General features: G+C 58.5%; 114 protein-coding genes (2 of these 114 running past the window's edge). 54 read left to right on the plus strand and 60 right to left on the minus strand.

The window, feature by feature from the left end; translation table 11 throughout:
• The 4 genes in view from N6L24_RS00290 to arsJ are tightly spaced (at most 21 nt apart) and all read left to right on the plus strand, a layout consistent with a single transcriptional unit that may run on beyond the window.
• Positions 1-42, plus strand: partial view of an ArsR/SmtB family transcription factor gene (locus tag N6L24_RS00290; protein WP_271842643.1) — the 3' portion only. It extends 330 nt beyond the left edge of the window; only the last 42 of its 372 coding nucleotides appear in the window; its start codon lies beyond the left edge, outside the window; its stop codon occupies positions 40-42.
• Complete coding sequence (arsB, locus tag N6L24_RS00295; RefSeq protein ID WP_271842644.1) at positions 35-1,084, plus strand: ACR3 family arsenite efflux transporter; 1,050 nt, start codon at positions 35-37, stop codon at positions 1,082-1,084. Before N6L24_RS00290 ends, arsB begins: the two co-directional genes overlap by 8 nt.
• A 20-nt stretch (positions 1,085-1,104) precedes the next feature.
• Positions 1,105-2,103, plus strand: coding sequence for an ArsJ-associated glyceraldehyde-3-phosphate dehydrogenase (locus N6L24_RS00300; RefSeq protein ID WP_271842645.1), 999 nt, complete (start codon positions 1,105-1,107; stop codon positions 2,101-2,103).
• Between the two features lie 21 nt (positions 2,104-2,124).
• Entirely contained in the window at positions 2,125-3,378 is a 1,254-nt protein-coding gene (gene arsJ, locus N6L24_RS00305) for an organoarsenical effux MFS transporter ArsJ (protein ID WP_271842646.1), read from the plus strand.
• Here the strand turns inward: arsJ and N6L24_RS00310 are convergent.
• Positions 3,375-3,806 (minus strand): BLUF domain-containing protein, encoded by a 432-nt coding sequence (locus N6L24_RS00310; protein WP_271842647.1) that lies wholly within the window; start codon positions 3,804-3,806, stop codon positions 3,375-3,377. The genes arsJ and N6L24_RS00310 overlap by 4 nt on opposite strands.
• A 189-nt stretch (positions 3,807-3,995) precedes the next feature.
• On the opposite strand from N6L24_RS00310, the gene lepA reads away from it, so the two are divergent.
• On the plus strand, positions 3,996-5,795 hold the full coding sequence (lepA, locus tag N6L24_RS00315; protein ID WP_271842648.1) for a translation elongation factor 4: 1,800 nt from the start codon (positions 3,996-3,998) through the stop codon (positions 5,793-5,795).
• Between the two features lie 44 nt (positions 5,796-5,839).
• Here lepA and N6L24_RS00320 read toward each other — a convergent pair whose 3' ends face one another.
• On the minus strand, positions 5,840-6,601 hold the full coding sequence (locus N6L24_RS00320; protein ID WP_271842649.1) for an alpha/beta fold hydrolase: 762 nt from the start codon (positions 6,599-6,601) through the stop codon (positions 5,840-5,842).
• A 72-nt stretch (positions 6,602-6,673) separates the two neighbouring features.
• Here N6L24_RS00320 and N6L24_RS00325 point away from each other — a divergent pair, with 72 nt between their 5' ends.
• Positions 6,674-7,048, plus strand: a complete 375-nt coding sequence (locus tag N6L24_RS00325; RefSeq protein ID WP_271842650.1) for a hypothetical protein — start codon at positions 6,674-6,676, stop codon at positions 7,046-7,048.
• A gap of 92 nt (positions 7,049-7,140) precedes the next feature.
• On the opposite strand, the gene glyA is transcribed toward N6L24_RS00325, so the two are convergent.
• A complete protein-coding gene (glyA, locus tag N6L24_RS00330; RefSeq protein ID WP_271842651.1) occupies positions 7,141-8,436 on the minus strand; it encodes a serine hydroxymethyltransferase in 1,296 nt (431 codons plus the stop codon).
• A gap of 178 nt (positions 8,437-8,614) precedes the next feature.
• Here glyA and N6L24_RS00335 point away from each other — a divergent pair, with 178 nt between their 5' ends.
• Positions 8,615-9,376: an NAD kinase gene (locus N6L24_RS00335; protein WP_271842652.1), complete on the plus strand. Its 762-nt coding sequence runs from the start codon at positions 8,615-8,617 to the stop codon at positions 9,374-9,376.
• 52 nt (positions 9,377-9,428) lie between these two features.
• On the opposite strand, the gene N6L24_RS00340 is transcribed toward N6L24_RS00335, so the two are convergent.
• Entirely contained in the window at positions 9,429-9,635 is a 207-nt protein-coding gene (locus N6L24_RS00340; protein ID WP_271842653.1) for a cold-shock protein, read from the minus strand.
• A 222-nt stretch (positions 9,636-9,857) separates the two neighbouring features.
• A complete protein-coding gene (locus N6L24_RS00345) occupies positions 9,858-12,137 on the minus strand; it encodes an NADP-dependent malic enzyme (protein WP_271842654.1) in 2,280 nt (759 codons plus the stop codon).
• 353 nt (positions 12,138-12,490) lie between these two features.
• Here N6L24_RS00345 and N6L24_RS00350 point away from each other — a divergent pair, with 353 nt between their 5' ends.
• From N6L24_RS00350 to N6L24_RS00375, 6 genes are all read left to right on the plus strand, one after another.
• Complete coding sequence (locus tag N6L24_RS00350; RefSeq protein WP_334312303.1) at positions 12,491-12,883, plus strand: cytidine deaminase; 393 nt, start codon at positions 12,491-12,493, stop codon at positions 12,881-12,883.
• Positions 12,884-14,191: a thymidine phosphorylase gene (locus N6L24_RS00355; RefSeq protein WP_271842655.1), complete on the plus strand. Its 1,308-nt coding sequence runs from the start codon at positions 12,884-12,886 to the stop codon at positions 14,189-14,191. It abuts the gene before it with no gap.
• Positions 14,188-15,399: a phosphopentomutase gene (locus N6L24_RS00360; protein ID WP_271842656.1), complete on the plus strand. Its 1,212-nt coding sequence runs from the start codon at positions 14,188-14,190 to the stop codon at positions 15,397-15,399. Before N6L24_RS00355 ends, N6L24_RS00360 begins: the two co-directional genes overlap by 4 nt.
• On the plus strand, positions 15,396-16,382 hold the full coding sequence (locus tag N6L24_RS00365; protein WP_271842657.1) for an adenosine deaminase: 987 nt from the start codon (positions 15,396-15,398) through the stop codon (positions 16,380-16,382). The genes N6L24_RS00360 and N6L24_RS00365 overlap by 4 nt, the downstream gene beginning before the upstream one ends.
• Positions 16,379-17,011: a uracil phosphoribosyltransferase gene (gene upp, locus N6L24_RS00370; RefSeq protein WP_271842658.1), complete on the plus strand. Its 633-nt coding sequence runs from the start codon at positions 16,379-16,381 to the stop codon at positions 17,009-17,011. Before N6L24_RS00365 ends, upp begins: the two co-directional genes overlap by 4 nt.
• A 219-nt stretch (positions 17,012-17,230) precedes the next feature.
• Positions 17,231-18,037: a hypothetical protein gene (locus tag N6L24_RS00375; RefSeq protein ID WP_271842659.1), complete on the plus strand. Its 807-nt coding sequence runs from the start codon at positions 17,231-17,233 to the stop codon at positions 18,035-18,037.
• Between the two features lie 27 nt (positions 18,038-18,064).
• On the opposite strand, the gene N6L24_RS00380 is transcribed toward N6L24_RS00375, so the two are convergent.
• On the minus strand, positions 18,065-19,075 hold the full coding sequence (locus N6L24_RS00380) for a hypothetical protein (protein ID WP_271842660.1): 1,011 nt from the start codon (positions 19,073-19,075) through the stop codon (positions 18,065-18,067).
• Positions 19,076-19,200: 125 nt separating this feature from the next.
• On the opposite strand from N6L24_RS00380, the gene N6L24_RS00385 reads away from it, so the two are divergent.
• Positions 19,201-19,845 (plus strand): sulfotransferase family 2 domain-containing protein, encoded by a 645-nt coding sequence (locus N6L24_RS00385; protein WP_271842661.1) that lies wholly within the window; start codon positions 19,201-19,203, stop codon positions 19,843-19,845.
• 54 nt (positions 19,846-19,899) lie between these two features.
• On the opposite strand, the gene N6L24_RS00390 is transcribed toward N6L24_RS00385, so the two are convergent.
• The 8 genes from N6L24_RS00390 to N6L24_RS00425 form a co-directional block, all read right to left on the minus strand.
• Positions 19,900-22,089, minus strand: coding sequence for a 3-hydroxyacyl-CoA dehydrogenase NAD-binding domain-containing protein (locus N6L24_RS00390; protein WP_271842662.1), 2,190 nt, complete (start codon positions 22,087-22,089; stop codon positions 19,900-19,902).
• Complete coding sequence (locus tag N6L24_RS00395) at positions 22,082-22,558, minus strand: cupin domain-containing protein (protein ID WP_271842663.1); 477 nt, start codon at positions 22,556-22,558, stop codon at positions 22,082-22,084. The genes N6L24_RS00390 and N6L24_RS00395 overlap by 8 nt, the downstream gene beginning before the upstream one ends.
• Positions 22,558-23,769: an acetyl-CoA C-acetyltransferase gene (locus N6L24_RS00400; RefSeq protein ID WP_271842664.1), complete on the minus strand. Its 1,212-nt coding sequence runs from the start codon at positions 23,767-23,769 to the stop codon at positions 22,558-22,560. The genes N6L24_RS00395 and N6L24_RS00400 overlap by 1 nt, the downstream gene beginning before the upstream one ends.
• 12 nt (positions 23,770-23,781) lie before the next feature.
• Complete coding sequence (locus N6L24_RS00405; RefSeq protein ID WP_271842665.1) at positions 23,782-24,423, minus strand: glutathione S-transferase family protein; 642 nt, start codon at positions 24,421-24,423, stop codon at positions 23,782-23,784.
• A gap of 257 nt (positions 24,424-24,680) precedes the next feature.
• Positions 24,681-24,893, minus strand: coding sequence for a hypothetical protein (locus N6L24_RS00410; protein WP_271842666.1), 213 nt, complete (start codon positions 24,891-24,893; stop codon positions 24,681-24,683).
• Between the two features lie 9 nt (positions 24,894-24,902).
• Positions 24,903-26,678: an acyl-CoA dehydrogenase C-terminal domain-containing protein gene (locus tag N6L24_RS00415; protein ID WP_271842667.1), complete on the minus strand. Its 1,776-nt coding sequence runs from the start codon at positions 26,676-26,678 to the stop codon at positions 24,903-24,905.
• Positions 26,679-26,697: 19 nt separating this feature from the next.
• Complete coding sequence (locus tag N6L24_RS00420; RefSeq protein ID WP_271842668.1) at positions 26,698-27,099, minus strand: MerR family transcriptional regulator; 402 nt, start codon at positions 27,097-27,099, stop codon at positions 26,698-26,700.
• A 232-nt stretch (positions 27,100-27,331) separates the two neighbouring features.
• Positions 27,332-27,703, minus strand: a complete 372-nt coding sequence (locus N6L24_RS00425) for a MerR family transcriptional regulator (protein WP_271842669.1) — start codon at positions 27,701-27,703, stop codon at positions 27,332-27,334.
• Between the two features lie 98 nt (positions 27,704-27,801).
• On the opposite strand from N6L24_RS00425, the gene N6L24_RS00430 reads away from it, so the two are divergent.
• The 3 genes from N6L24_RS00430 to N6L24_RS00440 are packed head-to-tail and all read left to right on the plus strand — an operon-like array spanning position 27,802 to position 30,055.
• Entirely contained in the window at positions 27,802-28,227 is a 426-nt protein-coding gene (locus N6L24_RS00430; protein WP_271842670.1) for a PaaI family thioesterase, read from the plus strand.
• Positions 28,224-28,736 carry a PaaI family thioesterase gene (locus N6L24_RS00435; protein ID WP_271842671.1) on the plus strand — a complete coding sequence of 171 codons (513 nt, stop codon included), beginning with the start codon at positions 28,224-28,226 and terminating at the stop codon, positions 28,734-28,736. The genes N6L24_RS00430 and N6L24_RS00435 overlap by 4 nt, the downstream gene beginning before the upstream one ends.
• Positions 28,733-30,055, plus strand: coding sequence for an MATE family efflux transporter (locus tag N6L24_RS00440; RefSeq protein ID WP_271842672.1), 1,323 nt, complete (start codon positions 28,733-28,735; stop codon positions 30,053-30,055). Before N6L24_RS00435 ends, N6L24_RS00440 begins: the two co-directional genes overlap by 4 nt.
• Here N6L24_RS00440 and arsC read toward each other — a convergent pair.
• Genes arsC through N6L24_RS00455 form a run of 3 tightly spaced genes read right to left on the minus strand, consistent with a single transcriptional unit; the run spans position 30,052 to position 31,783 of the window.
• Entirely contained in the window at positions 30,052-30,390 is a 339-nt protein-coding gene (arsC, locus tag N6L24_RS00445; RefSeq protein WP_271842673.1) for an arsenate reductase (glutaredoxin), read from the minus strand. The two genes, N6L24_RS00440 and arsC, sit on opposite strands and share 4 nt — an antisense overlap.
• Positions 30,387-31,445: a quinone-dependent dihydroorotate dehydrogenase gene (locus N6L24_RS00450; RefSeq protein ID WP_271842674.1), complete on the minus strand. Its 1,059-nt coding sequence runs from the start codon at positions 31,443-31,445 to the stop codon at positions 30,387-30,389. The genes arsC and N6L24_RS00450 overlap by 4 nt, the downstream gene beginning before the upstream one ends.
• A complete protein-coding gene (locus N6L24_RS00455; RefSeq protein WP_271842675.1) occupies positions 31,442-31,783 on the minus strand; it encodes a DUF952 domain-containing protein in 342 nt (113 codons plus the stop codon). Before N6L24_RS00455 ends, N6L24_RS00450 begins: the two co-directional genes overlap by 4 nt.
• A 154-nt stretch (positions 31,784-31,937) precedes the next feature.
• Between N6L24_RS00455 and N6L24_RS00460 the strand changes: the two genes are divergently transcribed.
• The gene (locus tag N6L24_RS00460; RefSeq protein ID WP_271842676.1) at positions 31,938-33,497 is read left to right on the plus strand and encodes a bifunctional metallophosphatase/5'-nucleotidase; all 1,560 of its coding nucleotides are present in this window, start codon (positions 31,938-31,940) and stop codon (positions 33,495-33,497) included.
• 72 nt (positions 33,498-33,569) lie between these two features.
• Here the strand turns inward: N6L24_RS00460 and N6L24_RS00465 are convergent, their stop codons facing one another.
• On the minus strand, positions 33,570-34,523 hold the full coding sequence (locus N6L24_RS00465; protein ID WP_271842677.1) for a pirin family protein: 954 nt from the start codon (positions 34,521-34,523) through the stop codon (positions 33,570-33,572).
• Positions 34,524-34,642: 119 nt separating this feature from the next.
• On the opposite strand from N6L24_RS00465, the gene N6L24_RS00470 reads away from it, so the two are divergent.
• Positions 34,643-34,948 (plus strand): J-domain-containing protein, encoded by a 306-nt coding sequence (locus N6L24_RS00470; RefSeq protein WP_271842678.1) that lies wholly within the window; start codon positions 34,643-34,645, stop codon positions 34,946-34,948.
• 8 nt (positions 34,949-34,956) lie between these two features.
• On the opposite strand, the gene N6L24_RS00475 is transcribed toward N6L24_RS00470, so the two are convergent.
• Positions 34,957-35,964, minus strand: a complete 1,008-nt coding sequence (locus tag N6L24_RS00475) for a Hint domain-containing protein (RefSeq protein ID WP_271842679.1) — start codon at positions 35,962-35,964, stop codon at positions 34,957-34,959.
• Positions 35,965-36,117: 153 nt separating this feature from the next.
• Here N6L24_RS00475 and N6L24_RS00480 point away from each other — a divergent pair, with 153 nt between their 5' ends.
• From N6L24_RS00480 to N6L24_RS00500, 5 genes are all read left to right on the plus strand, one after another.
• On the plus strand, positions 36,118-36,780 hold the full coding sequence (locus N6L24_RS00480) for an SOS response-associated peptidase (RefSeq protein WP_271842680.1): 663 nt from the start codon (positions 36,118-36,120) through the stop codon (positions 36,778-36,780).
• Positions 36,781-36,864: 84 nt separating this feature from the next.
• A complete protein-coding gene (locus N6L24_RS00485) occupies positions 36,865-37,686 on the plus strand; it encodes a bifunctional allantoicase/(S)-ureidoglycine aminohydrolase (protein WP_271842681.1) in 822 nt (273 codons plus the stop codon).
• 95 nt (positions 37,687-37,781) lie between these two features.
• Entirely contained in the window at positions 37,782-38,780 is a 999-nt protein-coding gene (locus N6L24_RS00490) for a type I glyceraldehyde-3-phosphate dehydrogenase (RefSeq protein ID WP_271842682.1), read from the plus strand.
• On the plus strand, positions 38,777-39,340 hold the full coding sequence (locus N6L24_RS00495) for a cysteine hydrolase family protein (RefSeq protein WP_271842683.1): 564 nt from the start codon (positions 38,777-38,779) through the stop codon (positions 39,338-39,340). The genes N6L24_RS00490 and N6L24_RS00495 overlap by 4 nt, the downstream gene beginning before the upstream one ends.
• 28 nt (positions 39,341-39,368) lie before the next feature.
• Positions 39,369-40,160, plus strand: a complete 792-nt coding sequence (locus tag N6L24_RS00500; RefSeq protein ID WP_271842684.1) for a carbohydrate ABC transporter permease — start codon at positions 39,369-39,371, stop codon at positions 40,158-40,160.
• 53 nt (positions 40,161-40,213) lie between these two features.
• Here the strand turns inward: N6L24_RS00500 and lpdA are convergent, their stop codons facing one another.
• The 5 genes from lpdA to puuE form a co-directional block, all read right to left on the minus strand.
• Positions 40,214-41,953, minus strand: a complete 1,740-nt coding sequence (gene lpdA, locus N6L24_RS00505) for a dihydrolipoyl dehydrogenase (RefSeq protein WP_271842685.1) — start codon at positions 41,951-41,953, stop codon at positions 40,214-40,216.
• A gap of 12 nt (positions 41,954-41,965) precedes the next feature.
• Positions 41,966-43,231, minus strand: a complete 1,266-nt coding sequence (gene aceF, locus N6L24_RS00510; RefSeq protein WP_271842686.1) for a dihydrolipoyllysine-residue acetyltransferase — start codon at positions 43,229-43,231, stop codon at positions 41,966-41,968.
• Between the two features lie 21 nt (positions 43,232-43,252).
• Entirely contained in the window at positions 43,253-45,907 is a 2,655-nt protein-coding gene (gene aceE / locus N6L24_RS00515; protein ID WP_271842687.1) for a pyruvate dehydrogenase (acetyl-transferring), homodimeric type, read from the minus strand.
• A 187-nt stretch (positions 45,908-46,094) separates the two neighbouring features.
• On the minus strand, positions 46,095-46,580 hold the full coding sequence (locus tag N6L24_RS00520; RefSeq protein WP_271842688.1) for an ureidoglycolate lyase: 486 nt from the start codon (positions 46,578-46,580) through the stop codon (positions 46,095-46,097).
• Positions 46,577-47,992, minus strand: coding sequence for an allantoinase PuuE (puuE, locus tag N6L24_RS00525; RefSeq protein ID WP_271842689.1), 1,416 nt, complete (start codon positions 47,990-47,992; stop codon positions 46,577-46,579). Before puuE ends, N6L24_RS00520 begins: the two co-directional genes overlap by 4 nt.
• A 126-nt stretch (positions 47,993-48,118) precedes the next feature.
• Between puuE and uraH the strand changes: the two genes are divergently transcribed.
• The 4 genes from uraH to N6L24_RS00545 all read left to right on the plus strand — a co-directional run bounded on the left by uraH (position 48,119) and on the right by N6L24_RS00545 (position 50,843).
• Complete coding sequence (gene uraH, locus N6L24_RS00530) at positions 48,119-48,472, plus strand: hydroxyisourate hydrolase (RefSeq protein WP_271842690.1); 354 nt, start codon at positions 48,119-48,121, stop codon at positions 48,470-48,472.
• Between the two features lie 26 nt (positions 48,473-48,498).
• On the plus strand, positions 48,499-49,713 hold the full coding sequence (locus N6L24_RS00535) for a urate hydroxylase PuuD (protein WP_271842691.1): 1,215 nt from the start codon (positions 48,499-48,501) through the stop codon (positions 49,711-49,713).
• 253 nt (positions 49,714-49,966) lie between these two features.
• The gene (locus N6L24_RS00540; protein WP_271842692.1) at positions 49,967-50,515 is read left to right on the plus strand and encodes a hypothetical protein; all 549 of its coding nucleotides are present in this window, start codon (positions 49,967-49,969) and stop codon (positions 50,513-50,515) included.
• On the plus strand, positions 50,508-50,843 hold the full coding sequence (locus N6L24_RS00545) for a hypothetical protein (RefSeq protein WP_271842693.1): 336 nt from the start codon (positions 50,508-50,510) through the stop codon (positions 50,841-50,843). Before N6L24_RS00540 ends, N6L24_RS00545 begins: the two co-directional genes overlap by 8 nt.
• 13 nt (positions 50,844-50,856) lie before the next feature.
• Here the strand turns inward: N6L24_RS00545 and parE are convergent, their stop codons facing one another.
• Positions 50,857-52,815, minus strand: a complete 1,959-nt coding sequence (gene parE / locus N6L24_RS00550; RefSeq protein WP_271842694.1) for a DNA topoisomerase IV subunit B — start codon at positions 52,813-52,815, stop codon at positions 50,857-50,859.
• A gap of 233 nt (positions 52,816-53,048) precedes the next feature.
• Between parE and N6L24_RS00555 the strand changes: the two genes are divergently transcribed.
• Positions 53,049-54,029: a hypothetical protein gene (locus N6L24_RS00555; protein ID WP_271842695.1), complete on the plus strand. Its 981-nt coding sequence runs from the start codon at positions 53,049-53,051 to the stop codon at positions 54,027-54,029.
• 126 nt (positions 54,030-54,155) lie between these two features.
• A complete protein-coding gene (locus N6L24_RS00560) occupies positions 54,156-55,574 on the plus strand; it encodes a pyridoxal phosphate-dependent decarboxylase family protein (RefSeq protein WP_271842696.1) in 1,419 nt (472 codons plus the stop codon).
• Here N6L24_RS00560 and N6L24_RS00565 read toward each other — a convergent pair.
• Positions 55,571-56,224 carry a TIGR02453 family protein gene (locus N6L24_RS00565; RefSeq protein WP_271842697.1) on the minus strand — a complete coding sequence of 218 codons (654 nt, stop codon included), beginning with the start codon at positions 56,222-56,224 and terminating at the stop codon, positions 55,571-55,573. The genes N6L24_RS00560 and N6L24_RS00565 overlap by 4 nt on opposite strands.
• Positions 56,225-56,361: 137 nt before the next feature.
• On the opposite strand from N6L24_RS00565, the gene N6L24_RS00570 reads away from it, so the two are divergent.
• A complete protein-coding gene (locus tag N6L24_RS00570; protein WP_271842698.1) occupies positions 56,362-57,735 on the plus strand; it encodes an MATE family efflux transporter in 1,374 nt (457 codons plus the stop codon).
• On the opposite strand, the gene N6L24_RS00575 is transcribed toward N6L24_RS00570, so the two are convergent.
• The gene (locus tag N6L24_RS00575; RefSeq protein WP_271842699.1) at positions 57,732-58,142 is read right to left on the minus strand and encodes a hypothetical protein; all 411 of its coding nucleotides are present in this window, start codon (positions 58,140-58,142) and stop codon (positions 57,732-57,734) included. The genes N6L24_RS00570 and N6L24_RS00575 overlap by 4 nt on opposite strands.
• A gap of 21 nt (positions 58,143-58,163) precedes the next feature.
• Positions 58,164-59,366, minus strand: coding sequence for a pyridoxal phosphate-dependent aminotransferase (locus N6L24_RS00580; RefSeq protein WP_271842700.1), 1,203 nt, complete (start codon positions 59,364-59,366; stop codon positions 58,164-58,166).
• A gap of 148 nt (positions 59,367-59,514) precedes the next feature.
• Between N6L24_RS00580 and N6L24_RS00585 the strand changes: the two genes are divergently transcribed.
• On the plus strand, positions 59,515-59,787 hold the full coding sequence (locus N6L24_RS00585; protein WP_271842701.1) for a succinate dehydrogenase assembly factor 2: 273 nt from the start codon (positions 59,515-59,517) through the stop codon (positions 59,785-59,787).
• Positions 59,788-59,871: 84 nt separating this feature from the next.
• On the plus strand, positions 59,872-60,369 hold the full coding sequence (locus N6L24_RS00590) for a MarR family winged helix-turn-helix transcriptional regulator (RefSeq protein WP_271842702.1): 498 nt from the start codon (positions 59,872-59,874) through the stop codon (positions 60,367-60,369).
• Between the two features lie 3 nt (positions 60,370-60,372).
• Here the strand turns inward: N6L24_RS00590 and N6L24_RS00595 are convergent, their stop codons facing one another.
• The gene (locus N6L24_RS00595) at positions 60,373-60,801 is read right to left on the minus strand and encodes a VOC family protein (protein ID WP_271843448.1); all 429 of its coding nucleotides are present in this window, start codon (positions 60,799-60,801) and stop codon (positions 60,373-60,375) included.
• Between the two features lie 188 nt (positions 60,802-60,989).
• Between N6L24_RS00595 and N6L24_RS00600 the strand changes: the two genes are divergently transcribed.
• From N6L24_RS00600 to N6L24_RS00610, 3 genes are all read left to right on the plus strand, one after another.
• Positions 60,990-61,823 (plus strand): thymidylate synthase, encoded by an 834-nt coding sequence (locus N6L24_RS00600; protein WP_271842703.1) that lies wholly within the window; start codon positions 60,990-60,992, stop codon positions 61,821-61,823.
• A gap of 11 nt (positions 61,824-61,834) precedes the next feature.
• Positions 61,835-62,317 (plus strand): dihydrofolate reductase, encoded by a 483-nt coding sequence (locus N6L24_RS00605; protein WP_271842704.1) that lies wholly within the window; start codon positions 61,835-61,837, stop codon positions 62,315-62,317.
• A gap of 143 nt (positions 62,318-62,460) precedes the next feature.
• Positions 62,461-62,799 carry a hypothetical protein gene (locus N6L24_RS00610; RefSeq protein WP_271842705.1) on the plus strand — a complete coding sequence of 113 codons (339 nt, stop codon included), beginning with the start codon at positions 62,461-62,463 and terminating at the stop codon, positions 62,797-62,799.
• Between the two features lie 71 nt (positions 62,800-62,870).
• On the opposite strand, the gene N6L24_RS00615 is transcribed toward N6L24_RS00610, so the two are convergent.
• Entirely contained in the window at positions 62,871-63,077 is a 207-nt protein-coding gene (locus N6L24_RS00615) for a cold-shock protein (protein WP_271842706.1), read from the minus strand.
• Positions 63,078-63,277: 200 nt separating this feature from the next.
• Between N6L24_RS00615 and N6L24_RS00620 the strand changes: the two genes are divergently transcribed.
• Together N6L24_RS00620 and N6L24_RS00625 are read left to right on the plus strand one after the other, a co-directional pair.
• Positions 63,278-63,595: an ArsC/Spx/MgsR family protein gene (locus N6L24_RS00620; RefSeq protein ID WP_271842707.1), complete on the plus strand. Its 318-nt coding sequence runs from the start codon at positions 63,278-63,280 to the stop codon at positions 63,593-63,595.
• Between the two features lie 38 nt (positions 63,596-63,633).
• Entirely contained in the window at positions 63,634-64,002 is a 369-nt protein-coding gene (locus tag N6L24_RS00625; RefSeq protein WP_271842708.1) for a hypothetical protein, read from the plus strand.
• On the opposite strand, the gene N6L24_RS00630 is transcribed toward N6L24_RS00625, so the two are convergent.
• The 5 genes from N6L24_RS00630 to thrS form a co-directional block, all read right to left on the minus strand.
• Positions 64,003-64,560, minus strand: coding sequence for a DoxX family protein (locus tag N6L24_RS00630; protein WP_271842709.1), 558 nt, complete (start codon positions 64,558-64,560; stop codon positions 64,003-64,005).
• Positions 64,548-65,336, minus strand: a complete 789-nt coding sequence (locus N6L24_RS00635; RefSeq protein WP_271842710.1) for an HvfC/BufC N-terminal domain-containing protein — start codon at positions 65,334-65,336, stop codon at positions 64,548-64,550. Before N6L24_RS00635 ends, N6L24_RS00630 begins: the two co-directional genes overlap by 13 nt.
• Positions 65,333-66,190 (minus strand): MNIO family bufferin maturase, encoded by an 858-nt coding sequence (bufB, locus tag N6L24_RS00640; RefSeq protein ID WP_271842711.1) that lies wholly within the window; start codon positions 66,188-66,190, stop codon positions 65,333-65,335. The genes N6L24_RS00635 and bufB overlap by 4 nt, the downstream gene beginning before the upstream one ends.
• Positions 66,191-66,252: 62 nt before the next feature.
• Complete coding sequence (locus N6L24_RS00645) at positions 66,253-66,558, minus strand: BufA1 family periplasmic bufferin-type metallophore (protein WP_271842712.1); 306 nt, start codon at positions 66,556-66,558, stop codon at positions 66,253-66,255.
• A 229-nt stretch (positions 66,559-66,787) separates the two neighbouring features.
• A complete protein-coding gene (thrS, locus tag N6L24_RS00650) occupies positions 66,788-68,737 on the minus strand; it encodes a threonine--tRNA ligase (RefSeq protein WP_271842713.1) in 1,950 nt (649 codons plus the stop codon).
• Positions 68,738-69,007: 270 nt separating this feature from the next.
• On the opposite strand from thrS, the gene N6L24_RS00655 reads away from it, so the two are divergent.
• Together N6L24_RS00655 and N6L24_RS00660 are read left to right on the plus strand one after the other, a co-directional pair.
• Entirely contained in the window at positions 69,008-69,757 is a 750-nt protein-coding gene (locus N6L24_RS00655; protein ID WP_271842714.1) for an alpha/beta fold hydrolase, read from the plus strand.
• A complete protein-coding gene (locus N6L24_RS00660) occupies positions 69,754-70,467 on the plus strand; it encodes an alpha/beta fold hydrolase (protein WP_271842715.1) in 714 nt (237 codons plus the stop codon). Before N6L24_RS00655 ends, N6L24_RS00660 begins: the two co-directional genes overlap by 4 nt.
• Positions 70,468-70,476: 9 nt before the next feature.
• Here the strand turns inward: N6L24_RS00660 and phaZ are convergent, their stop codons facing one another.
• On the minus strand, positions 70,477-71,748 hold the full coding sequence (gene phaZ / locus N6L24_RS00665) for a polyhydroxyalkanoate depolymerase (protein ID WP_271842716.1): 1,272 nt from the start codon (positions 71,746-71,748) through the stop codon (positions 70,477-70,479).
• 108 nt (positions 71,749-71,856) lie between these two features.
• On the opposite strand from phaZ, the gene N6L24_RS00670 reads away from it, so the two are divergent.
• The 3 genes from N6L24_RS00670 to phaR all read left to right on the plus strand — a co-directional run bounded on the left by N6L24_RS00670 (position 71,857) and on the right by phaR (position 74,906).
• The gene (locus N6L24_RS00670; RefSeq protein WP_271842717.1) at positions 71,857-73,650 is read left to right on the plus strand and encodes a PHA/PHB synthase family protein; all 1,794 of its coding nucleotides are present in this window, start codon (positions 71,857-71,859) and stop codon (positions 73,648-73,650) included.
• A gap of 130 nt (positions 73,651-73,780) precedes the next feature.
• Entirely contained in the window at positions 73,781-74,221 is a 441-nt protein-coding gene (locus N6L24_RS00675) for a phasin family protein (RefSeq protein ID WP_271843449.1), read from the plus strand.
• Between the two features lie 121 nt (positions 74,222-74,342).
• On the plus strand, positions 74,343-74,906 hold the full coding sequence (gene phaR / locus N6L24_RS00680) for a polyhydroxyalkanoate synthesis repressor PhaR (RefSeq protein ID WP_271842718.1): 564 nt from the start codon (positions 74,343-74,345) through the stop codon (positions 74,904-74,906).
• Between the two features lie 78 nt (positions 74,907-74,984).
• Here phaR and N6L24_RS00685 read toward each other — a convergent pair whose 3' ends face one another.
• The 7 genes from N6L24_RS00685 to N6L24_RS00715 all read right to left on the minus strand — a co-directional run bounded on the left by N6L24_RS00685 (position 74,985) and on the right by N6L24_RS00715 (position 80,911).
• Positions 74,985-76,190: a DegT/DnrJ/EryC1/StrS family aminotransferase gene (locus N6L24_RS00685; RefSeq protein WP_271842719.1), complete on the minus strand. Its 1,206-nt coding sequence runs from the start codon at positions 76,188-76,190 to the stop codon at positions 74,985-74,987.
• Positions 76,191-76,309: 119 nt separating this feature from the next.
• Positions 76,310-76,990, minus strand: coding sequence for a type 1 glutamine amidotransferase (locus N6L24_RS00690; RefSeq protein ID WP_271842720.1), 681 nt, complete (start codon positions 76,988-76,990; stop codon positions 76,310-76,312).
• Between the two features lie 76 nt (positions 76,991-77,066).
• Complete coding sequence (locus N6L24_RS00695) at positions 77,067-77,873, minus strand: ABC transporter permease (RefSeq protein ID WP_271842721.1); 807 nt, start codon at positions 77,871-77,873, stop codon at positions 77,067-77,069.
• Positions 77,870-78,754 carry an ABC transporter permease gene (locus tag N6L24_RS00700; RefSeq protein ID WP_271842722.1) on the minus strand — a complete coding sequence of 295 codons (885 nt, stop codon included), beginning with the start codon at positions 78,752-78,754 and terminating at the stop codon, positions 77,870-77,872. Before N6L24_RS00700 ends, N6L24_RS00695 begins: the two co-directional genes overlap by 4 nt.
• Positions 78,755-78,802: 48 nt before the next feature.
• On the minus strand, positions 78,803-79,528 hold the full coding sequence (locus N6L24_RS00705) for a transporter substrate-binding domain-containing protein (protein ID WP_271842723.1): 726 nt from the start codon (positions 79,526-79,528) through the stop codon (positions 78,803-78,805).
• Between the two features lie 25 nt (positions 79,529-79,553).
• Entirely contained in the window at positions 79,554-80,330 is a 777-nt protein-coding gene (locus N6L24_RS00710) for an ABC transporter ATP-binding protein (protein ID WP_271842724.1), read from the minus strand.
• 134 nt (positions 80,331-80,464) lie between these two features.
• A complete protein-coding gene (locus tag N6L24_RS00715) occupies positions 80,465-80,911 on the minus strand; it encodes a tellurite resistance TerB family protein (protein ID WP_271842725.1) in 447 nt (148 codons plus the stop codon).
• 253 nt (positions 80,912-81,164) lie between these two features.
• Here N6L24_RS00715 and N6L24_RS00720 point away from each other — a divergent pair, with 253 nt between their 5' ends.
• Entirely contained in the window at positions 81,165-83,696 is a 2,532-nt protein-coding gene (locus N6L24_RS00720) for a CHASE domain-containing protein (RefSeq protein ID WP_271842726.1), read from the plus strand.
• An 11-nt stretch (positions 83,697-83,707) separates the two neighbouring features.
• Here N6L24_RS00720 and N6L24_RS00725 read toward each other — a convergent pair whose 3' ends face one another.
• The 5 genes from N6L24_RS00725 to N6L24_RS00745 form a co-directional block, all read right to left on the minus strand.
• Positions 83,708-84,196 (minus strand): GNAT family N-acetyltransferase, encoded by a 489-nt coding sequence (locus tag N6L24_RS00725; RefSeq protein ID WP_271842727.1) that lies wholly within the window; start codon positions 84,194-84,196, stop codon positions 83,708-83,710.
• A gap of 142 nt (positions 84,197-84,338) precedes the next feature.
• Positions 84,339-85,982 carry a CTP synthase gene (locus tag N6L24_RS00730; protein WP_271842728.1) on the minus strand — a complete coding sequence of 548 codons (1,644 nt, stop codon included), beginning with the start codon at positions 85,980-85,982 and terminating at the stop codon, positions 84,339-84,341.
• Positions 85,983-86,210: 228 nt separating this feature from the next.
• On the minus strand, positions 86,211-86,564 hold the full coding sequence (gene secG, locus N6L24_RS00735) for a preprotein translocase subunit SecG (protein ID WP_271842729.1): 354 nt from the start codon (positions 86,562-86,564) through the stop codon (positions 86,211-86,213).
• 110 nt (positions 86,565-86,674) lie between these two features.
• Positions 86,675-87,070 carry a DUF6524 family protein gene (locus tag N6L24_RS00740; protein ID WP_271842730.1) on the minus strand — a complete coding sequence of 132 codons (396 nt, stop codon included), beginning with the start codon at positions 87,068-87,070 and terminating at the stop codon, positions 86,675-86,677.
• Between the two features lie 116 nt (positions 87,071-87,186).
• Positions 87,187-87,486, minus strand: coding sequence for a YciI family protein (locus N6L24_RS00745; RefSeq protein WP_271842731.1), 300 nt, complete (start codon positions 87,484-87,486; stop codon positions 87,187-87,189).
• 195 nt (positions 87,487-87,681) lie between these two features.
• Here N6L24_RS00745 and N6L24_RS00750 point away from each other — a divergent pair, with 195 nt between their 5' ends.
• Entirely contained in the window at positions 87,682-88,977 is a 1,296-nt protein-coding gene (locus N6L24_RS00750) for an adenylosuccinate synthase (protein WP_271842732.1), read from the plus strand.
• Between the two features lie 4 nt (positions 88,978-88,981).
• Complete coding sequence (locus N6L24_RS00755; RefSeq protein WP_271842733.1) at positions 88,982-89,233, plus strand: DUF2842 domain-containing protein; 252 nt, start codon at positions 88,982-88,984, stop codon at positions 89,231-89,233.
• A gap of 65 nt (positions 89,234-89,298) precedes the next feature.
• Here the strand turns inward: N6L24_RS00755 and N6L24_RS00760 are convergent, their stop codons facing one another.
• Positions 89,299-91,290, minus strand: a complete 1,992-nt coding sequence (locus N6L24_RS00760; protein ID WP_271842734.1) for a hypothetical protein — start codon at positions 91,288-91,290, stop codon at positions 89,299-89,301.
• A gap of 145 nt (positions 91,291-91,435) precedes the next feature.
• Here N6L24_RS00760 and N6L24_RS00765 point away from each other — a divergent pair, with 145 nt between their 5' ends.
• Complete coding sequence (locus N6L24_RS00765) at positions 91,436-92,110, plus strand: thiamine diphosphokinase (RefSeq protein ID WP_271842735.1); 675 nt, start codon at positions 91,436-91,438, stop codon at positions 92,108-92,110.
• Here N6L24_RS00765 and N6L24_RS00770 read toward each other — a convergent pair.
• On the minus strand, positions 92,013-92,975 hold the full coding sequence (locus tag N6L24_RS00770; protein ID WP_271842736.1) for a DMT family transporter: 963 nt from the start codon (positions 92,973-92,975) through the stop codon (positions 92,013-92,015). The genes N6L24_RS00765 and N6L24_RS00770 overlap by 98 nt on opposite strands.
• A gap of 308 nt (positions 92,976-93,283) precedes the next feature.
• On the opposite strand from N6L24_RS00770, the gene N6L24_RS00775 reads away from it, so the two are divergent.
• Positions 93,284-94,252 (plus strand): sodium-dependent bicarbonate transport family permease, encoded by a 969-nt coding sequence (locus tag N6L24_RS00775; RefSeq protein ID WP_271842737.1) that lies wholly within the window; start codon positions 93,284-93,286, stop codon positions 94,250-94,252.
• A gap of 71 nt (positions 94,253-94,323) precedes the next feature.
• On the opposite strand, the gene acs is transcribed toward N6L24_RS00775, so the two are convergent.
• The 5 genes from acs to N6L24_RS00800 form a co-directional block, all read right to left on the minus strand.
• On the minus strand, positions 94,324-96,270 hold the full coding sequence (acs, locus tag N6L24_RS00780; protein ID WP_271842738.1) for an acetate--CoA ligase: 1,947 nt from the start codon (positions 96,268-96,270) through the stop codon (positions 94,324-94,326).
• 201 nt (positions 96,271-96,471) lie between these two features.
• Positions 96,472-96,912 (minus strand): TIGR01244 family sulfur transferase, encoded by a 441-nt coding sequence (locus N6L24_RS00785; RefSeq protein ID WP_271842739.1) that lies wholly within the window; start codon positions 96,910-96,912, stop codon positions 96,472-96,474.
• A gap of 9 nt (positions 96,913-96,921) precedes the next feature.
• Positions 96,922-97,356 (minus strand): DUF6691 family protein, encoded by a 435-nt coding sequence (locus N6L24_RS00790; RefSeq protein ID WP_271842740.1) that lies wholly within the window; start codon positions 97,354-97,356, stop codon positions 96,922-96,924.
• 1 nt (position 97,357) lies between these two features.
• Entirely contained in the window at positions 97,358-97,783 is a 426-nt protein-coding gene (locus N6L24_RS00795) for a YeeE/YedE family protein (protein ID WP_271842741.1), read from the minus strand.
• Positions 97,784-97,794: 11 nt separating this feature from the next.
• Positions 97,795-98,658: an MBL fold metallo-hydrolase gene (locus tag N6L24_RS00800; RefSeq protein WP_271842742.1), complete on the minus strand. Its 864-nt coding sequence runs from the start codon at positions 98,656-98,658 to the stop codon at positions 97,795-97,797.
• A gap of 309 nt (positions 98,659-98,967) precedes the next feature.
• On the opposite strand from N6L24_RS00800, the gene N6L24_RS00805 reads away from it, so the two are divergent.
• Complete coding sequence (locus N6L24_RS00805; RefSeq protein WP_271842743.1) at positions 98,968-99,183, plus strand: hypothetical protein; 216 nt, start codon at positions 98,968-98,970, stop codon at positions 99,181-99,183.
• 88 nt (positions 99,184-99,271) lie between these two features.
• Positions 99,272-101,314 carry an enoyl-CoA hydratase-related protein gene (locus N6L24_RS00810; protein ID WP_271842744.1) on the plus strand — a complete coding sequence of 681 codons (2,043 nt, stop codon included), beginning with the start codon at positions 99,272-99,274 and terminating at the stop codon, positions 101,312-101,314.
• On the opposite strand, the gene N6L24_RS00815 is transcribed toward N6L24_RS00810, so the two are convergent.
• Complete coding sequence (locus N6L24_RS00815; RefSeq protein WP_271842745.1) at positions 101,307-101,522, minus strand: hypothetical protein; 216 nt, start codon at positions 101,520-101,522, stop codon at positions 101,307-101,309. The genes N6L24_RS00810 and N6L24_RS00815 overlap by 8 nt on opposite strands.
• Before the next feature lie 139 nt (positions 101,523-101,661).
• On the opposite strand from N6L24_RS00815, the gene N6L24_RS00820 reads away from it, so the two are divergent.
• Positions 101,662-101,922 (plus strand): DUF2312 domain-containing protein, encoded by a 261-nt coding sequence (locus N6L24_RS00820; protein ID WP_271842746.1) that lies wholly within the window; start codon positions 101,662-101,664, stop codon positions 101,920-101,922.
• A 72-nt stretch (positions 101,923-101,994) separates the two neighbouring features.
• Here N6L24_RS00820 and N6L24_RS00825 read toward each other — a convergent pair whose 3' ends face one another.
• Positions 101,995-102,870 (minus strand): hypothetical protein, encoded by an 876-nt coding sequence (locus N6L24_RS00825; protein WP_271842747.1) that lies wholly within the window; start codon positions 102,868-102,870, stop codon positions 101,995-101,997.
• A gap of 83 nt (positions 102,871-102,953) precedes the next feature.
• Here N6L24_RS00825 and N6L24_RS00830 point away from each other — a divergent pair, with 83 nt between their 5' ends.
• Positions 102,954-104,612, plus strand: a complete 1,659-nt coding sequence (locus N6L24_RS00830) for an ABC transporter permease (protein WP_271842748.1) — start codon at positions 102,954-102,956, stop codon at positions 104,610-104,612.
• A gap of 18 nt (positions 104,613-104,630) precedes the next feature.
• Here the strand turns inward: N6L24_RS00830 and N6L24_RS00835 are convergent, their stop codons facing one another.
• Entirely contained in the window at positions 104,631-105,491 is an 861-nt protein-coding gene (locus tag N6L24_RS00835) for a branched-chain amino acid aminotransferase (protein ID WP_271842749.1), read from the minus strand.
• Positions 105,492-105,597: 106 nt separating this feature from the next.
• Positions 105,598-106,569 carry a Hint domain-containing protein gene (locus tag N6L24_RS00840; protein WP_271842750.1) on the minus strand — a complete coding sequence of 324 codons (972 nt, stop codon included), beginning with the start codon at positions 106,567-106,569 and terminating at the stop codon, positions 105,598-105,600.
• Between the two features lie 180 nt (positions 106,570-106,749).
• Here N6L24_RS00840 and N6L24_RS00845 point away from each other — a divergent pair, with 180 nt between their 5' ends.
• Entirely contained in the window at positions 106,750-109,608 is a 2,859-nt protein-coding gene (locus N6L24_RS00845; RefSeq protein WP_271842751.1) for a calcium-binding protein, read from the plus strand.
• Here the strand turns inward: N6L24_RS00845 and epsE are convergent.
• On the minus strand, positions 109,594-110,814 hold the full coding sequence (gene epsE / locus N6L24_RS00850; protein WP_271842752.1) for an exopolysaccharide biosynthesis GT4 family glycosyltransferase EpsE: 1,221 nt from the start codon (positions 110,812-110,814) through the stop codon (positions 109,594-109,596). The two genes, N6L24_RS00845 and epsE, sit on opposite strands and share 15 nt — an antisense overlap.
• Positions 110,815-110,924: 110 nt before the next feature.
• Here epsE and N6L24_RS00855 point away from each other — a divergent pair, with 110 nt between their 5' ends.
• Positions 110,925-111,364 carry the 5' portion of a glycosyltransferase gene (locus tag N6L24_RS00855; RefSeq protein ID WP_334312304.1) on the plus strand. 388 nt of this gene lie beyond the right edge of the window, so only the first 440 of its 828 coding nucleotides appear in the window; it begins with the start codon at positions 110,925-110,927; its stop codon lies beyond the right edge, outside the window.

Consider the following 111,364-nt stretch of genomic DNA (forward strand, 5'->3'; position numbering starts at 1 on the left):
GGCACGCAAATCACCCAAAATAAGGACATTTCTGATGACTGACACCGCTGAGATAGACGCTGGCCTGGGCAGGTTTGAGCGGCTGCTGTCGCTTTGGGTTGGCCTTGCCATTCTCGCTGGGCTGGTGCTGGGCAGTCTGATGCCGGGCGGCTTTGCGGCGCTTGCTGGGCTTGAGGTTGCGTCGGTCAACCTGCCGGTGGCGGTGCTGATTTGGGCGATGGTCTATCCGATGATGGTGGGCGTCGATTTTTCGGCCCTGCGCAAAATTGGCGACCGGCCCAAGGGGCTGGTCATCACGCTGGTGGTCAATTGGCTGATCAAACCTTTTACCATGGCTGCGCTGGGCGTTCTGTTTTTTGAGGTGCTTTTTGCCGGTTGGATTCCGGCTGATGACGCGCAGGCCTATATCGCCGGGGTGATCCTGCTGGGCGCGGCACCGTGTACGGCGATGGTTTTTGTCTGGTCCAATCTGACGCGGGGTGATGCGACCTATACGCTGGTGCAGGTGTCGGTGAATGACGTGGTTATGGTCTTTGCCTTTGCGCCGATTGTGGCGCTGCTGCTTGGTGTAACGGATATTGTTGTGCCGTGGGATACGCTGGTGCTGTCGGTGTTGCTTTACGTCGCGCTGCCGCTGATTGCTGGGCTGATCACGCGCCGCATGCTGCTGCGCCGGGGGGGCGAAACCGCGGTCTCAGCGTTTCAGGCGCGGGTCAAGCCGGCCTCGATCATGGGGCTAATCCTGACGGTTCTATTGCTCTTTGGCTTTCAGGCGCAGGTCATTCTGGATAAGCCGCTAGTGATCCTGCTGATTGCCATTCCGCTGCTTATTCAAAGCTATGGCATTTTCTTTTTGGCCTATGGCGCAGCGCGGCTGTGGAACGTGCCCTTCAATGTGGCCGCACCCTGCGCGCTGATTGGCACTTCCAATTTCTTTGAACTTGCCGTCGCCGTCGCGATCAGCCTGTTTGGCCTTGGCTCTGGCGCTGCTTTGGCGACCGTGGTTGGCGTTTTGGTCGAAGTGCCGGTGATGCTGTCGCTTGTGGCTTTTGCCAATCGCACGCGCGGCTGGTTTTCCACCTGAATTTCTGAGGATTTGAGAACATGACAAAGATCGCAATCAATGGCCTGGGGCGCATGGGCAAACTGGTGCTGCGCCGTCTGTTTGACATGGGGCTGGGTGGGCAGATTGCCCTGCTGAACGATCCTGTTGGCGATATCGCCACCCATGCGCTGCTGGTGGAGTTTGACACGGTGCACGGCACCTGGCCAGCCAAGGTCGGCCATGATGATGAAAGCATCACCATCAATGATCAGCATTTGCGCTTTACCCAAGCCAGCAGCCCGGCAGAGCTGGACCTAAGCGGCATTGACCTGGTGATCGAATGTTCGGGTAAATTCAAAACCGCAGAGACATTGCAGCCGTATTTTGATGCTGGCGTGAAAAAGATCGTTGTCTCCGCCCCAGTCAAAATCCCAGGCGCGGCCAATATCGTCTATGGCGTCAACCACGATATCTATGAGGATCAGCGCATTGTGACTGCCGCCAGCTGCACCACCAATTGCATCGCGCCGGTGGTCAAGGTCATGCACGAAGTCTTTGGGATTGAGCAGGCGTCCTTTACCACGATCCACGATGTGACCAACACGCAGACCATTGTCGACAAAGCTCACAAAGATCCACGCCGCGCGCGTTCTGCTCTGAATTCGCTGGTGCCGACCACCACCGGCTCAGCCAAGGCGGTCATTCAAATTTTCCCAGAGCTTGAGGGGCGCATCAACGGCCATGCGGTGCGGGTGCCGCTGTTGAACGCCTCATTGACCGATATCGTTTTTGACGTGGCGCGTGACGTCACCGAGGAAGAGGTGAACGCAGCCCTGAAAGAGGCCAGCGAGACCGCGCTCGCGGGCATTCTGGGATATGAGCCGCGTCCGCTGGTCAGCTGTGATTTCACCAATGATGACCGCTCCACCATTGTGGATGCGCCTTCGACCATGGTGGTGAACAAACGTCAGGTGAAGATCTATGCTTGGTATGACAATGAATGGGGATATGTCAGCCGTCTGGCCGATATCACCAAAATGGTCGCGCAGTCGATCTAACCCACAGAGGCGGGCAGGGGCATGAGCGACACAGGCCAGACATCACGCAGCGGGCTTGCGGCCTATATCACCGTCACGGCCGCCTATTGGGCCTTCATGTTGACCGACGGCGCGCTGCGCATGTTGGTGTTGCTGCATTTTCATACGCTGGGGTTTTCGGCGATACAGCTTGCTTATCTTTTCCTGCTTTATGAGTTGATGGGTGTTGTCACCAACCTGTCTGCCGGGTGGCTGGCGGCGCGGTTTGGCCTGACCTCAACGCTCTATGCGGGGCTGGGTTTGCAGATCGTGGCGCTGGTGCTGCTGGCACAGCTGGATCCCAGCTGGTCGCTGGCCGCTTCGGTGGGATTTGTCATGGGCGTGCAGGGGCTGTCGGGTATCGCCAAGGATCTCAGCAAGATGTCGGCAAAATCGGCGGTCAAAGTGCTTGCGCCCAAAGGCGATGGCAGCCTGTTTCGTTGGGTGGCGGTGCTGACCGGATCCAAGAATGCGGTTAAAGGCCTTGGCTTCCTTTTGGGCGCGGCGCTCTTGGCATTGGCCGGGTTTCACGTTGCCATCTGGCTGATGGCGGCGCTGCTGGCCTTGATCCTGCTGGGCACAATGCTGTTCATGCCCTCTGGGCTGCCGCAGGGCAAGAAATCTGCCAAGTTCAATCAAGTCTTTTCCAAAGACGCGCAGATCAACCGGCTAAGTCTGGCGCGGATGTTCCTGTTTGGGGCGCGTGATGTTTGGTTTGTGGTGGGCATCCCGATCTATTTCTATTCGGTGCTGTCAGATGGCAGCGTGGCGGGAAACCGCGCTGCGTTTTTCACCATCGGCAGCTTTATGGCGGTTTGGATCATCCTTTATGGGTTTGTGCAGGGCATTGCGCCGCGCATTCTGAATGCACAAGCGCGCGACACCGCTGCGCTGAGCCGCAGCGCCGCCACATGGTGTGCGATTTTGACCTTGATCCCGGCGGTCCTTGCGCTCGCCGTCGCGCTTAATGTGCCGGGGCTAACAGCGGTGCTCGTGGGAGGGCTCTTGCTATTTGGCTTCGTCTTTGCGGTCAACAGCGCGCTGCACAGCTATCTGATCCTTGCCTTTACTAGCGCGGAGCGGGTCACGCTGGATGTTGGCTTTTACTATATGTCCAATGCCGCAGGGCGGCTGATTGGCACGCTGCTGTCGGGGCTGAGTTATCAACTCGGTGGCCTGCCGCTGTGCCTTTTGACCGCAGCAGCGATGGCCGGGGCGTCTGCCATCGCCGCGCGGCAGTTGCGCATGGCCGCTTAAAGCCCGGGCAGCGACTGGCGAAACGCCTCAAGAAAGCCAGCTGTTGTTGCGTCGCGCTGGATCTGCGCGGCGCGGGGGCCATGAAAGACCTTGCGCAAATCTTCGAACGCCTGGGCGCTGGCCGCGTCGGCCCCTTTGAGCGGGACAAAGGCCATCGCGTAATCGTCAAATATGCGGTCCTTGGCGTATTCTTCGTGCGCGACAAGAATGTTGTCATGCATCGGGTTCTGCAGGATCCGATGAAAGCAAGCCTCGACCTTGTCAAAGGGACCTTCGAGCACTTGGATGAATGTATAGTCGTGATAGGCGGTCAGCCCGGTGATGCCGTCGCGGCTGTTGTTGCGCCGCGCCACCTCCATCAGGCTGAGAAGTTGATCGGCCGTTGGGGCGTGCGGGGCCGTACTCAGGTAAATTTTGCGAAAAATCATGGTTGGCCTCTGCGGGTGCTAAAATCTCAAGAAGTCTAATTCCGAGACTTCGTTTCCGCCTTGATCAAGGTCAAACCGCCCCGGCAGCGCCAACGCCTGATCCGCCCATGAAACACCCCGTGAAACAAGTGGCGGGCGCCATCACGTCAGAGCTTGACCAGAAGGCGTTTCCACGACATATCCGCCTTTATGACAGAGCTTTCCAAAATCCGTAACTTCTCCATCGTCGCGCATATTGACCATGGTAAATCCACACTTGCTGACCGCCTCATCCAAGAGACGGGCACTGTGGAAGTCCGCGATATGAAAGCGCAGCTTTTGGACAGCATGGATATCGAGCGCGAGCGCGGCATCACCATCAAGGCCAACACCGTGCGCATTGAATACAAGGCGCAGGATGGCGAAACCTATGTTCTCAATCTGATCGACACCCCCGGCCACGTCGACTTTGCCTATGAGGTCTCCCGCTCCATGCGTGCGGTGGAAGGCTCGCTCTTGGTGGTGGACAGCACCCAAGGGGTTGAGGCGCAGACATTGGCCAACGTCTATCAGGCGATTGATGCGGACCACGAGATTGTGCCGGTTCTGAACAAGATTGACCTGCCAGCGTCCGATTGTGACCGTGTCGCCGAGCAGATCGAAGATGTGATCGGCATTGACGCCACGGGCGCCATTCAGGTGTCGGCCAAAACCGGGCAGGGGATTGTCGAAACGCTTGAGGCGGTTGTCAAAGAACTGCCTGCCCCAAAGGGCGACCGTGATGCGCCGCTGAAAGCGATGCTGGTGGACAGCTGGTATGACGCCTATTTGGGCGTGATCGTTTTGGTGCGGATCATGGATGGCACCCTGAAAAAGGGCATGCGCGTCAAATTCATGTCCAACGGCACGCTGCACAATGTCGACCGCGTCGGGGTCTTCCGCCCTGAAATGCAGATGATTGACGAATTGGGGCCGGGCGAGATCGGCTTTCTGACCGCCTCAATCAAACAGGTGCGCGACACCCGCGTCGGGGACACCATCACCAATGACCGCAATGGCACCGAAACCGCGCTGCCGGGCTTTAAGCCAGCGCAGCCTGTGGTGTTCTGTGGTCTGTTCCCGGTGGACAGCTCTGAATTTGAAGATCTGCGCGACGCCATCGACAAGCTGGCGCTCAACGATGCCTCTTTCAGCTTTGAAATGGAAACGTCAGCGGCGCTGGGCTTTGGCTTCCGCTGTGGCTTCTTGGGGCTGCTGCACCTCGAAGTGATCCGCGACCGGATCGAACGCGAATATAACATCGAACTGATCACAACCGCCCCCTCGGTGATTTATCACGTCTACATGAAAGACGGCGAGATGATCGAGCTGCACAACCCCGCCGACATGCCCGACATGTCCAAGGTGGACCACCTGGAAGAGCCGCGCATCAAAGCGACCATTCTGGTGCCGGATGAGTATCTGGGTGACGTGCTGAAACTGTGTCAGGACCGTCGCGGCATTCAGGAAGACCTGACCTACGCCGGGACCCGCGCCATGGTGGTCTATGATCTGCCGCTGAACGAGGTGGTGTTTGATTTTTATGATCGGCTGAAATCTGTCACCAAGGGCTATGCGTCTTTTGACTATCAGATGACCGGCTATCGCGAGGATAACCTTGTGAAGATGTCGGTGCTGGTCAATGATGAGCCGGTGGATGCGCTTTCGACCATGGTGCATCGCGACCGGGCTGAAACCCGGGGCCGTGCCATGTGCGAAAAGCTCAAGGATTTGATCCCGCGCCACATGTTCAAAATCCCGATTCAGGCGGCGATTGGCGGCAAGGTAATTGCCCGCGAAACATTGTCTGCGCTGCGCAAAGACGTGACCGCAAAATGTTACGGCGGCGACGCAACCCGGAAGAAGAAACTGCTGGAAAAGCAGAAGGCCGGTAAGAAGAAGATGCGCCAATTCGGCAAGGTCGACATCCCGCAAGAAGCGTTTATTTCAGCGCTGAAGATGGATGACTAAAGGAATGTAGGGCGGGGTTTTACCCCGCCTTTTCTTTAGCTCACCTATCGATTCAACCACGCCCGCACGGTTGCGATGAATTCGGTTGGTTTTTCCGCGTGCAGCCAATGGCCGGTGCCTGAGATTTTGACAAACGCCGCCTTGGGAAACATATCTCGGATTTTTGCGCGGTGCTCTGGCAGCACATAGTCAGAGTCTCCGCCGGACAAAAACAGCGTGCGGCCCGAATTGCTGCCGCTGATATTATCCGGAAAGCCCATGATTTTGGTCATCTCGGCCTCCAGCGTATCTAGGTTCAGCTTCCAGCGTTTGGCCTTCAGGTCCAGTGATTGGGTAAAGAACGACCGCAAAGTGGCGTCTTCGACCCCCGCAGCTGCAAGCATTTCCAGCGCGTCGGAGCGTTTTTCCACGGCCTCAAGGTCTACCGCCCGCATGGCGTGAATGAACGGCAACTGCGTGTGGCCATAGGCCACCGGCGCAATGTCGGCCACGATCAGCCGGTTCACCAGCTCTGGGCGTTGCACAGCCAGCACCATGGCTGCTTTGCCGCCCATGGAGTGGCCCATGACGTCGGCTGGGCCGATGTCGGCCAGCACCTCGGCCAGATCGCTCGCCAAATCGTGATAGCTGTGGCTGTCTGTGCGTTTGCTGTCGCCGTGGTTGCGGTTGTCCACGGCGATGACCTGCCGTTCATCGGAAAGTTTCTTGGACACCACCCCCCAGTTGCGCGCAGAGCCGTAAAGCCCGTGCACAATCAGCAGAGGCGGTTGGTCGGTGGGGCTGCCATGGGTGATCATATTCAACATGCGTCCCTGATAGCACAGCGCCCCTGTTGAGCAAGCCTTGCCCGTGGTAGACTGGGCGCGGGAGGCACTGCCATGCTGGATCACACGGAATTTAATGCCGATATCGGCAAGCTGCTGTCGCTGATTGAACGCCGGTTTGGCTTTCGCAGCGATGATCTGGGGCAGGCGATGCGCAAAATCGGCCGCCGTCTGCCAAAATCCGCCCATCGCGCCGCGGGGGTGCTGATCCGCGCCCAGTGCCAGGCGCAAAACCCCAAGACGGCCTATCAGTTGCAATCAGACAAGCTGATCAAACCCTATGCGACCCTGCTGCGCGAGATCGAAGCTTATGATCGCGTCGATCGGCGCAAGGGGCTGCTGCTTGGGTTTCTGGGCACGCTGGCCTTTCAGGGCATCGTGATCTTTGCGCTGATTATTGGCGTGCTGATTTGGCGCGGGTATCTCTAGCCAGTAAAGCGTCGCCCGCACCTGCCAGGCGGCAATGAAAAACGCCGCCCGGCAGTTGCAGGCGGCGTTCAGATGTCAGGGGTGGATCGAAATCAGAGGTTTGGATAAAGCGGGAAGCGCGCGCAAAGCTCTGCGACCTGCGTCTTTACTTTCTCTTCCACCTCGGCGTTGCCCTCTTCGCCATTGGCGGCAAGGCCTTCGACAACTTCGATGATCATGTCTGCGATCTGACGGAACTCCGCTTCGCCAAAGCCGCGGGTTGTGCCCGCAGGTGTGCCCAGACGGATGCCGGATGTCACCATCGGTTTTTCTGGGTCAAACGGGATGCCGTTTTTGTTGCAGGTGATATGCGCACGGCCCAGGGCCTTTTCGGTGGCATTGCCCTTGACGCCTTTGGGACGCAGGTCGACCAGCATCACATGGGTGTCGGTGCCGCCGGTCACGATGTCCAGCCCGCCCTTCATCAGTTGGTCCGCCAGCGCTACGGCATTGGCGCGGACCTGCTTTTGATAGGTTTTGAATTCTGGGCGCAGCGCCTCACCGAAGGCGACGGCCTTGGCTGCGATGACATGCATCAGCGGGCCACCCTGAATGCCGGGGAAGATTGCAGAGTTGACCTTTTTTGCAATCGCTTCGTCGTTGGTCAGGATCATGCCACCGCGTGGGCCACGCAGGGTTTTATGCGTGGTGGTGGTGGCGATGTCGGCATAGGGGAAGGGCGATGGGTGTTCGCCTGCCGCAACCAGACCGGCGAAATGCGCCATATCAACCATCAGATAAGCACCAACGCTGTCGGCGATCTCACGGAATTTGGCAAAGTCGATCTGGCGCGGGATGGCCGAGCCGCCGGCAATGATCAACTTGGGTTTATGTTCGTTCGCCAGGGCCTGAACTTCGTCATAATCAATGCGGTTGTCCTGCTTGCGCACACCGTATTGCACGGCGTTGAACCACTTGCCCGATTGGTTTGGCGCAGCGCCGTGAGTCAGGTGGCCACCGGAGGCGAGGTTCATGCCCAAAATGGTGTCGCCCGGCTGGATCAGCGCTTGAAACGCGCCTTGGTTGGCCTGAGAGCCTGAATTGGGCTGCACATTGGCAAAGTCACAACCAAACAGCTGCTTGGCGCGGTCGATGGCCAGGTTTTCCGCCACATCCACATATTGGCAACCGCCATAGTAGCGACGGCCCGGGTAGCCTTCGGCATATTTGTTGGTCAGCACAGAGCCTTGCGCTTCCATGACAGCGGCCGAGACGATGTTTTCCGAAGCGATCAGCTCAATCTCATCGCGCTGGCGGCCCAGCTCATCGGTGATGGATCCGAAAAGTTCCGGGTCGCGCGTGGAGAGGGACTCGGTAAAGAAGCCGGTGTCACGGGTAGGGGCGTTCATGTGCGGTGCTCCGAATAGAAGTGATTTTGCGAGTTTCCTAAAGGAAACATTTTCAAATTGGAAGCGCAGAAACAGGCCCGCTTGGGAAATCTGGACCTCTTCTCTGGTGTGTCGGGTAAACTTGTGTTTCTTTCGGAACCACATGACGGGCTTTGGAAACAGGATATGGGCAGGCAGCATGGCCGATAGAATCGCATTTCTCGCTTCGGAGGCCGAAACCGCGCAATCGGCGCGGGCGGCGCTGATCGGGCGCTATGGGAATTGTGCCCCCGAAGAGGCCGAGGTGATCGTCGCGCTGGGGGGCGATGGTTTCATGTTGCACACGCTGCACCGGTTTCAGGAACTTGACGTGCCTGTCTATGGCATGAACCGGGGCACCGTTGGGTTCCTGATGAACGAATATCATGAGGCGGATTTGCTTGACCGGCTGAAGGACGCCGAGATCGAAGAGATCAACCCCCTGTCCATGCTGGCCACCTGTCAGGATGGCAGCCAATCCCGCGCGCTGGCGATCAATGAGGTTTCATTGCTGCGGCAGGGGCCGCAGGCGGCCAAGCTGCGCATCTGGATTGATGATCGTCTGCGTATGGATGAACTGGTGTGTGACGGCGCGCTGCTGTCCACGCCGGCGGGCTCCACCGCCTATAATTATTCCGCGCATGGGCCGATCTTGCCCATCGGCTCAGATGTGCTGGCGCTGACCGCGATTGCACCCTTTCGCCCCCGGCGTTGGCGCGGGGCGCTGGTGCGCAAGAACGCCACCGTGCGCTTTGAGGTCGTGAACCCGCAAAAGCGGCCCGTTATGGCGGACGCTGACAGCCGCTCGGTGCGCAATGTGGTGTCGGTTGAAATCAAATCCGACCCTTCCGTGCGCCACAAGATCATGTTTGACCCCGGCCATGGGCTGGAAGAACGTTTGATTCGCGAACAGTTCGTCTAAATGAAAACGGGCCCCCGAAGGAGCCCGTTTCAATTCCAGATCTCATTGCTGATTACAGCAGGGAGATTTCACCGGCGCTTTCGCGACCGTCGCGGCCAGCTTCCAGCTCGTAAGTCACTTTCTGGTTGTCCGCCAGGCCTTCAAGACCTGCGCGCTGTACGGCGCGGATGTGAACGAAAACGTCTTTGCCGCCATCTTCTGGTGCAATAAAGCCGTAGCCTTTGTCGGTGTTAAACCATTTTACGGTGCCTGTAGGCATAACCGTCTCTCCTAAATTAAGCCCAACCGCAGTATGCGCTGGGTCCTCGGCGTCTGTGCAGAATCGAATGCGTGGTCGCCGTAGGCAAAGACAGGTAAACGATAGAAGGCACGTCGTGCGCCCAAGCCATGACATGGGCCGCAGGGCTTGTAAAGAAGAATGCGCGTTATTCCCCGGCGGTTAGGCCGGGGATGTGATGATATCTGTCTTGCCAACGCGCCGTTAGCTGTATTCGCTGACAGGTGTGCCCGCGATCGCCGCCATGTTCAGCAGGCCGCGCGCTGTGACGGATGGCGTCACGATATGCGCCCGGTTGCCCATGCCCATCAGGATTGGGCCCACGGCAAGCGCATCTGATTTCATTTTCAGAATATTGCGCGTGGCAGAGGCCGCATCCGCATGGCCGAAGATGAGCACATTGGCCGGGCCGGTCAGGCGGTGGCCGGGGTGCAAATGCGCGCAGAGTTCAAGATCAAGCGCCGCATCGACGTTCATTTCGCCTTCGTACTCAAAATCCGTATCCATCTGATCCAAAATGGCAATGGCGTCGCGCAGGCGCTTGCCGGACCCTTCTTTCTGGTTGCCGAATTGCGATTGTGAACAAAAGGCGATGCGCGGCTCGACGCCAAAGCGGCGGGCGTGGCGGGCGGCCCCCTGCGCCACGAGGGCCAGCTGCTCTGGCGCGGGCAGGGACCAGACATGGGTGTCCGCAAGGAACAGCGGCCCGTCATCCATGATCATCAACGACAGCGCGCCATGGGGTTGATACTCTGGTGTGCCCAGCACCTGCGTCACGTAATTCAGGTGCCAGCGGAATTCGCCAAAGGTGCCACAGATCAGGCTGTCGGCCTCCCCGCGATGCACCATGGTTGCGCCGATCACCGTGGTATTGGTGCGCATGATGGCGCGGGCAATATCCGGGGTGACACCTTTGCGCGCCATCAGGTTGAAATAGGTTTCCCAATAGTCGCGATACCGCGGATCGTTCTCTGGGTTGACCAGTTCGAAATCACGGGTTGGGCGAATGGACAGGCCCAGGCGTTCGCAGCGCTGCTCAATCACATCGGGGCGGCCAATCAGGATCGGCTTTTCGGTGGTGTCTTCCAAAATGGCCTGCGCCGCGCGCAGCACGCGCTCATCCTCGCCTTCGGCAAAGACAATCTTGCGGCTGGCGGTTGCGGCGGCGTCAAAGATCGGGCGCATCAAAAGCGCTGATTTGAACACGCTTTCATTCAGCCGCTCTTTATAGGCTTCGATGTCCTCGATCGGCCGGGTTGCCACCCCGCTGTCCATCGCGGCCTGCGCCACAGCGCCCGAGACAATGGCGACAAGGCGCGGGTCAAACGGTTTGGGGATCAGATAGTCCGCGCCAAAGGTCAGCTCTTCGCCAGAATAGGCGGCTGCCGCCTCGGCCGATGTCGTGATCCGCGCGAGTTCAGCGATGCCTTCAACGCAGGCGATCTTCATCGCGTCGTTGATATCGGTTGCCCCCACATCCAGCGCCCCGCGGAAGATGAAAGGAAAACACAGTACGTTGTTGACCTGGTTGGGGAAATCGCTGCGGCCAGTGGCAATGATCGCATCCGGCGCAACGCTGCGGGCAATCTCCGGCATGATTTCGGGCGTTGGGTTGGCCAGTGCAAAGAGGATCGGCTGCTTGGTCATCTTGGCGACCATTTCCGGTTTCAGCACATTCGGGCCTGAGAGCCCAAGGAACAGATCCGCCCCTTCGATCACCTCGTCCAATGTGCGCAGGTCCGAGGCCTGGGCAAAGGCGGCTTTCTGCGGGTTCATATCTTCGGTGCGGCCTTCGTAGACCAGCCCGTGAATATCGCAGAGCCAAACGTTTTCGCGTTTCACACCCAGTTTGAGCAACATGTTAAGGCAGGCGATGCCCGCTGCGCCGCCGCCGGTGGACACGATTTTGATGTCTTCAAATGATTTGCCCGCCACCCGCAGCGCATTGGTCGCGGCGGCCCCGACAACAATGGCAGTGCCGTGCTGGTCATCATGAAAAACCGGGATATTCATGCGCTCGCGGCAGATCTTTTCCACGACAAAGCAGTCAGGGGCTTTGATGTCCTCAAGGTTGATCGCGCCAAAGGTCGGGCCGAGGGCGCAGACAATGTCGGCCAGCTTCTCAGGGTCGGTTTCATCAACTTCGATGTCAAAACAGTCGATATTGGCAAATTTCTTAAAGAGAACGGCCTTGCCTTCCATCACTGGTTTAGATGCCAATGCGCCGATGTTGCCCAGACCCAGAACCGCGGTGCCGTTGGAGACAACCGCCACGAGGTTGCCCCGCGCGGTATAGCGGCTGGCTTGGCTTGGGTCAGCCTTGATTTCAACGCAGGCCTCGGCAACGCCGGGGGAATAGGCGCGCGACAGATCGCGCCCATTGGCCAGCGGCTTGGTGGCGCGGACCTCCAGCTTTCCGGGCTTGGGAAATTCATGATAGTCGAGGGCAGCTTGGCGTTGGTTCTCTTTGCTATCATCGGACATGCGTCTCTCCACTTCACCGGGTCGTTTAACGTTAAACTAACTGACTGCGGTAGAAAACAAGCGGTCTAAAATTGCAATGCGGAACTACCTCTGTGGCGACGATTAGACCCGGATTTTCGGCAGCGGTGCAACAGCTGAGGTTATGTTGGCGTTAACATTGTGAAAACCGGGACCGCAGAGGCAAAGGCCGCCGTGGCCTGCCCGCCGCTGAGTCGCTTGCTTGTCATTTTTGACCATTGGGTTAAAAAGCGAAAGAACACCGCTGCGACATCGTTTTGATGCGCGGGGGTTGACGCCCCCCATCGGGGCAAGGTCAAGCTGGGCAAAACAGAACAATCAAGAAGGATACAGCTATGTCCCTGAGAGAAAACGCCCTGGCCGTGCGCGAAAATGCCTATGCGCCTTATTCCAACTTCAAGGTTGGCGCGGCACTCATCGCAGAAAATGGCGTGGTTTATTGCGGCTGTAACGTGGAAAACGTGGCCTACCCCGAAGGCACCTGCGCCGAAGCGGGGGCGATTGCGGCCATGATTGCGGCGGGGCAGACCCGGTTGACCGAGGTTTATGTTGTCGCCGATGCGCCGACACCTGTGTCCCCCTGTGGCGGCTGCCGGCAAAAACTGATCGAATTTGGCGCGGGTGACGTCGCGGTTACGATGGCGACCACCGAGGGGGCAGAGGTGCGCATGACATTGGCAGAGCTGATGCCCGGTGCCTTTACCGAGGCGCATCTGGAGAATACCTGAATGGACGCCCGCGCGATCATCAGCGGTCTGCGACAGGCAGAAGAGCCGTCAGAAGAGGCGCTGCGCTGGTTTGCGGCGGGGCTGGCGGAGTCCCGTGTCAGCGATGCCCAGGCCGGGGCGTTTGCCATGGCGATTTGCCTCAATGGCCTTTCGGACGCGGCCCGCGCCGCGTTGACCTGCGCCATGCGCGACAGCGGCGACTGTCTGGTCTGGGATCTGGATGCCCCGGTGATTGACAAACATTCCACCGGGGGCGTCGGGGATTGCGTGTCGCTGGTGCTTGCCCCGGCGCTGGCGGCCTGCGGCGGCTACGTGCCAATGATCTCGGGGCGGGGGCTTGGCCACACGGGCGGAACGCTCGACAAGATGGAAGCCATACCCGGCGTCTCAGTTGACCTCAGCGAGGCGCGGTTCCGCGACGTGGTGGCAGGCTGCGGCACCGCGATCGTCAGCGCAACCGCCAATATCGCCCCGGCGGACAAACGGCTTTACGCGATCCGCGATGTCACCGGCACCGTTGAAAGCCTTGATCTGATCACCGCCTCGATCCTGTCCAAAAAACTGGCCGCCGGCTTGGAGCATCTGGTGCTTGACGTGAAATGCGGCAGCGGGGCGTTTATGAAAACCCCCGAGGCGGCGCAGGCCTTGGCGCAATCGCTGGTGCGCACAGCCAACCTCGCCGGGTGTCCCACGACAGCGCTTGTCACCAATATGGACGCGCCGATTGCACCGGCACTGGGCAATGCGCTGGAAATTCGCGAAGTCATGCGCGTGCTGTGTGAAGGACAAAACGGCCCGCTATTGGAGCTGACCGCAGCACTCGGTGGTGGGCTGTTGGCGGAGGCCGGGCTGGCAGAAAACGCCGACGCCGGCGCGGCGCAGATCAGGGCAGCGGTGGGAAATGGCCGCGCAGCCGAGGTTTTTGGCCGCATGGTGTATGCCCAGGGCGGTCCGGTGGCCTTTGCAGACAACTGGGCGCGTTTCCTGCCCGAAGCTCCGGTGATTATCGAAGTGCCTGCACCAAAAGCGGGATTTGTCACCGCGATTGATGGCGAAGCGCTGGGTCTGGCGGTCGTGGCGCTTGGTGGCGGGCGTCAGGTTGAAAGCGACCGAATTGATCCGGCCGTCGGGTTTTCCGATGTCGTGCCTTTGGGCCAGAAGGTCAGCAAAGGCGCGCCGCTGCTGCGCATCCATGCCGCGCGCGAGAGTGCGGCGTTGGCGGCGGCTGACGCCGTCAAAGCGGCCATTCATGTAGGCCCCAAAGCCCCAGACATCGCGCCGCTGGTGTTGCAGAGGGTCACGGGATGAGCCGGGCGTTTCTGATTGTGATGGATTCCGTTGGCATCGGCGGCGCGCCAGATGCCCACCTGTTTTTCAACGGCACGGTGCCGGATACCGGGGCCAATACCGTGGGGCATATTGCTGCGGCTTGCGCCGCGGGGCAGGCTGACGACGGGCGCAGCGGGCCGCTTCACCTTCCTAATCTGGTCGCGCTGGGGCTTGGCGCAGCGCTGCAGCAGGCCACCGGCGATGCCGCACCCGGGCTCAGCGCCACGCACAGCGGGTTCTGGGCCGTCGCAACAGAACAGTCAAACGGCAAGGACACACCTTCCGGGCATTGGGAACTGGCTGGCGTGCCGGTGCCCTGGGACTGGGGATATTTCCCGGATGAACGCCCGGCTTTTCCAGTCGATCTGGTCAATGAGATTTTGGCGCGTGGTGGGGTGGATGGCATTTTGGGCAATTGCCACGCCTCGGGTACCGAGATCATCAAAGACCTCGGCGCGCTGCACATGCAAACCGGCTATCCGATCTGCTACACTTCGGCAGACAGTGTGTTTCAAGTGGCCGCGCATGAAGAAAGCTTTGGCCTTGATCGGCTGCTGAGTTTCTGCGAAGCGATTGCGCCGCTGCTGCATGCCCGCAAGATTGGGCGCGTGATTGCGCGCCCCTTTTTGGGGAGTGCTGACATCGGGTTTCAACGCACCGGAAACCGGCGCGATTATGCGATTGTGCCGCCTGAGCCGGTGCTGACGAATTGGGTGCAGACCGCGGGCCAGCACGTTGTCGGCATAGGTAAAATCGGCGATATCTTTTCCATGCAAGGGATCGATGAATTGCACAAGGGCGATGACTCGGCGCTGATGCAGCATCTGGGGGCGGCGATAGACAGCGCCCCGGATGGCTGCCTGTGTTTCGCCAATTTCGTCGAGTTTGACAGCCTTTATGGGCATCGCAGGGATGTTGCGGGTTACGCCCGCGCGCTGGAGTGGTTTGACCGGGAAGTCGGCGCGCTGCTGCCCCGGCTACGGCCCGACGATCTGTTGATCCTGACCGCAGATCACGGCAATGATCCGACCTGGGTGGGGACGGATCATACACGCGAATGCGTGCCGGTACTCTGCCATGGTGCTGGCAGCGGCTCTGCCGGTCGGGTGAAATTTTCGGATGTGGCGGCAAGTGTCGCGGCGCATCTTGGCGTGCCGGCCTCTGGGCCGGGAAGGAGCTTTCTATGACTGTCGCAGATTTGCCCAAGGTGGAATTGCACCTGCACCACGAAGGGGCTGCGCCGCCTGATTTGATCCGGCAATTGGCGTTTGAGAAAAAGGTCGACCTCGCGGGTATTTTCCGACCTGATGGCAGCTATGGTTTTCGCGATTTCGTGCATTTCCTGTCGGTCTACGAAGCGGCAACCTCGGTGCTGAAAACGCCCGAGGACTATGGGCGTCTGACCACCGCGGTGCTGGAGCAAAGCGCTGCAAACAATGTGATCTATTGCGAAACATTCCTGTCGCCGGATTTTTGTGGCGGCGGGGATGTATCGGCCTGGCGCGAATATCTGCATGCGATCCGCGAGGCGGCTGAAGCGGCTGAGGCGCGGTATGGCATCATCCTGCGCGGCATTGTCACCTGCGTGCGCCATTTCGGCCCCGAGGCGGCCAAATCCAGCGCGCTTTGCGCGGCCGAAACTGCGGGCGATTGGATCACCGGCTTTGGCATGGGGGGCGATGAGGGCAAGGGCCATCAGGGGGATTTTGCCTATGCCTTTGACATGGCGCGTGAGGCGGGGCTGAAGCTGACCACCCATGCCGGTGAATTTGGCGGCCCCGACAGCGTACGTGAGGCGATCAATGATCTGAATGTGGTGCGCATCGGCCATGGGGTGCGTGCCATCGAAGATGCGGCGCTGGTACGTGAACTGGCAGACCGCCAGATCACGTTGGAGGTTTGCCCCGGCTCAAATGTGGTGTTGGGGCTATATCCAAACATCGCGGCACATCCCATTCAGACCCTGCGCGACGCCGGTGTCAAAGTGACCGTTTCAACGGATGACCCGCCCTTCTTTGGCACCAATATGCGGCGCGAATATGAGATGCTGGAAGCGGCCTTTGGCTGGCAGGCGGATGACTTTACACAATTGAACACCACGGCTGCCCATGCAGCCTTTTGCGATGAGGACACCCGCGCGCGGGTGCTGAAGACTCTGGAGAGCACATGACACAACATTTGACGGTCGTTGACCACCCGCTGGTGCAGCACAAGCTGACGCTGATGCGCAAGAAAGAAACCTCGACCGCTGAGTTTCGCCAGCTCCTGCGCGAGGTCAGCCAGCTTTTGGCCTATGAGGTTACGCGCGATCTGCCGCTGACCTCACAGTTGATTGAGACCCCCATGCAGGAAATGGATGCGCCCGTTTTGGCTGGGCATAAGCTGGCTTTGGTGTCGATCCTGCGGGCGGGCAACGGCCTTTTGGACGGCATGCTTGAGCTGATCCCATCGGCGCGGGTCGGCTTTGTCGGGCTATACCGCGACGAAGAAACGTTGGAGCCGGTGCAGTATTATTTCAAAGTGCCGCCGCAATTGGGCAAGCGCCCGGTGATTGCGGTTGATCCGATGCTCGCCACCGGGAATTCGTCTGTGGCGGCTATTGATCTGCTAAAGCAGGCCGGGGCCACCAATATTCATTTCCTTTGTCTGCTGGCCTCCCCCGAAGGGGTCGCGCGCATGAAAGAGGCGCATCCAGATGTGCCAATCGTCACAGCGGCGCTGGATGACTGTCTGAACGAGCAGGGCTATATCGTGCCTGGGCTTGGGGATGCAGGCGACCGTATGTTTGGCACAAAATAGGTCTATGCACGCTTTACTCATATAGCGGAATGCGTCTACACTGCCCCCATATCTTGTGGGGGCATGATGCAGTTAACAAAAACAATCGCAATCGCAGTTGTCGCTTCGATCCTGGGTTTATCATCAGTAGACGCCCTGGGTCTGAGCAAGGATGGTTCTCCTGAAGAATTGCCACCAGCGTCCTTTAAGGGCCGTCAATTCGTAGACAGCAGTGGCTGCGTGTTTATCCGCGCAGGTGTGGATGGGTCGACCAACTGGGTGCCGCGTGTGACACGGGACCGTAAACTGGTCTGCGGGTTCAAGCCGACTTTCAGTGCCGGGGAAACCGTGCGCAATACCGCTGTGGCGGCACCGACGGTGATCACGCTCACCCCCGAAGAAAGCAACCCGGCACCGACCGCAAGCACCCGCACTGTTGCGGCAGCCGCCCCTGTTGTGAGCAAACCTGCGACAGCAAGCTACCGCAGCACCACAACCGTCAAAGCTGTGCGAACCACGCCAATGCTTGCGCCCGTCGCGCCCCCGGCCCCCGCGCCGGTGATCACAGAGGTGCAGACCGTCGCTGCCACGCAGTGTACCGGCGGCAATGCGGTCTCAGCACGCTATCAGACCCATCCCAGCGCCGCCGTGCGCTGCGGCCCGCAGGCGCAGGGCGCAACCAGTGCAACCCTGGCTGCCAGCCAGCCCCGCCGCGCTGGCCTGAAACTGCGCCGCGCCGCGCAGCCGCTCATACCGCTGCCCGCCAGTGCCATTGTCCGGGGGCAGGTTGTGGTTGAGGGGCAGGTGCCCGGCAATACCCGCGTGGTGCCGCGTCATGTCTATGAGGCGCGCGGCAATGCCGTGACCGTGGCGAAACCGCCGCGCGGTTATAAATCCGTCTGGGACGATGATCGCCTGAACCCGCGCCGCGCCGAGCAGACCTTCAATGGCAAAGCCAAGATGGAAATGATCTGGACCAACACTGTGCCGCGCCGTCTAAAATCCGTGCGGGCCCGCGATGTCATCACCGTGCCTGCGGGCGGGTAATCAAACTCTGACGCGCTTTAGCACAGATCAGGTGCTGCAGATTTCCTGCAGCGCCACCCAGGTTCCGTCTTTCAAAACCGGCTCTTGCACGCCGGTCACGGCATCCGCCTCGATCAGATCGATTGTGGTTTCCCCCGAGATGTCCACCGCATAGGCATAGGGTGTCGCAGGCAGACGCAGGGCATTGAAATGCGCTGCAAGGGCCGCCATGTCCAACGGAGCTGGATCGCTGCTGGCAAGGGTTTCAGAGAATGCCTTGAGCGTCTCAGGCGTCAGCTCTGCCGTCGTCAGCAAGCGAAAGCTTGCGCTGATCCCGCCGGTTTCCAGCAGTTTTTCAAGCGGATCATTTTGCTGCATGCGCAGGCTTTCTGCCACGAGATAGCCGATTGCCACCGCGGGATCTTCGGTGTCCTCAAGGACTGCGCGGGACAAGAGAATAATCTTGCCGGGCAGGGCGGCAGTGCTGCGAATGCCGCTGGGCACCACGATGATCTCTTTGGCACCAACCCGCTCTGCCAGCCGTTTCAGTGTCGGCGTCAGCGCGGGTTTGCGGCAGGGCGTGCCTGTGACCGCGCTGAGATGACCAAGGATATCCTGGCCGATCACCGTGCGGTTAAGATCGGGCATGACCTTGGTGACATGGCCGCGCAGAGCGTCCGGCAGCCAGAACACCGCGCCTGCCACCATGGCAAGCAGGCTTCCCCCAAGAACGACACTACGCAAGCGGCCCGGGCGCGGCTCATGGCGGTGAATGGCCCGGCGCAGTTTTTCGATGGCATCGATCATCTCATGTTGATCTTCGGCCAACTCGAGCGTTTCATCCGCATCGCCAAACGGGTGAAACACCGCCGGGAATTTTCCGGGATTGGCGCGTTCAATCGCCGGAATAGACCAGTGGGTCAGCGGCCGATCCTGCATGTCTGAAATCAACAGGGTCGCATCCCCGATCGAGGCAATCACCTCGCGGCGCTGCGCGCCTGCCTCTGCGCGCCACAGGCCAGAGGCTTCGAGCCGTTGATATTGATTGAGGGCGGTCATATTGCTGAGGCTGCTCGTTTTTTTGTTGTGCGTAATTTACACCGCTTGGCGGCCTATCGCAATTCACCATTCGGCGCATGATCTGGCCGCTGGCCCCAAGGCAGTTGCCGCGCTAAGGTTCTCATATGATCGTATCACGCGGACGTCGCTATATTTTTGTTCACATACCGAAAACCGGGGGCACCGCGCTGTCGCTGGCACTTGAGGCGCGCGCGATGAAAGATGATATAATGATGGGCGACACGCCCAAAGCTGTGCGCCGCCGCCGTCGCACCAAGGGTGTGCAGGCCGCCGGGCGGCTGTGGAAACACTCAACCTTGTCCGACATTGACGGAATGGTGACGCCCGAAGAGGTGCAGGCGTTTTTTACCTTTACCTTGGTGCGCAACCCCTGGGATCGGCTCGTGAGCTATTTTCATTGGCTGCGCGAACAAAAGTTTGAACATACGGCGGTTATTCTGGCGAAGTCTTTGACATTCAAAGAATTTCTTCTGCATCCACATACGCAGATGTCACTGCGCAACATGCCCTATGGCCGGTATGTGACCTCAATTGACGGGCAGGAGGCCTGCGATCTTTTCATCCGGCTTGAGGCTTTTGAGACAGATGCGGCCCCGCTGTTTGACCACCTTGGGTTCGCGCTCGATCTGCCCCACGTGAACGCTTCTGAGCGCGGCAAAGACCACCGGGCGTATTATGATGAAGAAACCGCGGCCATCGTTGAGACTATCTGCGCGCAGGACATCGTGCGATTTGGCTATCAGTTCTAGCGCAGCGGTCTGAAAGGAACGCGCCCGCCGAAATCCGGCAGGCGCGATTGTTTTTTAGGCAGCTTTGCTGGTGTCAAACCGGCCATAAAAGCTTTGGTTCTTCTCTGCCATGTCGCGCAGCAATTCGGGGCAGGCAAAGCGCGCACCATGGGCTGCCGCCAACTGGTCGGCGGTTTCTGCGGCCCAGGGGCTGCCGACGATATCCAGCCAGCTAAAGGGGCCTCCGGACCAGGGGGCGAAACCCCAGCCCAAGATTGCGCCAACATCGCCCTCGCGGATATCCTCCAGCACGCCTTCTTCCAGCGCGCGCACCGCTTCCAGCACCTGCGCGAACATCAGGCGATTTTGCACCTCTGTCAGCTCGGGCTGCTGCTCCAGCCGGGGGAATTGGTCTGCCAGCCCTGTCCAATAGCCCTGGCGCTTGCCCTTCTCGTCATAGTCATAAAAGCCTGCGCCCGCTTTGCGGCCAAGACGGCCTGCGCTTTCCATAAAGAAAATCACATCATCCACGGCATCGTCGGGATAGGCATCCCCCATCGCCGCCTTGGTGGCGCGGGCGATCTTGGCCCCCAGCTCGACCGACGTTTCATCGACCAACTGCAGCGGCCCAACCGGGAAGCCCAAAAGCTGCGCCGCATTGTCGATCAGGGCAGGGGCGACCCCCTCGCCGATCATGCGCAAGCCCTCGTTGATATAGGGGATGATGCAGCGGTTGGCATAAAAGAACCGCGCATCATTCACGACAATCGGGGTCTTGCGGATCTGACGCACGAAATCCAGCGCCTTGGCCACAGCCCGGTCGCCCGTCTGAGCGCCCTTGATGATCTCAACCAGCATCATCTTTTCCACCGGGCTAAAGAAGTGAATGCCAATGAACTGCTCTGCGCGCACCGAGGCCTTGGCCAAATCGCTGATCGGCAGGGTCGAAGTATTGGAGGCAAAAATCGCATCTTCAGGAATGATCGCTTCAACCTTTTGGGTCATTTCCGCCTTGACCTTGGGGTCTTCGAACACCGCTTCGATGATCAGATCAACATCCTTGAGGGTTGAAAGATCGGTGGTGGCCGTGATGCGCGACAGCAGGGCCTCCTTCTGCTCGGGCGTGGATTTCTTACGCGCAATGCCCTTGTCGGCATAGGTCGCGCTATAGGCTTTGCCCCGATCGGCGGCCTCTTGGTTTTGGTCGATCAATACCACGTCGATGCCCGCTTTGGCCGACACCAGCGCAATGCCTGCGCCCATCATGCCGGCGCCCAATACGCCGATCTTGCGCACGGTCTCATCGGCAACGTCCGGACGGCTTGCGCCTTTTTCCAGCGCTTCCTTGTTGATAAAGAGGCTGCGGATCATCGCCGCCGAGCTGGGGTTCATCAGCACATTGGTGAACCAGCGCGCCTCGATCTTCAGCGCGGTATCAAAGGGCACCAGCGCCCCTTCATAGACCGCGGACAGCAGCGCTTTGGCCGCCGGGTAGGCCCCCCAGGTTTTGCCGTGCACCATGGCAGAGGCTCCGACAAACGTCATGAAACCTGCCGGGTGATAAGGCGCGCCTCCGGGGATTTTATAGCCTTTTTCATCCCAGGGTTTGACGATCTTTGGCGCGCTCAAAATCCAAGCGCGTGCGTCGGCCATTGGATCAGCGCTGACCTCGTCGATCAGGCCGGCCTGCTTGGCCTTGGCGGGGCTGCTCAATTTGCCTTCCAGCAAGAAAGGCGCCGCCGCCATAGCCCCCATTTTGCGCACCAGCCGCGTGGTGCCGCCTGCGCCGGGGAAGATCCCGACCATGATTTCGGGCAGGCCGATCTTGGCCTTTGGGTTGTCTGCGGCGAAAATCCGGTGACACGCCAGCGGGATTTCAAGCCCAATGCCCAGCCCGGTGCCGGGCATGACACATGCAATCGGCTTGCCGCCCTTGTTGGTCTTTGGCTCCATGCCCGCGCGCTCAATTTTGCGCAGGATGCGGTGCATGTTCATGATGCCATCAAACAGCCCCTGCGCCGGGTTATCGCCCGCCATGGCTTTCATCTTGGCAATGATGTTCAGATCCATGCCGCCAGCAAAGGACCCCTCTTTGCCCGAGGTCAGGATGATGCCTTTGATGGCCTCATCTGCGAGCGCGTCGTCGATGGCTGCCTCCAGCTCTTTCAGGGCGTCCAGGTTCAGCACATTCATGCTTTTGCCTTGGGTGTCCCAAACCAGCGTGGCGATGCCCTCGGCGTCTTTGGTCAATGTGAAATCACTCATCTCGTCTCTCCCCATAGGGTGTGCCATCCTTGTGGGTAAACCGGATGTCCCGGTCCCGGATGTGCGCTGTCATGTCCAGATCGCTGTAATGCGCGATCTCTGTTTCTGTGCGTGCGCCAACGGCGAGAAAGCGCAGCTCTTGGTCTGTGTCATTGCGCAGGCAATGGCCATTGCCATCCCCGGCGGGAAAGGCGGCGCACTCGCCCGCGTGCAGCAGTGTTTCGCCGGTATCATCCAGCAGTGTCGCGGTGCCCGAGATCACAAGAACCAGTTCATCCTGTGTCTCGTGCCAATGGCGCAGGCTGGATTTAGCCCCGGGTTGCAAAATGGTGATATTGGCCCCGAACTGCGTCAGCCCGGCGGCATCGCTGAACCGCAGGCTGCTGCGCCCGGCCATCTCGGCGTGAAACGCGGCCGGATAGACGGTGCCGGTGCGCGGCGCGATGGAGGTCAAGTCAACCTTGGGCATCAGACCCTCTCGATAATCGTGGCCGCGCCCATGCCCGAGCCGATACACAGCGTGGCAAGCCCGGTTTCCTTGTCGCTGCGTTCCAATTCATCCAGCAAGGTGCCAAGGATCATCGCGCCGGTTGCCCCCAGCGGATGGCCCATGGCAATCGAGCCGCCATTGACGTTGACCTTGTCAGGGTCCGCATCAAAGGCCTGCTTGAAGCGCATCACCACAGCTGCAAAGGCCTCGTTGACCTCAAAGAGATCCAGATCCTTGATGCTCATCCCGCTTTCGCGCAGGATTTTTTCGGTCACGGGCACCGGACCGGTCAGCATGATGGTCGGGTCAGTACCGATCTTGGCCGTGGCCCGGATGCGGGCGCGGGGTTTCAGCCCCATGCGCTCGCCAAACTCTTTGTTGCCAATCAGCACGGCTGCGGCACCATCCACGATCCCCGAAGAGTTGCCCGCATGGTGAATATGGTTGATGCGCTCAAGATGCGGGTATTTCATCAGGGCGATTTTATCAAAGCCCGGCATCACCTCGCCCATGTCCTTGAACGATGGCTTCAGGCTGCCAAGCGCCTGCATATCGGTGCCCGGGCGCATGTATTCGTCATGATTCAGTATGGTCAGACCATTGATGTCGGTGACGGGCACAACAGATTTGTCAAAATACCCGGCGTCCCAGGCCGCTTTGGCGCGGCGCTGGCTTTCCACTGCCATGGCGTCGGCCTGATCGCGGGTGAAACCATATTCGGTGGCAATGATATCGGCCGAGATGCCCTGGGGGACAAAATAATTATCAATGGCGATCGACGGATCAACGGCAATCGCGCCGCCATCCATGCCCATCTTAACGCGGCTCATACATTCAACGCCGCCCGCGATATAGGCATCGCCGCCGCCGCCGCGCACCTGATTGGCGGCCATATTGACCGCCTCAAGCCCAGAGGCGCAAAAACGGTTGATTGACACGCCAGGGATGCTTTCATCCAGATCAGATGTCAGCACCGCGGTGCGCGCCAGGCAGGCCCCTTGTTCGGCGACCTGGGTGACATTGCCCCAGATCACATCCTCGACGGCATGGCCCTCAAGCGCGTTGCGGGATTTCAGCGCATTCAGCACCACGGCGCTCAGGCGCGGGGCGGTGACTTCGTGCAAGGCACCATCGGGCCGGCCTTTGCCGCGCACGGAGCGTACCGCGTCATAAATATAGGCGTCAGACATGCAAGGTCTCCTTTACAGGCCGCGGTCGCTGGGGCGACCGGGCATCAAATCATAAGGCGCTTTCCAACCGGGCAGCGCAGAGATGTTGGACAGCCACCGGTCGATATTCGGCCAGTCGGCGCGTTCAAACCCAAAGGGTTCGGGATAATAGAGGTAGCCGCAGCACGAGAGGTCCGCGTTGGTCAGCGCATCGCCGACAATCCAGTCGCGCCCCTCAAGATGGGTGTTCAGCGTGGTATAAGCCGCCTTCAGCCGCCCTTGCAGAAAGGCAATCGCTTCTGTGGGGCGCTTTTCGGCGGGTAGAAAGTTGAGCAAAAAGCGGGTGATGCCATTTTGGCTTGAGAGTTTGTGATTGTCCCACAGCACCCAACGCAGCACCTGATAGCGCTCTTCTGCAGTGGTGCCGCCAAACTTCCCGGTTTTTTCGGCAATATAGGCTTGAATGGCCCCGGATTGGCTGAGGCGAAAATCGCCATCCACCAGAACCGGCACTTCACCCATTTCATTTACCGTCTGCAAATAGTCGGGCGTGCGCGCTGCGCCATTGAAGAAATCGACAAACACCGGCTCCCATTTCAGGCCGGAGAGTTCCAGCGCCAGCGCGGCCTTATAGGCATTTCCGCTTTCTCCAAAGCAATGCAGTTTGATGCTCATCAGCATGTCCTTTTGGTTGTTCAAGCGGGGGTTTCACACCCCCGCACCCCCGTGGAGTATTTCTAAAAAGATGAAGGCGGTTTACGAATTATGAGGAAACTTCTGACTTATTCGATCTGCGGTACAGGCTGGAGAGCCGATGACCGCAAAAGGTGAAGCCGCGCCCGCATCGCCCCCAGACAGGCGCTTGCGGGCGGGGTGACATCATTCACCTTTTTACAAATACTCATGGCTCCCCCCCTCAGATCTGCACGCGGTCAGCGTTTGCGCGCTTCAAGCTCCAGATTGAACTGACGCAGTCGGTGCGCCAGCCCTTCGTCATCGGTGATGGCGTCAAAATTCTCAAAGAGAAATGACAGCGCTTCGCCTTCGTCCAACCCTGCCTCGCCAGCAAACCGTTTGAGGCGGCGATAGGCATCTTCGGTCATTGCGATGGGCAGGCGGCGGGTCAGGCGAAAACGCTTGGGCATGGGCTCTCCTCAAAAGGCATCGGCGGGCAGGGTCATAACCGGATCTGCGCCGCTTTCGATGCGCGAAAGATGCAGCGCTGTCGCGGGTAGGCGGCGGCTCATATAAAACCGGGCGGTGGTCAGCTTGGCCTCATAAAACGCCGCATTGCCACGGCCCTCTGCCAGGGCCTGCTGCGCCGCCTTGGCCATCCGCGCCCACATGAGGCCGAGGCAGACATGACCAAAAAGGTGCATGAAATCATAGGATCCGGCGAGGGCGTGATTGGGATTTTTCATGCCGTTCTGCATGAAGTACATCCCAGCCGACTGCAGATGTTTTGATGCGGTCTTCAAGGGCGCGATGAATTCGGCCATTGCCGCGTCCTCGCCGTGGGTTTTGCAGAAATCCTTGACCATCTCAAAGAAAGCCATGACGTATTTTCCGCCATCCTGCGCCAGCTTGCGACCGACCAGATCCAGCGCCTGCACACCGTTGGCCCCTTCGTAGATCATGGCGATACGCGCATCGCGCACGAATTGGCTCATGCCGTGTTCTTCAATATAGCCATGGCCGCCAAAGACCTGCTGGGCCTGCACGGTCATGTCAAACCCCTGATCGGTCAGAAAGCCTTTCAAGACCGGGGTCAGCAGGGAAATCATGCCATCGGCCGCTGAATCATCGGCGCGGTGGGCGCGATCGATCATCTCAGCCCCCCACAGAAGGAACGCGCGCGCGCCCTCGACAAAGCTTTTCTGATCCATCAAGGCACGGCGGATATCCGGATGGACAATCAGCGGGTCTGCCGGGCCATCGGGGTTTTCCGCGCCGGTGACAGCGCGGCCCTGTAGGCGATCCTTGGCATAGGCAACGGCATTCTGATAAGCGGCCTCGGCCTGCGCCAGACCCTGCATGGCAACGCCAAGGCGCGCTTCGTTCATCATGGTGAACATGGCGCGCATGCCCTTGTGCGGCTCGCCGAGCAGATAGCCCGTGGCCCCGTCATAATTCATCACGCAAGTGGCATTGCCGTGAATGCCCATCTTTGTTTCGATATTGCCGACAGAGACGCCGTTGCGCGCGCCCAGACTGCCGTCATCTTTGACCAGAAACTTGGGCACTATGAAGAGCGAAACGCCCTTGATGCCGTCTGGTCCGTCGGGGATTTTGGCCAGCACCAAATGAATGACGTTGTCAGAAAGGTCGTGATCGCCCGCAGAAATAAAGATTTTCTGCCCGCTGATCTGATAGCTGCCATCGTCCTGCGGCACCGCTTTGCTGCGCATCAGCCCCAGATCCGTGCCGCAATGCGGCTCTGTCAGGTTCATGGTGCCGGTCCACTCGCAGCTGACCATTTTAGGCAGATAAGTGTCTTTCTGTTGCGCGGTGCCATGCGCCAGAATGGCCGACGCCGCGCCGTGGGTCAGACCGTGATACATGGTGAAAGATTGGTTGGCGGCTGAGAAAAGCTCGCCAACAGCGGTGCCAAGCACCACGGGCATCTCTTGTCCGCCATAGGCTTCGGGCATGTCGATGCCCGGCCAGGCCCCTTCTTTCAAACGCTCAAAAGCCTCTTTGAAGCCCTTTGGGGTTGTCACGACACCGTTTTCAAAACCGCAGCCCTCTTGATCGCCGCTGGCATTCAGCGGGGCCAGCACATCGCTGGCCAGCTTGCCGGCCTCGTCCAGAATGGCCTGCGTAAACTCGCGATCAAGATCGGCAAAGCCTGCGACATCGCTGGCGCTGATGTTCAGAACATCATGCAGCACAAACTGCAGATCGTCGGTGGGGGCATTGTAAATTGGCATGTCTTCCTCCCGCGTGCGGTTATTCCGCCGCCTTTTTCGATTGTGTGAGCGAGGCGAGCATTTTTTCGCCCCACTTCATCTGCTCTTTGAGGTCAGCGATGGCGGCGTCGAGCTCTTCGCGCTGCTGCTCTAGATCCGCGAGGCGCTCCTGCGCGACGGCATAGGTCTCTGTCAGCTGCGTCTGCTGTTGATCCCCCATGTCATAGAGGTTCAGCAATTGCCGGATCTGCTCGAGCGAAAAACCAAAACGCTTGCCCCGCAGGATCAGCTTCAGCCGAGCGCGGTCCCGGCGTGTAAACAGGCGTTTTTGCCCCTCACGAACAGGAAACAAAAGCTCTTTCGCCTCATAAAACCGCAGGGTGCGCGGGGTCACATCAAAGGTGTCGCACATCTCACGGATGGTCATGAATTGTTCAGTCATTCGCAGACCTCATTTGCTATCCGATACCCAAAAGATGGGATCATGCCGGAAGGTTACAATGCAAAATGAAGTTTACGCAGCTGGTACGTTACGTCAACATTTAGGTGACGTAACTTCCTTATTACGTAACGTGCAAATAGGTCATGTATCACCCCACGATCGGCGGCAACGCCAGATCATTCGCCGGGGTCGAATCACGAAAGTCAAAAAATAATTATTGTAGAACAGTCAGTTAGTCTTGAGATGACTTGATGGCGTAGTCGCGCACTTTCGTCAGCTCGGCGATCGCCTCGTCCAACTGCTCGCGCTGCTCATTCAGATCTTTGAGCTGCCGGTTCGCGACATCCACAAAGGCCGCCATCTGGGCTTTGCTGCCCTGTTCTTCATACATCAGAAGCCATTGGCGCAGCTCTTCGAGCTTGATGCCGAATTTGCGCCCACGCAAGATCAGCGTCATGCGCGCGATTTCACGCGGCCCATAAAACCGGGCGCGCCCTTCGCGCTCTGGCTGCAGGAGTTCGATATATTCGTAATAGCGCAGCGTTCGAGGCGTCACATCGAATTTTGCGCACATCTCCTTGAAGTTTAAACGTTCCGGCGTCATGACTTAATCTCCCTAAGGGGAATTTATGACGTGTAATCGCGATGGGCAACAGCCGTTGTTGCACTGCAGCGACAAGTGACGACGCGGAAGGGGACGACATGACAGCTGAAAACGCCAAGCAGGCCCAACAGTTCATTGAAATGATTCCGCATGCCAAAGCGCTGGGTATGGAGATTACACAGATCGGTGACGGCATGACCCAGATCGAAATGGATTATGACACGCGGTTTATCGGGGATCCTGAAACACAGGTCATTTCGGGCGGCGCAGTCTCGGCCCTGATGGATACCTGCTGCGGGGCGGCGGTGATGAGCCACCCTAAGGTTGTCGGCGCGACGGCAACGATTGATCTGCGGATCGATTACATGCGCGGGGCCACGCCGGGGCAGCGCATCCGTGCGCGCGCCGAAGTCTATCATCTGACCCGCACGGTGGCCTTTGTGCGCGCGGTAAGTTTTGATGATGATGCCGAAAATCCTGTCGCCTCTGCCAAAGGGGCCTTTACGGTGGAGCAGTCCGAATGAGCCGTCCACGTCCAGAACCCGTGCAGACCGTCAAACAGCGCCGTGATGCCGCCCTGCGTGGGCTGGTGGCGTCCATTCCCTATGGGCAGTACCTCGGGATTCACTTTGACCGCCGCGGCGACGAGCTGACCGCAACGATGTCTTTTGATGAAAAACTGATTGGCAATCCGCTGCTGCCTGCGCTGCACGGCGGGGCGACGGCGGCGTTTCTTGAGATCACGTCGGTGATCGCGCTGGGCTGGGCCAATCTGTGGGAGGATATGGAAAGCGGCGTGCTGTCGCTGGATGAGCTGGAAGCAGGACATCTGCCGCGTCTGCCCAAAACCATTGATTTCACCGTGGACTACCTGCGTTCGGGCCTGCCGCGTGATGCCTATGCGCGGGCGCGCGTGAACCGGTCTGGGCGGCGCTATGCCTCGGTTCATGTCGAAGCCTGGCAGGATCAGCGCAGCAAGCTCTTTGCGCAGGCCACTGGGCATTTCCTCATACCAAATTCGCGCGGCGGATGACCGGGGCTGCGGTTGCCGGCGACATCACCCATCGCCGCATTCTCAAGATTGCAGTGCCGGTGGTGCTGTCAAACGCCACGGTGCCAATCTTGGGAGCGGTGGATGTGGGCGTTGTGGGCCAACTTGGCGAAGCGGCCCCGATTGGCGCAGTTGCGATGGGGGCCATTATCCTGTCCAGCGTCTATTGGATTTTCGGATTTCTGCGCATGGGCACGGCTGGCCTGGTGGGGCAGGCGGCCGGGGCGGATGATGATGCTGAGGTCTCGGCCTTTCTGACGCGCGCGTTGTTGATTGCAGGGGGCGGCGGGCTGTTGCTGATCCTGTTGCAGCCTTTGATCTTTGCCGGGGCCTTCTGGCTTTCCCCCGCCTCGGGCGAGGTCGAGGACCTGACACGCCAATACCTGACCATCCGCATTTGGACAGCGCCAGCGGCGATCGCGGTTTATGCGCTGACCGGCTGGCTCGTCGCGATGGAGCGCACCACAGGGGTGTTCTGGGTGCAGCTGATCATGAATGGGGTGAATATACTGCTGGATTTTGCCTTTGTGCTTGGTTTTGGCTGGGGCGTTGGCGGCGTGGCCGTTGCGACTGTGATCGCCGAGCTGACCGGGGCGGCGGTGGGGCTTTGGCTTTGCCGCGACGCCTTTGCCAATCTGGAGTGGCGTAACTGGGCGCGTGTGTTTGAACGCAGCAAACTGGTGCGCATGATGCTGCTGAACGTGGATATCCTGATCAGGTCAGCGCTATTGATGGCGATATTTACCAGTTTCGTTTTTCTTGGCGCACGCTTTGGCGATGTCACGCTTGCGGCCAATGAGGTGCTGATCCAGTTCACCTATATCACCGCCTACGCCATGGACGGGTTCGCTTTTGCGGCAGAGGCTCTGGTGGCGCGCGCCATTGGGCGGCGTGATCCGGCGCGGCTGCGGCGAGCCGCCCTGATGTGCAGCTTTTGGGGGGCAGTCACCTGCGCCGGCCTGTCGTTGGCCTTTGCGCTGGGCGGGGGCTGGCTTATTACCGTGATGGCCAAGGCACCCGAGGTGCAGGCCACGGCCATGACCTATTTGCCGTGGATGGTCGTCGCGCCGCTGTTGGGATGTGCATCCTGGATGCTGGATGGGATTTTCATAGGCGCAACTCACGGGCGCGACATGCGCAACATGATGGTTCTCAGCGCGGCGATCTACGTCGTGGCCGTACTGGCCCTGATCCCTATGCTGGGAAATCACGGGCTTTGGGCGGCGCTGGTGGTTTCCTTTGTCGCGCGCGGGATCACGCTTGGCGCGCGCTACCCGGCGCTGGAGCGCAGTGTGACTTAAAGGATATCCAGCACCGCTTCTGGCGGTCGGCCAAGTCGGGCCTGCCCATTGGCCAGAACTACCGGCCGTTCGATCAATTTCGGCGTGGCAACCATGGCAGCAATCAGCGCGTCTTCGGGGCTATCGGCTGTCAAATCTGAGGTCTTAAAAGCCTCTTCGCCCTTGCGCATCAGATCGATGGCGGGAATGCCGAGCAGCTTGAGCACCGCGCGCAACTCTTCGGCGCTGGGGCTATCTTCCAGATATTTACGGATGCGCACTGCGCCTTTGGCTTCTATCAGCGCCAGCGTCTGGCGCGATTTGGAACAGCGCGGGTTGTGCCAAATGGTGATCACAGCCAATCCTCCCGTTTGCTGCCGACGGCCTCAGAGACATTTGCAAAGCCATCGCGCGCCAGCAGATCATCAAGGCCGCGGGCAATGTCCTGCACCATCGACAGCCCGCCAAAGACCAGCGCGGTATAAAGCTGTATGGCTGAGGCCCCGGCGCAGATTTTCGCATAGGCCTGATCCGCATTAGAGATGCCGCCAACCCCGATCAATGGCAGCGCGCCGCCCGTGAGCTGTGACAGCTGCGCCAGAACGCGGGTGGATTTTTCAAAGAGCGGCGCGCCAGACAGACCGCCGGATTCGGATTTGTGCGCAGAATTAAGGCCGCTGCGGTCCAGCGTGGTGTTGGTGGCGATGATCGCATCCAGCCCGCTCTCCTGCGCGACCTCGGCGATTTCACCCAGATCTGCGTCCGTGAGGTCCGGCGCGATTTTCAGAAACACCGGGATCTGCCGCGCCAGACCCGCGCGTGCCTCCATCACCCCGGCCAGCAGCGCTGAGAGCGCGGCTTTGCCCTGCAAGTCGCGCAGTTTTTCAGTGTTGGGTGAACTGACGTTGACGGTTGCGAAATCCAGATGTGCACCGCAATGGGCGAGCACTTTGGCAAAATCGCTGGCGCGATCCGCGCTGTCCTTGTTGGCCCCCAGATTAAGGCCAATCACGGCATCCTTGGGGCGCTGCGCCAGACGGGTGGCGATCGCCTCCATCCCGTCATTGTTAAAGCCAAAGCGGTTGATGGCGGCGCGGTCCTCGGTCAAACGGAAAAGCCGCGGCTTGGGGTTGCCCGGCTGAGGGCGCGGCGTGGCCGCACCCACTTCGAAAAAGCCAAAGCCCGCGCGCGATAGGCCCAAAAGTGCGGTGGCGTTTTTGTCAAATCCAGCGGCAAGCCCAACGGGATTTGGCAGGTCAAGCCCGGCCACATGGGTGCGCAGGCGCGGTGAGCTCACTAGGCCCGGTGCCGGGGCCGCGCCCAGCTGCAGCGCCTTGATCGCCAGCCCATGCGCGGTCTCCGGGTCAAATTTATGCAGCACAGGCATGCCGATTTTTTCAAGCAGGTTCATGGGCGAGCCTCCGCAGGGAAAATATGTTTGCCCTCTTTCAAGGGCAGGGGCTGGTGCCAGACAACATCGCTCAGGCGCAAGGGGCGGTAAAGATGGGGGAAGTGGTCGCCGCCGCGCGAAACCTCCCATTTCAGCGCATCGCCCAGCCTGGCGTCATCGACGGCCAGCAACCAGAGGTCTGAGACGCCGGCAAAATGCTTGGCCGCGGTCTCTGCCGCCTGCGATGCGGTTGAGAAATGAACAAAACCATCGGCCAGATCGACCGGGGCGCCTAGGGTCTCGCCCTCGGCCTGCAGTTTGGCCCATTCATCGGCCCGAAAAATCTTGAAAATCAGCATGGCGCTGACATGCCCGGCCCTGCGGCAGAGGTCAATAGTTGGTCACTGACATACGCCTGTTACCTGCTTTGCGTTAGGTCAACTTGAGGAAATTTTGACTCGCGGGTCAATTTTATGTCCAAATCAGACCACCAACAGCGAAGGGGGAAGCATTATGTTTTCGCGAATACTCACGTCGGTTGCGGCATTGGCCGTCACCGCTGGCATGGCCTCAGCTGACTATGCGCTGACCATTCTACACACCAATGACTTTCACGCGCGGTTCGAGCCGATCAGCCGGTTTGATTCTGGCTGCTCTGGCGAGGACAACGACGCTGGCAAATGTTTTGGCGGCTCCGCCCGTCTGAAATCGGCCGTTGATGCGGCGCGGGCGCAATATGAGAACTCCATTCTTGTAGATGGCGGCGACCAGTTCCAGGGCACGCTGTTTTACACCTATTACAAGGGCAAGCTGACCGCCGAGATGATGAACACGCTTGGCTATGACGGCATGACCGTGGGCAACCACGAATTTGACGACGGCCCCGAAGTGCTGCGCGGTTTCATGGATGCGGTGAATTTCCCGGTTCTGATGTCCAATGCTGATGTGTCTGGCGAGCCGCATCTGGCGGATGTGCTGAAGAAATCCACCGTGATTGAGCGCGGCGGCGAGAAAATCGGCATGATCGGCCTGACCCCCGAGGACACTCATGAACTCGCCTCGCCGGGCGACAATATCATCTTTACCAGCGCCGTTGACGCGGTGCAGGCCGAAGTGGATCGCCTGACCGCAGAAGGTGTGAATAAGATCATCGTTCTGTCGCACTCCGGCTATCAAAAAGATCTGGAAGTGGCAGAGATGACCACTGGCGTTGACGTGATCGTGGGCGGCCATACCAATACCTATCTGTCGAATGTTTCAGATCGCGCAGAGGGGCCTTACCCAACCGTGGTTGGCGACACGCAGATCGTGTCGGCCTATGCCTATGGCAAATTCCTTGGGCAGCTGAATGTCGTGTTTGACGATGAGGGTAAAGTGATCACGGCCCAGGGTGAGCCGCTGATCATGGACCGCTTCATTTCCGAAGATGACACTGTGAAAGCGCGGATCGCTGAGGCCGCCGTACCGCTTGAAGAAATTCGCAACAAGGTGGTCGCCGAGACCGCTACCGAAATTATCGGCGTACGCGAAGAATGCCGTGCGGTGGAATGCGCGATGGGCAATCTGATTGCCGATGCGATGCTGGATCGGGTCAAGGATCAAGGCATTGATGTTGCGATCCAAAATGGCGGCGGTATCCGCGCGTCAATCGACTCGGGCGAAGTCACCATGGGCGAGGTTCTGACTGTGCTGCCGTTCCAGAACACGCTGTCCACTTTCCAGGTCAAAGGTGCCACCATCGTCGAAGCGCTGGAAAATGGCGTCTCGCAGGTTGAAGAGGGCGCAGGGCGCTTTCCGCAAGTGGCGGGGATGACTTTTGCGTTTGATCTGTCCAAACCGGCCGGAGAGCGGGTTTCTGATGTCATGATTGGCGGCGTGGCCCTTGACCCAGAAAAAACCTATGGCGTTGTGTCCAACAACTATGTGCGCAACGGCGGTGACGGGTACAGCATGTTCCGCGACGCGATGAACGCCTATGATTTCGGCCCGGATCTGGCGGATGTCACAGCAGAATATATTGCCAAAAACGCACCCTATACGCCCTACAAAGATGGGCGCATCATGCAGAAATGAGCAATTGATCTAAATCCCTCGATGCCCAGCATCGGGGGGGCAGCGCGGCGCAAGAGTGCCGCGCTGTTTTTGTTAGGCCGACCCTTTGGGCGTTTTAATTTTCATGCGGTCCATCGCATCCGTGATAGGGATGAACTCTTCCGTATCGCCGGGCGGGAGGCGGAAGGGGCCCTTGGCCCAATCCGCCGCTTTCCAAGCCAGTTTTGCGGCTTCGATTTTGTCGGCATCTGAGGACACGAAATTCCACCAGATATAACGCGGGCCATTCAGGGTCTCGCCGCCGAGCGCCATCAGGCGCGCCCCCCTGTCGCCGGCTTTAACCGAGATCTTGTCACCGGGGCGAAACACCATCATGCGCCCGGCCTCAAACGTATCGCCGGCCACGGTGATGCTGCCGTCCAGCACATAGATCCCGCGGTCTTCGTGATCATCAGGCATCGGAAGCTGCGCGCCTGGGGCAAGGGTGACATCCGCATAAAAAATGTCTGAATGCATCTGAGCCGGGGCCTTTGCGCCCCAGCCGCGGCCCAGGATCAGACGCAGCGCGATCCCGTCATCGTCCAGCAGGGGCAAGCTGTCTTTGCTGTGATGTTCAAAGGCGGGGGCGTGCTCTTCCACGTCTTCGGGAAGCGCAACCCAGGTCTGAATACCAAACAGGCCGTGCGCATGCTGTCGCGTGGCCTCTGAGGTGCGCTCTGAGTGGGTGACACCGCGCCCGGCGAGCATCCAGTTCACTTCGCCAGGGTAAATCATCTGCCGCGTGCCCAGGCTGTCGCGGTGTTCAAACTCCCCCTTGAACAGATATGTGACAGTGCCCAGCCCGATATGCGGATGCGGGCGCACGTCAATGCCATCGTTGGTCAGAAACTCTGCGGGGCCCATTTGGTCAAAAAAGATGAATGGCCCGACCATTTGGCGCTCAGGCGCGGGCAGGGCGCGGCGCACTTCAAAGCCGCCCAGATCACGGGCGCGGGGCACAATCAGCGTTTCAATGGACGCATGGGTTTGATCGGGGTTCCAGCTCATGTCAGATCCTTTCCTCTTTGGGTCAGTTTAGACCGGACTGAGCAGCTTTCCATTCGGCAGCGGCGCAGAGGCTATGCGCGTCACTTCACAATTAGAAGGGCGTGTCTTAAATATGGCATATGGACCATCCGCTGATAGATCTCATCACCCAGAAGATCGCCGAGGCCGAGGCGCGCGGCGAGTTTGACGACCTGCCCGGAGCAGGCAAACCCCTGCCCAAAGTCGACGACCCGGAAAACGCTTTGCTCAATCGGCTGGTCAAGGAAAGCGGCGGCGTGCCGGAGTTTGTGTCGCTGTCGCGCGAGTTGGAGCGTCTGCGCTCTGAGCTGCGCGAGACCGGGGATCGCACGGCCCGACAGAAAATCATGAAGGAAATGTCGATGATGGAAGCCAAGATCGACATCGCCCGCAAGGCGTATCGCTGATCGCTGCGTTAATCTACCAAACCAGAATAGAGCGCCCTGGTTTGCGTCACGCTGAGAACGCGCCGCGCGTAACCCCCATATTCTGTGGCACTGGACACACCGGCGGCCTGCAGGGCGGCCCCCAAGCGGCTGCGTTGCGATTTTCTTAGCGTCTTCAGGGCCTCGGGTCCGGGATAGAAACTTTCGCAGGCCAAGCCGTTTGCCAACACAACCTCGTGTTTTGGCAACAATAGGTGATAATAGCTGACCGCTTTCTTGCCGCGCATGAGGCGTATGCCTTTGCGGTCAAGAAGCCCGCGCGCCGGTGCCAGGGCCGCATCGCCTCCGGTCTCGTGCGCCCCGAGAAAAACGCGATGCTGCGGGGACAGCACGGTTTCTTTCATCGGAGCATTCGGGCCAAAAGCGTTTTTGCGGATTGCAATCGGTCGCAGTGACGGGTCAGCGCCCGGCCATTCCAAATCGGTTTTTGACAGCCAGATCACCGGTTGCGGGCCGTTGTCCAGCGTGAAGACGTTGTCACCGATCCTCAGGGTTTCGATGGGCTTCAGCCCCTCAGTGGTCTCAATCAACGTACCGGCGGCAAAACAGATCGCCGATGTGTCGGTTGTGTTGACGTCTTGCAGCGAGATGGCCCCCTTGCCAAAAGCGTCCATGTCCTCGTTGCTGGCGTCTTCCTCTGGCATGAAAACCATCCGCGTGGTTTCCCCAGCGGAGGGGTAGTCATGCACGGTGATGACGTTGATGGACGCCCCTTCGAATTGGCCGGGCACCTGATTGGCACCATCGCTTTTGCTTGTGGGGAGGGTCCCGCTTAGCTCAAATGTGAATTCATAGTTTACGCCGTCGATCACAACGGATGTGTCAGGATCAACCGCGCCGCCATTGGGTTCAAGCGCCAGATCACCGTCCTGACCGTCCGCGACGAATTCGATCGTAATTGCATCGGCATTGGTCAGGTTTAGCCCGGTATTGTTGGCACTGTTGCTGTCGGTTCGTGCTGAAAATTGGTGTGGCAAACGGAATGTTCTTCTCTGTGAAAGCTGCGGTTTGGAAAATCAAATCACTCATAGATCACTAATGCGTTAAGTCCATCTACGGTTGACCTCAGGTAAATCGCAACCCTTGCATGATGATTTGCAGCGCAAAATTTCCTGTGTAAGTTCAAAGGTATGTGTGGACGTATCGCAAATACCCTGCCCAGGGATGCGATGGCTGGGTTATTTGACGCCAAACCAGCCAACCGCTTGCCGGAGGTTCCGAATTACAACATCTGTCCAACAACAGATATTGCTGTCGTTTTTGGCAACGAAACGGGGCGCAACCTTGTGTCGATGCGGTGGGGGTTTCTACCGCATTGGTACAAGGCCATGAATGACGGCCCGTTGCTGATCAACGCCCGCGCCGAAACCATTGCTGAAAAACCCGCTTTTCGCGCGGCATGCCGCACCCGTCGTTGCCTTATTCCGGTGACAGGGTTTTACGAATGGAAAAAGGACGCTGAGGGCAAGCGCTGGCCGCATTATTTTTCCGGGGAGGGGCCATTGGCGCTCGCAGGGATCTGGCAGGACTGGCAGCAGGAGGGCGAGGTCACGCGCAGCTGTGCGATTGTGACCACATCCGCCAATGACACTATGGCACCCGTGCATCACCGCATGCCGGTGATTATCAGCGAAGCGGACTGGCCGCTCTGGTTGGGGGAGGCGGGCCATGGCGCGGCACGGCTGATGGGACCAGCGCCAGAAGGGGTGCTCTTGCGCCGTGCGGTGCACCCCAGGGTCAATTCCAACCGCGCCAGCGGGTCCGAACTGATCGAACCTTTTGATGCGCCCTAGGTTCAGGTTAGCGACTTTGCGGAAAACCCCTTGGAATTCCATTGAAAAAACGGTTTCATGGTCAGGGATTTGAAAGGGCTGATCATGGCTGACATACCTTACGCCGCGCCAGCAGGGGGCCTGCCGCCGCAGACGCAGCTGACCACCAACCGCGCCATTTTTACCGAGGCTTACGCCGTGATTCCGCGCGGTGTGATGACCGATATCGTCACCTCGTCGTTGCCGCATTGGCGGGGCACACGCGCCTGGATTATCGCGCGGCCTCTGACGGGATTTGCAGAAACCTTTGCGCAATATATCCTCGAAATTGAGGCCGGGGGCGGCTCGGACGCGCCAGAGCCGGATGAGGCGGTGCAGGGCGTTATCTTTGTCACCGAGGGGGGGCTGACCGTCACGCTTGACGGGCACGACCATCTGCTTGCGCCGGGGGGCTATGCCTATCTGCCCGCAGGCAGTGACTGGCGCATTCACAACAGCGGTGACACGCCAGCGACATGCCATTGGATTCGCAAAGCCTATGAGGCGGTGCCCGGCATTGATGCGCCCGATGCGATCTTTACCAATGAAAAGGATGTCCCTGCGACGCCGATGCCTGACACCGAGGGGCGCTGGGCCACGACACGCTTTGTGGCCCCCGAAGATCTGCGCCACGACATGCACGTCAATATCGTGACATTTGAGCCGGGCGGGGTGATCCCTTTCCCTGAGACCCATGTGATGGAGCATGGGCTTTATGTGCTGGAGGGTAAGGCGGTCTATCTGCTCAACAAAGATTGGGTTGAGGTCGAAGCGGGTGATTTTATGTGGCTGCGCGCCTTTTGCCCGCAGGCCTGTTACGCGGGCGGGCCGGGGCGTTTTCGCTATCTGCTCTATAAAGATGTGAACCGTCATCCGAAGTTGCGATAGCCCCCCGCAACTGGGCCGAGCCCCGGGGTGAAACTGGGGGTGGCCAAGGCGCATGAAAACCTGTGAACTGGCCGCAACGCGACGCCGGAGGCCCCATGGCTGATCAGAAAATCCGTATATTCATCAATGGGTTCGGTCGAATTGGCCGTACGATTTTGCGAATCCTTACCACAGGCGAGGCCTATCGCGATATCGAAGTGGTCGGCTTTAACGATATCGAGCCGCTGGAGACCTGCGCCTATCTGTTTGAATATGACTCTGTCTTTGGCCCGTTTGCCGGCACGGTCGACACACAGGATGGGGCCATGGTGGTGAACGGTCATGCGATCCCGTTTCATGGGGCGGCAGATATCGCGACGCTGGATCTGACCGGGGTGGATGTTGTGCTGGAATGCACCGGCATGGCCGGGTCACGCCCGATTGTAGAGCGGGGGCTGCGCGCGGGGGCACGCGCTGTCCTGATTTCCGGTCCCTCCGATGAGGCGGATGTAACCGTTGTTCTGGGCGCAAATGATGCCGATCTGGCGGCGCATCACGTCGTGTCGAACGCCTCGTGCACCACCAATGCGCTGGCGCCGCTGATGCAATTGCTGGATGCCCGTTACGGGCTGATTTCGGGCCATATGACGACAGTGCATTGCTATACCGGTTCGCAGCCGACCGTGGACAAACCGCGCGGCAACCTTGAACGCAGCCGCGCCGCGGCGCTGTCGATGGTGCCAACCACCACCAGCGCCCAGCGGATGATCGACCGGGTGTTGCCGCATCTGGCCGGGCGGGTGGAGGCGCGCGCGATCCGGGTGCCCACCGCCTCGGTCAGCGCCATTGATCTGACCATCCAGACCGAACAGCCGGTGACAGCCGAAGGTGTGAACCAGCTCTTGCGCGGTGCCGCTGGCGCGGGCGTCATTGGCACGACGCTGAAACCCCTAGTGTCCACCGATCTGCGTATGCGCCCGGAATCGCTTGTTGTCTGCGAGCGGGAAACATCGGTCTCGGTCGGGGGGCTGCTGCGGGTGTTTGGCTGGTATGACAATGAATGGGGGTTTTCCTGCCGCATGCTGGATATGGCGCGAAAAATGGCGTCCCGATGACGGATCACGTTGCAACGCTGCTTTTGATTGATTTTCAGATCGGCTTTGATGACCCGATTTGGGGCGCGCGCAATAACCCTGACGCAGAAAGGCGCGCTGCGCAGCTCTTGGCGCATTGGCGCAAACGCGGCTGGCCAGTTGTGCATGTTCGCCACATCAGCACCACACCTGGGTCTCCGCTGCAGGGGGAGGGGGCGGATTTCTTGCCCGGCGTAGCTCCGCTGGCGCGTGAACCGGTGTTTGAGAAGTCGGTCAACTCTGCCTTTATTGGCACGGAGCTAGATGCGTATTTGCAGGCGCAGATGGTAAAAGCGCTTGTCATTGCAGGTCTGACCACGCCGCATTGCGTATCGACCAGCACGCGCATGGCGGCCAATTTAGGCTATGATGTGACATTGGTCGCTGATGCTTGCGCGGCCTTTGCCGCCAATGCGGATACCAGTTTTGATAGCGGCCCATTGCTTAGCCCAGAAGCCATCCACCGGAGCGCGTTGGCACATCTGAATGGTGAATTCTGTCAGGTTCTGACGTCATCTACTCTGCTGTCAGCGTCGGGTTAGCGTGGACATTACAAAAAAGGCCCAAAGGATGACCAAAGCAAAGCCGCTGGATCATCTGATCCTTATCCTTGGCAGCCTCTTCATGCTAGGCCCCGCGATTTTTCTGGCGGCCTCTGCATTGCAGAACACGCAGGGCTTTGGGGGCTGGGCACAGCCCTTTGTGGCGCTTTTTCAGCAAGGCGATCTGTTCGGAAATGGCGTGAGCGCCTTGCAACTGCTCAAAAATTCCTTTGTGCTGGCCTTGGGCGTGGCCGGTCTAAAAACAGCGCTGTCCATGCTGGCTGCCTTTGCCTTGGTTTATTTTCGCCTGCGCCATGCCACGTTGGTGTTTGGCGTCATTCTGCTGTCGATGTTTTTCCCTGTCGAAACGCGCGTTTTACCAACGTTTCTTACCGCCCACCAACTCGGGTTAACCAACAGTTACGCGGGGATGATATTGCCCGTCGTGGCCAGTGGTCTGGGCACGCTGCTTTTTCGGCAATATTTCCAGCAAGTGCCGAGCGAAATGCAAGAGGCCGCGCGGATGGATGGCGCAGGCCCCATGCGGTTTTTCTGGGATATTCTGTTGCCGCTTGCGCGCCCGATGATCCTTGGACTGTTCGCCATTCTGTTTGTCATGGGGTGGAACCAATATGTCTGGCCGCTGGTGATCAATGTCAGCAGCGAAGCGCATTACACCATTGTGCGCGGGATCGAGCGGATGGGGCGCGGCAGCAGCGATGGGATGGTGCTGGCGCTAGTTGCGATATTGCCGCCAGGATTGGTGATGTTGCTGGCGCAGCGCGGTATCGCCCGCGGACTGGGGCACACGCTGCACTAAGGCAAAAGAAAAGCCCCGCGATGGCGGGGCTTTCACAGTCATGTTTTCAAAGCTTACTTGCGCTTTTTCGGCGGCATCAGATCGGTGATCGTGCCTTCGAACATTTCGGCAGCAAAGTTCACGGTTTCTGACAGCGTGGGGTGTGGGTGGATGGTGTGACCCAGATCCACGGCATCTGCGCCCATCTCGATGGCTAGCGCGACTTCGGCGATCAGATCGCCCGCGTTGGGGCCAACGATGCCCGCACCAATGACGCGCTCGTTCTCTTCGTCAAACAACACTTTGGTGATGCCTTCAGAGCGGCCCAGCGACAGCGACCGGCCAGAGGCGGCCCATGGGAACACGCCTTTGCCAACCTTGATGCCGTCGGCTTTGGCTTGGGTCTCTGTGACGCCAACCCATGCGACCTCGGGGTCGGTATAGGCAACCGATGGGATCACGCGGGCATCAAAGAACCGCTTGTGACCGGCGCAGACTTCGGCGGCAACCTTGCCTTCGTGTACCGCTTTGTGCGCCAGCATCGGCTGGCCCACGACGTCGCCAATCGCAAAGATATGCGGCTGGCCGGTGCGCTGCTGATTGTCCACCGCGATAAAGCCGCGCTCATCCACTGCGACACCGGCTTTCTCGGCGTCAATCAGATGACCGTTGGGTTTGCGGCCCACAGCCACCAGAACCTTGTCAAAGGTGTCGGTGGTTTCACCATCTGGCCCTTCCATCGTGACCTTGAGGCCCTTTTTCTGGGCTTCAATGGCGGTCACTTTGGTTTTGGTAAAGATGTTCTCATAGCGCCCTTCGATGCGCTTGTGCAGCGGTTTGACAATATCTTTGTCCGCGCCCGGAATGATCTGATCCATGAATTCAACGATGGTCACTTTCGATCCCAGCGCGTCATAGACAGTTGCCATTTCCAGACCGATGATCCCGCCGCCGAGCACCATCAGGCGCTTTGGCACATCTGCCAGTTCGAGTGCGCCGGTGCTGTCAATCACCCGTTCATCATCATGTGGGATGAACGGCAGGGTGACAGGCACCGAGCCTGCCGCAATGATACATTGATCAAAGCTGACGGTGGATTTTTCGCCATTGTTGTCAACTTCGATCATGTTGGGGCCGGTGAATTTGCCATAGCCGGTCACAACCTGAACCTTGCGGCCCTTGGCCAGACCACCCAGACCGCCGGTCAATTGGTTGACGACGCTTTCTTTCCAGCCGCGCAGCGCGTCCAGATCGACTTTAGGTTTGGTGAATTTGATGCCAAATTCACCCATCTCTTCGGCTTCGGTGATCACCTTTGCGCCATGCAGCAAGGCTTTGGACGGGATACAGCCCACGTTAAGGCAAACACCGCCCAGGTTGCTGTCTTTTTCAATCAAGACAACTTTCTTGCCAAGATCCGCGGCGCGGAAGGCCGCAGTATAGCCGCCCGGACCAGAGCCGAGCACAACGACTTCGGCGTGCACATCGCCCGCGCCGGATGCGGTGCCGGTTGCGGCAACCGCCTGCGGGGCGGCTGGCGTTTCCGCGGTGGGCGCTGCTGGCGCTGCTGTTTCGCTTGCCCCACCTTCGGCCTCAAGGACCAGGATCAAGCTGCCTTCGCTGACAGTGTCACCTTCGGCCACTTTGATCTCTTTGACAGTGCCCGCTGCAGGGGAGGGCACTTCCATCGTTGCTTTGTCGGATTCCAGCTCGATCAGCGGGTCTTCGGCGGCGACGGTGTCGCCGACGGCCACCAGAACCGAAACCACAGGAACCGAGTCGAAATCGCCGATATCAGGTACTTTGACGTCCATTGATCTGTCTCCTTACCACATCAGCTTGCGCATATCGCCCAGCAGGGTCTTGAGCGTCACGGTGAACCGTGCCGCCAAAGCCCCGTCGATGGCGCGGTGATCGTATGATAGCGACAGAGGCTGCATCAGGCGTGGCACGAATTCTTCGCCGTTCCAAACCGGTGCCATCTTGGAGCGTGTCAGCCCCAGGATCGCCACCTCTGGTGCGTTCACAATTGGGGTGAACGAGGTGCCGCCAATGCCGCCCAGCGATGAAATGGTGAAGGTCGCGCCCTGCATGTCCGGGCCTTTCAGCTCACCCGCACGGGCCTTGCCCGAGAGTTCCATCAGGTCTTTGGAAATCTCAACAATGCCCTTGCGATCTGCATCCTTGATCACCGGAACCACCAGACCGTTGGGCGTGTCCGCCGCAAAGCCGATGTTGTAGTAATCTTTCTTGATCAGCTTGTCGCCGTCCGGATGGATCGAGCTGTTGACTTCCCAATGCTCTTTCAGCGCCGAAACCGATGCCTTGATGACAAAGCTCAGCAGGGTCACGCGATAGCCGTTTTCCTTGGCCATCGTGTCCATTTCTTTGCGGTATTTGTCCAGATCGGTGATATCCGCTTCGTCGTTGTGGGTGACATGCGGAATGTTCAGCCAGCTGCGGTGCAGCGCCGGGCCCGAGATCTTTTTGATCCGGGGCATTTCCACATCTTCGACCTTGCCGAATTTGCTGAAATCAACCGCTGGGATCGGCGGAATGCCCATGCCGCCCGATGGTGCCGAGGCGGCTGGGGCGCTGGCGCTAGAGGCTTTGAGCTGCGCGGTGATATCTTCACGCAGGATGCGGCCTTTGCGGCCTGTGCCGTTAACCTTGCTGATGTCGATATCCAACTGGCGGGCAAAAGCGCGCACAGATGGGGAGGCGTGGGCCTTGCCAAAACCGCTGTCGGTGACAGCCGCCGGAGTTGCAGGTGCTGCCGCTGTTGGGGCGGCTGGCGCGGCAGGGGCTGCCGCAGCGGGCGCTTCGGCTGGGGCCGCCGCAGGGGCCTCGGCTGCGGCATCCGCTTCGAGGATCAGCACAACCGAGCCTTCGCCCACGTTGTCGCCCTCGGCCACTTTGATTTCCAGGACTTTACCAGCGGCAGGCGATGGCACTTCCATCGTTGCCTTGTCGCTTTCCAGCTCGATAATGGGGTCCTCTTCGGCGATGACATCGCCGACGCTGACTAAGATGGATACAACGGGTACTTCGGAAAAATCCCCGATATCTGGAACTTTGACTTCAATTGCCATGATCTTGTCTCCTCTTCCCGATCACACCAGACGGGGGTTCGGCTTGTTGCCGTCGATGTCATATTTTGCCAGCGCTTTTTCCAGCACGGCTTTGGTGATGGCGCCGTCACGGTAGAGATCCACCATGGCCGCCGCAGCGATGTGGTTGGCGTCCACTTCAAAGAAGCGGCGCAGGTTGACGCGGCTATCGCTGCGCCCATAGCCATCTGTGCCGAGCACCGTGTAGCTGCGCGGGACGCAGGCGCGGATTTGTTCGGCATAGTTTTTCATGTAGTCGGTGGCCGCAATGATCGGGCCCTTGGACTTGGCCAGTTGCTCTGCCACAAACGGAACCTTTGGCTCTGCCAGCGGGTTCAGGCGGTTGTAGCGCTCTGCATCCTGACAATCGCGGGCCAGCTCGTTAAAGCTTGGGGCCGACCAGATTTCAGCACTGACGCCAAAGTCTTCTTCCAGCATCTCTGCTGCTTTGATCGCCTGAATAAGAATGGTGCCAGAGCCCATCAAGGTCACGTGTTTCTTGCCGGGTTTCGCAACCTCTTTGAACCGGTAGAGACCTTTGATGATGTCCTCTTCCACGCCCATCGGCATGTCTGGATGCGCATAGTTTTCGTTCATCAGGGTCAGGTAGTAGAACACATCTTCCTGATCTTCATACATGCGTTTCAGACCATGCTGGATGATCACGGCAACTTCGTGTTGGAAGGTCGGATCATAGCTGATGCAATTCGGAATGGTGCCCGCCAGAATGTGGCTGTGGCCATCTTCGTGCTGCAAACCTTCGCCGTTCAGCGTGGTGCGCCCAGCGGTGCCACCCAGCATAAAGCCGCGTGCGCGGCTGTCGCCAGCGGCCCAAGCCAGATCGCCGATCCGTTGGAAGCCGAACATCGAATAGTAGATGAAGAACGGCACCATCGGCACGCCGTGGTTGGAATAGGCTGTTGCAGCGGCAATCCAGTCGGCCATTGCGCCCGCTTCATTGATGCCTTCCTGCAGGACCTGACCATCGATGCTTTCTTTATAGAACATCATCTGATCGGCATCTTGCGGCGTGTATTTCTGACCCAGCGGGTTGTAGATCCCGACCGAGCGGAACAGCCCTTCCATACCAAAGGTACGGCTTTCGTCCGGGACAATCGGCACAACGTTTTTGCCCATATTCTTGTCACGCAGCAGCGTGGTCAGAATACGCACAAAGGCCATCGTGGTGGAAATTTCGCGATCGCCGGTGGATTTCAACTGCGCGGCGAATTTGTCGAGCGCTGGGATTTCCAGTTTGGGCGAGGTCGCATCACGTTTGGGGAATTCCCCGCCAAGCGCTTTGCGGCGGTCCGCCAGATAGGCTTTCTGCGCATTGTTCAGCTTTACAAAGGGTGCTTTGCCGACGTCTTCGTCGCTGACGGGGATGTCAAAACGATCGCGGAAGGCGCGCAGCTGCTCTTCGTTCATTTTCTTTTGCTGGTGGGTGGTGTTCTGACCTTCGCCAGCGGTGCCCATGCCGTGGCCTTTGACGGTTTTCACCAGCAGGCAAGTTGGCTGCCCCTTGGTATCCGTTGCGCGTTTGAAGGCGGTATAGACCTTTTGAGGATCGTGGCCACCGCGGCGCAGCGCCCAGATCTGCTCATCTGTCCAGTCTTTGACCAGCTCCGCTGTCTCTGGGTATTTGCCAAAGAAATGCTTGCGGATATAGGCACCGTCTTTGGATTTGAACGTCTGGTAATCGCCATCCAGTGTTTCATCCATCAGCTGACGCAGCTTGCCAGAGGTGTCTTTCTCCAGCAACTCATCCCAGCCTTTGCCCCAGAGCAGCTTGATCACATTCCAACCCGCGCCGCGGAAGTCGCCTTCCAGCTCTTGCACGATCTTGTGGTTGCCACGTACCGGGCCATCCAGACGTTGCAGGTTGCAGTTGACGACGAAAATCAGGTTATCGAGGCCTTCACGCGCGGCAAGGTCGATCGCGCCGCGGGATTCCGGCTCGTCCATTTCGCCATCGCCGAGGAAACACCACACTTTGCGGTCGGCCATGTCGATATGGCCCCGGTTGTGCATGTATTTCATGAAACGGGCTTGGTAGATCGCCATCAATGGGCCAAGACCCATAGAGACGGTTGGGAACTGCCAATAATCCGGCATCAGCCAAGGGTGCGGATAAGACGACAGGCCGTTGCCTGCCACTTCGGAGCGGAAATTTTCCAGCTGCTCTTCGGTCAGGCGGCCTTCCATGAAAGAACGCGCGTAGATCCCGGGGATGACGTGGCCCTGGAAGAACACCAGATCGCCACCGTGGATCGCGGATTTGGAGCGCCAGAAGTGATTGAGGCCAATGTCATACATCACTGCGGAGGAAGCAAAGGATGCAATATGGCCGCCATATTCGCTGGACACTTTGTTGCGGCGCACGACGGTCGCCATGGCATTCCAACGGTTGATGGTGCGGATGCGCCATTCCATGTCCATATCGCCTGGAAAGGCTTCCTGATCATCGGCAGGAATTGTGTTCTGATATGGGGTAGTGGCGGAAAATGGCAGATTGGCACCCGATGCCCGGGCCTGTTGCACTGCCTTGTCCAGCAAATAATGCGCGCGGTCCGCGCCGTCGCGGGCAATCACATCTTCGATGGCTTCTTGCCATTCGCGTGACTCGACCGGATCGATGTCTTCGATTTTGGATGACATGAACACTTCCTCCTCGTGATGTCGTGTTAGCGAATATTATAGTTTAATATTAAACTATCTAGATAGGCCGCCTGATACATAGCAGCCATGCACCTAGTGGGAAACTCGTAATGGTGGATTTCTTGTTCCATTCTCCTCAATGAAACGCGGGTATCCAGAATTTTAGCACCCTATTCGCTCGGTTAGTTCAGGGTTGAACTATTTCGTATGACGTTTCGAAATGATACTCCTCCAGATTGCTGTCCTCGGCGATACGGTCGACGACGGCAAAGAGGCCCGGGGCCTCAAGTGGGGTCAGAACCCCATGCCACGTGCCGCGATGCAAGTTGATTCCTGTCCCCGGTTCCGTCAGGAACGCGCGCAGGCCAGCGGGGGTTCCGTTGCGGTCGGTTGCGACAATCACCAGAAAGCGTGTCATGCTCATCGGGATGAAAGCCTGGCTGCCCTTTGGGTGCCGCTCGACCATGTCGCAGAAATAGGGCAGCTCGCGGGGCTTGGCATCAAATAGGCTGATGCCCGCCCGTCCGCTGCCAAAATCAAGCTGCGCCAAATCGTGGTGGCGCCCGCAGTACCCCTGATTGATGATCATGTCCGGGGTCTCGCGCCGCGCAATAACATCGCCAAAGGGGGCAAATGCCGCTGCGGTCAGAGGCTGAATTTCTATTTTCTTCATGGCAACAGTGCCTTGAGCCGCAGCTTGGCAATCCGTTCCACCTGCTGGCAGGCTTCCGCAAATTCCGTCGCGCTATCCTGGTCGATGCGCCGCTCAAAGGCCCGAAGAATGCTCGCCTTGTTATGATCTTTGACGGCAATGATGAAGGGGAAGCCGTGTTTGGCGACATACGCTGCGTTCAGCGTTTCAAACTGCGTGCGCTCGGCATCTGTCAAATGGTCCAGACCGGCGCTGGCCTGTTCCTTGGTCGAGTCTTCGGTCAGTCGCCCTGCGGCCGCCAGTTTGCCCGCCAGATCGGGATGGGCGCGCAGCACGCCCAATCTCTGATCGCGACTTGCCGACCGGAAGACCCGCGCCAATGCGTTGTGCAAACCCTCGGCGCTGTCGTGCGCCGGGCCAAGCTCAAGTGCAAAGGCACCCTCTGCGATCCAAGCGGAATGCTCAAAGATGCCGCCGAATGTTGTGACGAATTCTGTGCGCGTCATGGCGCTGGGGCGCGGGCGGCGCTGGTGGGGGTGGGTTCTGGCCCAGTGGTCCGCAATGTCGATCCGGCGCGGGGTCCAAACGCCTTCATGCGCCTGAATATGCCGGATGAAACGCTGAAGCCCGGCCAGTTTGCCCGGGCGCCCGATCAGGCGACAGTGCAGCCCGATGCTCATCATCTTGGGGGCACCCGCGCGCCCTTCGGCGTAAAGCACGTCAAAGGCGTCTGTCAGATAGTCTTCGAAATCGCGCCCCGTCACCCAGCCCGGCGCGGTGGCGAAACGCATGTCATTGGCGTCCAGCGTATAGGGGATGATCAGCTGATCGCGCGCGCCATATTCGCGCCAATAGGGCAGATCATCATCATAGGTGTCCGAGACGTAATCAAACTGCCCGGTCTCTGCGGTCAATCGCAGGGTGTTTTCCGAACACCGCCCCGTATACCAGCCGCGCGGCGGGGTGCCGACCACTTCGGTATGCAGGCGGATCGCTTCGGCAATGGCGGCGCGTTCCTCTTCGGGCGGCATGTCTTTATGCTCAACCCACTTGAGACCGTGTGAAGCGATTTCCCAGCCCGCCGCTGTCATCGCAGCCACCTGTTCAGGGGCACGGGCCAGCGCGCTGGCGACACCATAGATTGTCAGCGGAATGCCCGCGCCGGTGAAAAGCCGATGCAGCCGCCAGAACCCGGCGCGCGCACCGTAGTCATAGAGCGATTCCATGTTCCAATGCCGTTGCCCGGGCCAGGGCTGCGCTGCGGGAATATCGCTGAGGAAAGCTTCGGAGGCGGCATCACCATGCAGCAGACAGTTTTCGCCGCCTTCTTCGAAGTTGAGCACAAACTGCACCGCGATCCGCGCCCCGCCGGGCCACTGCGGGTCAGGCGTGTGCTGGCCGTATCCGCGCAAATCTCTGGGGTATCTGTGCATTTTGCCCTCTTTCCTGCCAAAACTGCAGCTGCGTCGTGGTTTATATTGAAAGAGCTCTTGGCAACTGTACAGCCTGCACCCACAATCGGGGCGAAACACGCACAAAAAAATCGCGGGGAGGCGAAAATGAGCGGATATATCACGACCCATGTTCTGGATACGGCGCGCGGCTGCCCGGCTGAAGGGGTAAAAGTAGAGCTTTACCGGCTGGACGAGGGGGCGCGCCATCTGATTGGCGAAGCCACAACCAATACCGACGGGCGCACCGATGCGCCGATCTTGCCGGAAGATGAGTTTGCGACCGGGCAGTATGAACTGGTGTTTTACTGCGGGCGTTATTTTCAGGGCAGCGGTCAGGCTGCGCGGTTGCCGATGTTTCTGGATGAGGTGCCGGTGCGATTTGGCATCAATGAGTCAACGCATTACCACGTGCCGCTGCTGGTCTCGCCCTACGGGTATTCCACGTATCGCGGCAGCTGAACCGCAAGCAAAAGGGCAGGGCATATATGTTTGAATGGCCGATACTCTGGGAATGGATCGCCTTTGCGGTGCGCTGGGTGCATGTGATCACCGCGATTGCCTGGATCGGTTCGTCGTTTTACTTCATCGCGCTGGATCTGGGGCTGAACAGAAACGGCGATTTTGGCGGTGCGGATGGCGAAGAATGGCAGGTGCATGGCGGCGGGTTCTATCACATTCGCAAATATCTGGTCGCCCCGGCGGAAATGCCGGCCCATTTGACCTGGTTTAAATGGGAAAGCTATGCCACCTGGCTGTCGGGCTTTGCCTTGCTGATGGTGGTCTATTGGGCGGGCGGTGCGCTTTATCTCGTCGATGGCAGCAAGAGCGATCTGCCGCTCTGGCAGGGCATCGTGCTCTCCGCCGCCATTCTAGGGCTGGGTTGGCTCGCCTATGACCGTTTGTGCAAATCGCCGCTGGCCAATTTTCCGACGCTGCTGATGTTGCTGCTGTTTGTGTTTCTGGTGGGTCTTGGCTGGGGCATGAGCACGGTGTTTACCGGGCGCGCCACGATGCTGCACCTGGGGGCGCTGACGGCCACCATCATGACTGCCAATGTGTTCTTTATCATCATGCCCAATCAGCGGATCGTGGTGGCGGATCTTCAGGCCGGGCGGGTGCCGGACGCCAAATACGGCAAGATCGCCAAGCTGCGCAGCACCCATAACAATTACCTGACATTGCCAGTGATTTTTCTGATGCTGTCCAACCACTACCCGCTGGCCTTTGGCACGGAATACAACTGGCTCATTGCCGCGCTGGTGTTTCTGATGGGGGTGACGATCCGGCATTTCTTTAACACAATGCACGCGCGCGGGCCGATGCTGTGGTGGACCTGGGCGGTCACCGCGATCCTGTTCATTCTTGTGATGTGGCTGTCCTCGGCGGGCCGGGTCAGCGTGCCCGAAGAGATCGCCCTGACCAAGGCGGAACAGCGCTTTGCTTCGGCCGAAGGCTTTGACGATGCGCGCGACATCGTGATGGGCCGCTGCAGCATGTGCCACGCGCGCGAACCCGGTTACGAAGGCATCCATCGTGCGCCCAAAGGCGTGCTGCTGGAAACCGACGCGGACATCGCCCGACTGGCGGAGGGGATCTACCTGCAAGCCGGCATCACCCGCGCCATGCCCCCCGCCAACGTCAGCTGGATGGAAGACAGCGAACGCGCCACGCTTGTGGCCTGGTTCAAAAACGGCTCGTAAGGCGGGCTTCAGCCCGCCGCCGGGCATACTGTATTAACTTGGATGTCCGTTTTGTGGGGCTTAGCTACGTCGCCGCACACTGCGCCCGTGTCGATCGCGGCACGGGCAGCGCCCGACCCTCCCCGTTTTGCCGAAGGCAAACCAAAGGTTTGACGGCGGGCGCTTCGCTTCCGCCCGCGGTCAGGCGATGCTCTTTCGCATCTCAAGGGTATACCTCCCTACTTTAGGTTTGAAAGCGCTAAAGCAAAATCATATGTTGGAAGCGATTGAGGATTGTGAATTGATTTCAGTAGATTGGGACGCGGTATTTTCTTGGCCTGGGTATGATTTTTGGGGAATCCTACTCGCCATGGTTGGCTTTGCATTTTCCATTGCCTTCGCGGCTCGGGCCAGTTCAAAAGCGAGTGTGGCAGCAAATGCGGCCCACGCCGCAAAAAGATCTATGATTAATGCTGATACCGCGTCGCAGATCACTTTAGTGCAACAAATGTTGGTCGAAATTCGTTTGAGAGTGGAAAACCAACAATGGGAGCAGGTTTCTGAGAAATGTGAGGCAATTAGAGTAATAGTTGCACCATTACTGAGTTCCGGGAACGTAGAACTTTCTGAAGAAACTGAAAAATCTCTGATTGGGTTGCAGGCGCAAATGGCATCTTTACAAAAGTCTTCAGATGAAATTCGCCACAATGGCTCGGATTTTAATTTGGTAAAAATCAAATCCGTGCTTGCGAAACAAGCTGAAGCAGTTGCGAAGGCAGTTCGCGAAATCAAAGATAACACGGAGGCAGTTCAGAATGTCTGACAAATGGGTGAAGTTGGCGCAGAGGCTTATCGGTCTAACATCAGAGGGTAAGCTGGCTTGGCAGGACACATCTGATGATGATGTTGTGCAAGTTGTAATAGGCAAGAATGCCATTGAACTCGAGTCATCAGGTTTCCATGACTTCGAAATCCGTGTGCGCGACGGGTCAGGGAAAGTCGTCGACCGGTTTTCGGATGCTGATCTAAGCGAAATTTCTAATTTAAATTATGCCTCCGCCCTGAATTCGACATACAATTTAATTCGCCGGCAAATTTCAGGTACTGAACAAGTTCTGGATGATCTTTTGGATGAATTAGGAAAGAAGTAAAATTTTCCTCAACTCAAACATCCAACTCCTCCACAAAACGTGCGTTCTCTTGGATGTACTCAAACCGTTTTTCCGGTTTCTTGCCCATCAAACGCTCGACAAGGTCGCCGGTTTCGCCGGGTTCATCTTCGTCAATCGTCACGCGGATCAATTTGCGTGACGCCGGGTCCATTGTGGTTTCTTTCAAATCTTTGGCGTCCATCTCACCCAGACCCTTGAAACGGCTGACGTCGATCTTGCCCTTGCCGCCGAGGCCTTTTTCCAGATAGGCGTCACGCTCGGCCTCATCGACGCAATAAACGCGCCGCGCGCCCTGGGTCAGGCGGAAGAGAGGCGGGCAGGCCAAATACAGGTGGCCTTGGTCGATCATCGGGCGCATTTGGGTAAAGAAGAATGTCATTAATAGCGCCGCAATATGCGCGCCGTCGACATCCGCATCGGTCATGATGATGATCTTGTCATAGCGCAGATCATCGACGTTGAATCTGGTGCCAAGCCCAACGCCAAGCGCTTGTGTCAGATCGTTGATTTCCGCGTTGCTGCCGAGTTTTGAGCTGGCAGCGCCCAGAACATTGAGGATCTTGCCGCGCAGGGGCAGCAGCGCTTGCGTTTTGCGGTTGCGCGCCATCTTGGCCGAACCGCCCGCGGAGTCGCCCTCAACAATGAAAAGCTCAGTGCCCTCGCGGTTTGTGGCCGAACAATCCACCAGCTTGCCAGGCAGGCGCAGTTTCTTGGTGGCGCTTTTGCGCTGGGTTTCTTTTTCTTGTCTGCGACGCAGCCGTTCTTCGGCGCGCAGGACCAGAAAATCCAGAATGGCACCGGCAAATTTGGTGTTGGAGGCCAGCCAATTGTCAAAGTGGTCGCGCACGGCGTTTTCCACCAGTCGCTGGGCATCCACCGTGGCCAGCCGATCTTTGGTCTGGCCGACAAACTCCGGCTCGCGGATAAAACACGACACCAGCGCGCAGCCGCCGGTGATCAGATCATCGCGGGTGATCTGCGCGGCTTTTTTGTTGTTGGTTAATTCGCCATAGGCTTTGACGCCTTTGAGGATCGCGGCCCAAAAACCGCCGACATGGGTGCCGCCTTCGGGGGTGGGCACGGTGTTACAGTAGGATTGGATGAACCCATCGCGGCTGGGCGTCCAGTTGATCGCCCATTCGACCTTGCCGGGCACGCCGAACCGTTCTTGAAACTCGACCGTGCCAGCAAAGGGCTGCTCGGCATAGCTGGTGGAGCCGTTGAGCGATTCATTCAGATAATCCGCGAGACCGCCGGGGAAATGAAAGGTGGCTTCGGTTGGGGTTTCGCCATCTTCGATCGCGGATTTCCAGCGGATCTCAACGCCGGAAAACAGATAGGCTTTGGAGCGAATGGATTTGAACAGCCGCGCGGGTTTGAACCGGTGTTTGCCAAAGATCTGTTCATCGGCATGGAATGTCACCGTGGTGCCGCGCCGATTGGGGGCTGCGCCGATTTTCTCAACCGGGCCAAGCGGATGGCCACGCGAAAACCGCTGTTCAAACAGCTCTTTGTTGCGGGCCACCTGCACAACCATGGAATCAGAGAGCGCGTTCACCACCGAGGCCCCAACCCCGTGCAGACCGCCCGAAGTTTGATAGGCTTTGCCCGAAAATTTACCGCCGGCGTGCAGGGTGCACAGGATCACTTCAAGCGCGGATTTATCGGGGAATTTCGGGTGCGGATCAATTGGAATGCCGCGCCCGTTGTCGCGAACGGTGATGGCGTAATCGGCGTGCAGCTCCACTTCGATGCGGTTGGCGTGGCCAGCCACAGCCTCGTCCATCGAGTTGTCCAGAACCTCCGCCACCATATGGTGCAGCGCCCGTTCGTCCGTGCCGCCGATATACATGCCCGGGCGTTTGCGCACGGGCTCCAGCCCTTCGAGCACCTCGATGGAGGAGGCGTCATAGGTTTGGTCTGTTTCTGTTTCCGTCAGAAGATCGGTCATGCGCTGCTCAATTTGTTTTGATTGCTTTCATTATTCCACCAGCCGGATGCTGGGGCAAGGCGCATATGGTTTTATAGGGCTGTTACTTTGCTGTGGTTCACTTTGGAGGGCGTTCCCAAATGCACATTTTTGAATAGGTTATTGTTTGTAAACCAATTTCATATTGCAATATGAGACTTTTGCACGCAGGGTTGAGCGTAGAGGCAGAATACACCCCAAAGGAGAGAAGTGTCGTGGTCTACAATGACACCATGGGGTCCTTGGGTCGATCACTCGGCCCCGCCGCGCGTGAAAGCGAGCGGCAGGAGAAGGACAGGCAGAAGCGGGCGATGGAGCGATCCAACGCCAAGTATATTCATGAGCTGGACAGTTATATTCGGCACATCACGGGGCTGCACCATGAGCTGATCGCCCCCATCGACTGGAAGGGCCTGGCCGGGCGTCCGGCCCCCCAACCCCCTGAGATCGATCTGCAAAATTCGCAGCGCATGCGCAGCCAGCTGGCACATCATGAGCCGGGGTTCGTGGAATGGCTGATGGGGCGGGGCAAGCAGACGCGCGATGCGCTGGAGCGCGCGCTTCATATCGCCAAGCAGCGTAATCATGATGATATTTTGGTGCAGTTGACCCCCTATCATCGCCAAGTGGCGCAATGGGAACGGGAACAGGCCACCTATCATGGCGTCATGCAGGGCGATGATGCGGTGCTGCTGTCGGTGATCAAATCCCAACAGACCTTGTCCAAAATTCACAAACTGGGCCGGGGCCTTGGGTTTTCGGTCAACGGCGGGCTGATTCACGCGGTGCTATCCCTGCATGACCAAAGCATCGTCCCAGACTTTCACCTGAAATACATGCCCAGCGGCAAGCTGACCGAACTGAAGATGCCGCGGGAAAAATCCATGCGCCTCTATCGCGCTTATGCTGCGAGCGCGACGCTCAAAGTGGCGTCTGACCTATTCCGTTTGGTGCCCGCTGATGTGCTTGTCGTGTCATGCATCGCGCCCTGCCACGTGACCGAGAGCGCCTATGACGAAGATTGGCCAGTGCTCTCCGCGGCCTTTAAACGGGATCGGTTCGAGCAGGTGGATTTGCCCAATATCGAAGCTTTGCCCGCGCTCAGCCGGTTCAAAGTGGCCGAAGCCTTTCATCCAACGCACGGGTTTGGACGTATCGCGCCGATCATCGACATTCCGGCGCGCATGGCGGTCTAACGCACTGCCAGCTTTCAGAATGTGAAAGCGCGACAATAGGTTCTTGCAATTGCGCACTTTCCGGGTGCGCAGGGGCACGGCTTCCTGTAAATGACGCGCAACATTCTTTCCTTCGGAGGGCTGCGCGTGGCTGATCATTCCCTGGACCCCAAAGACTGGGACGCATTCCGTGCCGAGGCGCGGGCGCTGCTGGACGATTGTATTGACCAGATGCAAGCGGCAGGTGAACGCCCATGGACCCATGTGCCCGACGGGCTTGAGGCGCGGTATGCGATTGGGCAGGGCGGTGATGTCATGCAGCGGCTGCGCGATGATGTGATGCCCTATCACGCTGGCAATACCCATCCGAAATATTGGGGATGGGTGCAAGGGTCGGGCCTGGCGACTGATGTGATGGCGGGTATGGTCACGGCGGTGATGAACTCCAATTGCGGCGGGCGCAACCACGGGGCCAATTATATGGAGCGCGCGGTCATCGACTGGGCGCGCCAACAGATGGGCATGCCCGAGGGCGCATCCGGCGTTCTGGTGACGGGCACCTCGCAAGCCACGGTGATCAGCTTTGCCGCCGCCCGGCTGCGGGCGTTGGGGCCAGAGGTGCGCGCGGTTGGTCAAGGCGGGGCAGAGTTGACCTGCTATGCGGGGCAGGGCGTGCATAATGCCACCCGCAAAGCGCTTGAGCTATTGGGGATTGGCGCGGCAAACCTGCGGTTCGTGCCGCTGGTCGACGGGCAGATGGACTGCGCGGAATTGCGCAAAATGATTGCCGAGGATCGCGCAGCCGGCAAAACTCCGTTTCTGGTTGTCGGCACGGCAGGATCGGTAGATCTCGGCCTGTTTGACGATTTCAACGCGCTGGCGGATCTCGTTGCTGATGAAAAGCTGTGGCTCCATGTCGATGGGGCCTTTGGGGCCTGGACCCGTCTTGCGGATGCACCTTATCGCCAACTGACCGATGGGATTGGCCGCGCGGATTCCATCGCGCTTGATTTTCATAAATGGATGTATGTCGGCTATGATTGCGGATTGGCCCTGATCCGCGATGAGGCCGAGCATCGCGCCGCCTTTGCCGCGCGCCCGGTTTACCTAAGTGGCAAGGACCGCGGTGTGGCCAGCGGCGATCCATGGTATTGCGACTATGGCATTGACCTGTCGCGCGGCAACCGAGCGCTCAAGGTCTGGCTGGGGCTGGAAACCCATGGGGCAGAGGCCTTTGGCGCGGCGATCACCTTCAACTGCGAATTGGCGCGCTTTATGGCTGAGGTGGTGGAAAGCCACGAAAACATGGCCGTGGCACGCCAGCCGGTGTCCAATGTGTGCGTCTTTACCCTGCGGGCGGACCTGCCAGAGGTGGCGCAATCTGCTTTGAACACCCAGGTGGCAGTTGAGCTGCAGGAAAATGGTGAAGCGGTCTTCTCCACCACCATTGTCGATGGGGTTGAAATGTTGCGGGCCGCAATTGTGAACCACCGCAGCACACGTGATGATGTGCGCGAGGCCGTGGCTGCCGCCGCGCGCGCCGCCGAAGCGATCAGCGCGCGTTAAATCACCTGCGACAGCTTTTGCGTCAGTGGCAGAAGCGCAGCGAAATCTGCCATCACGATCTTGACCGGCGCTTTCATCGCGCCGGGCTGGTGGTCACGCCAGGCCGATAACCCTTTGCGCCGCAGGTATTCGCTGCGCGGATGGTCTTTGGCATAGGGCGGCGGCACGCGCTTAAGCTCTGGCTCGGTCACGCGAAACCCCTGATCGCGCAGCATCTCAGCCTCGGCAATCAGATCGCTGCCTAAGGGGCCGTCAATCAGCGCGCGCCAATGCGTCAGCGTGGCTTTTTCAAACCCCATAAGCCCGGCACCAACGGACAGGTGATCAAGCCCAATACCAAAAAACCACCCCATGGGTTGGCGCGCCTCGTTCTCGGTGGTCCAGAGCATGTGTAGATGTGTGTGATAGGGGGGCTTGTCTTTGGAAAACCGCACATCGCGATTGGCGCGAAAGAGTTTCGGTTTGGCCGGTTTGCCGGTGAGCTTTTCCAGATCAGCCGCAACTTGCGCAAGCAGATGTTCGGCGGGGCGCTTCAGCTCTGCCTCATAGCGGGGCTTCTGGGACAGAAACCAGTCGCGTGTATTGTTCTCTGCCAGTTCAGACAGGAAACGGCGGGTGTCGGGCACAAGCGACTGAAATGAGTCGGTCATAGCGAACTCCTTGCTTTCATGGCAGTTTTGCGATGATCGCGGTCTGGGTCCAGCTTTTTCTGCGATGTTTTTACTTTGCCTATTTGCTGTGCAGAACGACCTTGCCAAGGGGCTGAGCGCTCCGTACTGATCGAGATATGGATCAAATTGAGATGACATACCGCCAGCACCTGCGCGCTTTGCTGACCCTCGGGCTGCCGCTTGTGGGCGGGCATGTGGCGCAGTTTTCGATCAATTTGACCGATACGCTGATGCTGGGGTGGTATGATGTCGAGGCGCTGGCAGCGGTGGTTCTGGGGGCCCAGGTGTTTTTTCTGACCTATATTCTCGGCTCGGGTTTTGCCTTTGCGGTTATGCCCATGGTGGCCGAGGCGGCGGCGCAGAATGATAACACGGCCATTCGCCGGATCACACGCATGGCGCTATGGCTGTCGGTGTTGTTCGGCCTGCTGGCGATGCCGCTGTTCTGGTATGCCGCGCCGGTCCTGGTGGGGTTGGGGCAGGACCCGAAACTGTCGGGGATGGCGCAGGATTATCTGCGTATTGCCGGCCCGGGGCTGTTTCCGGCGCTGATTGTGATGGTGCTGAAAAGCTATCTTGCCGCGCTGGAACACACACGAGTCGTGTTCTGGATCACCGTCGTTGCGGCAGCGACCAACGCTGTGGTGAACTATGCGCTTATCTTTGGTAATTGGGGCGCACCCGAACTGGGTATCGCCGGGGCGGCAGTTGCCTCACTTGCAGTCAATTTGGTGATGGTGATTGGCGCGATCTTCTATGCGCAGCGGATCCTGCCGCAAGACGAACTCTTTGTGCGCCTCTGGAAGCCGGACTGGGCCGCCGCGCGCCAGGTTTTTGTGGTCGGGGTGCCGGTAGGTTTGACCACATTGGCCGAGGTGGGCCTGTTTGCCGCTGGTGCGTTGATGATCGGATGGATCGGTATCGTTGAGCTTGCCGCACATGGCATTGCCATCAATCTCGCGGGGCTGATGTTTATGGTGCATCTGGGGCTGAGCAACGCCGCCACCGTGCGCGCGGGATCGGCTATGGGCAAGAAAGACGCTGAGCATCTGGCGCGCGGTGCGCGCACAGCGATTTGCGTGAGCATGTGTTACGCCGTCTTTTCAATTTTCATCTTTGTGACCCAATCCGAATTGCTGGTGTCGCTGTTCCTCAATCGGCAGGATGAAAATTTCGCGGCCATACTTGAGGTCGGCAAATTGCTGCTCGTTGCGGCCGCATTGTTTCAGTTTGTCGATGGGGCGCAGGCCATGGCGCTGGGCGTTTTGCGCGGCATTCTGGATACGCGCGGGCCGATGATCATGGCAGCGATCAGCTATTGGCTGATCGGTGTGCCGTTCAGCTATTTTGCCGGATTTGTGCTCGGTTGGGGCGCTTTGGGAGTGTGGTTCGGCCTTGCGCTTGGTCTGGGCGTGGCCGCGCTGCTTTTGATGCTGCGGTTCTGGCATCAGCAGATGTCAGTGTTGCGCCTGCGTTTTGCCACGGTTTAATCGCCGGAATTTTGCATCAGTTTTTCGGCCTTTTTGCGGACCAACACGCTGCGCAGATCGTGCATCGCCATCAATAGCGTGTCCGTCACCATATCTAGCTGCTCGGGTTCTGCCTGACTTTGCGCCCAATGGCTGACCTCATGCAGCTTGTCGATGGTGCGCAGGATGTCGTCCATCTGCCGCCATTGCAGGGTTTCGCGGCGATCCGCCAGCCAGGTTTCAATCGCTGCCAGATCTGCCTCGGATAGGGTGCGGTCGCCCTGCGGGCGGATGTCACCGCTGCGAAGAACAACCGTGGCAATCGGGTCCATCTCGATCCGGCGATGCCGGTTTTCGCTGTCCACCCGAAACACCGTGGCCCCGTTGTCACGGGTGCGAAAGAAATATTCGGGCAGATCAACGGACATGGGGACCTCCGGGTTTTTGGATCAGCTTAGCGCAGCGCAGAACGTCTGGATACGCTTGCACGCCTCTTCCAGTGCAGCGTCCGAGGTGGCGTAGCTGACGCGAAAATTGGGCGACAGGCCAAAAGCGGCACCAAAGACGACGGCGACGTCGGACTCTTCCAAGAGTGCGGTGGCAAAGGCCTCATCATCGGTGATCTTGGTGCCCTTGGGCGTGGTCTTGCCGATCAGCCCCGCAATCGACGGGTAGACATAAAAGGCCCCTTCGGGCACCGGGCAGGTGATGCCGTCGATGGCATTCAGCATCCGCACCGCCAGATCGCGGCGCCGCACGAATTTTTCATTGTTCGGTGCCAGGAATTCCTGCGTGCCATTCAGCGCCTCAACCGCCGCCCATTGGCTGACGGAACAGGGGTTTGATGTCGATTGGCTCTGGATCTTGCGCATCGCGGCAATCAGCGGCTCTGGTCCGGCAGCATACCCAATGCGCCAGCCGGTCATCGCATAGGCTTTGGACACGCCATTGCAGGTCAGCGTGCGCTCATAAAGCTGCGGCTCAACTTCGGCCGGGGTGCAGAATTTGAAATCGTCATAGGCCAGATGTTCATACATATCGTCGGTCATCACCCAGACATGCGGGTGGCGCAGCAGCACATCGGTCAGCGCCTTGAGTTCATCCCAGCTATAGCCCGCGCCCGAAGGGTTGGAGGGGCTGTTGAAAATAAACCATTTGGTGTTTGGGGTAATCGCCGCCTCGAGCTGTTCGGCGGTCAGCTTGAAATTCGCCTCAAGGCTGGTTTCGGCAATCACCGGCGTGCCCCCGGCAAGCAGCACCATATCCGGGTAGCTGACCCAATAAGGGGCCGGAATCACCACCTCATCGCCGGGGTTCAGCGTGGCCATCAGCGCATTGTACAGCGTCTGCTTGCCGCCGGTGCCGACCGAGATCTGCTTGGGCGTATAGGTCAGCGCGTTATCGCGCAGCAGTTTGTCACAAATCGCCTGCTTCAGTTCGGGGATGCCATCGGGTGCCGTATAGCGCGTTTTGCCCGCATCAATCGCGGCCTTGGCGGCCGCGCGAATGTTGTCTGGCGTGTCAAAATCCGGCTCCCCGGCAGAGAGGCCAATGATATCGCGCCCGGCGGCCTTCAGCTCTGAGGCTTTGGCGGTCATAGCGATGGTGGGGGAGGGTTTCACGCGCGAAAGCGTTTTGGACAGAAAGGACATGGGCCAGCCTTAATAAGATGCGTTGCGCAAGTCTTAGACAGTGGGGCAGGGCCATTCAAGCGCGAAGGCAGATCAGCTTGCTGTCTGGCGCGCGCAGAGGTATTGCAAGGGCGTCTGCCCGATCAAACGCTATGCAGAGGATGTCAGAATGACCAGCACCCCGGAACTCCGCGAACACCGTCTGAAACGGATGCAGATGCGCTCCATGCGCCGTGGGATCAAGGAGATGGACATTATCCTCAGCCGCTATGCGGAGGCGAAGCTGCCCGGTATGAGTGCTGCAGAGCTGGATCACTATGATGCGCTGCTGCATGAAAACGATCAGGACCTCTATCAATGGGTCAGCGGCCAGAAAGATGCGCCGGAAAAATTCCAAGCCTTGATCGCCGATATCGCCGCCCTTATGGCGCAGCCAAAATAGCTCGCATTTTAGCGAATGCTCGGAATTTAACAGATTTTTCGCGAATTTGTCGGAGTTTGCCTATCGTAACATGCGGAGGCAGCAATGAGCATACATTCATCGGTCAGCCCAGCAGAGGCGCGCAGTTTCATGTCAGGGTATCTGGATGCGCTCGCTCTGGTCGAGCGGCTGCATCGCTTGTTGCTGGATGTCATCAAGGATGAATTTGAACGTGTCGGCGTGCTTGAGATCAACGCCGTTCAGGCGCTGTTGCTGTTCAATATTGGCGACAACGAAGTCACCGCCGGAGAGCTGAAATCTCGTGGTTATTACCAGGGCAGCAATGTCAGTTATAACCTGAAGAAACTGGTCGAAAACGGCTATATGCACCACGAACGTTGCGCGATTGACCGCCGCTCGGTGCGGGTGCGCCTGACCGAAAAAGGGCGCGGGGTGCGTGATGTGGTGGCGCAGCTGTTTGAAGACCACGCCACCGGGCTGCAAAGCAAAGGGGTGCTTGGCCCCGAGGGGCTTGAAAATATCACCACCGCGCTTCGGCGGGTTGAACGCTATTGGAGCGATCAGATCCGCTACATTTACTGAGGCTTACCAATGGCCGGTGTTGTCCATGCTGGCCCAGGGTTCCTGCGGCGCAAGCGCATCGCCCGCCTGGAGCAGTTCCACTGAAACATTGTCCGGCGAACGCACAAAAGCCATGTGCCCGTCGCGGGGCGGGCGATTGATCGTCACGCCATTGTCCATCAGTTTCTGGCACAGCGCATAGATGTCCTCTACCCGGTAGGCGAGATGGCCAAAATGCCGGCTGTCGCTGGGCAGCGCGTCATCGCCATCCCAATTGTAGGTCAGCTCTACCGCAACATCCTCTTGGCCCGGCGCGCACATGAATACGAGGGTAAAGCGCCCACCTTCGTGCTCGACGCGCCGTGTTTCACGCAGACCCAGCAGTTCATAAAAGGCCTTGGATTTCTCCAGATCCTTCACCCGGACCATTGTGTGCAGATATTCGATTTTCATCATGTCGCTCCCATTCCTACAGACAATTTAGCGGGGCAGAACAGATTGTCGAGCGCCAGAAGGCCTCGGCCGCGTTTGGGCTTATGTGGTGGGATCGAAAAAATCGCCCGCCAGATATAGCGTGGCATGCCGATTTCCGTTATCAGAAAGGCAGCGACAAGCCGCGCGAGTCTGGCCGGGAGGTGAGGGTGCAACAATATCACGACGCATTGCAGTGCATTTTGGACAACGGGGTGGAAACCACCGACCGGACCGGAACCGGAACGATATCGTATTTTGGCATGCAATGCCGCTATCCGCTGGCAGATGGCTTTCCTTTGGTCACAACCAAAAAACTGCATCTGCGCTCGATCATTCATGAGCTGCTTTGGTTCCTGAGCGGCGATACCAATATCCGCTATTTGCAGGAAAATGGCGTCAGCATTTGGGACGAATGGGCGGATGAAAACGGCGATCTGGGCCCAGTTTATGGCCATCAATGGCGACGCTTTCCCGCGCTTGAGCCGGTGGATGCCCCCGCGGGCGAAGAGCAGCTTTACCGCAAGAAAACCGTAGATCAGATTACTGACCTCGTGGAGCTGATCAAAACCGCCCCGGATAGCCGGCGCATGATAGTCTCGGCCTGGAACCCGGCGGATGTACCCGACATGGCGTTGCCGCCGTGCCACACGCTCTGGCAGGTAAAAATCCTGGGCGGCAAATTGCACCTGCAACTCTATCAGCGTTCTGCAGATATGTTTTTGGGGGTGCCGTTTAACATTGCGTCTTATGCGCTGCTGCAGGTGATGCTGGCGCATGTCACTGGCTATGAGCCGGGGGATTTTGTGCACACCATGGGCGACGCGCATATCTATTCCAACCATCTGGATCAGGTGAACACCCAGCTTGCGCGCCGCCCAAAGGCCCTGCCGCAGCTGCGCATCAAACGGCAGGTCTCTTCGATCTTCGATTTCAAATTTGAGGATTTCGAGATCCTGAATTATGACCCTGACCCGGTGATCAAAGCGCCGGTTGCCGTGTAAGGGGCGCGCTGATGATCAGTTTGATTGTGGCCCGCGCGCAAAACGGCGCGATTGGCAAAGACAATGATATCCCCTGGTACGCGCCCGAAGATCTGCAGTTCTTCAAACGCGAAACGCTCGGGGGCGCGGTCATCATGGGGCGCAATACCTGGGAAAGTCTGCCTTTCAAGCCCTTGAAAAATCGCCTGAATATTGTCGTGTCGTCGCAAGGCGGGCTGGGCGACATATGTGTGCCCTCGGTTGAGGCCGCGATTGCCGAAGCGCAGGCGCAGGGCTATCAGCGCATTTACGGGATTGGCGGCGCAGGGATTTACCGCGCCATGCTGCCGCTGGCGCAGCGGTTGTTGATCACCGAGGTGGCGCTCGACATTCCTGATGCTGATGCCTTTTTTCCCACCTTCGGCGGTGAGGACTGGCAACTCTTGGCGCGTCACCAATTGCGCGCCGCTGACCCGGCCTGCGTGATGCATGAATATCTGCGCCGTGTGACGTAAAAACCGCATTGCAGCGGCGCGTTGGCCTGCAAGTTGCGGCTTTTTCGCGGAGTAAAATTGACTAGGCCACAAAATCTAGTAGTCTACCCCCTATAAACACCACAGAATAAACCCGAGCAGTTCGACGAGAAAAGGTGTCTCACATGTTTAAGAAAATGCTGATGGTCTCGGCGTTGGTTGCGGTTGCGGCACCCGCCCAAGCGTCCTGCGTCATCTTCCCGTGTAAGATCAAAGAAGATCCGCTTGTAGAATTTGTCCCAAAGACGCCACCGCCAGTCCCTGTGGGCTGCGCTTATCGGCCCGCGTCATCGCGCGACAATATCTGCCCAGCGGGCCTGCAGCCCATTGACGCCGGCGGCATGATCAGCTGCGGCGTGCCAAAAGCGGGCGAAATTTGCCATACCCCGGTCAAGCGCAAGAAGATCCAGCGCGCGCGGATCGTCTGCCCGGTGGGCGAAAAAGGCTGCTATACCACCAACTAAGGTTGGTAGTCGCAATATGATGGGTGAGATAGTGAGGGGCGTTGAACGACGCCCCATACTTTTTTTATTAATCAGGCGAGCTTCAGATCGCTGGCCATCTGGCGACCATCGCGCCCTTCGCTCAGCTCAAATTCGACTTTTTGATTGTCTGCGAGGCCGGTCAGACCGGAACGCTCGACAGCAGAAATATGTACGAACACGTCTTTGCCGCCCGTATCCGGGGCAATAAAGCCGTAACCCTTCGTTGTATTAAACCATTTCACGGTGCCAGTTGGCATCCCGTCTCTCCTTCTACTTCCTTCAGTCGCCCCCACTGTGGGACAGGCCAGCCAACCTGAGGACCGCAGGGGGAGACCCCAACCGTGCCAAAGCCTAGTTGCCATGCAGGGATGATTGCACGGCTTAGGTAAAAAGCAAGCAAAACAACTGTGAAATTGTCAAACAATTGAATATTCAGCAGGTAACAATGGGGAATGAGATGAAATTATACGGGCTGAAAAACTGCGATACGTGCCGTAAGGCACTGAAATTACTTCCAGAAGCACAACTTATCGATGTGCGTTCAGAGGGCGTCCCAGCAGCGCTGATTGAACAGGCACTTGCTGAATTTGGTGACAAATTGGTCAATAGCCGCTCCACCACATGGCGTCAAATGTCGCCAGAACAGCGGGATTTACCGGCGAAAGAGCTGTTGAAAACCCATCCGACTTTGATGAAACGTCCGTTGATTGACGCGGATGGCACATTGTATCTTGGCTGGGGGGCGGATGTGCAGGCTGCTCTTGGCAAGCCGTGATCGCGCACATAGATCACATAAAACGATAGGAGGCAGCCATGCGCAACGCAGCGCTCGTACTGGGGATCATCGCTGGCATCGTCGGCATGATGGTCGGGTTTTTCAGCTGGGGCTACACGTCATTCATTGAAAGCTTCGGCGAGTTCGAAGGGATTGCCGAGCAGGTCGAGAATGTGCAATTGGTGCGGGCTGCGGCGCTGCTGTCGCCGCTTTTGGCCATTGCGGGCGGTGCCATGGCACGGGCGCGGGCGCTTTGGGGTGGGGCCTTATTGCTGGCTTCGGCGGCGGGCATGTACATCGGCTTTGGCTTTAACGTCTTTACCATGTTCCCGATTGCCTTTGCCGGGCTCGCCGGTGTGCTGGCGATATCAGCCGGGCAACCGGACGAACCCAAGGCACATTTTTGATCAGGCAGGGGCCATTTGCTGACGTCGCGCCAAAAGACGATCCAGCGATAGCGGCCCTGCGCCTTTGATCACCAAGACCAGCAGCAGAAACACCCAGAAGGCGCGCTGATCCAGGATATGCGCGTCTGATGCGCGATCAAACCAGGTGCCGATGGTGCCGGCGTCCGCGCCGTGGCCATAGACATCCGTCAGCGATTGCACGACCACAAACCCGATCATGCCAAGCGCGGCAAGCCGGGTTGCAAACCCCAGAACAAGGGCGGCAGGCAGCAAGAATTCGGCCATGGTCCCGGCCCAGACCACCGCCCAATGAAACAGGCTCAGCTGGCTGGTATCATAGCTGACCGCCTCCAGCGCCTTGGGGAATATCTGCGCATAGGCGCCGGTGCTCGGCACGATGAAGCCCAGAACGCCGTCACCCAGTTTGGTGAGGCCCGAGGCCCAGAAATACATCAGCAAGACACCGGCAAAGATCAGCCGCGCCACTGTGGGCAGGATCCAATCTTGCCGCTCCAGCCGGGCAAACACCGAATTATGTAGCGAAATCAGGCGGTCCATAGGTCTTCCTTGTGGTTGATGTCGGTCAGTGCGCCATGGCTGAGAAGCAGGCCCAAGAGCGCGCCGAGGTCAAATTCAGCCCCCAGATTTGCGCTGGCCTCTTCTGCGGCCGCCCCCAAAGGCATGCCGCGCCGCAGGGCATCGAGAAAGCGTGCGCCGCCGGGCGGCAGGGCATGGGGCGCGGGATCGTATTCGGGCCGCATGACAATCGTGTCCTGAGCCCGCGCTTGTGGCTTTGGGGCCCCGGGGATCATATTAAAGGCCCAGAGATCGTAGATCGGCCATGCAGAGGGGATGACCTCTACGGATGGCGCGAGAGTCAGGCGCACCTCGGGCAGGCGCTCGGGCGCGATCTGCGCCAACGCGTCCGGGGCCAGCGCCGTACTGTCCGCCGCGTGATAGGAACGGCGCAGCGCCAGTTCGAGTTCAGCCACGTCCCCCAGATAGCCCAGCGATTTCAGCGGCTCAAAGCCGCGCAGGAAATTCGGAAAGCCGGCACCATAGTGCATCATCACCGGGGCACTGGGCGGCGACTGGCGCAGAAACACCCCGGCCACATGTTTGAAGTTGTCCGGACCCAAGAGTTTTGCAATGACCGGAAAACCGGTCTCCAGCGCTTCGGTCAGCGAAACGGCGACATTGTTGCGATAGACATCAAAGCGCCGCGCCGCAGGGTTGCCTGCACCATCCTTGAGGCCATCCGGCACCGGAGAGCTGCCATCCAAGAGCGCCGCGCGAAACGCCGATTGTGAGACATCATTTTGCGGCGTGCTCATGCGGGCACCTTGGTCAGCGCCTGCGCGGCGCGGCGTGCCTCGGCAGCCAGAATGGGCCAATCGGGCACGTCATTGTCCCATTCGATCAGGATCGGTTTTGGCCCAGACAGGGCCAGCGTGTGATCCAAGAGTGCCCAGACAGGGTCAACCACCGCCGCGCCATGGCTGTCAATCAGCAGTGGCTTGCCATGGTCGTCTTCGTCCTCATCATGGCCGCCCAAGTGAATTTCGCCCACCTTTTCAAGCGGATACTCCGCGATGTAGGCCTTGGGATCGTAATCAAGATTGGTGGCTGAGACAAAGACATTGTTCACATCAAGCAACAAGGCGCAGCCGCTGCGACGGGTGACTTCGCGCAGAAAATCAGGCTCGGACCAGGTGCTTTCGGCAAAGGCCAGATAGCTTGAGGGGTTTTCCAGCATCATCTGACGGCCAATGGTGTTTTGTAAGGCGTCGATATGATCACAGACACGGGTCAGGGTGGCTGCGGTGTAAGGCAGGGGCAGCAGGTCGTTGAAATAGCTGCCGTCATGGGTGGACCAGGCGAGATGTTCGGAAAACACCGTTGGCTTCAGCCAATCCACCAAGTGTTTGAGCCGCGCGAGGTGTTCGGGATCAAGCGGTCCTTCGCCGCCGATCGACAGGCCCACACCATGCACGGAAATTGGAAATTCTTCGTCCAAATGGCGTAGCTGGGCCAAGGGGCGGCCGCCCATACCCATATAGTTTTCCGCATGAATCTCCAGCCACGCCACGGGCGCGGCATCCTCCATAATCTCAGAGAAATGCTGCGGCTTATAGCCGACGCCCGGCGCATGGGGGAGGGCGGGCAATTGCGCTGCTGTGTCAAACATGGGGCTCATGGTCCTTGGCAAAGTGTGCAGCGCCCCATCGATCAGGGGCGCTGCAGATCGGCTTATGCTGGCAGGTCGCGGTCCAGCGCTTCCAGAGAGCCTTTGCGCATGGAGCCGTCTGCCATGGCTGGCAGTTCGATTTCGGCGCAGGTGCCTGCGTCAACCAGGGTCCAGGCGTTGCCTTGGTAATCCACTTTGGACGTACCGGCGCAAGTTGTGCCTGGGCCAGCGGCACAGTCGTTTTTACCTGCCAGCGAAACGCCGTAGCATTTTTCTTTGTCCATTGCGGCAGCAGTGTGTGTGGTGGCTGCGGTGACAGCGGCAGCAACAGAGGCAGCAACGGCGAGGGTTTTTACGGTCTTGGACATGATGGATTTCCCTAATCAAGTTAAAAATTCCAACCGCTTGTGCGGTGTGCCCCAACCCTAGCCGCAGGACCTTATCAATCGCTAATAACGCATTCGTGGGTCACAGCGCTGTGAGTGCATGTTATTTTTTGCGAGCATCCGAACGTTGGGACACCCAGTAAACAAGGAAAAACGCCGGGCATTGGCCCGGCGTTTTCAGCGAGATGGTTCCCGATTGTTTCAAAATGCCTCAGGCAAGGTCGGGCGGTGTTGCCTCTGCCTTCAGCTGTGTGACGATTTCGTCAAGTGGCTGTACCTTGGATTGTTTTTCGCCAAGGCGGCGGGTGGAGACGGTGCGCTCTTCGACTTCCTTTTTGCCGATGGCCAGAATGACAGGCACTTTGCCGACCGAATGTTCGCGAACCTTGTAGTTGATTTTCTCATTGCGCAGGTCCGCCTCGGCGCGCACGCCCGCGGCTTTCAGCTGCTCAACCACCTCTAGGCAGTAGTCATTGGCATCAGAGACGATGGCCGCCACAACAACCTGACGTGGGGCAAGCCAGAACGGCAGTTTGCCGGCGTGCTCTTCGATCAGGATGCCGATGAAACGCTCAAATGAACCGAGCGTCGCGCGGTGCAACATCACCGGGCGATGTTTTGCGCCATCTTCGCCGATATAATTGGCCTCGAGCCGTTCCGGCAGAAATGGGTCGACCTGCAAGGTGCCACACTGCCAGTCACGGCCGATGGCATCGGTCAGCGTGAATTCCAGCTTTGGCCCGTAGAACGCGCCTTCGCCTTCAAGGATCTCATATTCATACCCGGCCGCATTACAGGCATCGCCAAGCGCTTTTTCAACCCGGTCCCAGCTTTCATCTTCCCCGATACGTTGTTCGGGGCGGGTGGAAAGCTTGATGGTCCAGTTGTGAAAACCCAGATCGGCATAGACCTTGGACAGAAAGGCGATGAAGCGCGCGGTTTCATCGGTGATCTGATCTTCGGTGCAGAAGATGTGTCCATCATCCTGGGTAAAGCCACGCACGCGCATGATGCCGTGCAATGCGCCCGACGGTTCATAGCGCGCGCAAGAGCCAAATTCAGCCATGCGAAGCGGCAGGTCGCGATAGGATTTCAAGCCCTGATTAAAGATCTGCACATGGCAGGGGCAGTTCATGGGTTTGAGGGCATTGATGGCTTTTTCGCGGGCGTGCTCTTCGTCGACTTCGACGATGAACATGTTTTCTTGATATTTGTCCCAGTGGCCGGATTTTTCCCACAGCTTGCGGTCCACCACTTGCGGGGTGTTCACCTCAACATAGCCGCCGCGGCGCTGCTGACGGCGCATATAATCCTGCAGTTCGGTATAGACCGTCCAGCCATTGGGATGCCAGAACACCTGACCCGGCGCTTCGGGTTGCATATGGAACAGATCCATTTCCCCGCCTAGCTTGCGGTGGTCGCGTTTGGCGGCCTCTTCCAGCATGGTGAGGTGTTTTTTCAGATCGTCCTTGTTTTTGAAGGCCACGCCGTAGATGCGCTGCAACATGGCGCGGCTGCTGTCACCGCGCCAATAGGCCCCCGCGACACTCATCAGCTTGAAAGCATCCGCAGGCACCTGTCCGGTGTGCTGCAAATGCGGGCCCCGGCAGAGATCCTGCCAGTCGCCATGCCAATACATGCGCAAGGGCTCATTGCCGGGAATGGCATCGATCAGTTCAACTTTGTAAGGCTCGCCGCGCTCTTCGTAATATTTGACGGCGACATCGCGCTCCCAGACTTCGGTGCGGACGGGATCGCGCAGGTTGATGATCTCTTTCATTTTCTTTTCGATCAGGCCGAGATCTTCGGGGGTAAACGGCTCTGCGCGATCAAAATCATAGTACCAGCCATGTTCGATCACCGGGCCGATGGTGACTTTGACGTCGGGCCAGATTTCCTGCACCGCGCGCGCCATGATGTGGGCGCAATCGTGGCGGATCAGCTCCAGCGCTTCGGCGTCATTGTCTTTTAACGTGTTGATGGCGATCTGCGCATCCTGGGTGATCGGCCAGGCCAGATCCCAATGCTGCCCGTCCACCGTGGCAGAGATGGCCTTTTTGGCCAAAGAAGTTGCGATAGAGGCTGCGACCTCGGCAGGGGTGACACCTGCGTCATAGGAACGTGCATTGCCATCGGGGAAAGTCAGGGAAATCTGGGACATGGCCCAATCCTCCTCGTCAGTTTGGCGCCCACGGAACGCCCGGTTGCGGGTATATGGTTCGCCTGCTTAGTGACCTTTGCCAGCGTCTCTGTCAACGCTGAAAACCGGGGCGGCCTAAAACGGGCGCGTAAGGGGCGCTGCCCCTCAGGCAAAGCGGGCTTTGCCTTCACCCCGGAGTATTTGCCAAAAGATGAAGCGGCCTTGGCTTATCGCTTTGACCAGATTGCGGCTTTGCGGTTTAACTTTGGGAAACGACGAAGAGGACAAAGCGTGCACGCATATCTGACCACGGCCGCAGGCCGCAAGATCGCATATCATAAGACGGGTGGGCAGGGCCCTTGCGTCGTATTCCTCGGCGGATTGAAATCAGATATGGCGGGCACAAAAGCAGTGCATCTGGAGGCCTGGTGCCAAACGCAGGGGCGGGCGTTTTTGCGCTTTGATTATTCAGGTCACGGGGAAAGCTCTGGCACATTTGAAGAGGGCGCAATTGGCGACTGGCATCAGGATGCTTTGGCGGCGGTGACGGAATTGGTCAGCGGCGATTATGTTCTGGTCGGCTCTTCTATGGGCGGCTGGCAGGCGCTTTTGCTGGCGCGGGCGGCACCGGAACGTCTGGTTGGGCTGGTGACGATTGCGGCGGCACCGGATTTTACCGAAGACAGCTATTGGGCCAATTTCACCGATGCGCAGAAAGCGGCGCTTGAGGCTGAGGGGCAAGTGGCGTTGCCCAGTGACTATATGGAGCCTTACATCATCACGAAACGCATGATTGAGGATGGCCGCCAGAACCTTGTACTGCGCGCGCCGCTGCGTTTTGATTGCGCGGTGCGGTTTTTGCAGGGCACGGCGGATACGGCTGTGACAACTGAGACCGCCCTGCGGCTCTTGGATCATGCGGAGGGTGATGACATGCGCCTGACCCTGGTGAAAGATGCTGATCACCGGTTTTCCGATCCGGCCTGCCTTGCGCTGATCGAGGCGGCGGTGCTGGATGTGATAGAGGCGTCAGAGCAATGACAACGCCGCTGGTGTTTCTGCCGGATATCCTTTGTGATGCGCGGCTCTTTGGACCGCAGATTGCAGAGCTGTCGGCGGAGATGCCGGTGAGCTTTATGCCGCTGGATGCCGGGGAGCGGCTTTCGGATTTGGCCGCAGACGTTCTGGCGCAGTGCCCGGCGCAGGTGGCCTTGGTGGGCAGCGGGCTTGGTGGGTTGGTGGCGATGGAAATATTGCGCCGCGCCCCTGAGCGGGTGGGGCGGATTGCGCTTATTGCGACATCGCCCTTGCAGGATTGCCCGTTTGACACGCTGCGTTATGAGCCCTGGCTTGTTGCGGCGCGTGCCGGGCGGCTGGCGGAGGTGGTGCCGGCGTTGTTTGGCCTGACGGAGGCGCAACCAAATAGCGCGGATGCCGAAGTGTTGGCGCTGATGCAGGACATGGCCGAGCGCATTGGCGTTGAGCGGTTCGTGCGCCAGGTGCGTGTGCTGCAGCGGCGGCAGGATCAACAATCGGTGCTGCGCAGATGCCAATGTCCGGCGCTGGTCATTGGCGGTGCCGCGGACCCGGTGATTGCGCCGCAACGCTATCAGACCATGGCCGGTTTCATTCCCGATGCCGAATTGCACGAGATCCCGGGGGCTGGCCATGTGCCCAGCCTGCAGGACCCGGCCGCCGTGACGGCCGCATTGCGCGGCTGGCTGGCGCGTCCCTATGTGTTGCGGGGGTAGCTGCGGCCCTTAGGCCGCTGCATTTTTATTGGCAGGTGCCTTGGTGGACGGCCCGCTGTTTTCACTGATGAAGTCGAGCACAAGCGGGCGAATATTGTTGCGCCAGCTGCGTCCAGCAAAGATGCCGTAATGGCCAGCGTCCGGTTCAAGGTGGCTGGCTTTCTTGCTGGCGGGCAATCCAGTCAACAGATCAAGCGCGGCCACGCATTGACCAGGCGCAGAGATGTCGTCCTTGGCCCCTTCGACAGTTTTCACCGCCACGGTGGTGATCTGGCCAATGTCGACCTTGCGGCCCGCAACGGTAAACTCGTTTTTGGCAATCTCGCCGTTTTTGAAAATGCGCTCGACTGTGGAGAGGTAGAACTCTGCGGGCATATCCATCACCGCCAGATATTCATCATAAAAGCGGTTGTGCGCATCGTGATCAGACGCCTCGCCTTTGGCGACGCGCATGATCTGGTTCATGAAGGCTTTGCCGTGGCGCTCGGCGTTCATCGACATGAAGGACGCCAGCTGCAACAGGCCCGGATAGACCATGCGGCCAACGCCATCATATTTGAAGCCGACGCGCTGGATCATGGTTTCTTCCAACTGGCCCATGGTCACAGAGTGGCCAAAGTCGGTCACATCTGTTGGCGCGGCAGAGGGGTCAATCGGCCCACCGATCAGGGTGAGGGACCGTGGCTGCGCGTCAGGATCTTCGCCCGCAAGATAGGCGGTGGCCGCCAGCGTCAGGGGGGCAGGCTGGCAGACCGCAATCACATGGGTGTCTGGGCCGAGGTGGCGCATAAAATCCACAAGATAGAGCGTGTAATCTTCGATATCGAACTTGCCAGCGCTGACCGGAATGTCGCGCGCGTTGTGCCAATCGGTTACGTAGACTTCACAATCAGGCAATAGCGATATTACAGTGGACCTAAGCAGAGTCGCGTAATGCCCGGACATGGGGGCGACCAGCATAACTTGACGACGACGGCGCTTGCGCCCAAGGACAGAAAAATGAATGAGATCGCCAAAATCGCGTTCCACCACGGTTTCGACCTGCACGATGTGATCTTTGCCATCTTCGCACGTAAAGGAATGAATACCCCAATCCGGTTTGGTGACGATGCGCGCAAAGGTGCGTTCGGTGACTTCGCCCCAAGCGGCCATCCACTGCAGCGCCGGGCTGGGGATCATCGCAAACATTGGGTAAGACGCCATTGCCAGAGCCGAGGCACCCAACCACTGGTTGGTGTTTCGGATGGTCTCCATCATATCATAGGTGGCCATATAGCGCATTGGCGTCTCCTGTCCTGCCCGCGGTGACGCGGTTTTTTGAATGCCGTTCGTATTATGCGGCATCTCCCATTTGCTGCATAGCAGCGACGATAAGGTGTGATGAATATTATGACAACTGAAGACGATGCTGCCGTTGCGAAAATTGAGAAACTGAATACCAATCTGGCAAAAGCGGAACAGTTGACGCAACGCATGGTTGAATTAATGGCTTCGCGGAAGCCCGTTCGGCGCGAATTGGCCGCGCCGAATCATGATGTCTTTACCAATGCGGCAGCGGCCTATTGGGCTGAGATGGTGCAGAACCCCGGCAAAGTGATTGAGCAGCAAATGGAGTTCTGGAGCAAATCGGTCAAACATTACGTCGAGGCGCAACATGTGCTGGCGCAGGGCAAACTGGCCGCGCCGCCGGACGAAACTCCAACTGATCGGCGCTTTGCCAACCCGATGTGGCAGAGCAATCCGTATTTCAATTTCATCAAACAGCAGTACATGCTGAATGCCGACGCGATCCGCTCGGCGGTGGACGCCTTGGATGATCTGGAGCCCAAAGAGCAGCAGCGGCTGAAGTATTTTTCAGAGCAGATCGTTGAAATGATGGCACCGACCAACTTTCTCGGCACCAATCCGGATGCGCTTGAAAAGGCGATGCAGACGGATGGGGAGTCGCTGGTGCAGGGGCTTGAGAACCTGATCCGTGATCTGGAAGCCAACAATGGCGAGCTGATCGTGCGGCTGGCCGATGAAAATGCTTTTGAGTTGGGCACCAATATTGCCACCACGCCGGGCAAGGTGGTCTATCGCAATCGCATGATGGAACTGATCCAGTATTCGCCCAGCACCGAAGAGGTGCATGAGATCCCGCTGCTGATTTTCCCGCCGTGGATCAACAAATTCTACATTCTGGATCTGAAAGAGAAAAACAGCCTGATCAAATGGCTGGTCGATCAGGGCTATACTGTCTTTATTGTCAGCTGGATCAACCCGGATCGGTCCTATGCTGATGCGGGCATGGAGACCTATATCGAAGAGGGGTATCTGACAGCCTTGGACGAGGTGAAAAAGATCACCAAACGCAAATCGCTGAACGTTGTCGGCTATTGTATCGCGGGCACCACGCTGAATCTGGTGTTGTCGCTGCTGAAAAAACGCGGCGATAAATCGGTCAAATCCGCGACCTTCTTTACGACCTTGACGGATTTCGACGATCAGGGCGAATTCACGCCGTTCCTACAAGATGATTTTGTCGATGGCATCGAACAAGAAGCCGGGGAAGAGGGCATTCTGCGGTCTTTTATCATGCAGCGCACCTTCAGTTTCCTGCGGTCTAACGATCTTGTCTATGGCCCGGCCATTCGCAGCTATATGCTGGGTGAGGCCCCGCCTGCCTTTGATCTGCTGTATTGGAATGGCGACGGGTCTGGCCTGCCGGGCAAGATGGTCGTGCAGTATCTGCGCCAACTCTGTCAGGAGAATAAGTTCACCACAGAGGGCATCGAGTTTCTGGGCGAAAGGCTGCATATCAGCGATGTCGATCTGCCCATCTGCGCCGTTACCTGCGAAACAGATCACATCGCACGCTGGAAAGATTGCTACCGCGGCTTTCGGATGACCAGCAGCAAGGACCGCACGTTCATCGTTTCTGAATCCGGTCATATCGCCGGCATCGTCAATCCGCCGAGCAAAAAGAAATATGGCCATTACACCAACAAGGATCTTGGCCAGGATGCCGCGGGCTGGATGGAGGGCGCAACCTATACCGAAGGCTCCTGGTGGCCACGCTGGGACAGCTGGCTTTCCGCGCGCTCAGGCAAGATGATTCCCGCCCGCGAACCGGGCGACAAAGATCATCCCCCCATGGAAGATGCGCCTGGGACCTATGTAAAAGTGCCCGCAACACGTTGAATTTCCTAGGTTCTGCAAAATTTTGCTGCAGTGCAGCAAAAAAACCTTGAAATGCTGCACTGCAGAATGCATATTGTTTGCAGATGCAGAAAAGCGGGGTGTTCCCGCAACATTAACCGAGGAAATTGAAATGGCTAAAACTCAAGATATGACTGCGGTACTGAAAGACATGATGGGTGCTTTCCCAGTGGACACATCCGCCCTGGAAGACGCCTTCAAAAACACCGCCGCACTGAACGAAAAACTGGCAACTGTTGCTCTGGACGCAGCTGAGAAATCTTCCGAGATCTCCAGCAAATGGACCAAAGACACTCTGGCGAAACTGGCCGTGATGTCCAAAGCCAAAGCAGAGCCTGCAGATTACGCGAAAGCCGTCACCGACTTCGCCTCTGCACAAGCTGAAACCGCTGCTGAAAACATGGCGGCATTCGCAGAAGTTGCGAAAAAAGTTCAGACTGAAACTGTTGAGCTGATGATGTCGGCTTCTAAAGAAGCAACCGAAGAAGCGACCGCAGCAGTCAAAAAAGCGACCAACGACGTGACTGCCGCTGCTAAAAAAGCCGCGAAGTAAGTCACTAAAGCGTTGAGCTTTGGTAAAAAAAGCAAAGGGTGAGCCTGAGGCTCGCCCTTTCTTTTTGTTCTGCACTCGCATAAGCTTTGCTGCAACGCTGCATAAATAGGGAGAATGCACTGTGGCAGACACCGATACACCGCTCCTGATCAAGCGTTATGCCAGCCGCCGGCTGTATAACACAGAGACCAGTGACTACGTGACTTTGGATGATATCGCGAGCTTCATTCGCGATGGGCGCGAAGTGCAGATTGTCGACCTGAAAACCGGCGACGACCTGACGCGCCAATATTTGCTGCAGATCATCGCAGAGCACGAAAGCCGGGGCGAAAATATGTTGCCGGTCAATGTGTTGAATGATCTCGTGCGCTCTTATACCTCGCAGGCGACCAGCATTGTTCCTCAGTTCCTGGCCACCAGCTTTGATATGCTGCGCGAGCAGCAATCCAAGATGATGGAGAACATGTCCGCCATCAAACCCATGAACCCCATGAACCCGATGTCGGCGATGCAGGCCCAGCAGGAAGCCTTTCTGAAAGCGATGACAGGTGGCATGGCGAAGTGGCAAAAGAACATGGGCACCCAGCCAGAAGCACCGGACCTTAAAGAGGCCGAAGAAGAAGGGCTGGATGACATCAAGAAACAGCTGGCCGAGTTGCAGGCCAAACTATCAAAAATGTCCTGAAATTTTTGAATTTCAAACAAAGAAGGCCCGCAAACGCGGGCCTTCTTTGTTTTTAGAAATGGTTTAGTTCTGGGTAGGCTATGCCGCTGCCGCAGGGGCCATCACATCGTTGATGGCAGCGGTCAGCGTGTCGGCAATCACGTCCAGCTCCGCCAGCTCCAGCCGCGCGGGCAGACGCACGTCGCAGGCTTTCATCAGCATGGCGCGGGTCTGGGGCAGCTCTGGCAGATCCTTGAGGAACTGCCAATTCCAGAATGCGCGGGCGTTGTCTTCAGAGGCGCCAAAGACCTGAACTTTGATGCCGCGCGCTTGCGCTGCTTTCTGAAAGGCGGCGATCTGCGCGTCATCCATGCCGCAAAGGTTGAATTGGATGCTGTCTGGCGCGCGCTCTTCCGGGGGCAGCTTGTCGGGCACCTGCATCCAGGTGCTTTCATTCAGTCTGGCGGCGACGTAATCGTGGTTGCGCCGCCCGTGGGTGACGCGGCGCGCCACCTCTGGAAGCTGCGGGCGAATGATGGCCGCCGAAAGGTTGCCAAGGCGCAGATTGTATAGCGGCAGCTTGTTCTGCCAGCGCGCAAAGGCGGCGCTCAGCGCGGTATCTTCCGCACCGCTGGCCTGTTTGTGCTTGCGCCAGTTGTGCTCATATGCGCCGGACATGATCACCATCTGCGCCAGCAGATCGGCGTCATCTGTCACCAGAATACCGCCTTCGCCAGCGTTCACCAGCTTGTAGGATTGAAACGAAAAACAGCCGATTTTGCCAATGGTGCCGATATTGCGCCCATGCCAGGTCGTGCCCAGCGAATGCGCTGCGTCTTCGATCACGGGGATATCGCGCGCCTCACAGAGCGCCATGATCGCATCCATATCCGAGGTATGCCCGCGCATGTGGCTGATGATCACCGCCGAGACATCTGGCAGCTTGGCCTCAAAATCGGCGATGTCGATGCGGTAATTCTCGCCCACTTCGCAGAGCACCGGCACCAGATCAGCGTGCACCACCGAAGAGGGCACCGCCGCAAAGGTAAAGCCGGGGATCATCACCTTGGCGTCGCGCGGCAGGCCAAGCGCCTTGAGCGACAGGAACAGCGCTGCAGAACAGGAACTGACGGCCAGCGCATATTTGCTGCCCAAAAGCGCGGCATATTCCGCTTCAAGCAGCGCGACTGGTGCATCTTCGGGCGCGGTGTAACGGAACAGATCGCCGCTTTGTAGCAAACGGTCAATTTCCGGGCGTGCGGACGCTGGGATCGGCTCGGCAGAATAGACATCAGGCAGGGTCATAGTTTTGGCTTTGCTTAATTCATGTTTTCAAAATTCTAAAACTAGACGGTAAAGAAAACGAGTCCGATCCCGGCGCGACCGGCGTTTTTTTGCTGCTATGGCGCAGATGTCACGCGACGTTATCCGCGGGGCATGCGGAAGAAGTCGGCAATTTGATCGGCGATCACCTCGTTGGCCGTTGGCTCATCCAGACTGTCAGCCGCGGCCTGCAGTTGCGCATCGGGCACTTTGCCGGGGCCGACATATTGGATCAGCCCCTCAATCGCGTCTGGGCCGAATTCTGGGTGGGCCTGAAAGCTGAGGGCGCGATCTCCGTAGACGATCGCAGCATTGGCGCAGAAATCGTTTGAGGCAATGACGCGCGCGCCCTCGGGCAGCGCGACGACCTGATCCTGATGCCAGGCGTTCAGGGGCAGCTCAACGCCGCCAAAATCATACATCTGCCGCCCGACAGACCAGCCCCCTTTGAATTTTTCGACCGTGCCGCCAAGCGCCTGTGCGATCAGTTGATGACCAAAACAGATGCCGACGATGGGCCGGGCCTCCATGACGCAGGCGCGGATGAAGTCTTCCATCGGCGCGATCCAGTCGTGATCTTCATAGACGCCGAATTTCGACCCGGTGATCAGCCAGCCGTCGCAGGCCTCTGTACGTTCGGGCATGTCGCCTTCAAACACCCGCCATACCTCGAATGTGAAATCCTGCCCCGCCAGCAGCATTTTGAACATGGCGTCGTAATCGCCTGTGATCTCATGCATGTCCTGAACAAAGGGGCCGGTTTGAAGGATACCGATTTTCATGGCGCGACTCGCAGCTTGGGGTGAAGGCAGCGCGCTTTGTGCCACGGCGCTGCGCGCTGCGCCAGCTTGAAAATGCCTAGCGGATCAAGTTGGGGCGCAATCGCATGCGCTGACGCTTTTCCTGCGGCAAGTGCCGGTTGAGGCGGCGGTTCACAATGCCAAAGACGCCAATGATCACCAGCGTCAACAGGATGAAATAACCCGCCAGAATGGGATAGGGGATAAAGGGGTTGAACGTCTTATCCGCAAAATAATTGGCATAATAAAGCGCGTCGCCTTTCTGGCGAAACGCCGGAAAGCCGGAAAAGAACACCAGTGTTGTGGCGTGGAAAAGAAAGATCGCTTCGTTGGTGTAAGACGGCCAGGCCAGGCGCATCATTGTCGGAAAGGTGATGCGGCGAAACCGCGTCCAGCCGCTCATGCCATAGGCATCCGCCGCCTCGATATCGCCCTTGGGGATCGACAGCAGCGCGCCATAAAAGATCTGCGCGGAATAGGCGGCTGTGTTCAGAAACAGCACCACCAGCGCACCGGCCCATGCGGCGCTGAAGGCGTCAAAAATACTGGAGACGCTTTTCAGGCTGACAAAGGCGAAATAGGCAAAAAAGATCTGGATAAACAGCGGGCTGCCGCGAAAGACAAAGATGAACCATTCTGCCAGCTTGCGCAGCAGCGTGTTGCGGCTGGCCTTCCCGAGCGCAAGCGCGACCGCAAAGAAGAACCCGGCAATCAGGGCAAAGAAGCCAAAATAGATATTCCACAGCATGCCGGAGCCGATGAGGGTGAACTGTTCACAGAGCGTGAAATCACTGCGCGGCAAAAGCCGTTCGCCAATGCCCACGGCGCGCAGCCCATAGGCCTGTATCGTGTCCCAACAGCTCATGCGGCTGCCTTTCTTTGTGCTTCGCCGCCCATGGTCGCTTGGCCGCGGGTCAGGCGGGTCATCAGCCGGTCCAGCACCATTTCGGAGATTTTGGTAAAGCCAAGGTAAAACACCAGCAGGGCCAGGAAATACCACATGCGCCAATCGCCGTGCGGATAGTCGGTAAACCTTGCGGTCTTGCTGCCGCCAAGTTCACGCGCCCAATAGACGATGTCCTCAACGCCCAACAGAAACAGCAGCGGCGTCGCCTTGATCAGCACCATCCAGAGGTTGGACAGGCCGGGCAGGGCATAGACCCACATCTGCGGCACCAGTACGCGCCAAAAGGCCTGTTTGCGGTTCATGCCATAGGCTTCGGCGGTTTCGATCTGCGCGCGCGGCACGGTGTTCATCGCGCCAAAAAGGATATTGGCCGCAAAGGCCCCGAAAACAATGGCAAAGGTCAGCACCGCCAGAAAGAACCCATAGGTTTCATGCACCCATTGCGGTGCGGTGCCCAGCGGCAGTTTGGCGATCTGGCAGACCACAAAATCATTGCCCTGCCGGATGGGTTCGTTCCAATCAGGGCATTTGACCTGATGGCGCAGCCATTCAAAAGCCTGATCCAAAGCGATGACAAAAAACAGAAAAAACGCGATGTCGGGAACACCGCGCACAATGGAGATATAGATTTTTCCAACCCAGCGCAGCGGGGCAAAACGGCTGCGCGCAGCGCGGGCCCCGAAAAAGCCAAAGGCCAAGGCTGTGGGTGCCGTGATCGCAAGCAGCAGCAAAACCGTGCCAAAGGCCCGGTAAAATGCCATGTGTTTGCCCGTCGTCAGATAACAAGACAACCAGGACAGTCCACTTAGAGCGTCAGGATCACTGCAGTAGGAAAACATAAAGGTCCAAAGTCATGGGGCGGCAGACTGCCCGCCGCCCCGCTGTGGTTAGAATGTGTTCTGATCGGCACCGAACCACTTGATCAGCAGTTCGTTGAGGGTGCCGTCAGCTTTCATGGTGTCAATCGCAGCATCAAATTTCGCTTTCAACTCTCCGTCGGATTCGCGCACCCCAACACCCACACCACCGCCAAGGGCGACAGGCTCACCGACGAACACCAGATCGTCGGATTCCTCGACGATCGGCGCAAGGAAGGAGCCTTGGAAGAAGGCCGCATCCGCTTCGCCGCTGCGCACGGCGGCGATGATTTCGTCGCCCGTAGCAAATTCAAGCAAGGTTGCGCCGCTTTCGGCAACGTAACCGGATTGAATGGTGCTGGTTTGCGACGCAATCACTCCCATCAGGTCCGCATCTTCGGACAGTGCCACATAGGCTGAGGCCTCTGGCGGGATGTAGTTTTGGGTGAAGTCAATCACTTCGTCGCGCTCGTCGGTGATCGACATGCCTGCGATGATCGTGTCGTAGTTGCCGGACACGAGATTGGGGATGATGCTGTCCCATTCGTTTGTGACCCATTCGCAGGTCAGTTCTGCGCGTTTGCAAAGCTCATCGCCCAGCTCGCGCTCAAACCCGTCAACCTCGCCGTCGTCATTGATGAAGTTATACGGAGGGTAGGCCCCCTCTGTGCCCATACGGACAACAGAATGGCTGCCCGCCATTGCAAAGCTGGCGGTGAGTGCAAGCAGCGCCGTGCTAAGTGTCAGTTTTTTCATGGTATTTGCTCCCATAGTTTGGAATTCAGGCGTGGACAGTTGATGACAGAAACTGTTTCAGCCTGTCGGATTTCGGCGCACCAAACACAACGTCGGGTGGGCCTTCCTCCTCAATCAGCCCCTGGTGCAGAAACACCACGTGGCTTGAAATATCTGCGGCCATTTTCATGTCATGGGTGACGATGAGCATGGTGCGCCCCTCTTGGGCGAGGGATTTGATCACTTTGATAACTTCTTGTTCCAGCTCCGGGTCCAGCGCCGAGGTCGGTTCATCAAACAACAGCGCCTGCGGCTCCATGCAGAGGCCGCGCGCAATGGCGGCGCGCTGCTGCTGGCCACCTGACAGCTGGGCCGGATAGACATCACATTTGTCACCGATGCCCACCTTGTCGAGATAGGCGCGGGCTTTCTGCTCAACCTCTTCGCGGGGGCGGCCCTGCACCGTCAGCGGCGCTTCCATCACATTTTGCAGAATGGTCATGTGAGACCAGAGGTTGAATTGCTGGAACACCATCGACAGGTTGGTGCGAATGCGCAGGACTTGCTTGGTGTCGGCTGGCGCACGTGTTGCGCCGCTGCCTTTCCACGTAACCGCCTCGCCGTTAAAGAGAATGTCACCCTGCTGACTGTCTTCGAGCAGGTTGCAGCACCGCAGAATTGTGGATTTTCCAGAGCCCGAGCTGCCGATGAGCGAGACGACATCACCTGTCTGCGCCTTGATGTCGACGCCTTTGATCACGTCCAAGTCGCCATAGGCCTTGTGCAGGCCACGGATTTCAATCACCGGCGTGCTGTCGGTCAAGGTCATTCCCCGTTTTGGTTCTTCTTTTTATCAGAATACTTGGGCGCAAAAAATAACGGAATGCAACGCGCAAATCACGCGCGGGCAGGAGAAAATGCCCCTTTCCCTCGCGTCATGGGAAGGATGTTCAGAAATTAACCACCGGATTGGGGGGATATTCTCTGCCGCGCCAAAGCGCTGTCGCGGTCATTCACCCCCAACAGGTTTGCGGCCAGACGCACCAGGGCGTCTTCCTCGGCGTCGCGCGCCCCATCGGCCAAGACCACTTGCCACAGCGCTTCGATCACGCCGATGCGCTGCTCATAAGGTACGGCATCTTTGATGGTACGGGTAAAGCGCACGGTATCTGGCGCTTCGCTTTCCAGCGTCTCGGCTTCGCTGCGCAGCGCGGTTGCCTCAAACGGGGTCAGGTCGTAGCGCGTGGAAATAATGCGGTCGATCCGGTCAATTTCGGCAGCAGAATAATCATTGTCTGCGCGTGCAATGCGGACCAGCAGGGCCGTTAGGGCAAGGCGCGCATCATCATCGGATATCGGTGTTGGTCCGGCAGTTGTCAGCCGTTTGAGCAAATCAGAAAACATAGCCCATAGATCGGGTCTGTCGCGCAAAAGGTCAAGCGTCTGGCTGGTGCGCCGGGGGCGCTTCCCGGTGCGCTTGGCCGAATAAATCCGGAGAAAAGGCGTTTTTGGTGTGCGGCAATTACAATGTAAGCGCGAATGTCATAGTTTTTATTGCCCTTTTCCTTGTCAATGCCACAATTTCCCTCATACTCTACACTTATGAGGCGAATAATGGGTGCGTAAGACATCTGAGGTTGCGAAAGGAAACAAAGGCATGCCAAGGCAGATATGGAAACAATCCGTTGTCCTGCTCTTGTGTCTCGTGGTCAGCATTCTGGCCGCGACTTTTTCGTATAAGCAGATGAAGCGTCATGTCAGAAGTGAATTTCTGGCCATCACCGAAGAAAGCGCCAAGGCGCTGCAATCTCGGATGAATTCCTATCTTACCGCGATCCGCGGGGGCAGCAGCTTTTTCAATGCCTCTGATCACGTGACAGCCAAGGATTGGCGCGATTACGTCGACGGGCTGGATATTCAGTCGAGCTTTCCAGGCATCAATGGGATCGGTTTGATCTTCCCGGTCAAAGAGGAAAACATTCCGGAATTTCTGGCCAAGTCCCGTTTTGACGGCATTCCTGATCTTCAGATCAAGCCGGAAACTGCATTCAACGAAAAATTCGTTATCAAATATATCGAACCGCTGGAGCCGAATTTTGAAGCGCAGGGGCTTGATATCGCGTTTGAAACCGGGCGCCGCACCGCGGCTAATACCGCCCGCGAAACAGGGACCGCGCAGCTGACGCCGCGCATTGTGCTGGTGCAGGACGACACGCGCAGCCCCGGCTTTCTGTTGCTTGTCCCGATGTACGAAGACGCGGCCAATTCGCCCGAGGGGTTCATCGGCTGGGCCTATGCGCCGTTTGTGGGCACGCGCCTGTTTGATAAGCTGACATCATCGCAGGGCAAGCATTTTGAGATCGCCATTTACGATGGCACCGAGGCGGACCCTGGGGCATTGATTTATCAGACGCCAGAAGGGTCGATCACCCATAGTGAATATACCAACACAGCCACCATGCAGTTGGATATGTTCGGGCGCACATGGCGCGTGGACTGGCGGGCCTGCCTGACGTTTGAGTCGGCGATCGGTAACAAGCAATGGCTGATCATCCTGATTTCCGGCCTGGGCATGACCGTGATGCTGGCGCTGCTGTTTTATTCGCAACTGATGCGCGAACGTGAAATTCAGACCATTGTTGCGCAAAAGACGGAGCAGCTCTCTGCGCGCGAAGCCGAATTGCGCGAGCTTGAAAGCCGCTGGAATCTGGCGCTGAAAGGGGCGCGGATCGGTGTGTTTGACCGTGATCTGGCCAATGACGGCTATGTCGTGTCCGACACGCTGAAAGAATTGATGCGTCTTGATCCGAACATGCCGGATGAGGAAATGCGCGAGATCTTTTTGGAAAGCCTGCATCCTGAGGATCGCGACAAGCTTTTTGCATCGGATCAGGCCTGTATCGACGGCAAGACCGACCGCTCCATCGTGGATTTCCGGATCAAGAACCCGCACCATGATGGCAAGTGGCTGTGGATGCACGGCGACGCTGTGGTCGCTGAGCGTGACGCGCAGGGGCGTGCAACGCGCTTTCTTGGGGTTCAGATCGACACCACAGAATTGCATGAAATGCAGCACAAGCTGGAAGCATCCGAAAGCCGGTTCCGCACGATTTTCCGTGACGCGCCGGTGGGGATGGCCCTGTGCAATGACGCCAATTGCTTTACTGAAACCAACCATGCGCTTTCTGTTTTGACCGGGTATAAAGCTGCTGAGCTGAATGGCGCGCGCTTCCGCAAGATCATGTCGCGCGATGCCTACCTTGAATTCCTACCGCATTTGCAGGACGTGGCCGACAACGCGGGCAAGACATATCAGGGCGAAATTGAGCTGTTGCACAAAGATGGCAGCGCGGTTTGGGGCTTGGTCAGCATTTCGGGCATTCAGGTGCATGGTTATGACAAGCCTGTTCTGGTGGTTCAGATCCAGAACATCACCGAAGAAAAGGCCGTGCAGCGCATCAAAAATGAATTTGTGTCCACGCTCAGCCATGAGCTGCGCACGCCGCTGACCTCGATCAGCGGATCGCTTGGGTTGATCCTCGAAGGGAAGAACGTCGATATCGCCGCCCCCGTGCAGGAACGTTTGCTGAATATCGCCAAGTCCAACTGCGATCGCCTCACGCATCTGGTGAATGACATTCTTGATGTTGAACGGATAAAGTCAGGCTCTGTTGGCTTTGACATTGCGCCCAGTGATCTGAATTCATTGATTGCGGAATGCATTGATCAAATTTCACCAATCGAAGGCAGCGACCGAATTGAACAGCGCGTGGCCTGCGAGGGCTCTGTCGCTGATGTGGACCCCAACCGTTTGCAGCAGGTGATGACCAATCTTCTGTCCAACGCGATGAAGTTCTCGCAGAAAGACACCGATGTGATTGTTGCTGTGCAGGATGCGGGGGCCGCGCTGCGCGTATCGGTGCGCAACACCGGCGACGCGATCCCCGATGCTTTTGTCGCAAAAATGTTCGAGCCGTTTTCGCAGGCCGACAGTTCTGACACGCGCAAGGCTGGCGGCACCGGCCTGGGCCTGCATATCTGCAAACAGATTGTGGAGCGGATGGGCGGCGAGATTGGCTATGATGCGCCTGAACAGGGCATCGTCGAGATCTGGTTTACCGTGCCCAGATCACGGGCGATGGACGCGCCCGATCTGGGCGAGGCGCACCAGCGCGCCGCTGGTTCCTGATCGGCCAGCCCTCAGTCGCTGAGCAGCCGTTTGGACAATTCGGTCTTGTGCAGGGGCAGGGCGAGAACCCGATCCATCCGCATGCCACGAGCTGTTTCGTGATAGCCGCGATAGCGCGACAGGCCAATGGCGCGTGTGTTAGAGGTCATGACCTCAATCCGGGCGGCGTCAAACCCCTTGCGTTTCAAATCCGCCTCGATTTCTGCCAGCAGGTGCGATCCGATGCCTTTGCCCTCATTCGGGCGCGTTACCCAAAGATCGCTGATGCGGTTTTCCCCATCCGCTGTCGCCACGAAGCCCAGCACCTCGGTGCGGGTTTCAGCGACCAGAATATTGTTGGATTGATCGGCGACAAAACTGGCAAACGCCTCGGGCGAGGCCCGTTCCTTGGTGGTGTCGGGCAGATCTGTGGCGATCCCACGTTGCCATGCATCATGGCCGATCCGGGCCAAAACCGGCGCATCCGAAGGGCGCGCACGACGTATGAGAAAATCGATCATCCGAACCTCGCTTTGTGGATATGACAATCAGGCTGGGATGCGAAATAGCATAACTTTGCGCAAAAAGCGATATGCGACAGGTTGAATGGGAAAAACGCCGCTGATGGGCGGCGTTTTTCGAATGATTTTCGGTTTTTGAAGCTCAGACGAGACGCGAGTTTTCTTTTGCGGCCCGGACAAAATCCTTGAACAGCGGATGTGGGTCAAAAGGTTTGGATTTCAGCTCTGGGTGGAACTGAACACCGATGAACCAGGGGTGATCCTCCCATTCGACGATTTCAGGCAGACGGCCATCCGGGCTCATGCCCGAAAATTTCAGACCGGCTTTTTCCAGCGCGTCACGGTATTTGATGTCAACTTCATAGCGGTGGCGATGACGCTCTTCGATTTGCGGTGTGCCATAGACACGCGCCACGTTGGAGCCCTCGCTCAGCACCGCATTATAGGCCCCCAGACGCATTGTGCCGCCCTTGTTGTCATCCGCCTTGCGGGTCACTTTGGCGTTGCCCTGTACCCATTCCTTGAGGTGATAAACCACAGGTTCGAAACGTTTTTTACCGGCCTCGTGATCAAATTCTTCGGACCCGGCGTCCGCGACACCGGCCACGTTGCGCGCGCCCTCGATCACTGCCATCTGCATGCCAAGGCAAATGCCCAGATAGGGCACCTTGTGTTCACGGGCGAATTGCGCGGCCTTGATTTTGCCCTCGGTGCCGCGCTCGCCAAAGCCGCCGGGCACAAGAATGGCGTCATAGCCTTGCAGGTGCGGGGTGGCATCGCCCTTGTCAAACAGCTCAGCATCCACCCAGTTCACATTGACACGCACACGGTTGTGCATGCCGCCATGTATCAGCGCCTCTTTGATCGACTTATAGGCGTCTTCCAACTGGGTGTATTTGCCCACGATGGCAACGTTGACCTCGCCATCCGTATTGTGGATGCGGTCGGCCACATCGTTCCAGCGGGCCAGATTCGGCTTGGGGGCGGGGGCAATGCCAAAGGCATCCAGAACCGCCTGATCCAGCCCTTCGCGGTGATAGGCCAGCGGCGCTTCGTAGATCGAGTTGAGGTCATAAGCGGCCACCACGGCCTCTTTGCGCACGTTACAGAACAGGGCGATTTTCTCGCGCTCTTTTTCCGGGATCGGCTGTTCGGAGCGGCAGACCAGAATGTCAGGCGCGATACCGATGGATTGCAGCTCTTTGACCGAGTGCTGGGTGGGTTTGGTTTTCAGCTCACCCGAGGCGGCCAGATAGGGCAACAGGGTCAGGTGCATAAAGATGCATTGACCGCGGGGTTTGTCATGGGAAAATTGGCGGATGGCCTCAAAGAAGGGCAGGCCCTCGATGTCGCCCACGGTGCCGCCGATTTCGCACAGCATGAAATCAACTTCGTCATCGCCAACATTGATGAAGTCTTTGATTTCGTTGGTGACATGCGGCACCACCTGTATGGTCTTGCCCAGGTAATCGCCGCGGCGTTCACGCTCCAGTACATTGGAATAGATCCGGCCAGAGGACACCGAGTCGGTCATGCGGGCCGGTACGCCGGTGAATCGCTCATAGTGACCAAGGTCCAGATCGGTCTCGGCCCCATCGTCGGTGACAAAAACCTCGCCATGTTCAAACGGGCTCATCGTGCCCGGGTCAACGTTGAGGTAAGGGTCCAGCTTGCGCAGCCGCACGGTGTAACCACGCGCCTGAAGCAAAGCACCCAGCGCCGCAGAGGCAAGCCCTTTGCCCAAAGACGAAACAACACCGCCTGTAATGAAAATATACCGAGCCATAGGTTTGGCGACCCCCGTGATTGCCAACGCATGCATCCAAGATGACAGCGTAATTTCCAAAAAAGCGAGCACCCACGGCAAGAAAAATTGCCGTAGCATCACGGGACTCAAGATATAAAGGATTCGCTCAAGTTTGGCAATATGACCGCAAGATGCTGTTGCGATCAAATCAGAATACTCAAGCTATGGTAGTCGCGGTGGGCCTCCCCCCACGACTGAATGTGCGGATTAGTTGGCTTTTGGCACCAGCGGTGCGTCATCGCCTTGGGCCGGTGGGACCAGCGCGTCAGCGGCAGGCACCGGTGCTTCGCTTGGTGTCAATTCTGTGCCCAATGTATCAATCACCGAAACACCCGCAGAGTTTTTCGCTGCGATCACGGTCAGTGCGATTGAGGTGCAGATAAATGCCGCGGCCAGCAGCCAGGTCATTTTACCAAGGGCCGTTGCCGCAGAGCGGCCAGAGACAGCGCCGCCGCCACCACCGCCCATGCCAAGGCCACCGCCTTCGGAACGTTGCATCAGAACGATGCCAATAAGCGCCAGCGCCAGAAGGAGGTGGATAATGAGGACAACGTTTTCCATGGTGGCCTTAATCTTGCGAGCATTCGGTTTGTACAGCGGGGTATCTATGCAGTTTTGCCGATCAGGGCAAGGCGCTTTCTTGCGCGGATGCGCGCCGGGTGAGAAGGCGCTCAGTCTTCGACATCATCCACATCGGCCTGACCGGACAGCTGACGTCGCACAAGGCTCCAGCTGAGGCCGATCCCCAGCACGCAGCTGAGGGCAAAAATCCCGAGCCAAGTGTTCAGGCTGCGGTTGGCGAGGGTCAGAATACCCCAATCATAAAGCACCCAAAGCAGCGCCGCGAGCACCGCAAGAATAAGGAACATGCCAAAGCCGCCGATCGAGCGCAGCGTCGCGCGCAGATAGATGATATAGCCGATGGTCAGCAGCAGCCCCATCAGAACCGTGACGGGCAACTCGCTGGCATAGTTATTCGCGGTCCAGCGGACATAGTTGAAATCCGTTGGATTGAATGTGAATGCCAAAAGCAGAAAGGCAAAGATCCAGCGCAGGAAATAGCCCATCCCGTCCCCCATCGTTTTTTGCAAGCATGTGCGCAAAAACGTCCTCTATGTCCAGAGCAGGGCAGCTCGGCAGGCGCAGAAACCTTGTGGATGTCACCTTGTTTCAACGCAGGGCGCTAAAGTGACACCACTTTGTCGATGGCCTTGCCCCAGCTCAATATGCGAAAGCTGCGGTATTTCGGGTTGTAGTAGGGGTCTTGTTGCACGATATCGACGACCTCTTCGAAATCGCAGCTTTTGACGATCCACATGCCGCCACAAAAGGGCGCGCCAGGCATTGGGCGCATGCCACCGGCAATTTTGATGCGGTTTTCATTCCGTTTTAGAAATTCCAGATGGGCCGCTCCGAATTCGCGGCGATGGGCAATCATTTCCGGGGCATCATCAAAAAGGACGACCCAATAAGCATTTGGCATAATTTGTCTCCGCTCCCATTGTGCCTAGCCTAGGGGGTGGCGGCGCGTAAAACAGTGCCAGTTTACAGCGGCGGATCAGCCCAGTGGCAGCCACGTCTGTGCGATTTGCATGACTTTCGCAATATTTGCGGTTTCCCAATCGATACACTGTCGTTACAAGGGCGCGGGTTTTGACATCTGATTTAAGGACCGGACATGGCCAATGTTGTCGTCGTAGGCGCCCAGTGGGGCGATGAGGGTAAAGGTAAGATTGTGGACTGGCTCAGCGAACGCGCTGATGTCATCGCGCGTTTCCAGGGCGGGCATAACGCTGGCCATACGCTCGTCATCGACAGCAAGGTTTACAAACTGCACGCGCTGCCATCCGGCGTGGTGCGGGGCGGCAAACTGTCGGTCATCGGTAATGGCGTGGTGCTGGACCCCTGGCACTTGATGAAAGAGATCGCCACTGTCCGCGCGCAGGGCGTTGAGATTTCGCCCGAAACATTGATGATCGCGGAAAACACCCCGCTGATCCTGCCGATCCACGGCGAGCTTGACCGCGCCCGCGAAGAAGCGGCCTCCAAAGGCACCAAGATCGGCACCACCGGTCGCGGCATCGGCCCAGCCTATGAAGACAAGGTTGGCCGCCGCGCGATCCGCGTTGCGGATCTGGCGGATGAGGCCACGCTTGAGGCTCGCGTTGATCGGGCTCTGCAGCACCATGACCCGCTGCGCAAAGGTCTGGGCATTGACCCCGTGGATCGCGATGCCTTGGTTGCGCAGCTCAAAGAGGTGGCCGCAGAGATTTTGCCGTTTGCTGCACCCGTTTGGAAAGTGCTGGCCGAAAAGCGCAAATCCGGCAAACGTATTTTGTTTGAAGGTGCGCAGGGCGCACTATTGGATATCGACTTTGGCACATATCCCTTTGTGACCTCCTCCAACGTGATTGCAGGCCAAGCCGCGACTGGTGTTGGCGTGGGGCCGGGCTCTATCGACTACGTGCTTGGGATTGTGAAAGCCTATACCACCCGTGTTGGCGAAGGTCCGTTCCCAACCGAGCTGGACGATGACGACGGCAATCGCCTTGGCACCCGTGGCCATGAGTTTGGCACCACCACCGGGCGCAAACGCCGCTGTGGTTGGTTTGATGCCTGCCTTGTGCGCCAGACATGCGCGACCTCGGGCATCACAGGTATTTCGCTGACCAAGCTGGATGTACTGGACGGGTTTGAAACCCTGAAAATCTGCGTTGGCTACATGCTTGATGGCGAACGGCTGGACTATCTGCCCACCGCTGCTGATCAGCAGGCGCGTTGCACACCTATCTATGAGGAAATGCCAGGCTGGTCTGAATCCACCGAAGGCGCGCGCAGCTGGAATGATCTGCCTGCCAATGCGATCAAATACGTCAAACGGGTCGAAGAGTTGATCGAATGCCCCGTTGCGTTGTTGTCGACCTCGCCTGAGCGGGACGACACTATTTTGGTCACCGATCCTTTCGCGGATTGATCTGATGGCGCTGACGCATAAAGCAAAGCGCAAATGGGCGGCCCTGATCCTTTTGGTCGGGCTGCCGATCTACATCATTTTGGCGACCGTCTTGGCCACAACCGTTGTCGGCTGGTTTGGCCGTCCGGTGTTTTTGCTGCAGCTTGCGATTTACGTGGGTCTTGGTGTGCTCTGGATCCTGCCGTTCAAGAAGGTTTTTCTTGGGGTCGGGCAAGCGGATCCAGAGGCCGAAAATTCAGATCAAGATCGCCCTTGATCATATTGATATAACGAAAAAAAGCCGTCGCGAATGCGACGGCTTTTTTGTTTCTCTCGGCTGCATCAGCCCGCTTCGCGGTCATTGTCATCCGGCTTGAAGTTGATGCTGTCTGACGCGGTGAAACGCCCGCCAGCAATTTTCTCAATCTTCTTCTCGCGCAGCAGTTGGCCAAAGCTGCGCAGGCAGGCTTCGCGCTCCAGGCGATCTTCGCCGACCTGATAGGCCAGGCGCATCAGCATTGGGCGCGAGAAGCGCGCACGGCCCTCGACATGCGTCAGGTAAGACGCCGCCGCCTCCAGCACTTCGGGCAACTGTGTTGCGCCCATGCTTTCGGCAAATTCCGCGAAATCGCTTGGGCCTTCGCCAGTCTCGGAAGGGGCCACATCTTCGACAGCCACGCGGCGCGGGCGCACCGGTTTCGCGGCTTGCTCTTCTGGCTGGTCGATTCTCTGGGCGGCCACCAGTTTCAGCGGCGCGGTGGAGCGGCGCGAACGTTTCTCGCCATCCTCGGACTGCCGTGGGCGCATCGCGCTGGCAAGATCATCGCGGTAGGCTTCGGAATTGTCCTCTTTTTGCAGCGATTTGCCGGCGTCTTTTTCGGCTTTGGTCGCGGCAACAGCGGCGCGCAGATGTGCGATCGCGTTGCGGCGGCGGTTGCCTTCAGGTTCGTCCAGCTTGGTATTGGCTTCTTCAATCAGACGGTCCACAGCTTCCTCACCGGCGTTCTGCCCCTCAAGGGCAGCGCGGCGATTGCGGCGGGCGCGGCGCGGCGTGACGCGCTCAGGCGCGGCGGTATCCTCAGCGGCGGCCGGGGCCTCGGCTTCGGGTGTCGCCTCTGCGGTATCGACCTCAAGGTCAGCGCGCGAACTTGCCGGCAGCGGCAGTGGTTCGTCGTTCAGCTCGGCGTCAACTTCGGCCAGCTGCGCCATCAGGTCGGCTTCGTCCTCGTCAGAAAGCGATGTTTGCGCCGCAGGGGTCGCGTCGGCCTGGTCGAAATCTTCTTCGATCAGACCATCGGCCACCGCTTCTTCAAACTCGGCGCGCTTCATGCGGATCACACGTGGGCGTGGTGACGGGGCAGGGGCAGCGGCGGCAGGCAATTCGACACTGAGCGTGTCCGCGTCGTCTGCGTCGTCTTCTTGATCGTCTGATTGTTGATCGTCTGCTTGCGCCTCTGCTGCGTCATCCTCGTGCTGGTCAAAAGCCTCAGCGACGGCCATATCGTCAGCATGCTGGTCTTCGATGAAATCGTCTTCATCGTCCTCATCCACACCAGCGCGGGACACCACGGCGCGGATACGGCGCAGTTTGGCGGCAATGCTGTCTTCGGCGTCGTCAGTGGCCTCTGCAGCCGGAGCTGCGGTTTTGGGCGCGTCGAAATCTTCGTCAAACAGATTGTCTGCGGCGTCCATATCCTCAGCGTCATCAGCCTCTGCTTCTGCTTCGAGATCGGTCTCTGCCGCAACATCTTCGTCCGCCTCGGCATCGGCCGCGACCTCTGGTTCAACGTTGGCCGCAACCTCTGGCGCGGCTTCAACCTCTGGCGCGGATTCGACGGCCATTTCTGGTGCAGCGGAGTGTTCTTCTGCCTCAGGCTCAGCGGACTCAGCGGGCTGATCATCTTCAGCCGCTTCAACCTCAGGCGTTTCGCTCTGCGCGGCCTGCGGGGCTTGTGCCTCCTCGGCAGTCAATTCTTCGGGCTGGCTCTCAGTCAGAACGGCTTTGTCCTCAGCCTCGAAGGGCTCAGCGTCTTTTTCAGCCACTGTGTCCGCCGCAGCTTCGGTGGCAGCGGGGGCCGCCGCCGCGGCGCTAAGTACCAAGGTGCCATGTTCATGGCGGGCCTGAACGCGGCGTTCGATCTCGCGTTCGGCAATGCGCGTCAGCATTTCGGCATCCGGCGTCGGCGGCTCGGCGCCAAAATAGCGGTCGTCGGCGGCCAAGTCCCGGAAATACTCAGCAATTGCCTTCATGGTATCAAAGGAATCCTCAAACCCTTCCAGGGTGCACGAGAATGTCCCATACGATACCGTCAGAACTTTGTTATTGGTAACCATTGGATTCGGGTCCTTTGCACTACTCAAAGCCTGTTTACCATCTTCAGGGTGGCCAAACGTGACCGATTCTGTGCCTTTGAGCGTATCATTTTGGGGCCAAAATGGGGCAAGCTTCCGTAAATGCCCTTAGAATCAGGGAGTCGCCGTGATTGTTGAAGAATCTCAAACAGTAACGCTGGTTGGTGCCGGATCGGCAACAAAGGCCGAAATTGATCGCTGTTTGGCCTTGGGGCCGACTTTGGTGGCGGCGGATGGCGGCGCGGCGCATTGTTTGGCGGCAGATCATCTGCCGACGGCGGTGATTGGGGATATGGATTCTCTGCCCGCAGATATGCGCGCCCATATTCCCGCAGACCGTGTGCACCCGGTGGGTGAACAGGACAGTACGGATTTTGACAAAGCCCTGCGCAATATCTCTGCCGCGCTGGTTCTGGGGGTGGGGTTCACCGGCGCGCGGCTGGACCATCAGCTTGCCTGCTACAACGTATTGGTGCGCCAGCCCTGGCAGCGATGCATCCTGCTCAGCGATACAGACATCGCGTTTCTGGCCCCGCCGCGCCTGCAGCTGTCGTTGCAAGCGGGCACACGGGTATCGCTATTTCCGCTTGGATTGGTGGAGGGCGTGTCTGATGGGCTCAAATGGCCGATTGGCGGGCTGACCTTCACACCCGATGGGCGCATTGGTACCTCAAACGAGGCATTGGGCGATATCGATGTGACCGTCACGGGTCCCAAGATGCTGGTAATCCTGCCTCAGGCTGAGCTTGAGAATGTGGCAGCCGCGCTCTCAGCGCAGCCCGGTGGCTGGCCCGCTCCCTAAAGACGATGTAAAGCCCGGCACTGACGGTGACGACAATGCCAATAGCAGCCAGCGTATTGGGCAGATCACCAAATACGGCAAAGCCGACGAGGGTTGTGACCGGCAGCTCCACATAGCTTAGCGGCGCGAGGGTGGCCGAAGGCGCAAAGCGCAGCGACCATGTCATCAAGAGATGCGCCAGGGTGCCAATTACCCCGGCGGCCAGCATCAAGCTCAGCGCCGTGCCTTGCGGCAAGGCCAGACTGAAGGCCTCCCAACCCTGTGCACGCCCCAGCAACAGAAGCGGCAGCAAGAGCAGGGCTGCCATGGCACCGCTGGACATCTGGATCGCCACCGGGTCGACCTGCTGCGCGATCTGCCGCCCAACCAGCATAAAGAGCGAAAAGGCGACCGCCACCAATAGCGGCCAGAGCGCAGGCAGACCGACGGCCACAAAGCTGGGCTGAATCACCAGAAGCGTCCCAACAAATCCGACGCAGCAGGCGGCAATCCGGTGCATCCCGACTTCTTCGTTCAGAAACACCTTACCGAGGATCAATTGCAGAAAGGGCATGACAAAGGCGATGGCAATCGCATCCGCCAGCGGCAAGTAACGCAGCGCCATGAACATCGCGCCGATGCCAACCATATGGAAAAGCGTGCGCAGAAAAATCAGACCAAAGTGCCCAGGTTTGCATGCGGCCAGCAACCGCCCGCGCCACACCAACGGGGCCAAGAGCACGGATTGAATGGCAAATCGGTAGAAGATGAACACCCCCACCGCAATCAGATCGCCCAATAGCTTCACCATCGCGTCACCGATGGGCGCGAGCAGGCTAAAGCCCAGCATCAAGAGGATGCCAATATAGGGACGATCCTGAGACATGGGGCGACGCTAGGTTTCGTGACAATGAATGGCAAGCGGGTCGTCGGGTCGCCGCCGCCCTAAATATAGTTTTTTCCTATGTAAAATTAACAAAACCAATATTTGAAATTATGTAAGAACAAGGCGAGTTACCGAGCATAATTTGCAGACATCTGGACTGCGAGATCACAGCCAAGCGAAAGGAGCGCGACATGACCGGGACAGCATGGCGCAGCCAAGCTCGAGATCGGGGAAAACGGGCCTTGCGATTGCGAGACCGCGCCTAAACGCGCGCACGCCCCCCCTCACAAAACAATAAGGACGATACGATGGAACTCTCATTAGCCGCTTTGGCGGGCAATCTTCTTGCGCCTACCATTCTGTTTTTCATTCTTGGTTTGATTGCCGCGCTGGCACGCAGTGACCTCAGCATCCCAGAGGGCGCGGCCAAGATCATGTCGATTTATCTTTTGATGGCGATTGGCTTCAAAGGCGGTGCCGCCGTGGCGCAGACCGGGATCAGCGGGCAGTTGATCGCCACTTTGGTGGCCGGGGTCATCCTGTCGTTTGTATTGCCCTTCGTGGCCTATGCGCTCTTGCGGGTGATGACGAAGCTGGATGCTTTGAACGCGGCGGCGGTGGCGGGGCACTACGGGTCCATTTCCATTGTCACCTTTGTGACGGCGGTGAGCGTGCTGGACGGCATGGGCGTCACATCAGAAGGGTATCTGGTGGCGGTGGCCGCCGTGATGGAAGTGCCCGCGATCATGTCTGCGCTCTGGCTTGCGGCACGCAAGGGCGGCGTGGCGGCGATGGATTGCGGCCTGATGCGTCACATTATTGGCAATGGGTCCATTGTCCTGTTGATCGGTTCTTTCGCGATTGGGGCGATCACTGGCCAAGAGGGTCTGACCCAGCTTGAGCCGTTCATTGTTGTGCCCTTCACCGGGGTTCTGGCGGTGTTTCTATTGGATATGGGGCTGTCCGCGGGCAAAAGCCTGCTGCAAAACCGCAAGGATATCTCAGGCGGTGTGCTGGCCTTTGGCTGTATCATGCCGGTGATCGGCAGCCTGTTTGGCTGGGTGGCCGGGGCGCTTTTGGGGCTGAGCACCGGCGGCGTGTTCCTCTTGATGGTGCTCAGCGCGTCTGCATCCTATATCGCCGTACCTGCGGCCATGCGTCTGGCGCTGCCGCAGGCCAAGGCGGGGATCTACCTGTCGCTGGCACTGGGCGTGACCTTTCCGTTTAACCTCACGCTTGGGCTGCCGCTGTATTATCTGATCGCCACATTCGCCTGATCGGCGCAACACACTAAAAAAGGGGCAGCCACGGCTGCCCCTTTGTCGTTCATCATCGGATAATTGGCGGATCACCGGTTCATGCGGTTTTCGATCAGGTCATCCACAACCGCTGGGTCCGCCAGGGTTGATGTATCCCCCAAGGCTCCAAAATCATTTTCAGCAATCTTACGCAGGATGCGGCGCATGATTTTGCCGGACCGGGTTTTTGGCAGCCCCGGGGCCCATTGGATCAGATCGGGGGAGGCGATGGGGCCGATTTCAGAGCGCACCCAACCGCGCAGCTCTTTGCGCAGCTCTTCGCTTGGGGCCTCACCAGACATCAGCGTCACATAACAATAAATGCCCTGACCTTTGATATCATGCGGATAGCCGACAACAGCGGCTTCGGCGACCTTTGGGTGGGCCACAAGGGCGCTTTCCACTTCGGCGGTGCCCATGCGGTGGCCAGAGACGTTGATCACATCGTCGACCCGGCCCGTGATCCAGTAATCGCCATCCTCGTCGCGGCGACAGCCGTCGCCGGTAAAGTAATACCCGGCGTAGTCCGAGAAATAGGTCTTTTCAAAACGCTCATGATCGCCCCAGACCGTGCGCATCTGCCCGGGCCAGCTGTCTTGGATGCACAGCACGCCTTCGATCCCATTGCCGTCAATCACCGCGCCGGTGGTCGGCTCCAGCACCACAGGGGTCACGCCAAAGAAAGGTTTCATCGCAGCGCCGGGTTTGACCGCATGCGCCCCGGGCTGCGGCGTCATCATGTGCCCGCCCGTTTCCGTCTGCCACCAGGTGTCGACAATCGGGCAGCGTTTCTGGCCAACAACCTCGTTGTACCAATTCCAGGCCTCAGGGTTGATCGGCTCGCCGACCGTGCCCAAGAGGCGCAGCGCGCTGAGGTCGCACTTTTCGACGAATTCATTGCCTTGCCCCATCAGCGCGCGAATGGCCGTGGGGGCGGTGTAGAACTGGTTGACCCCGTGCTTTTCGCAGACCTGCCAAAAGCGGCTGGCGTCGGGGTAGGTGGGCACGCCTTCGAACATCAGCGTGGTCGCGCCGTTGGCGAGCGGGCCATAGACGATATAGCTGTGCCCCGTGACCCAGCCAACATCTGCCGAACACCAGAAGATATCGCCGTCCTTATAGTCAAACGTCAGCTCATGGGTGAGCGACGCATAGGTCAGATAGCCGCCGCTTGTGTGCACCACGCCTTTGGGCTGACCGGTGGAGCCGGAGGTATAAAGGATGAACAGCGGGTCTTCTGCGTTCACCTCAACGGGGGCGCAGTCTGTGGCCGCTTTGGCCGCCAGCGCGTTATAGTCGCAATCGCGGCTGTCGTCCCAAGCAGTGTCAGCGCCGGTGCGTTTGACCACCAGACATTTGACAGCGGCCCCGCAGGACTTCAGCGCCAGATCGGCATTGGCTTTCAGCGGTGTCGCCTTGCCACCGCGCGGCGCGAAATCTGCGGTGATCACGACTTTGGCGTCGCAGCCATTGACCCGTGCAGCCAGCGCCTCGGGCGAAAAACCGGCAAACACCACGGAATGAATCGCGCCAATCCGCGCGCAGGCCAGCATGGCATAGGCCGCTTCGGGGATCATGGGCAGGTAGAGCACCACCCGGTCGCCTTTGGTGACGCCCAGATCCTTCAGAATATTGGCCATGCGGCAGGTGTTGTCGTGCAGCTCCTGATAGCTAATGTGCTTGGCGGCCTCATTTGGGTTGTCCGGCTCCCAAATGATGGCTGTTTGTTCCGCGCGGTCGGCCAGATGGCGGTCGATGCAGTTGGCCGAAACGTTCAGAGTGCCGTCATGAAACCATTTGATATGTACGTTCCCAAGCTCAAAGCTGACATCCTTGACCTGTGTGAACGGTTTGATCCAGTCGATCCGCGCCGCTTTTTCACGCCAGAATGCCTCTGGGTCCGCGAGGGAGGCGGCGTACATCGAGTTATAGACCTCTGCCGTCACTTGGGCGTTGTCGGCAAACTCGGCGGTAGGTGGGAAAATCGGTGAGGTCATATGTGATCCTATCTTATCTGACGCACGGCCCATGGGGCCGGGGCGCCTCTCCTCTTCAGATGTCGGGATAATCAGCGCGTCGCCGAAAGTTTTCAAGCGCCAGTTGGCGCGACGCGCGACCCAAGCGGCAGGGGGGCGGTCTGTCGCGGCACCGCACTGGCGAGATTGCGGCGCACGGGGACCGGGCAGGCGGTCGCCTGATCAGTCCTGATTGGCCCCGGATTGTGCCAGATAGTCCACTTGTGGGCGCAGCGCGTCGAGCTGATAGCCCCCTTTGGCCGCCGCCATGAAGAGATCATCGGTGGGCAGCCGCCCGGCGTGACCCAGAATCCAAGCAACGGTCGAGCGCGTGCCGCTGGCGCAATAGGCCAGCACCTTGCCATTGGCGGCCTCCAGCGTGTCGCGTTGCAGGCGCAGTTTTTCTTCGGTCATACTGTCATGTGTCAACGGATTGAGCACAAATGTCAGCCCTGCGGCCGCCGCCGCCTGTTGCATGGCAGCGGCTTGAAGCGGCGTCGGCACCTCTGCGTCCGGGCGGTTGCAGATGACGCAGGAGAACCCAAGCTGCGCAAGAATCGAAACGTCTTCCACGGCAATCTGTGGCGAAACGTAATAACGCGGGGTGATTTCGCGAATATCCATGCGCTGTGCTTACTCTGCAGGAACCAGCCTGTCCAGCGCGCTGCGCAGTTGCGGCGCGACAAACATGCCAGTGACCATGGCGACAAAGAACACCCAGACCGGCCAACCGCCAAAACTCAGCGCGGCCATGGCTGGACCAGGGCAGAGGCCCGCCAGTCCCCAGCCCATCCCAAAGAGCACGGAACCGATAATCAACTCACGGCCAAGCTTGGGCGCGGGTTTGGCCGGGAAGCTGCCGCCGAGCAGCGGCTTGCGCCCACTTGTCATCCGCCAGGCCACGGCCATTGGCAGGATCGCGCCCCCCATCACAAAGGCCAACGTTGGATCCCAATTGCCAAAAACATCAAGCCAGCCTTGAACTTTGGTGGTGTCGGTCATGCCCGAGATCAAAAGACCAAGGCCAAACAGCCCACCTGCGACAAAAGCATAGAGATGGCGCGTCATCTTAGATCACTCCCAGCAGATGGCGGAAAACAACGACCGACAGGCCGCCCGCAAGGATGTAAAATACCGTGGCCACAATGCCCCGCAGGCTGAGTCGCGAGATGCCGCAGACCCCATGCCCCGAGGTGCAGCCATTTGCGATGCGTGTGCCAATGCCAACCAATAGGCCCGCAGCAATCAGTACAACAATGTTTTCGGTCGCATGGGTCTGCACATCGCGCAGCAGCGCGGCGGCAAGCAGCGGCAATAAAATAAGCCCGGCCAGAAACGCCAGCCGTTCGCGCCCGGTGTCATGCCCGCTGCCATCGACTAGCCCGCCAAGAATGCCGCTGGCCCCCATAATCCGGCCATTGGCCAACAGGTACACAGCCCCGCCCAGGCCAATGATAAAGCCGCCAATTAACCCGTAAATCCAATCTGGTTGCATGTTTTCCCCTCTCAGAGCTTGTTGATCGGCACCTTGAGAAAGACGTCACCTTTCTCGTCCGGCTCTGGCATATTGCCCGCGCGCATATTGACCTGCAGCGACGGGATGATGAGTTTTGGTTTAGCAAGTGTGGCGTCGCGCGCATCGCGCATCTCCACAAACTCGGCCTTGGATGCCCCGTCGCCGATATGCACGTTCTCGGCCTTTTGCGCGGCAACCGTGGTTTCCCAGGCAAATTCCTCGCGTCCGGGGGCTTTGTAATCATGGCCCACAAAAATTCGGGTTTCATCCGGCAGACTCAGAATTTTCTGGATCGACTGAAATAGCATCTGCGATGAGCCGCCGGGAAAATCACAGCGCGCGGTGCCAAAATCCGGCATGAACAGGGTGTCACCCACAAAGGCGGCGTCGCCAATGACATAGGTCAGGCAGGCCGGCGTATGGCCCGGTGTATGCATGACATTGCCGCGCATCTGCCCGATCATGAATACGTCGCCTTCGACAAAGAGCTGATCAAACTGGCTGCCATCCCGCTGAAATTCGGTGCCTTCGTTGAACACTTTGCCAAAGGTGTCCTGCACCACGGTGATGCGATCGCCGATACCGATTTTGCCCCCCAATGCGTCCTGAAGATAGGGGGCCGCTGAGAGGTGATCAGCATGCACATGCGTTTCCAGCAGCCAATCCACTGTCAGGTCATTTTCTTTGACAAACGCAATGATGTCATCCGCCGACGCGGTGTCGGTGTTGCCGGAGGCATAGTCAAAATCAAGCACGCTATCGATAATCGCGCAGCTGCGGCCATTTGGGTCGGCGACGACATATGACACTGTGTTTGTCGCCTCGTCGAAAAAGGCGGTGACATCTGGGGCCATGGATATCTCCTATCGTGACTATCATATTCGATTAAATGAATATGTTTAAGAAGTGAGCGCTTCTTTGCGGTAAATCAAGGTGATTCCGCAGGAAGTGTGAAAAAAGATTCGCGAAGCTTAGGTATTGAAGTTAACATAACCAAGAGTTCTACGAGGAGAGGGCGTAGAATTTATGCACAACGTGTTCGGATTATGCGGAAAAAACGGAATCTATCTCCGTTTGCCCTTGCGTATTCGATTGTCGATCCCCTAGACCAAAGGATAGGCAGACACGTTAAAGTTGAAGAGTTCTATTGGGAGGTTGAACTTGTGAATGTATCCGATCTTGTTGAAAAGGCTCATGGAATTGCGTCCAATATCACCAAATCCGAGGGCGGAATGCGCTATGAGTTGCACGAACAGCTTCACCGTACGCTTGAATTGATCAAGCTGCGTGGTGGTAAGGTGCCGGGCGCTTTGCGCCGGCTTGATCTGGATCTTGTCGATGAGGCGCTGGAAGCACAGTTTGACAATATGCCTGTTTAGCCAATTGGTTAGCCTCTTGTCAGACCGCCGCTGCTATTTAGTATCGAACTAACACTTTGCAGCGCAGTCAAATGGCAGGAGGGCAGCTTTGATCGAAACCCGCATTCACGGACCGGTCGCCATTCTGGAGATGCACAACGAGCGCGATGCATATGTGTCGCGCTCTTTTTGTGCCTCCTTGTCTGATGCGCTGCGTCGGGCACTCGAAGATGAGACCGTGGCCATTGTCCTGTTGACCGACACCGATGGGGCGCTGGCGCAGGGCACAGATATTTCCGCATTGTCCGACCACCCCCGCCGCGGCGCGCTGCGCCTCGTGCTTGATCTGATTGAGGGGGCCAGCAAACCTGTTGTGATGGCCCTAAAGGGGGATGCGCTTGGCACTGGGGCCGAACTGGTCCTTGCCGGACATTTCCGACTATTTGCGCCCGGCGCGCGGCTTGGGTTTCCTGATATCCATCTTGGCTTGCCACCGGGGGCCGGGGCCAGCCAGCGGTTGCCCCGTCTGGTCGGGGCCGATGCGGCGCTGAAACTCTTGCTGAGTGGACGCACCGTGGCGGCATCTCGGCTTGGCCCGGTGCATGATGCCGAAATCCCCGGGGATTTTGCCCATGGCGCGCGCCTCTTTGCCGAAGGGTTGGTGTCCGAAGATGTGCCGCCATTTCCCGTCTCTGGCCGCCGTGATGGCCTTGCCGACCCATTCGCCTTTCAAGAGGCCTTGCGCGCGCATCGAGCGCAGGCTGAAGAGTTGGGGCAAGCGGGGGCGGATATTCTGCGGTGTGTCGAAGCGGCACTATTGCTGCCATTTGATGCCGGGCTGACGCTGGAGGATGAATGCTTTCAAAACTGCGCCGACCGCCCACGCCCGCGTGCCCTGCGGCATCTGGCCTTGGCTGAACGTGCGGCGCAGCGCCGCGCCGCGACCTTGGCGCAAAGCGGCGGTGCCGGGGGGGCAATTGCGATCATTGGCGCAGGCGCTAGCGCAACAACCCTGACCGCCCGCGCCCTATTGGCAGGGCTGGATGTGCGCCTTCTGGACCCGACGCAGGACCGCGCAGGCCAGATGGAGAAGGATATTTGGCTGCTCACGCAGCAGAGGGAGGGGCTGGTCAAGGCGGATTTGGCTGATCAACTCAGCATGGTGCAGTCCCTGGCAGACTGCGCCGCCGCAGACTTGGTGCTCGTCGCGTTGGATCAACCAGCGCCCGAGGTGCTGCGCGTGTTTGAAGAGTTGGGGTATCTGGTGCCGGGGCATTGTGTGTTGGCCAGCGCCAGCGCTGAGGTTGGGCTGGAAGACTGCGCCCATGCCAGTGGTCGCGCGCCGCAGGTCATTGGCTTGCATCCGCTGAGCGCCCGGAATGATCCAACAGCGATGATGCTGGCGCATAGCGCAACAACCGCCGGGTTTGCTCTCGCGGCCGGGGCCGGTCTGGCGCGTGATCTGGGGCTCGTCGCGGTGCCGGTCACGCAAATCGATTGCTCACCTTTTGATCTGGCGCAGCTCGCGCTCTGGCAGGCGGCGGATCGCCTGCTGCGCGACGGGGCCTCTTGTGTCAGTGTCGATGCTGCGATGCGGTCCTTGGGGTGGACGCAGGGTCCGTTTCAGGCGCTGGATGCGCGGGGGCTGAACAGGGCGCTGATGCGCGCACGGCGCGTGATCGGCGCAGATGATTTGCACCTGCCGATTGTCAGCGCACTGGCCGAGGCTGGTCTGACGGGGCAAGAGGCCGGGCAGGGCTTTTATTCATATGACGCAGAGACCGGCCGCGCCGTACCCAGTACTGCTGCCAGCAAGATCATTCAGGCCCATCGCGACGACGCGCGGCAGCGTATTTTGACCGAAGACATCCAGATGCGCCTGCTGGCCGCGCTGTGCAATGTTGGCGCAAAGCTTGTCGGTGAGGGCCAAGTGAGCAGCCCCGCTGGTTTTGATTTGCTGATGGTGCATGGCGGCGGCGTGCCGCGGGCGCTGGGCGGGCCGATGCAGGCGGCGGATGCGGCGGGTCTTTTGCGCATACGCAACGCATTGGTTGGCACAGCGCCTTTGCTTATGCCGCAAGAGCTGCTGAGCCAACTCATCAAGAACGGCCAGCGTTTCGCGGATCTGAATGCTGCGGTGGCGCTTAGCTGAGGAAAATGCCGAGGGTGACAACCATCAGCCCGATGACCGACAGAAACAGCGACCCCAGGTTCAAGGGCATGACTTTCTGAATGGCCACGCGCATTTCCTCGTCGCTAAGGGACTGACCGCGCAATTTGATGACTTTGACGATGGACCAGATCAGACCGGCGAGGCCGATGACCGATACGAATGCGCCACCCCAGATGAGCCATTCCATGCTGATTTGTCCCCTTTTGTTTGCTGAAAACCGCCCTACCGGATTGCGTCCATGCCCGCAAGTGGATGGGGCAGAATGCGCGCTTGCAGGGGGCTGGCCTGCCGGTTAGGGTGCGCGCCAAAGAGAGACAGGAGAAAGCATGTCCGACCAAGTAACCGAGGCGAATTACCGCGTGACCGCAGACGAACTGCGCCAATTTATTGAGCGTATCGAGCGTCTGGAGCAGGAAAAGAAAGATATCATGGATCACCAGAAAGAGGTGATGGCCGAAGCCAAGGGGCGCGGCTATGACACCAAGGTGATGCGCAAAATCATCGCGCTGCGCAAACGTGACCAGAACGACATTGCCGAAGAAGAGGCGGTGCTGGAAATGTACAAAGAAGCGCTGGGCATGAGCTAAAGCGCTTGGATGATCCGCGTTGAGAAAAGCCCCGGTTTCCGGGGCTTTTGTTTTTTCAGGCCCCGGGCATGGTCAGGGGCTGATGAATTTCACATAAGGCAGGCTTTGGATGGCAAAGACATCTTCGTCATAAAGCTCTGTCAGCGTGTCGACATGCATGTCGGTCCAGCCGGGATAGTCCACTTCCTCTTCCAGCATCTCTTCGGCAGCAAATTTTTCCAGAAAGGCGGCGATCACGCGGCGTTTTTGGATTTCGGACATGCCGGGACGTTGGGCGAGAAACTCGGTGAAGCGTTCAAAGCCTTCCGCGCTCATCAATTCCTTGAGGAAGTCATGTGTGCCCTCGAGTTGGAACATCGGGTCAACGCCAGCAATCTCGCGGATCACTTCATCCCAGATCAGCGGCGTATCTTCGTTGCACCAGGCTGTGATCTGCAGATGCGGAAATTCCGCGTGGATTCGACCCAGAAACTCTGACCAGCGCAGCTGCATCGGGTCGCTGTGTCCGATCAACGTTTCAATATCTTCGCCGGGATGGTTGACCAGCAACCCCTGAATAAAGGTCGCCGGATTGCAGAGACCATAAAACAATTCGATTTCCGCCCCGTCAAACAGCCGCTGCAGCGCGTCAATGCGGTTGAAAGGGCCGGGAAAAAATTGATCATTGCCGACAGAAGCGCGGGGAATGCCCAAAAACGTGTCGTTGGATAACACCACGCGATCGGCCTGTTGATCACCGATCACCTCACGCAGATATTCGGCGCGCAGCGCGTCATCGCCGGTGCCGTCCTTGAACCGTGTCAGCACCGGGCGCATGGTTTTTCGGTAACTGGACGGGCGCGGGATGATTGTGCCAATTTCGGCCAAGGCCTCGCGATTGCTGCCCAGACAGAGCTGCAGCCGGTTTTCATCCGTGTAGGGGGCACCAAAGTGAAGGGCGACCTGCATCAAATTCGCTTCTTTCTATTGCTTTAGCTTACAATATAGCTTCGATTCTGGACAGTGAAACCAGATTAAGGCAACAGGGCGGCATGAAAGCACATTCCTTGAATCTGAACCCGCGCTCTGCGCTGGGTCTGGCGCTCAATCCTTGGTCACTTGGCGCCTTGGTGATCTGTACCATTGTGCTGGTGCCGATTGTGACCGTTGCGGTGCTTGCGTTTTTTCCCACCGAGAATATCTGGCCGCATCTTCTGGCCACCACTTTGCCGCGCTATTTGACAACCACGCTGGTTCTGATGCTCAGCGTCGGGTTGCTGGCGGCCTGCGTTGGCACCGGGGCGGCCTGGCTCATTACACGGTACCGCTTTCCGTTGAGCCGTTGGCTGGAGTGGCTGCTGCTTTTGCCGCTGGCGATCCCCGCCTATGTCGGGGCCTATGCGCTGGTCGATTTTCTGGAATATGCCGGGCCGGTGCAAACCACGCTGAGGCAGATTTTTGGCTGGCAGACATCGCGCGATTATTGGTTCCCGGAAATCCGCTCGATCGGGGCTGCCATACTGGTCTTGGCAGCGTCGCTCTTTCCCTATGTCTATATCCTGACCCGCGCCGCGTTTAAGGAGCAGTCAGGATCGGCCGAAGAGGTGGCGCAATCTTTGGGGGCAGGGGCGGTTGGCCGGTTCTTGCGTGTCGGGTTGCCGCTGGCGCGCCCTGCGATTGCGGCCGGCGCGGCCATTGTGATGATGGAAACAGTCAATGATTTTGGCACGGTTGACTATTTTGCGGTGCAAACGCTGACTACCGGCATTTTCAACGTCTGGCTCGAAAGCCATAATGTGGGCGGCGCGGCGCAGATCGCTTCGGTCGTGCTGGTGCTGGTGATCTTTCTGGTCACGCTGGAAAAAGTCAGCCGCCGCAAAATCAAATTCTTCAACCTCTCCACCCGCCATCGCCCGGCAAAAAAGACCGACCTTCGCGGCATTTGGGGGTATGGCGCAATGGTGGCCTGCCTGATCCCATTTCTGTTTGGTTTTGTGTTGCCTGTCACCGTGATCGGGCATCATGCGCTGGAAAACACCGAACGCTGGAGCGAACCTGCGCTGATGCGCGCGCTCGGCAATACGCTGACGGTTGGTGGGATCGCGGCTGTGGTCACGGTGCTGGCGGGGGTGTTTCTGGTCTATGGCGTGCGCCTGTCGGGGCGCAGCCTGCCGCGTCTGTTGCTGCCGCTGACGACCATCGGCTATGCCGCACCGGGTGCAGTTCTGGGGGTGGGCATTCTGATCCCGCTTGCGTTTCTGGATCACCGGTTGGCCGACATGCTTGAGGTGCTGTTGAACCGCCCGGTGGGTCTGCTGCTGACGGGGTCTGCCTTTGCGCTGGTGCTGGCCTATGCAGTCCGGTTCTTTGCCATTGCGCAGGGCGCGGCGGATGCGGCCATGGGGCGGATCTCTCCAAGTTTGGATATGGCGGCCCGCTCGCTTGGGCGCACGCGGGTGCAGGTGCTGCGCGAAATCTACGTGCCGCTGATCCGCGGCTCTGTCGGCTCTGCCCTTTTGCTGGTGTTTGTGGATTGCGTCAAAGAGCTGCCAGCCACCATGCTGCTGCGCCCGTTCAACTATGAAACACTGGCGACGCATGTGCATGACCAGGCCAGTTTGGAAAACCTGGGTGATGCCAGCCCCGGCGCGATTATGATTGTCTGTGTCGGGTTGGTGGCTGTTTTGCTGCTGGCGCGGGCCAATCGCTGATCCGCGCCAGATGTTGCGTCACTTGCCGCTGAGCGCAAAGTCCCAATAAAGGTCGCGCGCGCGTTTGCTGATGGGCCCAAACTCTAGCGCGCGGTCCTGAAACTTTGCCACCGGCATTACCTTGGCGATATTGCCGGTGCAGAAAATTTCTTCGGCGGTTTCAAAATCTTCCACTTTCAGCGTGGTTTCATGCACGACGATGCCATCGGCACGCAAAAGCGCAATCACGCGCTGGCGCGTCAATCCATTGAGGAAACAGCCGTTTGGCACCGGGGTGAACACTTCGCCATCTTTGATCAGGAACACGTTGGTTGACGCGGTTTCAGCCACATTGCCATCAATATCAAGCGACAGCGCGTTTGAATATCCGCGCGCGCGCGCCCAAGCCATGATGCGCCCGTTGTTGGCATAGAGCGAACCAGCCTTGGCTTCGGTCAGGGCCATGTCCTGCCGCGGGCGGCAAAACGGCGCAACGGTCAGGGAAAACCCTTCGGGCTTGGGCATCGGCAGTTCTTCGATGCAGACCGAAAAGGTGGCAGAGTCAGGCACCAGATCGATGATGCCCGGGCTGCTTTCGGTCGCCCACATCATCGGGCGAATATAAAGTTCTGCGTCATCGGCATAGGTCGCGACGCCTTCTTTTACGATCTCGACGATTTCATCGCCGGTGATCGACGGCGTCATGCCAAGCGCTTCGGCAGAGCGGATCAGCCGGTGGCAATGCCCTTCAAGATCCGGCATCACACCCTGAAATTTACGGGCACCGTCAAACACCTGCGAGCCAAGCCATGCCACATGATCTGCCGCGCGAATGACCGCCACATTGCCGTTTTGCCAGGTGCCGTCAAAATAAGTGCGCAGGTTGTCGCTCAGTGCCATTGTCTTCTCCCCTTGAGCATTCGCATTACCGCGTTCCTAACGCTGCGGCAGGTCCGACTGCAAGGGCTAGCGTGCGCGCGCGCCGCAACGACGGCGCGTCACGGGATCAGATTGGCAAGAGGGGTTGGTTGTTGCGCTTGTGACGCGCCACGAGGCGACGTTGGTTGCGCGGCGTTGCAATGACACGCGCTGGTGCAGCCTCCGCCATCGCGCCGATCTCAGGGAACAAGGCCAGGATCTCTTCGCGCGCGTCAGGACTGATGGTTTTCAGCGCTTCGGCCCCGGTGAGCAGACTTTCAGAGGGGGCCCCTTCGGCGAAAATCACCTCATGCTGGTCAAAGAGCAGATGGTGATAGGCGACGCTTTCGGCCTCAGTATCGACAAAAATGCCGGGCAGGGCGGTCAGCCGAATGGCAGAGACCAGTGTCTCAGAGGTGCCAAACATGCGCTCTGCGATACGGGATTGCACCAGCATGCGATGTTGGCGTGACACCAACAGATCGCGTTTGGGCAACCCGCCGCCAAGCGCGCCGGCCACGATACGAATGGGGCGCAGTTTGGGATTGTCGGCAAGATGGGTGGCCTGCAATTCACGGCGCATGTTCATCACCAATCTGCGCGCGTGCCCATTGTGGGTTAGAACTTGATCCCCGGCAATGAGGTCCTCGACCGCAATATCGCCTTTCTTGGTGCGGATCAGCGTGCCTGCCGCAAAGCAGACCACTTCGTCATAGTCCCAGCCGGTGCTGTGGCTTTGATAGCGACCAAGCCGTGCGCCTTCGGTGAAGGCAGAGCCTTCTTGCGGGGCGAAATACCATCCACCGTCTGGCGTGTAGAAAAAGTTGAAATCTTCGACGTGTTTGTTGTTGTCGGTATCTCGAAAATTGATCGAAATCTTGTAGGGCGAGCCCCCGGTCACATTGGCGCTGCCGCCGTCGATACTGACGGTTTCGTTGGAGTCACTGCTGCCCCCCACAGAGGCGTCATCATCGTTGAACACCGCAGTGTGGGACTCATTGTAGGTCGCGTTGTATCCTGTGCCGCTCCACTGGAAAACGGTCATCGTATATTGTGGCATCTGCTCTGCCTTTGATCTGTTGCCCTTTAATGGGTCTTAAAGCTGGGTTAATTTTAAGTGAATCCAGCGCGTTATCCAAGAAATTTTCTGCAGTTTTTCCAGCGCGTCGCGATTTTGCCCTACTGCGATGGCGTTTTCCTTCTATGTTGCAGGTATGGGACAAGAGGGAATGTGAACGGCATGAACCGATTTGTGGCACAACTCGCTGGCGGGATTAGCGCGGTCTTTGTGGTCGCCATATTAAGCGCGACGGTCCTGTCTGCGCAGTCTTCGGAGCCACCGCGCAAAATCTACACCTATGGCAACAGCCTGATCAATCACGGCTCGGGCAATGACAACACCACCGTGCCCCATTGGCTCGCCTATTTTGCTGATCAATCCGAGGTGCGCTTTCTGCTTGATGGCGAGGGTGTGTTCCTGAAGGACATGGACCTCAGCAAACGCCCCACCAGCGACTGGGGGTTTAAGAATGTCGATAGCGCCTGGACCCGGCAATATCGCATGTTTGAACAGGTCGGATACGAGAGCCTTCTGATGAACCCCACCAATTTTGTGCAATATCTGCCGCCTGATGCCGCCTATGAGGGCGACAACCCCGAAGGGCGCAGCCCGCTGTCGATCACCACGGCATTGATGCAGAGCTATGGGGCGGGCAAGCATCTTTATGTTTACGAAGGTTGGGCGGATATGGCCCCGTTTCTCTGGAGCTTTCCACCCGGCGCGCGTCGGCTTGAGAAATACCATCGGTTCAATCAGGGCGAATATCACGATTGGTACGTGGATTTTGTCGCCATGTTGCGCCGTGATCTGCCGGGGGAAAATGTCACGTTGATCCCCGTTGCCCGCATCCTGGCGCGGGCGTTTTTGGAGACCAAACTGGGCCAAATCCCGGTCACAGACCTCTATTCGGATGACGCGCCCCATGGCACGGCGACGCTGTATTTCATGGCAGCGGCGATCACCTACGCCGGTCTTTTTGAAGAGCTGCCCAAACTGGGCGCGCGTCCACAGGATGTGCACCCCGAGGCGATTGCAAATTTTGAGGCGCTGACAGCGCTGATTGCCGAAGAAATGCCTCTGAAAACTGCGGCCGCGACTGAGGCCGCTCCAGAAACACCTGTGCAGGCCGCCGAGGCTGCACCGCTGGACGATCTGCCTGCGCTTGGCATGGGGCTGAACGGCATTTCCGATTGGTCGCCACAGGTGCCTTTTGTCAATCACATGAAATCGGCGCGCCAATGGGTCGGGCATCTGCCCGGACAATTTGGCGGCTGGGGCCATGCGGATTTTGCCGCTGGCGGGCATTTGGATGCCCATGGCTGGCCGATCCGCCTGCCCGAAGAATTGGACCGCATTGAAACCTTGATGCTGACCGATCTGACCGAAGAGGCCGCGTTGCAATCAGGCGTATACCGCCTGACCTATGAGGGCAGTGGCAAGCTGGATATTGCCGGGCGGGTGCGCGCGCTGCGTTATGGTGAAGGGGAAATATGGTTCCGCTTTCAACCCGGCGATGGCGCGGTTGCAGTGGTGATATCGGAAACCGACCCTGAGGGCACGGGTGATTACATCCGCAATATTGCGGTGGTGCGCGAAGACCAGATCCCGCTTTATGAGGCCGGGGTGATCTTCAACCCGGAATGGGTGCAGCACATTCAGGATATGCGCCTGCTGCGCTTTATGGATTGGATGTTCACCAACGGCTCCCCCAAGGTGACGTGGCAAGACCGCGCCGCGCCGGAAGACTACAGTTATACGTGGCGCGGCGCGCCCGCTGAAATAATGCTGGCGCTGGTCAATCAGGTTGGCGCAGACCCATGGTTCAACATGCCGCACCAGGCCGACAATACCTATGTCGAAAACTTCGCAACCCTCGTGCGAGATCAGTTGCGCCCGGGGCTGAAGGCGCATGTGGAATATTCCAACGAGGTCTGGAATTTTCAGTTTGAACAAGCGCAATACGCCGCCGCGCAGGCCGTGGCGCTGTGGGGCGAAGCGGGGCGTGACAATTGGATGCAATATGCCGGACACCGCGCTGCCGAGATTGCCGAGATTTGGAATGCGGTCTTTGACGATGCGGCTGAGCACCGCCTGACCCATGTGCTTGGGGTGCACACCCATTGGCCGGGCTTAGAAGAGCAAAGCCTGTTCGCCCCTCTTTCTGTTGCCTCGGGCCGCCCCGCGCCGGTGACATTTTTTGATGCCTATGCGGTCACGGGGTATTTCGGGCTGGAGGATGAAAGCGCCGCCTATGCCGACAAGATCTTGGGCTGGGTCAAAGAGGGGCGTGAAAGCGGGCAGGGTTTTGATGTGGCAACCCGAAATTTGGCTGCTGATATACGGCGGCATGCGCTGAACACGCTGATCAACGAGGCCTGGCCCTACAACGCCAAGGTCGCTGCGCGAAATGGCTTGGCGCTGATCATGTACGAAGGCGGCAGCCATGTGGTCGGGCGCGGCGCGCAGGTTGATAACGAAGCGCTGACCGAATTCTTGACGCACTTTAACTATACCGATGAGGCCGCCGCGCTTTACGAAGAATTGCTGGGCGCTTGGCGCGCTGTGGGCGGCACGGTGTTTACCGCGTTTGTGGATGTGGCGCGCCCGTCCAAATGGGGCAGTTGGGGGGCGTTGCGCCATGTGAGCGACAGCACCAAGCGCTTTGATGTGCTGCGGGACTATAATCGCGACGTGCCACTGCCAAGTGCAGGCCGCCGGGCAGAGGATTTTGCCCATGGCAGCCTGCAACGCGCAGAGGATCAAGGTGCCGAGCTGGTTGGCACGCCGCTTTCTGACATTTTGCTGGGGCAGGGCGGGGACGATCTGCTGATCAGCGCAGGCGGTGACGATCATATCCACGGCGGCGCGGGCGTTGACCATGCGCTGCTGCCCGGGTTTCTGGAGGAATACCAGTTTTTCCGCGAAGGCGCGCGTCTCAGGGCAGTGGGGCCTGCTGGCACGGTGCGGCTGTTTGCTGTGGAAACCCTGGCTTTTGACAAGGCACCCGAGGTGATCCTGTCGGTGTCAGATTTCTTCTGACACCCGCAGATCCAACGCTTCGCGGGCGATGACCTCAGCGCCGCGATCGGAGCTGAATTGCGCCAGAATGCGTGCGCGTCCGGCCTTGCCCAGCCGCATGGCGTCTTCGGGGTTTGCGACCAAAAGCGAAATGGCAGAGGCCAGCGCCTCAGGATCTCGGGGTGGCACCAGCAGACCGTCGACCCCGTGGCGGATCAGCTCTGGCACCCCGCCGGCATCGGTGCCGATCGTTGGCACCTCGCAGGACATTGCCTCCATATAGGCGACGCCCAGCGGTTCATGCCAGCTGGCCAGCACAAATAGATGTGCATTCAGCAGCGCCCGGCGCACCTCTTCGGCGCTGATCGCCCCCATGAGACGCACATGATTGCCCAATTCGAGAGTTTCAATCTCGGCCTCAAGCACGCTGCGATATCCGCTGCCGCCTGCATCATCCTCGCCCGCAATATCAAGGCGCACGTTCATCCCCTGATCACGTAGCCGGCGCACGGCCTGCATCAATTCGAGATGCCCCTTGACCACGTTGAGCCGTGCGCAGCTGAACAGCCGCAGACTTTCGCCCGGCTGGGGCGGGCTATAGGGCATATCCCGCTGCAACGTCTGCGGATCTACCCCCATCGGCTGCACGAAGAGCTTGGCGGGCAGGTCAGACCCGAGCTGCTCGGGCAGTTCGGCCCGCAGTTTTTCGGTAATCACCGTGGCGAATTTGGCATGGCGCCATTTCAATCGTTGGCCTGGGCCATAATCAGACATCGGCCCATGCAGGGTCAGGCTGTAGCTCGGCCCGCCCATCTGTTGCGCCAGCATTGCAACCAGCGCGGCGCGGCCGCACGAGTGCACATGCACATGGGCAATCCCCTGCGCCGCGCAACTCTCCTTGAGCTTTTGCGCGGCGGCTGTGGTCATCGCCAGATCCTTGGCCAGCGCTTTGCCTTCGCGCAACACGTCTCGCGCCCAGATCAGCGGCGACAGCCCCATGGCCCCGGTCGCCGCAGCCAGAGGATCGATCTTGCCCAGATATGTCGTGCGCACCATGGCCTCTTGGCTCCAGGCGTGGGAAATCAGCCCTTTGGGGGGTCGTTTTGTACTGAAGAGCGCCACAGTGTGGCCCATGCGTTCCAGCGCAAGGATCTCTCGCCAAAAGAAAATATGGGTCTGTCCGGGAAATTCGGGTATCAGATATCCAAGCGTTGGCGATTTTGTCACGGCGAGGCCCCTGTATCATCCGGTTGGGTTTACCAAAGCAGGCTGATGGGTGATTACCATAGGAGAGCCGGAAATCCGAGCAGAATCAAGCCAGTAAAAGGCGGAATTTGGTGAAAACGAGCATCATCATCCCAGCAAGTAACGAAGCGCTCTGGATGAGCGCCTGTCTTGAGGCGGTCCTGGCCTCAGAAAGATTGCAAGGCGCGCAGATCATTGTCGTGGCCAATGGCTGTACGGACAAGACCGCCGACATTGCCCGTCGCTATGCGGTGCTGGCAGAGGAAAAGGGCTGGGCGCTTGACGTGATCGAGCTGAAGATTGGCAATAAGCTGCATGCGCTGAACGTGGGTGATCACGCCGCCAAGGGCGACATTCGCATCTATCTGGATGCGGATGTGCGCGTAAGCCCACGGCTGTTGTGGCAGATGGAGCGTGCGCTGGATCGCGACACGCCGGCCTGGGCCAGCGGGCAGTTGCAGATGGCGGCGGCCAGCCGCGTCAGCCGCGCCTATGCGCGCTTTTGGTCCAAAGTCCCCTTCATGGCGAAATC

It is taken from the genome of Cognatishimia sp. SS12 (assembly GCF_028369055.1).
In the GTDB taxonomy this organism is placed as follows: Bacteria; Pseudomonadota; Alphaproteobacteria; order Rhodobacterales; family Rhodobacteraceae; genus Cognatishimia.

What these genes read in the sequence shown, in the direction of transcription:
- arsB (WP_271842644.1), top strand. Translation starts at nt 35, where the DNA reads ATGACTGACACCGCTGAGATAGACGCTGGCCTGGGCAGGTTTGAGCGG.
- N6L24_RS00300 (WP_271842645.1), top strand. Translation starts at nt 1,105, where the DNA reads ATGACAAAGATCGCAATCAATGGCCTGGGGCGCATGGGCAAACTGGTG.
- arsJ (WP_271842646.1), top strand. Translation starts at nt 2,125, where the DNA reads ATGAGCGACACAGGCCAGACATCACGCAGCGGGCTTGCGGCCTATATC.
- N6L24_RS00310 (WP_271842647.1), bottom strand. Translation starts at nt 3,806, where the DNA reads ATGATTTTTCGCAAAATTTACCTGAGTACGGCCCCGCACGCCCCAACG.
- lepA (WP_271842648.1), top strand. Translation starts at nt 3,996, where the DNA reads ATGACAGAGCTTTCCAAAATCCGTAACTTCTCCATCGTCGCGCATATT.
- N6L24_RS00320 (WP_271842649.1), bottom strand. Translation starts at nt 6,601, where the DNA reads ATGTTGAATATGATCACCCATGGCAGCCCCACCGACCAACCGCCTCTG.
- N6L24_RS00325 (WP_271842650.1), top strand. Translation starts at nt 6,674, where the DNA reads ATGCTGGATCACACGGAATTTAATGCCGATATCGGCAAGCTGCTGTCG.
- glyA (WP_271842651.1), bottom strand. Translation starts at nt 8,436, where the DNA reads ATGAACGCCCCTACCCGTGACACCGGCTTCTTTACCGAGTCCCTCTCC.
- N6L24_RS00335 (WP_271842652.1), top strand. Translation starts at nt 8,615, where the DNA reads ATGGCCGATAGAATCGCATTTCTCGCTTCGGAGGCCGAAACCGCGCAA.
- N6L24_RS00340 (WP_271842653.1), bottom strand. Translation starts at nt 9,635, where the DNA reads ATGCCTACAGGCACCGTAAAATGGTTTAACACCGACAAAGGCTACGGC.
- N6L24_RS00345 (WP_271842654.1), bottom strand. Translation starts at nt 12,137, where the DNA reads ATGTCCGATGATAGCAAAGAGAACCAACGCCAAGCTGCCCTCGACTAT.
- N6L24_RS00350 (WP_334312303.1), top strand. Translation starts at nt 12,491, where the DNA reads ATGTCCCTGAGAGAAAACGCCCTGGCCGTGCGCGAAAATGCCTATGCG.
- N6L24_RS00355 (WP_271842655.1), top strand. Translation starts at nt 12,884, where the DNA reads ATGGACGCCCGCGCGATCATCAGCGGTCTGCGACAGGCAGAAGAGCCG.
- N6L24_RS00360 (WP_271842656.1), top strand. Translation starts at nt 14,188, where the DNA reads ATGAGCCGGGCGTTTCTGATTGTGATGGATTCCGTTGGCATCGGCGGC.
- N6L24_RS00365 (WP_271842657.1), top strand. Translation starts at nt 15,396, where the DNA reads ATGACTGTCGCAGATTTGCCCAAGGTGGAATTGCACCTGCACCACGAA.
- upp (WP_271842658.1), top strand. Translation starts at nt 16,379, where the DNA reads ATGACACAACATTTGACGGTCGTTGACCACCCGCTGGTGCAGCACAAG.
- N6L24_RS00380 (WP_271842660.1), bottom strand. Translation starts at nt 19,075, where the DNA reads ATGACCGCCCTCAATCAATATCAACGGCTCGAAGCCTCTGGCCTGTGG.
- N6L24_RS00385 (WP_271842661.1), top strand. Translation starts at nt 19,201, where the DNA reads ATGATCGTATCACGCGGACGTCGCTATATTTTTGTTCACATACCGAAA.
- N6L24_RS00390 (WP_271842662.1), bottom strand. Translation starts at nt 22,089, where the DNA reads ATGAGTGATTTCACATTGACCAAAGACGCCGAGGGCATCGCCACGCTG.
- N6L24_RS00395 (WP_271842663.1), bottom strand. Translation starts at nt 22,558, where the DNA reads ATGCCCAAGGTTGACTTGACCTCCATCGCGCCGCGCACCGGCACCGTC.
- N6L24_RS00400 (WP_271842664.1), bottom strand. Translation starts at nt 23,769, where the DNA reads ATGTCTGACGCCTATATTTATGACGCGGTACGCTCCGTGCGCGGCAAA.
- N6L24_RS00405 (WP_271842665.1), bottom strand. Translation starts at nt 24,423, where the DNA reads ATGAGCATCAAACTGCATTGCTTTGGAGAAAGCGGAAATGCCTATAAG.
- N6L24_RS00410 (WP_271842666.1), bottom strand. Translation starts at nt 24,893, where the DNA reads ATGCCCAAGCGTTTTCGCCTGACCCGCCGCCTGCCCATCGCAATGACC.
- N6L24_RS00415 (WP_271842667.1), bottom strand. Translation starts at nt 26,678, where the DNA reads ATGCCAATTTACAATGCCCCCACCGACGATCTGCAGTTTGTGCTGCAT.
- N6L24_RS00420 (WP_271842668.1), bottom strand. Translation starts at nt 27,099, where the DNA reads ATGACTGAACAATTCATGACCATCCGTGAGATGTGCGACACCTTTGAT.
- N6L24_RS00425 (WP_271842669.1), bottom strand. Translation starts at nt 27,703, where the DNA reads ATGACGCCGGAACGTTTAAACTTCAAGGAGATGTGCGCAAAATTCGAT.
- N6L24_RS00430 (WP_271842670.1), top strand. Translation starts at nt 27,802, where the DNA reads ATGACAGCTGAAAACGCCAAGCAGGCCCAACAGTTCATTGAAATGATT.
- N6L24_RS00435 (WP_271842671.1), top strand. Translation starts at nt 28,224, where the DNA reads ATGAGCCGTCCACGTCCAGAACCCGTGCAGACCGTCAAACAGCGCCGT.
- N6L24_RS00440 (WP_271842672.1), top strand. Translation starts at nt 28,733, where the DNA reads ATGACCGGGGCTGCGGTTGCCGGCGACATCACCCATCGCCGCATTCTC.
- N6L24_RS00450 (WP_271842674.1), bottom strand. Translation starts at nt 31,445, where the DNA reads ATGAACCTGCTTGAAAAAATCGGCATGCCTGTGCTGCATAAATTTGAC.
- N6L24_RS00455 (WP_271842675.1), bottom strand. Translation starts at nt 31,783, where the DNA reads ATGCTGATTTTCAAGATTTTTCGGGCCGATGAATGGGCCAAACTGCAG.
- N6L24_RS00460 (WP_271842676.1), top strand. Translation starts at nt 31,938, where the DNA reads ATGTTTTCGCGAATACTCACGTCGGTTGCGGCATTGGCCGTCACCGCT.
- N6L24_RS00465 (WP_271842677.1), bottom strand. Translation starts at nt 34,523, where the DNA reads ATGAGCTGGAACCCCGATCAAACCCATGCGTCCATTGAAACGCTGATT.
- N6L24_RS00470 (WP_271842678.1), top strand. Translation starts at nt 34,643, where the DNA reads ATGGACCATCCGCTGATAGATCTCATCACCCAGAAGATCGCCGAGGCC.
- N6L24_RS00480 (WP_271842680.1), top strand. Translation starts at nt 36,118, where the DNA reads ATGTGTGGACGTATCGCAAATACCCTGCCCAGGGATGCGATGGCTGGG.
- N6L24_RS00485 (WP_271842681.1), top strand. Translation starts at nt 36,865, where the DNA reads ATGGCTGACATACCTTACGCCGCGCCAGCAGGGGGCCTGCCGCCGCAG.
- N6L24_RS00490 (WP_271842682.1), top strand. Translation starts at nt 37,782, where the DNA reads ATGGCTGATCAGAAAATCCGTATATTCATCAATGGGTTCGGTCGAATT.
- N6L24_RS00495 (WP_271842683.1), top strand. Translation starts at nt 38,777, where the DNA reads ATGACGGATCACGTTGCAACGCTGCTTTTGATTGATTTTCAGATCGGC.
- N6L24_RS00500 (WP_271842684.1), top strand. Translation starts at nt 39,369, where the DNA reads ATGACCAAAGCAAAGCCGCTGGATCATCTGATCCTTATCCTTGGCAGC.
- lpdA (WP_271842685.1), bottom strand. Translation starts at nt 41,953, where the DNA reads ATGGACGTCAAAGTACCTGATATCGGCGATTTCGACTCGGTTCCTGTG.
- aceF (WP_271842686.1), bottom strand. Translation starts at nt 43,231, where the DNA reads ATGGCAATTGAAGTCAAAGTTCCAGATATCGGGGATTTTTCCGAAGTA.
- aceE (WP_271842687.1), bottom strand. Translation starts at nt 45,907, where the DNA reads ATGTCATCCAAAATCGAAGACATCGATCCGGTCGAGTCACGCGAATGG.
- N6L24_RS00520 (WP_271842688.1), bottom strand. Translation starts at nt 46,580, where the DNA reads ATGAAGAAAATAGAAATTCAGCCTCTGACCGCAGCGGCATTTGCCCCC.
- puuE (WP_271842689.1), bottom strand. Translation starts at nt 47,992, where the DNA reads ATGCACAGATACCCCAGAGATTTGCGCGGATACGGCCAGCACACGCCT.
- uraH (WP_271842690.1), top strand. Translation starts at nt 48,119, where the DNA reads ATGAGCGGATATATCACGACCCATGTTCTGGATACGGCGCGCGGCTGC.
- N6L24_RS00535 (WP_271842691.1), top strand. Translation starts at nt 48,499, where the DNA reads ATGTTTGAATGGCCGATACTCTGGGAATGGATCGCCTTTGCGGTGCGC.
- N6L24_RS00540 (WP_271842692.1), top strand. Translation starts at nt 49,967, where the DNA reads ATGTTGGAAGCGATTGAGGATTGTGAATTGATTTCAGTAGATTGGGAC.
- N6L24_RS00545 (WP_271842693.1), top strand. Translation starts at nt 50,508, where the DNA reads ATGTCTGACAAATGGGTGAAGTTGGCGCAGAGGCTTATCGGTCTAACA.
- parE (WP_271842694.1), bottom strand. Translation starts at nt 52,815, where the DNA reads ATGACCGATCTTCTGACGGAAACAGAAACAGACCAAACCTATGACGCC.
- N6L24_RS00565 (WP_271842697.1), bottom strand. Translation starts at nt 56,224, where the DNA reads ATGACCGACTCATTTCAGTCGCTTGTGCCCGACACCCGCCGTTTCCTG.
- N6L24_RS00570 (WP_271842698.1), top strand. Translation starts at nt 56,362, where the DNA reads ATGGATCAAATTGAGATGACATACCGCCAGCACCTGCGCGCTTTGCTG.
- N6L24_RS00575 (WP_271842699.1), bottom strand. Translation starts at nt 58,142, where the DNA reads ATGTCCGTTGATCTGCCCGAATATTTCTTTCGCACCCGTGACAACGGG.
- N6L24_RS00580 (WP_271842700.1), bottom strand. Translation starts at nt 59,366, where the DNA reads ATGTCCTTTCTGTCCAAAACGCTTTCGCGCGTGAAACCCTCCCCCACC.
- N6L24_RS00585 (WP_271842701.1), top strand. Translation starts at nt 59,515, where the DNA reads ATGACCAGCACCCCGGAACTCCGCGAACACCGTCTGAAACGGATGCAG.
- N6L24_RS00590 (WP_271842702.1), top strand. Translation starts at nt 59,872, where the DNA reads ATGAGCATACATTCATCGGTCAGCCCAGCAGAGGCGCGCAGTTTCATG.
- N6L24_RS00595 (WP_271843448.1), bottom strand. Translation starts at nt 60,801, where the DNA reads ATGAAAATCGAATATCTGCACACAATGGTCCGGGTGAAGGATCTGGAG.
- N6L24_RS00605 (WP_271842704.1), top strand. Translation starts at nt 61,835, where the DNA reads ATGATCAGTTTGATTGTGGCCCGCGCGCAAAACGGCGCGATTGGCAAA.
- N6L24_RS00610 (WP_271842705.1), top strand. Translation starts at nt 62,461, where the DNA reads ATGTTTAAGAAAATGCTGATGGTCTCGGCGTTGGTTGCGGTTGCGGCA.
- N6L24_RS00615 (WP_271842706.1), bottom strand. Translation starts at nt 63,077, where the DNA reads ATGCCAACTGGCACCGTGAAATGGTTTAATACAACGAAGGGTTACGGC.
- N6L24_RS00620 (WP_271842707.1), top strand. Translation starts at nt 63,278, where the DNA reads ATGAAATTATACGGGCTGAAAAACTGCGATACGTGCCGTAAGGCACTG.
- N6L24_RS00625 (WP_271842708.1), top strand. Translation starts at nt 63,634, where the DNA reads ATGCGCAACGCAGCGCTCGTACTGGGGATCATCGCTGGCATCGTCGGC.
- N6L24_RS00630 (WP_271842709.1), bottom strand. Translation starts at nt 64,560, where the DNA reads ATGGACCGCCTGATTTCGCTACATAATTCGGTGTTTGCCCGGCTGGAG.
- N6L24_RS00635 (WP_271842710.1), bottom strand. Translation starts at nt 65,336, where the DNA reads ATGAGCACGCCGCAAAATGATGTCTCACAATCGGCGTTTCGCGCGGCG.
- bufB (WP_271842711.1), bottom strand. Translation starts at nt 66,190, where the DNA reads ATGTTTGACACAGCAGCGCAATTGCCCGCCCTCCCCCATGCGCCGGGC.
- N6L24_RS00645 (WP_271842712.1), bottom strand. Translation starts at nt 66,558, where the DNA reads ATGTCCAAGACCGTAAAAACCCTCGCCGTTGCTGCCTCTGTTGCTGCC.
- thrS (WP_271842713.1), bottom strand. Translation starts at nt 68,737, where the DNA reads ATGTCCCAGATTTCCCTGACTTTCCCCGATGGCAATGCACGTTCCTAT.
- N6L24_RS00660 (WP_271842715.1), top strand. Translation starts at nt 69,754, where the DNA reads ATGACAACGCCGCTGGTGTTTCTGCCGGATATCCTTTGTGATGCGCGG.
- phaZ (WP_271842716.1), bottom strand. Translation starts at nt 71,748, where the DNA reads ATGCGCTATATGGCCACCTATGATATGATGGAGACCATCCGAAACACC.
- N6L24_RS00670 (WP_271842717.1), top strand. Translation starts at nt 71,857, where the DNA reads ATGACAACTGAAGACGATGCTGCCGTTGCGAAAATTGAGAAACTGAAT.
- N6L24_RS00675 (WP_271843449.1), top strand. Translation starts at nt 73,781, where the DNA reads ATGGCTAAAACTCAAGATATGACTGCGGTACTGAAAGACATGATGGGT.
- N6L24_RS00685 (WP_271842719.1), bottom strand. Translation starts at nt 76,190, where the DNA reads ATGACCCTGCCTGATGTCTATTCTGCCGAGCCGATCCCAGCGTCCGCA.
- N6L24_RS00690 (WP_271842720.1), bottom strand. Translation starts at nt 76,990, where the DNA reads ATGAAAATCGGTATCCTTCAAACCGGCCCCTTTGTTCAGGACATGCAT.
- N6L24_RS00695 (WP_271842721.1), bottom strand. Translation starts at nt 77,873, where the DNA reads ATGAGCTGTTGGGACACGATACAGGCCTATGGGCTGCGCGCCGTGGGC.
- N6L24_RS00700 (WP_271842722.1), bottom strand. Translation starts at nt 78,754, where the DNA reads ATGTTTTCCTACTGCAGTGATCCTGACGCTCTAAGTGGACTGTCCTGG.
- N6L24_RS00705 (WP_271842723.1), bottom strand. Translation starts at nt 79,528, where the DNA reads ATGAAAAAACTGACACTTAGCACGGCGCTGCTTGCACTCACCGCCAGC.
- N6L24_RS00715 (WP_271842725.1), bottom strand. Translation starts at nt 80,911, where the DNA reads ATGTTTTCTGATTTGCTCAAACGGCTGACAACTGCCGGACCAACACCG.
- N6L24_RS00720 (WP_271842726.1), top strand. Translation starts at nt 81,165, where the DNA reads ATGCCAAGGCAGATATGGAAACAATCCGTTGTCCTGCTCTTGTGTCTC.
- N6L24_RS00725 (WP_271842727.1), bottom strand. Translation starts at nt 84,196, where the DNA reads ATGATCGATTTTCTCATACGTCGTGCGCGCCCTTCGGATGCGCCGGTT.
- N6L24_RS00730 (WP_271842728.1), bottom strand. Translation starts at nt 85,982, where the DNA reads ATGGCTCGGTATATTTTCATTACAGGCGGTGTTGTTTCGTCTTTGGGC.
- secG (WP_271842729.1), bottom strand. Translation starts at nt 86,564, where the DNA reads ATGGAAAACGTTGTCCTCATTATCCACCTCCTTCTGGCGCTGGCGCTT.
- N6L24_RS00740 (WP_271842730.1), bottom strand. Translation starts at nt 87,070, where the DNA reads ATGGGCTATTTCCTGCGCTGGATCTTTGCCTTTCTGCTTTTGGCATTC.
- N6L24_RS00745 (WP_271842731.1), bottom strand. Translation starts at nt 87,486, where the DNA reads ATGCCAAATGCTTATTGGGTCGTCCTTTTTGATGATGCCCCGGAAATG.
- N6L24_RS00750 (WP_271842732.1), top strand. Translation starts at nt 87,682, where the DNA reads ATGGCCAATGTTGTCGTCGTAGGCGCCCAGTGGGGCGATGAGGGTAAA.
- N6L24_RS00755 (WP_271842733.1), top strand. Translation starts at nt 88,982, where the DNA reads ATGGCGCTGACGCATAAAGCAAAGCGCAAATGGGCGGCCCTGATCCTT.
- N6L24_RS00760 (WP_271842734.1), bottom strand. Translation starts at nt 91,290, where the DNA reads ATGGTTACCAATAACAAAGTTCTGACGGTATCGTATGGGACATTCTCG.
- N6L24_RS00770 (WP_271842736.1), bottom strand. Translation starts at nt 92,975, where the DNA reads ATGTCTCAGGATCGTCCCTATATTGGCATCCTCTTGATGCTGGGCTTT.
- N6L24_RS00775 (WP_271842737.1), top strand. Translation starts at nt 93,284, where the DNA reads ATGGAACTCTCATTAGCCGCTTTGGCGGGCAATCTTCTTGCGCCTACC.
- acs (WP_271842738.1), bottom strand. Translation starts at nt 96,270, where the DNA reads ATGACCTCACCGATTTTCCCACCTACCGCCGAGTTTGCCGACAACGCC.
- N6L24_RS00785 (WP_271842739.1), bottom strand. Translation starts at nt 96,912, where the DNA reads ATGGATATTCGCGAAATCACCCCGCGTTATTACGTTTCGCCACAGATT.
- N6L24_RS00790 (WP_271842740.1), bottom strand. Translation starts at nt 97,356, where the DNA reads ATGACGCGCCATCTCTATGCTTTTGTCGCAGGTGGGCTGTTTGGCCTT.
- N6L24_RS00795 (WP_271842741.1), bottom strand. Translation starts at nt 97,783, where the DNA reads ATGCAACCAGATTGGATTTACGGGTTAATTGGCGGCTTTATCATTGGC.
- N6L24_RS00800 (WP_271842742.1), bottom strand. Translation starts at nt 98,658, where the DNA reads ATGGCCCCAGATGTCACCGCCTTTTTCGACGAGGCGACAAACACAGTG.
- N6L24_RS00815 (WP_271842745.1), bottom strand. Translation starts at nt 101,522, where the DNA reads ATGGAATGGCTCATCTGGGGTGGCGCATTCGTATCGGTCATCGGCCTC.
- N6L24_RS00820 (WP_271842746.1), top strand. Translation starts at nt 101,662, where the DNA reads ATGTCCGACCAAGTAACCGAGGCGAATTACCGCGTGACCGCAGACGAA.
- N6L24_RS00825 (WP_271842747.1), bottom strand. Translation starts at nt 102,870, where the DNA reads ATGCAGGTCGCCCTTCACTTTGGTGCCCCCTACACGGATGAAAACCGG.
- N6L24_RS00830 (WP_271842748.1), top strand. Translation starts at nt 102,954, where the DNA reads ATGAAAGCACATTCCTTGAATCTGAACCCGCGCTCTGCGCTGGGTCTG.
- N6L24_RS00835 (WP_271842749.1), bottom strand. Translation starts at nt 105,491, where the DNA reads ATGGCACTGAGCGACAACCTGCGCACTTATTTTGACGGCACCTGGCAA.
- N6L24_RS00840 (WP_271842750.1), bottom strand. Translation starts at nt 106,569, where the DNA reads ATGCCACAATATACGATGACCGTTTTCCAGTGGAGCGGCACAGGATAC.
- N6L24_RS00845 (WP_271842751.1), top strand. Translation starts at nt 106,750, where the DNA reads ATGAACCGATTTGTGGCACAACTCGCTGGCGGGATTAGCGCGGTCTTT.